Raw genomic sequence first — 115,343 nt, 5'->3', positions numbered from 1 at the left:
TGCCGTTGCAGTTGCAGTTGCAGTTGCAGTTGCAGTTGCAGTTGCAGTTGCAGTTGCAGTTGAGTTTGCTCCGGCATTGAAGTCCATTGGTCCGAAGCCACACGACCATTCCCAGACCCGAAGGGCGGCGCGCAGGACGCGCGCCGTTTTTCGATAAGACAGGGATGTCTTATCGAAAAATCCCGGCGCAAGAACCGAAACCACACGGGAGCTCTGGGCTCAGACCCTTCTCTTTGGTTACTTTCTCTTGGGTCAGCAAGAGAAAGTGACCCGCATGCGCAGCAGGCGGAAGCCTTTGACCTTCGGTCGGAAGAAGCGAAGACAATAGCAAGAGCAAATCCTCCCCAACCCGCCCGGCCAACAGGCACGGCCTGTTGTCGTTCACCCGTGCACGAACCTGCGGTTCGTAAACGCACGGCCTCACCCTTTGTCAAAGGAGGGAGCTAAAAGCGCGACGCCGGAGTTTGGAGGCTATCGGAGCCGGACAGGCGCGGTAACCAGGATTCGCGGTCGCGGCTCACGCCGCTCCTACCCCAAAGCGCGGAACGCAGACTCGGCTTCAACGCCGATGGAACGGCACCGGCTCGGGCTGATGCAGCGCATAGCCCTGCGCATAGTCGACGCCCATCGCCCCCAACTCCAGCAGGATTTCGTCGCTGGTCACCCACTCGGCGATCACCTTCAGACCGCGCTGGTGGCCGATGTCGGTCACCGCCTTGACGATCGCATGGCTCATCGGATCGGTGAGCAGATCGCGGATGAAGGCGCCGTCGATCTTGATGATGTCCACCGGCAGATTCTTCAAATAGCCGAACGAGGACATGCCGGCGCCGAAGTCGTCCAGCGCGAAACGGCAGCCGACCGCGCGCAGGCGCTCGATGAAACGTGCGACCTGAGCCAGGTTGCGCACAGCCACCGTCTCGGTGATCTCGAAGCAGACCCGCTCCGGCGCCACCGCATGGCGCGTGAGCAGCTCCAGGATCAGGTCGGCCAGCGTCTCATCCTCGATGCTGGCGCCGGAGAGATTGATCGTGGCCGTGCGCAACAGCTCGCCCGACGGATGCAGACGGTTGAAGTTGGCCAGCGCGGTCTCGATCACCCAGCGGTCGATCATCGGCATCAGGCCGTAGCGCTCGGCGGCAGGAATGAAGGCGCCGGGCACCACCAGCCGCCCTTGCTCGTCGCGGAAGCGCAACAGCAGCTCCAGATGCAGCCCCGACTCGGCCTGCGGCGACAGCGGCCACACCTCCTGGTACTTGAGCAGCAGGCGGCCCTCGTCGATCGCCCAGCGCAGCCGGTTGGCCCACTCCATCTCGCTGCGCCGGCGCGCGGCGTTGTCGTCGTGCTCGGAATAGAAATGCACGCGGTTGCGGCCGCTTTCCTTGGCCATGTAGCAGGCGGTGTCGGCCTGCGACAGCAGATCCTTCAAGGTCACGTTGGGGCGGTCGAGCATCACGCCGCCGATGCTGGCGGTGATGGTGTAGGTGCGCTGCTCCCACACGAACACGTAGCCGTCGATGTGTTCGCGCAGGCGCTCGGCGACCAGCGCCGCGCCGGCCTGATCGTGGACCTCGGTAGCCAGCACGCCGAACTCGTCGCCGCCCAGACGCGCGAGCACGTCGCCGCCGCGCAGGTGCGTGCTCATCATCGTCGCCAGTTGGCTGAGCAACTGGTCGCCGGCGACGTGGCCGGAGGTGTCGTTGATCAGCTTGAACTGATCCAGATCGATGTACAGCAGCGCGCACGGCGGTCCGCCCGCGGCCACGGCCGCCAGCACGCGCTCGATGCGGCGCTCGAACTCGCGCCGGTTGTACAACTCGGTCAGGGTGTCGTGGCTGGCCTGGTAGGTCAGCAGCTCGGTCAGCTGGCGCTGCTCGGAGATGTCGGAGGCCACCATCAGCAGCCGCGAATGCCCCTCCAGCACCACGTTGGTGATCGAGACGTTGGCCCAGAAGCGATCGCCGTTGACGCTGCGCAGCATCGCCTCGGCGTTGGCGCAGTCGACCAGGTCGGCGGCGCGCAGCTTGTCGCGCAGCAGTTCGTCCTCGAACAGCTCCGGCAGCGGCACCTCGTACACGGTCTCGCCCAGGCGCGCGCGCGAGGCCTGGTTGGCGTAGGAGATGCGGCCGTCGTCGCGGCGCGCCAGCAGCACCAGCGCGGGCAACAGTTCGTTGAGCGCGCGGAAACGTTCCTCGCTCTCGCGATAGCGCCGGCTCATGCGCGAGCCCAGCTCCAGCGCGAGCCGGCGCGTGCGCGCGACCGACCATACCAGCAGCGCCAGCAGCACGCTGGCCAGCAGACCGGGCAGAAGCGCGCTCACGCGCTGCACCGACGCGGTCGCGACCGGCGTCAGCGCATGCATGCGTACGCGCCAGCGCCGCCCGCCGTAGTCGATCTCGCGTTCGAAGCGGTAACCGGTGGGCGACGTCGGTGGCGCGCCGGTGGCGAACAGCGGAATCGCGCCCTCCGTGATGTCGACCACCTCCACGTGCAGGTCTCGGCGGGCGTCTTCGCCCAGGCTGTTTTCGATCAGGCGCCCGGAGTGGAACGAGATCGCGATGGACCCGCGCATGCGCGCCCGCCTCTCGTCCTGGTTCAACGGCGGCGGGCCGGGCGAGAACACCGGCAGGCGCATGGTCACGCCGTCGCGGCGCGCGTCGGCGTCGCCCTGCTGGGCCAGCCGGAACGGCGCCGACAACACCGCTTGGTCGCTGTCGCGCGAGGCCAGCACGCCGACCAGATTGCTGGGCTGCTGATTCACGTCCAGCCCCAGCACGCGCTGATTCTCGGGCAAGGGCGCGGCCAGTTCGGTGATGTAGTGGTCGCCGTCCACCTGCGCCTCGCGGCGCGAGTAGGCCATCGCCTGCAGGCTGGGGAAACGTTCGCGCGGACGCACGTTGGCGTAGAGATTGGCGAATTCCTGCGCGGTGACGTTGTCCGAGGTCAGGAACAGGGTCTGCACCGAGCGCAGCAGCAGCTCGCAGGCCTGCAGCCGGTCGGCGATGGCGTGATAGCTGCGCTGGGCGTTGCTTTCCAGCGCGGTGGTGCGGTCGTCGACCAGGCGCCGCTGCTGCGCGCCGCCCAACCAAAGAGTCAGGGCCACGCCGAACGCCAGCGCCAACAAGCTCCAGGCCCAGGCCGGTATGCCCAGGGGCGAAATGCGTTCGGGCGCGCCCACGGGCGGCAGCTCGGCACGGGCGAAGCCGCGTGCGCTGTCCGCCGAGCCGGCCTGCGAGGACGTAGAGAGCGCGTCGAAATCCCTGGACGTCCGCAAGAGACCCTCCCTGATGTCCCACGATCCGGCGATCCTATACCGACGCCGCCTCGACCTGCTTCGACGTTGCGTTCACGCGTCGTGAGAGTGTGACGGCCTAGTACTTCGCCTCGCCGCCCCACGACCGGAGCGTTTACCTGACCCCATACGAATGCGGGCACGGTCAGCGGCCACGGATCGCGCGCCCTGCGGGTGCGATCGGCGGTTGGGGCCGGCGTTCAGAAACAGACGCGGGCCACGGCCGTTGTCGACACGTCGCTGCGGCCGGCCTCGGTACGACCGGCCCGGACCCGTCGCCGAGCCGCGGATCGCTGCGCGCGCTCAGCCGTCGAGGGGCCCGCAGGCGTCCCAGCCCTGCGGCGTGCCGGCGGTGGAGTCGCCGCTGAAGTTCTCGCGCAGCGTGCTTTGCGCCCACTCGTCGGCTTCGGCGCGCTGAGCCGGGCTGAGGCTGGCTTCGGCCAGCGCGAGTTGGCGGTCGATCTGGGCGACGCGGAAGCTCTCCGCGCCCAGGCGATAGAGCTTGAGGTAGCGGTAGTGCCGGTTCACGTCGGTGCCGACCAGTCCGGCCAGCAGGGTTTGCGCACCGGGCTCGTAGGCGCCCCGCAGCAGATCCACCACGCGCCAGTCGCCGGCGGCCAGGCCGCTCTCGATCAGGCGCGTCGCCTCGCGGCGGTAGGCGCTCAGCGCGCCTGGCTGCTTGAGCAGGCCGCGCGGATCGTACAAGGGGCCGCGGCTGAGGTAGCACGCACGCGCATCGGCGTCGCCCAGGCGCGCGGCCTGGGCCAGGTTCGCGTTCAAGGTGTCGAGTATCTCGTCGCCGACGCCCTCGCACAGCGCCCGTCCTTCGTCGACGCCGCGTTGCCGAATCGCGGCGGTGTCGAGCAAGGCCTGGTAGGTGCGCAACTGCGCCGCGCTCAGGTTCTCGGTCTTTTGTTCGGTGAGATTATGGGTGTTGCGCATCGTCGACCATTCGACCGCGCGCTGGCGGCTGCAACGGCTGAGATCGCGCAGCAGCCGCGCCGCGGCGCGGCCGTCGCCGGCGTTCGCCTGCGCCTGCAGCTGCGCGTACACCGACTTGAGCGGCGCGCCCAACGGCGGCAGCCGCGCCCCGCGATCGAAGTTCAGCGAGGCCTGGGCGACCATGGCCAGGTTGCTGCCCGGTGCTCCGCCGATCGGCTGCTCGGTCGCCGCGGCCGACATCAGCGGCGCGGCCGTGCTCGCGGCTTCCTTGCGGCCGAACAGATAGGCACCGACGATGGCCGCCAGGGCCAGAACCGCCAGAAACAGTAGTCGATAGTGGCTCATGTCGAAGCCTTGCGCGCTGGGGCCGGCATGCGCCGGATCGGGTGGCCGATTCGTGGCGAAAGCCGCGAGGATCGTGGCGAAAAAGCGCTCATGCCTGAGGCCCGGCGAAGGAACACGGGTCCCAGCCGGGCGCAGTCGACTCCGTCGAATTGCTGCTGCCGAACTGATTCTGGAAGGTTTCCTGCGCCCACCGGTCGGCATCGGCGCGCTGCTCCGGTCGGATCCGCGCGGCGGCCAGCGCCAGCTTCCGATCCATGTCGGCGGCGCGGCCGTGCTGCGCACCCAGGCGGTAAAGCTTGAGGTAGCGGTAGTACTGCACCGCATCGGGCCCTAATGCCCCTGCGAGCATGCCGTCGGCACCCGGCTCGTACGAGCGGCGCAGGATGTCCACCACCTTCCAGTCGCCGGCGGCCATGCCGGCGTCCATCAGCGGTTTGACGCCGTTGCGGTACTCCTGGATCCATTCGGGATGACGCATGAGCCCGCGTGCGTCGTAGCCGGGCCCGCTGGAGAGATAGCAGGCGCGCGCATGCTCTTCGCCCAGTTGCGCCGCCTTTTGCAAGCTCGACAGTTGCGAATCCAGCATGCCGCGCTCGAGCCCCTCGCAGAGCGAACGGGTCTTCTGGATGGCTTGCTTATGCGATTCCACCGCCTCCAACTGCACCCGATAGCGCTCCAGCGCCTGCGCGCTGGTCCCGTCGATCTTATCGGCCAGCGTCTCGTCGGCGGCCCGCGTCAGGAACCATTCCAGGTTGTCGAAGCCGGCGCAGGTACGCAGGTCCTGGTACAGGCGCGTGGCCGCCGCGACATCGCCGGCATCGGCGCGCGAGCGCAGCTCGTTGAAGATCCGCTTCAAGGGCACATCGCGTGCCGGCAGCGAGGCGGTGATCCGCACTGGATCGATCGCGACGACACTGGCTCCGGCCTGCGGCCCGCGAGCGGCGGCGATCGGCATGGCCGCCGCCGGCGCCACCGGGCTTTGGCCCCGCCCCAGGAAATAGGCGCCGGTCAGCGCGGCCAGTCCGGACAAGGCGATCAAGACGTAGCGAAATTGCATTCCCGAATCCACTCCAGAGCCGCCACAGGCGCGGGCTGCGGGACTGCAGGGCGGCCTCTCGCGAAGCCGCCCTGCTTACCGCCGAACCATTACTGGTACGGAGAACCGTCCCGCACGTAGGCGGCGGCGGCAATGGCCGTGTCGCCCTGCAGGATCGCCTGGTTCTTGCCCGCGGCGGACGGCAATCCCACCTTCAGATTAACCGCACCCGACACCAGCGAGTCCAGCAACTGCGTCAGGATCGGCAGACCCAGGGCGATGTTGCCGCAGCCCTTGGCCGCCGGCACGGCGAAGGTATTGTCGACCAGGATGTTGCCGGTGTTCTGAAGGTAGGCGTACGGATCGTTGCCCACCTGGATGAAATCCAAGCTGCCCGGGCTGCCCGAGATCGGCGCGGTCGGCGCCGGCGGCGCGGTGGTGCCGGTTTGCAGCTTGACCACGACCGGGTTCTGCGCGGAACCGATGTAGCAGGAGTTGCCGAGGAACGGATTCTGCAGACGCACGCGCAGCGCCAGCCGCACCGCGGTCGGATCGCCGCCCCAGTTCGGGTTGAGCGCCGCGCCGAAATCGGTCTGTATCTGCTGCACCGGCTCCATCGTCGCGGTCACGTCGTTGACCGAATTGACCACGCTCCAGAACGCCTGCCACAGCGGCAGCGGCCAGTTCGGCGCCGGGTTGACGATGCCGAGCAGACCGCCCGGGACCTTGCCCGGCGGCGAGTTGAGCGTCGGCGCACCGACGGCCTCGAACAGCGGCGAGGGCTGAATACCGGTGATGCCGCCCTGCAGGACGATCGCTTTGTCGATCGGCAGCGTGGTGGTGCCGATAGTGAACGAGCCCGAGCTCGTCACGCTGTGCACGCAGGCGGTCCCTTCTTCCTGAAGGGGCGGCGTTTCGTACGGGCAAAACTGGAACTTCTCGAAACCCGGAGCCGGTGCCGCCGCCGTCGCGGCGGGCGTGACGACGGCTCCGACCAACGCCGTGGCAAGGGCCGTGTATAGCAATGCCTTGGACATGATGAACTCCTGAATCTAAGGGAGAATGCTGATCTGCGCCCGGCGGACGCCCGTCCGCCGCCTGTTGGCGATCGCCGCATCGCCGGCCATCGCTGCATGCGCCGGTTCGATCGAGCCCCATCCAACCGGAGGGGCCCGATGCCGCGCCCCAGCGCCTTCGATGCCGTCCATCTAGAACGCTGCATCAGGCGCGCGGATCGCACGCCCGATGCAGCGGATGGCTAGGCGGTTGCTTCAGCGACATCCCCGCGTCGCTCGGCATCCGTGCCGAGCGACGAGGCGATTCGCGTTCGACTTACATGTAGCGAAGCGGAACGTTGGCCGTCAGCGTCGAGGTGGACCGCACGTTGGTGCACGGCGACGGCGGCGGCAGGAACTGCGCGGTGAAGGTGAAGGTGGCGTTGGTCGCCGTGTTGTTGAGGCTGTTGAGCGTGCCGGTGGCGACACCGCCCGTGCACACGCGCGCCGGCGTGTTGAAGCGGACCTGGATCGCGTTCGGGTAGGAGGTTCCGCCGATCGTCACGGCCGAACTCGCCGCGCCCGAGCCCGCGCCGGGGGACACGCCCCAGCTCAGGTTCTCCGCCGTCACGTTGCCCGTGCAGGCCGCGCCGCCGGTGAAGGTGGCGCTGGCGATCGACGCCGTGCCGCCGGACAGCTGCATGTTGAAGGTGGCGCTGGAACACGGAACCGCGATACCCGAGACCGTAGCGGTGGTGCTGCCGGTGAAGGTCACGTACGTGCCGGCGGGCGTGGTGTTCACCCAGGCGCTACCGTTCCAGTACTCCCAACCGGCGAACGCCGGCGCCGACACGAGCGTGCCCGCCGCGATCAGGGAGGCGAGAAGGGTGGCTTTGAACTTGGTCATCGTATTGCTCCACAGTCGATTATCGAAATCCCCGAACGCGAAGCGCGCGGAGGTCGTGCCACGGGGGGAAGGCAAGTGCCGTGGCGGCACCGAACCGAGGTGCACCGAACATCAGCCTGTTCGAACTCTTGCTCTCATTCGCCAGAGCGCTGAAACAGATGCGTCCTTGGTCTGTATCGACCGCCCGACGGGTGCGGGCGGTGGATGGGATGGAACCCGACGGGTCGAAACCTCAACTCAGAAGAACCCCTTTCGGATCGAGAGTCCGAAGATGCGCGGGTCCTGCAGGAACACGTTCGAGGTCAGGCCGCTGTCGTCGCTGTTGAGGAACGTGCCGGTGATCGCCTCGCCGTCCAGCGCGTTCTTGACGTACAGCTGCACGGTCAGGTTTTGCTCGGGCTTGTACCAGGTCAGCGACAGGTTGACGTTGCCCCAGTCGTGCAGGCGGTCGATCCGGTCCTGATAGACGCGGGCCCAGCTCTTGCCCTGGTAGTAGAAGTCCGCGCGCAGGGTCAGGTCGCTTTCGGCCAACGCGAAGGTGTACTGCGGGCTGAGGCTGACGGTGATCTTCGGCGCGTTCGGCAACTCGTGGCCGCCCACGTTCTTGGCGAATCCGGCGCCGCCGTTGGGCGCGTCGATTTCCGGATTGTAAAAAGCACCGCCCAGCAACCAGGCATTATCGCCGGGGCCGCCATTAAGGCCGCGATCCTGGGTGAAGCCGCCCAGGCCGGTGGGCAGATTGACGGTGCAGAAGCTGTTCAGATAGTTGGCCAAGCTGCTCTCGTCGAAGATCTGGTAGAAGTTCTCGAAGAACCGCTCCACCATCGCCTTCGGCGCGATGCAGTTCGACGCCAGCTGCATCCACGGCCGCACCACCACCCAGTCCGGATTGCCCGCCGTGCGATCCATCACGTCGATGGAATACTGGTTGGCGCCGATGCGCGTGCGCAACAGGCCGACGTTGCCGCTGAGCTGGAACTGCGAGTTCGGCCGCCACACGGCCTCGATCTCGGCGCCCCAGGTCTTGGCGTCGAAGTTCTCGTTGACCGTTTGCCGGTCGATGATCTGCGAGACCTGATAGCCCTTGTAGTCGTTGTAGAAGGCGGTGGCGTTGAGGATGAAGCGGCCGCCGCCCATCACGTTCTTCATGCCGACTTCCAGGGCGTTGACGTACTCGGCCTTGAAGCGCGGATCCTTGGGAATGAAGGACAGCACCTCCGGATTGGCGCCGATGCCCGGGGAGTTGGTGCCGCCGGCCTTGTAGCCGCGCGACAGGGAGGCGTAGACCATGGTGCTGTCGGTGAAGGACAGGTCCGGCGACCAGTCCAGCACCAGGCGCCCGGTCGGCTCGTTCCAGGTCTGCTGGATCTTGCCGGAGGCCGGATAGCCGTAGCCCACGAAGCCGCCGCCCAGCAGCGGGAAGTCCGGGTCCGTCGAGTTCGCCAGCAGCAACTGGCTCGGCACGGGCGTGGTGGTCTTGACGTCGCGCGTCCAGCGCAGGCCGGCGGTCAGCTTCCACTTGTCGTTGATCTGCCAATAGCCCTCGCCGAACACCGCCGACGAGCGGGTGGTGGCGATGTTGCGGCTACGGAAGTAGTTGTGGCCCTGGCCGTTGATGGAGCCCAACGGATTCGGGTCGATGTACACGCACGGAAAATGCCTTCCGAAGAAGTCAGTCTCCACCGAAAGTGCCGTCCCTGGCGAACAAGTGGCTGGACTCAGCACACCGCCTCTTCCGTTGAAAAAGTTCTGCGCAGCCGCGGTAAACAGGTTGCTGAAGACGTAGTAGCTTTCGTCGATCTTGAATTCCAGGTAGTTCGCGCCGACGCTGAAGTTGAACGGCCCGTCGTACGAGGACTGCAGGCGGAACTCCTGCGACCACTGCCGGCTGTCGGCATCGACCAGGTCGACCAGCAACAGGCGGTCGGAGCAGCCCAGCTGCGGATCGCAGAACACGCCGCCGGGCGTCAGCGGGTAGGCCGGAACCAGATTGCCGTCCGGGTCGAACTGCACCACCTTGTTCGAATCGGTGAAGATCGGGTTGGACTGGAAGCGCCCGTAGTCCTGGGTGGAGTAGTACTGATCGCGGGTGTACAGCGACTGCGACACCAGGTTCAGGTGATCGCCGATGCCGACATCGAAGTTGAACTGCAGGACGTCGTTGGTGGCTTCGAACTTGGGGTCGTAGCTGGTCGCGATCTCGCGCAGGTTGCGCGACTGCGTGACCCCGGAGTAGGGATCGACGCCTTGCGAGATCAGATACGCCGGATTGAACGTGTCCGCGAAGTAACCCAGGGCGCCCGCCGTGGTCTGCGCGGCCAGCACCGACGGCAGGCTGTTGCCGTTGGGCACGCCGAACGCGTCGTTGTCGTACAGCGATCCGTCCTTGCAGGCCTGGCTCAGGAAGCCGACATCGTTCGGCCGCAGGGTCACGTTGCCTATGGAGGTCGGACCCGCGTCGTTGTGGCACAGCTGCTTGCCGGTGCGCGAGCGCGAGTCCTCTTCCTGGAAGTGCTCCCACACCAGGCTGGCGTTGAAGCGGTCGCTGGGCGTGTAAGTGGCCGACAAGCGCGTGGACAGCAGATCGCGGTCGTTGATGTCCTTGCCGGTGACCGTGTTGTGGTCGTAGCCGTCGCGCTTGGTGTACTGGGTGGCCAGGCGCAGGGCGAAGGTATCGCTGAGCGGCACGTTGATCATGCCGTTGAAGCGTCGCGTGTCGTAGTTGCCGACCTCGGCCTTCACGTCCGCTTCGAAGCCGTCCGCGTTGGCCAGGTTGGGGATCATGTTGACCACGCCGGCGGTGGCGTTGCGTCCGTACAGCGTGCCCTGCGGGCCGCGCAGCACCTCGACCCGCTCGACGTCGAAATACTCCTGCTCGAACAGGCGATTGCGGATCATCGGCGTGCTGTTGAAGCTGATCGCCACGGCCGGATCGGTGGTCACCGACAAGGCCTGCGTGCCGATGCCGCGGATCTGGAAGTTGTAGCTGGCGAAATTGGTCTTGCTGAAGCTGACGTTCGGCGTCGCGGTGACCAGGTCGGCGCCGGTTTCGATCTTGCGGCTGCCCAGATCGTCGCCGCTGAAAGCGCTGATCGCGATCGGTACCTTCTGGATGTTCTCGACCTTCTTCTGCGCGGTGACGACGATGGTGTCGAGGTTGGTCGCCGCCTGCGCGCTGGCGGGGGCGGACTCGGGCGCCGTTTGCGGCTCCGCCGCGGAGGCCGCCGCCGGCTGCGTATCAGCGGTCCCCTCTGCGTTTCCCGGCGGCGCCGGGTCTGCGGGTTTTGGGTCGGCGGACGCCGGACTCCCGCCGGCGCTGCCATTGATCAGGATCGCGCCGGAGGCGCTGGTGGAGTATTGGAGGCCGGTGCCGGCGAGCAGTTCGTCCAGCGCCTGCAGCGCCGGCTTTTCGCCGCGCACCGCGCGATTGGTCTTGCCTACCGCGAGCTCGGGGGCGTAGAGCAGTTGCTGTCCGCTCTGGCGTGCGTATTCCGACAAGGCGGCGTCGAGCCGCTGCTGCGGGATATCGAACTTGGCGCTGACCGCGTCGCCGCGCGCATACGCGGTCAGGCACGGCAGCAAGGCCAGCAGCAGCACACAGGGTTTGAGTACACGTCTCGACAGTCCCTTCTGGTCACGCACTCGCATCGATTCCCCTCCGGTTGCGGGCCGCTCGCATGGCCTCGTCTCTATAGGGACGCAGCGCGTCCGAAAACCCGAACCCGTTTCGTCGATCTCGTCGCGCGAAGCGAAATCGCGGCCGAAAAACCGCGCTCAAACCCAGCAAAACGTTTTGCAGCGCAACAAGTACGCGCGTGCTTTTTGTTGCCGCGGTCGCCGCTCGCGCGTGCGCGCGAGGTCCGCGCATGGCCGATCGTCGCGGCGCATCGCTGCGCCGCGATCTGCAGAAAAAGGTGTGTGGAGCCTCAGCCGCGCTCGGGCGCGCGCGGCTTCAGCACGATGGCATCGCGCTGGCCTGGGGCGCGCTCGATCGGGAAATACGCGGTCACCGCATCGACGAAGGTATCGGTGTCGCCGGTGTTGAACGCGCCGCTGATCTTCAGCGCGGCCAGCCGCGTATCGCCGAGCACGATCTGGTCGCGCGAGTAGCGGTTGATCTCGGCCACCGCGTCGGCGAGGCTTTCGTTCTGGAACACGACCTGGCCGTGACGCCAGCTCACTTCCCGCTTCACATCGGCCGTGCGCACCTGCGGCGCGGTCGTCGCCAGCGCGACGAACTGCTGGCCCGGCTGCAGCTCGGAGGTCGGCGCGGCGGCGATCGCGGTCGGCTGCGCGCGTTCGCGGGTCACGCTGACGCGGCCTTCCAGCAAGGTCACCTCGAACAGGCGCTCGGACATGTGCACCTCGAACTCGGTGCCCAGCGCGGTCACCTGGCGTCCGTCGGCGGTGACGATGAAGGGGCGGCTGCGGTCCTTGGCCACCTTGAACAGGGCCTGCCCGCGTTCCAGCGTCACCGCGCGCGTGTTGCCCTCGTAATGCACGGAGATGCGGCTGTCGGTGTTCAGAGTGACCACCGAGCCGTCGTCCAGCGTGACCACCGAACGCTGGCCGACGCCGGTCTCGAAGGCGTTGCCGGCGATCGCGTCCTGCACGCCGCGCACCATCCGGCCCGGCGCGTCCGGGCGCAGGATCAACAGGCCGATGGCGGCCACCGCGAACAGCGACGCGGCGATCGAAACCCCGTAACTGCGCGCCGCGCACGACAGCCGGCCGCGCGAGGCGCGCGTCAGGGTCTCGCGCCGCAGCGCCAGCATTTCGGGGGCGTCGGAAAACGCCTGCGCCAGCGCGCGCGCCGATTCCACGCGACGGAACGCGGCAGCGTGGTCTTGCGAGCGTCCGCGCCAGGCTTCGAAGGCCGCGCGCAGGGTGCGCTCGCCGTCGCTGCCGGCGTCGGCGTCGTGCAGCACCTCGCTCCAGCGCGCGGCCGCCTCGTCGATATCGTCCGGCAGCGGGCCGGGCCCGACCGGGGTGGTGTTCCATTTCATACGGCGCCCCCCTTGGGCCGGACGGCCCGGATCGGGACGCGGTTGCTGTCTCGCACGGACCGGCTCATTCGAGCGTCTCCGCGTCCACGGCGCGGCCCAGCTGCGCCAGCGCCTTGGCCATGTGCTTTTCGGCGGCGCGCACCGAGATGCCCAGCATGTTCGCTATGTCCATATATTTCCGCTTCTCCATGGTGCGCAGCACGAACACGTCGCGCGTGCGCTGCGGCAGCGCGCGCAAGACGGCGACAGCCAACTTCATCGCCTCCTCTCCCAGTAAGACGCGCTCCGGGGAGATTTCCGTAGCGGGCTGGTGAATTTCTTCGTCGAAGGACTCGTGCGCGTCCTGGTCGCGGGCCTGGCGGCGCCGGCCCCAATCGCGCAGGGCGTTGGCGGCGATCTGGAAGACGTACTGTTTGACATGCTCGATCGGCCCGCCGCGCGCGCGCCGGACCAGGTGCAGGAACACCTCCTGGGTCAGATCCTCGACCTCGGCCGGGTCCTTCACCCGCTTGGAGAAGAACCCCCGCAACGGGGCGCGGTACTGCAGGGAGATGTTCTCCCATTGGCTGGCGCAATCCTCGCCGTAGTCGGCGAGCGATGCCGGTTCGCGCGTTGAAGGCGCCGGATCGGCCATCGAGTCCCTCCCCCATACGCGCTGGTATGCGCGAGCCGGCAGCATACTCCGTCGCGCACGCCGCGGTGTGCACGGCGCTTACGGCGCGGCGCAGCGGCGGTTTTCCTCGGCAAAACCGCATTAATTTTTCTCCGCCGGACATGCGGCGGCGCAGCATTTGCGTGCATGCAGGCATGCCGCACGGCACGGTTGTCTGTATCTGCGGGCGCCGCCGCCGATGGTCGTGCGGCGCCGGGCGCGCAGCGGTCGCGGCCGACGCAGGTACGCCCGCAGACGGACCGATCCGGCAAAGCCGCGCGCACGAACGCCCTGCGTGGCGGAGGAGAATCCGTCAAAATCGCCGTTCGCCCCCACGAGACCCGCGCCGATGTCCCACGATCCAGCGACCCTGTACCCCGCCCACCTCGCCGAGCTGCAGCGCCGCACGCACGAAGCCCTGGAACGCGCGGGTCTCGATCACCTGGTCGTGCCCAGCGGAAACTCGCACTATCAGATGTTCGACGACCGCGATTACCCCTACGCGGTGAACCCGCAGTTCAAGGCCTGGCTGCCGCTGACCCGCAACCCGGGCAGCTGGCTGGTGGCGACGCCGGGACGCAAGCCCAAGCTGATCTACCTGCAGCCGTTCGATTACTGGCACGTGGTCCCGCAGGCGCCGGCCGGCTACTGGGTCGACCACTACGACATCGTGGTGATCCGCAAGCCCGAGGAGGCCCTGGCCCACCTGCCGGCCGATCCCGCGCGCTGCGCGATCCTGGGCGAGCCGCAGAGCGCGCTGGGCGCGTTCGTTCCGAACAACCCGCAAGCGGCGATCGACTACCTCGAGTTCCACCGCGCCTACAAGACCGCCTACGAAATCGAGATGATGCGCGCCGCCACCCGCCGCGGCGTGCGCGCGCACCGCGCCGCCGAGGCCGCGTTCCGCGGCGGCGGCAGCGAGTTCGACATCCACCTGGCCTATTGCGCGGCCGCCGGCCAGGAAGGCGCCGAACTGCCGTACAACAACATCGTCGCCCTCAACCAGAACGGCGCGGTGCTGCACTACACCGAACTCCAGCGCGAGGCGCCGGCGCAGCTGCGCAGCTTCCTGATCGACGCCGGCGCCAGCCACCACGGCTACGCCTGCGACATCACCCGCACCTACGCCGCCGACGCCGGCAGCGAGTTCCAGGCCCTGATCGACGCGGTCGACGCCGCCCAGATCAAGATGTGCGACCAGGTGCGCGCCGGCCACGACTACAAGCGCATCCACCTCGACGCGCACCTGGCCCTGTCGGGCATCCTCAAGGACTTCGGCGTGATCAAGCTCTCGCCCGAGTCGGCGCTGGAGACCGGCGTCAGCAACGTGTTCTTCCCGCACGGCATCGGCCACGGCATCGGCCTGCAGGTGCACGACGTCGCCGGCTTCGCCGCCAGCGACCGCGGCGGCACGATTCCCAAGCCCGAAGGCCATCCCTACCTGCGCCTCACCCGCGAGCTCGCGCCCGGCATGGCGGTCACGATCGAACCCGGCGTGTACTTCATCGACCTGCTGATGGACGGCCTGCGCCAGGGCCCGCATGCCGACGCGGTGGACTGGAACCGCGTCGAGCAGTTCCGCCCCTACGGCGGCATCCGCATCGAGGACGACGTGGTCTGCACCGACGACGCGCCGATCAACCTCACCCGCGACGGCTTCGCGGCAGCGGCCTGAGCAGCGCAGCGCATGAACCGCATCCGTTGAGAACGAGCGTTTGAAGCGTGCGATCCAGCGGGTGCTGTTCGTCTGCGGCCACAACCGCCTGCGCAGCCCCACCGCCGAACAGCTGTTCGGCGCCCGCCCCGACCTGGAAGTCGCCTCGGCCGGCCTGAAAAACGACGCCGACCACGTGCTCGGCGCGGAACTGGTGGCGTGGGCCGAGCTGATCTTCGTGATGGAAAAATCGCAGCGCGCCAAACTGCAGCAACGCTTCCGCGCACAGCTCAAAGGCAAGCGCGTGGTCTGCCTGGACATACCGGACGACTACGACTACATGGACCCCGCGCTGGTGCGGCTGCTGGAAGCGCGAGTACCGCGGCATTTGTAGGGCCCACCAGCAACGCGACCGCGGCCTCCGCTAGCGTCGGCGCGCCCATCCTGCTCCTGTTCGCCGCTGTTTCCGGTCTTGCCGCCAGCCTAGCCAACATCGCCGTTGCCCTTGCCGTTGCCGTTGCCGTTGCCGTTGCCGTTGCCGTTGCCGTTGCCGTTGCCGTTGAGTTTGCTCCGGCATTGAAGTCCATTGACCCGAAGCCACACGACCATTCCCAGACCCGTAGGGCGGCGCGCAGGACGCGCGCCGTTTTTCGATAGGACATGGATGTCCTATCGAAAAATCCCGGCGCCAGAACCGAAGCCACACGGGAGCTTCTGGCTCAGGCCCTTCTCTTTGGTTACTTTCTCTTGGGCCAGCAAGAGAAAGTGACCCGCATGCGCAGCAGGCGGAAGCCTTTGACCTTCGAGCCAAAGAAGCAGAGCAACAGCAACAGCAAATCCTCCCCAACCCTCCTTTGTCAAAGGAGGGAGCTAAAAGCACAGCATCGGTTTCTGGAAGGCAATCACAACCGCAGAGGCGCGACAGTCGCGATTCGCGGTCGCGGCTCACGCCGCTCCTACAGGGAGCGCCGGCAAGAGAAAGTGACCGCATGCGCAGCAGGCGGAAGCCTTTGACCTTCGGTCAGAAGCAACAGAGCAAGAACAAAAGCAAATCCTCCCCAACCCGCCCGGCCAGCAGGCACAGCCTGCCGGCGTTCAGCCGTGCACGAACCTATGGTTCGTAAACGCACGGCTTCACCCTTTTCCAAAGGAGGGAGCTAAAAGCGCGACGCCGGAGCTTGAAGGCCATCGAAACCGGATAAGCGCAATAGCCGGGATTCGCGGTCGCGGCTCACGCCGCTCCTACAGGGAGAGCCAAAGCTATCGTTTATAAGGAACCGGACCGCGCGACTAGCGCCGCGCCATCCACTCCTCGATCTCATCCGCACTGCGCGCCAACTTATCGGTCAACACCCGATACCCCTCTTGGGTGACCAGCACATCGTCCTCCGTGCGGATACCGATCCCGCGCCACTTCGCATCCACGCTGGCGTCGTCGTGCGACACGTACAGCCCCGGCTCGATGGTGAACACCATCCCCGCCTCCAGCAGCCGCGACTCGCCCTCGATCCGGTACTCGCCCACGTCGTGCACGTCCAACCCCAACCAATGCCCCGTCTTGTGGCGGTAGTAACGGCGGTAGCTGCCGTCGGCGATGTTCTTTTCCAGCTTGCCCTTGAGCAGCCCCAGCTTGAGCAACCCTTCGGTCAACGTCTCGACCGCGGCGTTGTGCCCCGCCTCGTAAGCCACGCCCGGGCGCGCCTGCGCCAACGCCGCGGCCTGCGCCGCGCCGACCAGGTCGTGCAGCGCGCGCTGCGGCGCGGTGAAACGGCCGTTGACCGGGAAGGTGCGGGTGATGTCGGCGGCGTAGCCGCGGAACTCGGCGCCGGCGTCGATCAGGACCAGATCGCCATCGCGGGCCTGGCCGTTGTTGGCGCGGTAGTGCAGCACGCAGCCGTTGGCACCGGCACCGACGATGCTGCCGTAGGCTGGCTCGGCGTCGTGCATGCGGAACACGCGTTCGAGTTCGGCCTGCAGCTCGTACTCGCGCACGCCGGCGCGCGCCGCGCGCATCGCCGCCTCGTGCGCCAGCACGCTGATGTCGGCCGCGCGCTGCATCAGCTTGAGCTCGTCGCGGTCCTTGAACAGGCGCATTTCGTCCAGCAGATGCCCCAGCTCCAGGAACTCGTGCGGCGGCTGCGCGCCCTGGCGCACCATCGCGCGCACGCGGTTGAGCCAGCCGATCAGCTTGAGGTCGAACTCCTGGTCGCGGCCGAAGTGGTAGTAGACCCGCGAACGCCCTTCCAGCAGCCCGGGCAGGATGTCGTCGAGGTCGGCGATCGGATACGCATCGTCCAGACCGAAAGCTTCGACCGCGCCCTCGGGACCGAAGCGCGGACCGTCCCAGCCCTCGCGTTCCAGATCGCGCTCGCGGCAGAACAGCAGGGTTTCGCCGTGCTTGCGGCCCGGCACCAGCACCAGCACCGCCTCGGGTTCGGGAAAACCGGTGAGGTACCACAGGTCGGAATCCTGCCGGTACGGGTAATGCGTGTCGCGGCTGCGGATCAGTTCGTTCGCCGACGGCAGCACCAGGATGGCGTCGTCGCCGGCCATGCGCATCAGCTGCTTGCGCCGGCGCGCGTAGGCCTTGGCGGGAATCTGACTGGCCAGAGCGGTGGTCTTGCTCATCGTCGCGGCACCCGTTTCGATTCCGTCGTCAGTTCAGGCGTTGCCGATGCTGCGTGGCCAGCACGCAGTCGCCGTGCAGCAGCAGCGCGGCCACGCGCACGAACTCCTCGATCTCGACCAGCGCTTCTTCATCTTCTTCGTCGCCGTCGTCTTGCGGCTGGGCGACGGCGAGCTTGGCCAGATCGCCCAGCGCCTCGCGCCCCTCCACCGACAGCGCGTTGGCCGAGGCGCCGGCCAGGCCGAAGCCGCCGAGGAAGCCGCGGCACCAGTCGAACAGCGCGCCGCTGCGCTCGGACAGCGAGGCGTCCGCGTCGGGCAGCAGCAGAGCGAAATCGAAACTGCGGTCCGACAGCTGGGCCGCGCTGGCCAGGCGCAGTTGGTCCAGCGCGCTGTCGGCCTCGGGCGTGGCCACCGCGTCGTCGGCCAACACCTTGGCCGGCCACTCGCGCAGGGACGCGCCGCCGCCGGCGAGCCAGCCGCACAAGGCGCCGTGCAGTTCGGAGGGCGAGGCGGCCAGCGCCAACTGGCGGCTCTGGGCGTCGACGGCGGACAGTTCGGGCAGTTCGATGGCGGGCACGGGTTTGGCTGTGTGGGGGATGCGCCAGTTTAGCAACGCGGCGACGCGGCTTGTTGCGGCGGACGGCGCCTGCCTACACTGCGCGCTGCCACGCCCTGCGCCCCGGTGTCCGTGCGTCCTCATTTCCCCTTCGCTGTCCGCTGTGCCGGTTTGCTCAGCGCCTTGCTGGCGTTGGCGGCCCTGGCGTTGCCGGTCGCGGCGGAAACCCGGGACTACTATTTCACCCGCCTGGGCAGCGAAATCGGCCTGGCCCAGAACTCGGTCACCTCGCTGGCCCAGGACGCGCAGGGCTTCGTCTGGGTCGGCACCCAGGGCGGCCTGCACCGCTACGACGGCCAGCGCTTCGTGCCCTACCGCCACGACCCGCGCGACCCGGCCACCCTGCCCGACAGCTACGTCACCGCGCTGGCCCAGGAAGGCGAGCGCGCGCTGTGGGTCGGCACCTACTCCGAATACGTGTCGCGGCTGGACCTGGGCAGCGGCCGCATCCGCCGCTACCAGGCGCCGGCCGGCGGCCAGGCCCAGCGCCAGGTCATGGCCCTGCTCTACCGCGGCGGCCGGGTCTGGATCGGCACCCCCGCCGGGCTGGAACGGCTGGACCCGGCCAGCGGCCGCCGCGAGGTGCTGCTGCGCCTGCCGCCGGCCCCGCGCGAGCGCGCCTGGCAGAAGCTGGTGTCGGACGTGCGCGGCAACGTCTGGTACGGCAATCCCGCGGGACTGTATCGGGTGGGCGACGACGGCCGCGCCGAGCGCGTCGACGCGCAGCCGGTCGCCAGCCTGCTGCGCGACCACCGCGGCCAGATCTGGGTCGGCCGCGGCGACGGCCTGTACCGCCTGCACAGCGACGGCCGCGGCCTGATCCGGGCCTGGCCCGGCGACGCCGAGCGCGCCGCCGATCCCGGCCACACCGACGTGCGCGCCATAGTGGAAGCGCCCGACCGCCGGCTGTGGTTCTCGGTGTTCGGCGCCGGCCTGCGCCGTTACGACCCCGACACCGGCAGCGCCCGCAGCGTGCGCGCCGACGGCGGCATCGACGCCAGCCTGCCCGAGGACACCATCTCCAGCCTGATGATCGACCGCGGCGGCCTGCTCTGGGTCGGCGGCACCTTCCGCGGCGTGGCCCTGGCCGATCCGCGCGGCAGCCGCTTCAGCTACGTGCTGGACCTGGACAGCGGACAGCCGCGCAACGCCGCCGCCGACGACAGCATGCGTGCGCTGATCCAGGACCAGGACGGGGCGCTGTGGTTGGGCAGCGACAACGCGCGCCTGCTGCGCTACGACCTGCAGCAGGACCGCTTCGAGGACTACACCGCCCTGACCGGCGCGGGCGTGCGCACCATGGCCTTCGGCCACGCCGACCGCGGACGCCTGTGGCTGGCCACCAGCGACGGCCTGCGCCGGCTCGATCCGGTCGCGCGCACGATCGAGCGCATCGACCTGGGTCCGTACAACGGCTTCGCCCTGCGCAGCCTGCTGGTGGCGCGCGACGGCCGCCTGTGGCTGGGCAGCAGCGGCCACGGCGCGCTGCGTTACGACCCCGCCAGCGGCGAGATCGTGCAGTACGACTACCGCGAGGGCGATCTCAAGGGTCTGAGCCATCCGGTGGTGCACGCCTTGCTGCAGGACCGCGCGGGCCGGATCTGGTTCGGCACCGGCGACGGCCTGGACCTGCTGGAACCCGACAGCGGGCGCATGCGCCACTACCGCCACCGCGCCGACGACCCGTCCAGCCTGCCGGGCAATCTGGTGCGCGCGCTGCACCAGTCCGTCGACGGCACGCTCTGGGTCGGCGGCCACGCCGGCCTCAGCCGCGCGATCGAGCGCGGCGGCGAAATCCGTTTCGCCCATCCGTTGGCCGCGGCCATGAACGATCGCCCGGTGCCGGTGGTGTTCACCATCGCCGAAGCGCCCAACGGCCGCCTGTGGCTGGGCACCGACGCCGGCATCGTGCGCTTCGACATCGCCCCGGGCTGGGTACGCCGCTACGGCCTGGCCGACGGCCTGCAGGACCTGGAGTTCAACGGCGGCGCGGTCACCGAGCTGCGCGACGGGCGCCTGGTGTTCGGCGGCGTGCGCGGACTCAACCTGTTCTCGCCGGCGCGCATGGCCGACTCGCGCTACACCCCGCCGGTGCGCCTGCTCGGCGCCTGGATCGGTGCCGAGGCCACGGTCGACAACGGCGCGCTGTGGCAGCCGGCGCGCCTGGACGTGCCGGCCGCGGCCGGCATCCTGCGCCTGCGCGTGGGCGCGCTGGATTTCGCCCCGGACTCCAGCATCCGCTACCGCTACCGCATGGACGGCTTCGATCGCGACTGGATCGAGAACGGCATGCGCCGCGACATCACCTACACCCGCCTGCCCGCCGGCCGTTACACCTTCCGCGCCCAGGCCACCAACCGCGACGGCATCTGGAATTCGCGCGAACTGGTGATCCCGATCCACGTCGCCCCGCCGCTGTGGCGGCATCCGATGGTGATCCTGGCCGCGGCGCTGATCCTGATCGCGCTGCTGGCCAGCGCCGGCTGGCGCTGGCACCGCGCGCGCCAGCGCGAGCGCGGCTATTTCCAGCAGATCCGCGAACGCGAGGAACGCCTGAAACTGGCGCTGTGGGCCTCGGGCGAGCAGTTCTGGGACTACGACCTGAGCCGGCGCGAGATGCACCGCATGCGCGTCGACGAACAGCACGCGCAGACCCCGGACATCGGCGTGCAGACGCACGTGGTTGACGACCACGAGATCCACGCCGACGACCAGCAGCGCGTGCTGGAGCAGCTCAAGCGCCACCTGCGCGGCGACGTCGCCCTGTTCCTGTCCGAACACCGCATCCGCAACCCCGGCGGCGGCTGGAGCTGGATGCGTGCACGCGGCCGCGTGGTCGAACGCGACGCCAAGGGCCGCGCCCTGCGCGTGGCCGGCACCGCCCGCGACATCACCGCCAGCCGCAGCGCCGAACGCGACCGCCGCATCTCCAGCGAAGTGCTGCGCAGCATGGCCGAAGCGGTGGCGGTGATCGACCGCGATTTCCACTTCGTCTCGATCAACCCCGCCTTCACCCACATGACCGGCTACGGCGACGCCGAGGTGATCGGCCGCTCGGCCAGCCTGCTCGACAGCCGCCAGCACGATCCCGAGTTCTACCAGGAGATGCGCGCCGAACTGGAACGCAGCGGACGTTGGTCGGGCGAGATCTGGCAGTCGCGCAAGGACGGCGCCGAATTCCTGTGCTGGCTGCAAAGCAGCGCGGTGCTGGACGCGGTCGGCCAGCGCAGCCACTACGTCGCCGTGCTCACCGACATCACCGACCAGAAGCGCGCCGAACAGGAACTGCGCTACCTGGCCAACTACGACACCCTGACCAGCCTGCCCAACCGCACCCTGCTGTCGGAACGGCTGTCGCGCGCGATCGTGCGCGCGCGCCGCCAGGGCCATCGCATCGCGGTGCTGTTCCTGGACCTGGACCGCTTCAAGGACATCAACGACTCGCTGGGCCACGCCGCCGGCGACCGCATCCTGCGCGCCGCCGCCACCCGCCTGCAGGAAACCGTGGGCGCCGAACACACCGTCGCCCGTCTCGGCGGCGACGAGTTCACCGTGGTGCTGGAGAACATCGACACGCCCGAGGAAGCCGAGGCGATCGCGCGCCGCCTGCTGCGCGCGTTCGAGGCGCCGCTGGATTTCGACGAACGCCACGACGTTTCGATCTCGCCCTCGATCGGCATCAGCCTCTACCCCGATCACGCCCAGGTGCCGACCGATCTGCTCAAGCACGCCGACACCGCCATGTACCAGGCCAAGGCCGCCGGCCGCCGCACCTATATGCGCTACACCGAGGCGATGGACGTGGAGATCCGCCGCCGCGCCACCATCTCGGCGGCGCTGCGCAAGGTGCTGGACCGCGGCGAACTGCGCTTGGTCTACCAGCCGCGCCTGTCGCTGCCCGAGCAACGCATCACCGGCGTGGAGGCCTTGCTGCGCTGGCGCAGCGCCGAGTACGGCGATATCTCGCCGGCGCAGTTCATTCCGCTGGCCGAGGAAAGCGGCCTGATCCTGGACATCGGCGAATGGGCGATGCACGAAGCCTGCCGGGTGCTGCAACGTTGGCGTCAGCACGGCCTGGACCAGCTGTCGATGTCGGTCAACGTCTCGGCGCTGCAACTGCTGCGCAGCGACCTGCCGCGCACCGTCGCGCGCGCGCTGGACGAGAGCGGCATCCCGGCCTGGCGCCTGGAGCTGGAACTCACCGAGAGCGTGATCATGGCCAACGCGGTCCAGACCGCGACCACCCTGCAGGCGATCCGCGACCTCGGCGTCGGCCTGGCCGTGGACGACTTCGGCACCGGCTACTCCTCGCTGGCCTACCTCAAGCGGCTGCCGATCAACACCCTCAAGATCGACAAGGAGTTCGTCGGCGACCTGGGCCGCGATCCCGACGACGAGGCGATCACCAGCACCGTCATCACCATGGCCCATTCGCTGGGCCTGAACGTGGTCGCCGAGGGCGTGGAGTCCGAGGCGCAGATGGAATTCCTGCGCGCGCACGGCTGCGACGAGATCCAGGGCTACTGGCTGGCCCGCCCGCTGGAGGTCGACCAATGCCTGGCCTTCATCCTCGCGCGCACGCCCGGCGCGAGCCCGCCCCCCGCCCGCCCGGACTGAGACCGCCGCCCCGCTCCGGCGCAGCCGTTCATGCGCCGGCCCGTTCCACGCCGCGGCCGGCTTGACCGGCTCCCGGCTCCCTGCCTATCGTGACCGTATGGACCGCGCCGAACTGCTCGCTCAAATGCAATCGCTCGCCAACCGCGTCGACGAGTTGGCCGAACGCGCGCGCCGCCTGCACGACGAAAACCGCAGCCTGCGACAGCAACAGGAACAGCTGGCCGGCGAGCGCTCGGCCCTGCTGGCCAAGAACGAGCAGGCGCGCACCCGCGTCGAAGCGATGATCGCGCGGCTGAAGTCGCTCGAGCAGCACACTTGAGCACGAGCCCGATGAGCGCCAGCGAACCCGTCAGCATCCGCCTGCTCGACCGCGAGTACACGGTCGGCTGCGAACCGTCCGAACGCGACAGTTTGCTGGCGGCGGCCAAGCTGCTGGACAGCAAGATGCGCGAGATCCGCGGCGGCAATCGCATGGCCGCGCTGGATCGCGTCGCCGTGCTGGCCGCGCTCAACCTCGCCCACGAACTGCAGCAACTGCGCGGCGAAAGCGAAAGCCGCGACCGCGAACTGGCGCGCACCCTGGGCGACCTGCACCGCAAGCTCGACGGCCTGTTCGACGCGGCGCCGCGCTGAATCCGCGTCATCCGCCGGCCCGGCGATTCGTAACCCGGCGCAGCCTGGGGCGTGTTGTGAACGAACGATCGGTGCAGCATGCGAACACGCGGCGCGATCGGCTGCAGCGAGTGCATGCGTGCGCCGCGAAATCGCCGCCGCAAACCGACGCGATTCACACTCTCGATGAATCGCAACGCAGCATCGCCGACGAGCGGGCATGCGCACACGGACTCCCGCGCTATACTTCGCCCACGTCCTCTGCTGTGCGCGACGGCGTGCACAAACATTCGCCTTGTCCCTTAATGACGACCACGGGGGCGCGACGGAAGCCCGGAGTGCAGGTCCGCCTCGTAGCGGGAAGCCCGAAGGCAGCCAAGCGTCCCCACTTGAACCCCGGGTTCAAGGTCGTTTGGCATGCATCGTCATTGGCGGAGGACTACTTATTCCGGACGGGCGCCTCGCGGCGCCCGCTCCTTCTGGCCCGCGGCTCCGGCCGCGGTCCGTCCCTGTGATGGAAGCCCTGCCGCATGACGGCTGACCGTGCGGCGTTGCGCCGCGACCTGCGCGAACGCCGCCGCACGCTGAGCGCGGCCGAACGCATCGCCGGCGCGCAGCGTCTGGCCGCGCACCTGCTGAGCCTGCCCTTCGCGCCGCAATCCGGTTACGTCGCCGGCTACTGGGCGCTGGATGGCGAAATCGGCCTGCACGCCTGGCAGGTTCAGCTGCCCTCGGACTGCATCTACTGCCTGCCCGTGCTCGGCGACGACGGCGCCCTGCGCTTCGCGCCCTGGCGCGCGGGCGACCCGCTGGCCAGCAACCGCTACGGCATCCCCGAGCCCGACGTCGCCGCCACGTCCCTGCTGGAACCGCGCGACCTCACCCTGGCGGTCACGCCGCTGGTGGGCTTCGACCCGCGCGGGCACCGGCTGGGCATGGGCGGCGGCTGGTACGATCGCAGCTTCGCGTTCCGCCAGCGCGAGCCCGCGCCGCCCTGGCTGGTCGGCGCCGCGTTCGAGGTCCAGCGCGTCGACGCGCTCGACCGCGCCGACTGGGACGTGGCCCTCGACGCCGTGTGCAGCGACGTCGCCGTCTACGACTGCCGACATTCCCTGATCGCGTGAGCGCCCCATGACCGCACGCCGCCGCTACTGGCTGATGAAGTCCGAACCCGACACCTTTTCCATCGACGACCTGGAGCGCGTGCGCACCGAGCCCTGGAACGGCGTGCGCAACTACCAGGCGCGCAACTACATGCGCGACGGCATGAAGGTGGGCGACGGCGTGCTGTTCTACCACTCCAATACCGCCGTGCCCGGCATCGCCGGCCTGGCCACCATCGCCAGCGCGGCCTATCCGGACCCGACCCAGTTCGACGCCAAGTCCGACTACCACGATCCCAAGAGCACGCGCGAGGATCCGCGCTGGCTGCTGGTCGACGTCGCCTTCGAGCGCAAGCTCAAGCGCGTGATCACCCTGGACGAGATCAAGGCGCGCGCCGACGAGCTGGGCGAGGATTTCGCCCTGACCCGACGCGGCAATCGGCTGTCGGTGCTGCCGGTGTCGGCCGCGCAGTGGAAGCTGCTGCTGGCGATGGAGTGAGCGGTGGCCGAACGCAGCCTCTGTCCGCCGCAGCAACGGGCCGCCGCTGAAGTCGCGCCCCGGAGTGGCCAACGCCGCCCCCGATCCGTTATTCCCGCGCAGGCGGGGATCCTGGGCACCACCAAGCATGACGCTAAAGTCTCTGGCTCCCCGCGTTCGCGGGGTTGACGAGCAAAAGCAGAATGCGCCCGTCCTAAGTTTTCCGAACCGCAATTCACGAACTACGAGCCCAGCCCATGTCCGAAGCAAAACGCCTGGCCGGCGAAAAAGCCATCGACTACATCGAAGACGGCATGATCGTCGGCGTCGGCACCGGCTCCACGGTCGCCTACTTCATCGACGCGCTGGGCCGCATCAAGGAGCGCATCAAGGGCGCGGTGTCCAGCTCCGAACAGAGCACGGCCCGGCTGCAGGCGCTGGGCATCGAAGTGCTGGACCTCAACGCCACCGGCCCGCTGTCGCTGTATGTGGACGGCGCCGACGAGTGCGACCCGCACAAGCGCCTGATCAAGGGCGGCGGCGCCGCGCTCACGCGCGAGAAGATCATCGCCGAGGCCAGCGCCAAGTTCGTCTGCATCGTCGATCCGGCCAAGCGCGTCGACGTGCTGGGCCGCTTCCCGCTGCCGGTGGAGGTGGTGCCGATGGCACGCAGCCTGGTCGCGCGCGAAATCCTGGGCATGACCCGCGCCCAGCCGGTCTGGCGCGAGAACGTGGTCACCGACAACGGCAACTGGATCCTCGACATCCACGGCCTGGCGATCACCGATCCGGTGGCGCTGGAAAGCGCGATCAACCAGATCCCGGGCGTGGTCAGCGTCGGCCTGTTCGCGCGCCGCCCCGCGGACGTGGTAATCGTCGGTGGCGAGCCGCCGATCGTGCTGTAAGCAGCTGATTTTCAACAAAATCTCAGCACATGAGACGATCCGCCGATAGAATCGGCGGATCGCCGGCCAGCGGTCCTTGCGGGGCGCGTCGCGCGGCGCGAACCTTCGTTATCCCAGCGTGACCCGCCGTCGTGACCCTGCGCTGCCTGTTCGTCGACTTCAACTCCTACTTCGCCTCGGTCGAGCAATTCGACGAACCGCGCCTGCGCGGCCGGCCGGTCGGCGTGGTGCCGGTGATGGCGGCGACCACCTGCTGCATCGCCGCCAGTCGCGAGGCCAAGCTGCACGGCGTCAAGACCGGCACGCCGGTGCGCGAAGCGCTGGAGCGCTGTCCCGACATCATGATCGTGCAGGCGCGCCCGGCGCGTTATGTCGAACTGCATCACCAGCTGATCGCGGCCATCGAGGACTGCATACCGATCGACGGCAAGCCGCTGTCGATCGACGAGGTCGCGTGCCGGCTGATGGGCCGCGAGCGCCAGCGCGACCATGCGATCGCGATCGCGCACAAGATCAAGCGCACCCTCACCGAACGCGGCCTGAGCCCGGCGATCCGCTGCTCGGTCGGCATCGCGCCCAACACCTTCCTGGCCAAGACCGCTTCCGACATCGAGAAGGTCGACGGCCTGACCGTGGTCGAGTTGGCCGACCTGCCGCAGGCTCTGCACGGCTTGGAATTGCAGGATCTGTGCGGCATCGGCCCCTCGATGCTGCAGCGCCTGCATGAGGCCGGCATCGTCAGCGTCGCCCAACTCACCGCCGCGCCGCGCGAGCGCCTGCGCGCGATCTGGGGCGGCATCGAGGGCGAACGCTTCTGGGCGCAACTGCGCGGTATCGAGCCGCCGTCGCGCCAGCGCAGCGCGGTCGGCTCGGTCGGCCACTCGCACGTGCTGGACCCGCAGATGCGCAATGCCGAGGGCATGCGCTCGGTGATGTTCAAGCTGCTGGCCAAGGCGGCCATGCGCTTGCGCCAAGAGCGCTGCCAAGCCCGCGGGCTGAGCCTGCACATCCGTTTCGTCGGCCGCGAACAACGCTACGACCGCGGCCTGTCGTTCGCCGCGCTCGACGACACCCCGACCCTGCTGCAGCTGATGGCCGATGCGATCGAGCCGCTGATGCGCGCCGCCGCCAGCGGGCGCTGGAACCTGCGCCGCCATCCGCCCTTGTCGGTCGCGGTATCGCTGATCGACCTGCAGCCCTGCGCGGCCGAAACCGGCGCACTGTTCGCCGACCGCCAACGCAACCAGGCCCTGACGCGCGTGCTCGATCAGGTCAACCAGCGTTACGGCAACAACCGCCTGTACTTCGGCGCGATGCAGGAAGCCCTGGCGCAGGGTGCCGCGCCGATGCGCATTCCCTTCAGCCATATTCCCGACGAAGCCACCGAGGCCGATCTGGGCGCCGCCCCGCTGGTCGCCGATCCCAGCATGGACGAGTTGTGGCTGCAGCGGTTGCGCCAGTTCAACGTGATGGCGGAAAGCGCGCATCGCAACGAGCGCGAAAGCGCCAAGCCCAAAGACCCAGCGCCGCACTCGCCCTCGGGCGTAGGCGGTTGGGTGCGCAAGCGCCGCGGGCAACCCGAAGACGGCGAACGCGGCAGCACCGGCTCGCTGTTCTGAGATCCGGCAAGCCACCGGCCCTTCAAGCCTCTCTCCCTTGGGAGAGGGTTGGGGTGAGGGTCCGGCGCAGGCGTGCAGCTCCAACCTCACGCCAAACCCTCATCCGCCCTAAAGCCACCTTCTCGCTCAGGCAGTAGCCCTGACTCGCTGTTCCGAAACCCAACAGGCCACTAAGCCATCTTCAAGCCCCTCTCCCTTGGGAGAGGGGTTGGGGTGAGGGTCCGGCGCAGGCGCGCAACTCCAATCTCGCACCGAACCCTCATCCGGCCTACGGCCACCTACTCCCACAGGAAGAAGGAAGTACCAGCAGCCGACTTGGAACAAAGCCGGCCTCAGGCATCCACACCGACAAAGCCCCCCGTCTGCCGCTTCCACAACCGCGCATACAAGCCGTCATGCGCGATCAGTTCCTCGTGCGTGCCGGTCTCGATGATCCGTCCCTGGTCCATCACCACCAACCGGTCCATGCGCGCGATGGTCGACAGCCGGTGCGCGATCGCGATCACCGTCTTGCCGGCCATCAACGAATCCAGACTTTCCTGGATCGCCGCCTCGGCCTCCGAGTCCAGCGCCGAGGTGGCCTCATCCAGGATCAGGATCGGCGCGTTCTTCAACAACACGCGCGCGATCGCCACGCGCTGGCGCTGTCCGCCGGAGAGCTTGACGCCGCGCTCGCCAACCAGGGCCTCGTAGCCTTGCCGGCCCTCGCCGTCGACCAGACGCGGAATGAACTCGTCCGCGCGCGCCTCGTGCGCGGCCGCCTGCATCTCCGCCTCGCTCGCGTCCGGACGGCCGTAGAGCAGGTTGTCGCGGATCGAGCGATGCAGCAGCGAGGTGTCCTGGGTAACCACACCGATCTGCGAACGCAGGCTGTCCTGGGTGACGCCGGCGATGTCCTGACCGTCGATCAGGATGCGGCCGCCCTCCAGATCGTACAGACGCAGCAGGATGTTCATCAGCGTCGACTTGCCCGCACCCGAGGGCCCGACCAGGCCGATCTTCTCGCCCGGACGCACCGTCAGATCCAGATCGGCGATCAATCCGCTGTCGCGACCGTAATGGAAGTGCACGTTTTCGAACCGCACCCCGCCTTCGCTCACCTGCAACGCCTTCGCATCCGCGCGATCGACCACCGTCAGCGGCCGCGAGATCGTCTCGATGCCGTCCTGCACCGTGCCGATATCCTCGAAGATGCCGTTCACCGTCCACATGATCCAGCCCGACATGTTGTGGATGCGGATCACCAGACCCGTCGCCAACGCGATCGCGCCGACCGTGATCGCGCCTTGGTGCCACAGCCACAGCGCCAGACCGCAGGTACCGACGATCAACAGTCCGTTGAGTACGGTGATGCTCATGCCCATCAGCGTGGTCATGCGGGTCATGTCGCGCGAACGACCGGTCTGTTCCAGCATCGCCTCGGCCACGTACGCCTCTTCGCGCCGCGAGTGCGCGAACAGCTTGAGCGTGGCGATGTTGGTGTAGCCGTCGACGATGCGTCCCATTAACTTGGAACGCGCATCCGACGCCCGCCACGAGCGCTGCTTCACCCGCGGCACGAAGTAGCGCAGCAGCCCGATGTAGATCACGATCCACGCCACCAGCGGCCCCACCAGGCGCACGTCGGCTTGCGCGAACAGGTAGATCGCCGACGCCGAGTACACCACCACGTACCACAGCGCGTCGAAGGCCTGGGTGGTGGATTCGCGCAACGACGGACCGGTCTGCATGATGCGGTTGGCCACGCGTCCGGCGAAGTCGTTCTGGAAGAAGCCCAGACTCTGTCGGAGCATGTAGCGATGGGTCTGCCAGCGCACCAGGTTGGTCATGCTCGGATGCACGCTCTGGTTCAGCAGCAGGTCGTGCAGGCCGAGGAAGAACGGCCGCGCGATCAGCATCACCGCCGCCATCCACAGCAGCTCGCCGCCGTGTTGCGCGAACAACTGTCCGCTGGGCGTGGTGTTGACCAGGTCCACGACCTTGCCCAGGTAGTCGAACATCACCACCTCGACGATCGCGACGAAGAAGCCGACCACGGTCAGGACCGCGAACACCGGCCAGGCCTGGCGCAGGAAATGCCAGTAGAACGCCGCCACGGTGCGCGGAGGCATGTCCTCGGGCGCGGGGCGGAACGGGTCGATCAGGGATTCGAACCAACGAAAAATCATCATGGCGTTGAGCCTTGGTTAGCTTGAAAACTCCCGTCGCGCGGCGGTCGCCCGGTCCCGACACGGGACGTGTGAGCGACGCGCTGGAACGACGCGCGTACTGAATCGGGCGCCTGCGGCGCCGGATCAGGAATTCGGGAGTGAGGTGGCGGGCGAGCGCGCACGATCAGCGGCCATAACAGGCCCTGACAGCGGACGGTCTGCCTGGCGCGACCCGAAACTGGGCCGCGAATGCGGACTTAACGGTGTACCGCGCCGACGATGGTGAACTTCATGCTGCCTCTCCTTTCCGTCCCGGCGACCGCGATCAAGCCGCGATGCCAGGGGATTGCCCGGCTGGCGCGCCGCGCACGATTGCGCGACGGCAGACGCGAGTGTAGCGAGAGTCGCCGATGACTGCAGTCGTGGCGACGAAACGCCAGAGTCCGCATAGTGAAATTCGCCGACAATCGTCATATCGGCACCGAACCGCGCCCAGCGCAGCGGCCATGGCTCAACTGCGGGTGCCGATATCGGCGCCGACAGCCACCATTCCAGCACTCCTGCTCTCTGTGGGAGCGGCGTAAGGCGCGATAGCGGCAATGAAATGGCGGCGCGATTGGCCGTATGCCGGTCGCGGCTCACGCCGCTCTTACACGGGCAATCGGCGCAGAACGGCTTTGGGGTAGGAGCGGCGTAAGCCGCGACCGCGGCAATGGAACGGCGGTGTAACTTGCCCGATGGCGATCGCCAGCAATGGCAGCCCTTCTGCTTTCTGTGAAAGCGGCGTAAGCCGCGATGGCGGCAATGAAGTGGCGACGCGATTGGCCCGATGGCGATCGCGGCTGACGCCGCTCCCACAGAACGCCTGGGATGCGGCCGGGAGCGGGCGGATTATCTTGAAACGCGTCGGCATTAACTCACCCGCCGCGCGATTCGCCTGCGGCCGGCATTAACGTTTCGCGCGCGCAAAGAAGAAGGCCGGTCCCCTTTCGGGAACCGGCCTTCGGATAAAGCCCCTGGCGATGACCTACTCTTGCATGGCTTAGGCCACACTACCATCGGCGCATGTGCGTTTCACTTCCGAGTTCGGGATGGGATCGGGTGGTTCCACACAGCTATTATCACCAGGGAGAGGGTGGAGGGTCGCCGGTTTCGTTGGACTGAAACAGCGCACACGCTCTCGTTGGGTTGCTTCGGACGGAATGGTACCCGTCGTTGGCGAATAAGTTGGGACGTAGCGAAGTTTAGCTTCTGATGGAAGCAGAGTCGAATGTCATCCGACGAATCGTGGAGACCAAAGCAACTTGAGGTTATATGGTCAAGCCACACGGATCATTAGTACAGGTTAGCTCAATGCATTGCTGCACTTACACACCCTGCCTATCAACCACCTAGTCTTGATGGTTCCTTTAGGGGACTTAAAGTCCCGGGAGATCTCATCTTGAGGCGCGCTTCCCGCTTAGATGCTTTCAGCGGTTATCGCTTCCGAACATAGCTACCCGGCAATACCACTGGCGTGATAACCGGAACACCAGAGGTTCGTCCACTCCGGTCCTCTCGTACTAGGAGCAGCCCCTCTCAAATCTCCAACGCCCACGACAGATAGGGACCGAACTGTCTCACGACGTTCTGAACCCAGCTCGCGTACCACTTTAAATGGCGAACAGCCATACCCTTGGGACCGACTACAGCCCCAGGATGTGATGAGCCGACATCGAGGTGCCAAACACCGCCGTCGATATGAACTCTTGGGCGGTATCAGCCTGTTATCCCCGGAGTACCTTTTATCCGTTGAGCGATGGCCCTTCCATACAGAACCACCGGGTCACTAAGACCTACTTTCGTACCTGCTTGATCCGTCGATCTTGCAGTCAAGCACGCTTATGCCTTTGCACACAGTGCGCGATGTCCGACCGCGCTGAGCGTACCTTCGTGCTCCTCCGTTACACTTTGGGAGGAGACCGCCCCAGTCAAACTACCCACCATACACGGTCCCCGACCCGGATTACGGGCCTAGGTTAGAACGTCAAGCACGACAGGGTGGTATTTCAAGGATGGCTCCACCACAGCTAGCGCCATGGTTTCATAGCCTCCCACCTATCCTACACAGACGAACTCAACGTTCAGTGTAAAGCTATAGTAAAGGTTCACGGGGTCTTTCCGTCTTGCCGCGGGAACGCTGCATCTTCACAGCGATTTCAATTTCACTGAGTCTCGGGTGGAGACAGCGCCGCTGTCGTTACGCCATTCGTGCAGGTCGGAACTTACCCGACAAGGAATTTCGCTACCTTAGGACCGTTATAGTTACGGCCGCCGTTTACTGGGGCTTCGATCAAGAGCTTCGCCTTGCGGCTGACCCCATCAATTAACCTTCCAGCACCGGGCAGGCGTCACACCCTATACGTCCACTTTCGTGTTTGCAGAGTGCTGTGTTTTTGATAAACAGTCGCAGCGGCCTGGTCACTGCGACCCCTTTCAGCTATAGCTCGCACGAGCCACCAAAAGGGGTGCACCTTCTCCCGAAGTTACGGTGCCATGTTGCCTAGTTCCTTCACCCGAGTTCTCTCAAGCGCCTTAGAATTCTCATCCTGCCCACCTGTGTCGGTTTACGGTACGGTCTGCGTAAGCTGAAGCTTAGGAGCTTTTCCTGGAAGCGTGGTATCAGTCACTTCGCTCTAATGAGCTCGTCTCGCTGCTCGGTGTTAAAGGGTCCCGGATTTGCCTAAGACCCACACCTACCTGCTTTCTCCCGGACAACCAACGCCGGGTAGACCTAACCTTCTCCGTCCCTCCATCGCACTTACGCGAGGTGCTGGAATATTAACCAGCTTCCCATCGACTACGCATTTCTGCCTCGCCTTAGGGGCCGACTCACCCTGCGTCGATTAACGTTGCGCAAGGAAACCTTGGGCTTTCGGCGTGCGGGCTTTTCACCCGCATTATCGTTACTCATGTCAGCATTCGCACTTCCGATACCTCCAGCAGACTTCTCAATCCACCTTCAACGGCTTACGGAACGCTCCTCTACCGCGCATACAAAGTATGCACCCCAAGCTTCGGTTCATCGCTTAGCCCCGTTAAATCTTCCGCGCAGACCGACTCGACCAGTGAGCTATTACGCTTTCTTTAAAGGGTGGCTGCTTCTAAGCCAACCTCCTGGCTGTCTGTGCCTTTCCACATCGTTCACCACTTAGCGATGAATTTGGGACCTTAGCTGTGGGTCTGGGTTGTTTCCCTTTTCACGACGGACGTTAGCACCCGCCGTGTGTCTCCCGGATAGTACGTACTGGTATTCGGAGTTTGCCATGGTTTGGTAAGTCGCAATGACCCCCTAGCCATAACAGTGCTCTACCCCCAGTAGTATTCGTCCGAGGCGCTACCTAAATAGCTTTCGAGGAGAACCAGCTATCTCCGGGTTCGATTAGCTTTTCACTCCTAATCACACCTCATCCCCTACCTTTGCAACGGGAGTGGGTTCGGGCCTCCAGTTGATGTTACTCAACCTTCACCCTGGGCATGACTAGATCACCCGGTTTCGGGTCTACTGCCCGCGACTATGCGCCCTTATCAGACTCGGTTTCCCTTCGCCTCCCCTATACGGTTAAGCTCGCCACGAACAGTAAGTCGCTGACCCATTATACAAAAGGTACGCCGTCACCCTTGCGGGCTCCGACTGCTTGTACGCACACGGTTTCAGGGTCTATTTCACTCCCTTCACCAGGGTTCTTTTCGCCTTTCCCTCACGGTACTGGTTCACTATCGGTCGGTCAGGAGTATTTAGCCTTGGAGGATGGTCCCCCCATGTTCAGACAGGGTTTCTCGTGCCCCGCCTTACTCGATTTCATTGAATGAGGTCTTTCGCATACCGGGCTGTCACCGTCTATGGCCGAGCTTTCCAACTCGTTTTGCTAAACCTTACTCAACTTAAGGGCTGCTCCCCGTTCGCTCGTCACTACTTAGGGAATCTCGGTTGATTTCTTTTCCTCCGGTTACTTAGATATTTCAGTTCACCGGGTTCGCTTTGCATGGCTATGTATTCACCATGCAATACTCCTTGCGGAGTGGGTTTCCCCATTCGGACATCGCGGGATCAATGCTTATTGCCAGCTCCCCCACGCTTTTCGCAGGCTGTCACGTCCTTCATCGCCTCTGACCGCCAAGGCATCCACCGTGTGCGCTTATTCGCTTGACCATATAACCCCAAGTCGCCTTGGAGCCACAGGATTCAGGGGTACAAAGCCCGAATTCGAATATAACGACTCAATTAATAAAGTGCCTCTCGGCACTCGCCTTAGCCTCTACGACACGTCATGGACATTCGTCTCAAAACGCTCGCTACGTCCCAGTTTTCAAAGAACACGATGCGGGCTTCAGCGCCCGACCGCTTCAAATCTTGTTGTGTGCGCAGATCATTCAGACGTTCCGGAGACGCTTTCCACTTAGGTGGTGGGTCTGGGAGGACTCGAACCACCGGCCTCACCCTTATCAGGGGTGCGCTCTAACCACCTGAGCTACAGACCCATAAGTGTTGCGCTGGCTGGTTTTGGTGGAGCTTGTCGGGATCGAACCGACGACCCCCTGCTTGCAAAGCAGGTGCTCTCCCAGCTGAGCTAAAGCCCCATAAAACATGGGACGCTCCCGCGGTTCACCACCCTCTCGGGCAGGACCGGGAACTCTGAATGCAGGTCACTTGTGCGGACGTCTGACAGGCAAGCTTGCCCATCTTTTTACATCTCTAAAGGAGGTGATCCAGCCGCACCTTCCGATACGGCTACCTTGTTACGACTTCACCCCAGTCATCGGCCACACCGTGGCAAGCGCCCTCCCGAAGGTTAAGCTACCTGCTTCTGGTGCAACAAACTCCCATGGTGTGACGGGCGGTGTGTACAAGGCCCGGGAACGTATTCACCGCAGCAATGCTGATCTGCGATTACTAGCGATTCCGACTTCATGGAGTCGAGTTGCAGACTCCAATCCGGACTGAGATAGGGTTTCTGGGATTGGCTTGCCCTCGCGGGTTTGCAGCCCTCTGTCCCTACCATTGTAGTACGTGTGTAGCCCTGGCCGTAAGGGCCATGATGACTTGACGTCATCCCCACCTTCCTCCGGTTTGTCACCGGCGGTCTCCTTAGAGTTCCCACCATTACGTGCTGGCAACTAAGGACAAGGGTTGCGCTCGTTGCGGGACTTAACCCAACATCTCACGACACGAGCTGACGACAGCCATGCAGCACCTGTCTCACGGTTCCCGAAGGCACCAATCCATCTCTGGAAAGTTCCGTGGATGTCAAGGCCAGGTAAGGTTCTGCGCGTTGCATCGAATTAAACCACATACTCCACCGCTTGTGCGGGCCCCCGTCAATTCCTTTGAGTTTCAGTCTTGCGACCGTACTTCCCAGGCGGCGAACTTAACGCGTTAGCTTCGATACTGAGAGCCAAGTTGCTCCCAACATCCAGTTCGCATCGTTTAGGGCGTGGACTACCAGGGTATCTAATCCTGTTTGCTCCCCACGCTTTCGTGCCTCAGTGTCAGTGCTGGTCCAGGTAGTCGCCTTCGCCACAGATGTTCCTCCCGATATCTACGCATTTCACTGCTACACCGGGAATTCCACTACCCTCTACCGCACTCTAGTAAGCCAGTTTCCAATGCAGTTCCCAGGTTGAGCCCAGGGCTTTCACATCAGACTTAACAAACCACCTACGCACGCTTTACGCCCAGTAATTCCGAGTAACGCTTGCACCCTTCGTATTACCGCGGCTGCTGGCACGAAGTTAGCCGGTGCTTATTCTTCCGGTACCGTCATTCCCTCCGAGTATTAATCGAAAGGTTTTCTTTCCGGACAAAAGTGCTTTACAACCCGAAGGCCTTCTTCACACACGCGGCATGGCTGGATCAGGCTTGCGCCCATTGTCCAATATTCCCCACTGCTGCCTCCCGTAGGAGTCTGGACCGTGTCTCAGTTCCAGTGTGGCTGATCATCCTCTCAGACCAGCTACGGATCGTCGCCTTGGTGGGCCTTTACCCCGCCAACTAGCTAATCCGGCGTCGGCTCATCTATCTGCGTGAGGCCTTGCGGTCCCCCACTTTCACCCGTAGGTCGTATGCGGTATTAGCGTAAGTTTCCCTACGTTATCCCCCACAAATAGGCAGATTCCGACGCATTCCTCACCCGTCCGCCACTCGCCACCCAGAGAGCAAGCTCTCCTGTGCTGCCGTTCGACTTGCATGTGTTAGGCCTGCCGCCAGCGTTCACTCTGAGCCAGGATCAAACTCTTCACTTAAATTTTCGACCAGACCGAAGTCCAATCTAATGCTTTGAGTGCAGTCGTCGCTCCTGAGCCCGAATTACACGTTTACTCGCATTTGCATGCTTTCTTGCTTCATTTGGACTCTGTTACGAACGTCTGCTAATGGACTACACCCACCGGCCAGACGCCCGCACAAGTCACCTGCGCACACTGTCAAAGATCGTCGGAATCGGCCTCAGCGCCTGATCCCTGCCTCGTCACCAAAGTGCCCGAGGGAGCCGCACATCTTACAGCAGATTTCGCGACCGTCAACACCCTGCGAAACCTTTTTTCTACCGCTTCCCAACCTTCCGTTCAGGCCCTCAGGCCATCCCGTCGTTCGGGCCGCGCATCTTACAGCAGCCTTCGAATCCGTCAACCGATTTCGTACTGCAATTCGGCGACCTCTTCCGGCCCCCCACCGCAGCCTGCGTCGCACCGTGGCGGGGCGCGCATTGTGCACAGCTCAAGCTGAATAGGGAAGGGGGTCGGCGAGATTTTTTTTCGACTTGACCGCCGCGCCGCGCTGGCCGATGGTCGCCGCACTCCATACGCAACCAGGAACCCGCTCGATGTCCACGCTACGTCTGTTGGCCGCCTGCTGCGGCCTGCTGTTGTCCGGCTGCGCCAGCGGCACCGATACCACCTGGGTGGAGCTGGCCGGGCAGCGCTACACGGTCGAGGTCGCCGACGACGACGAGGAACGCGCGATGGGGCTGATGTTCCGCGAGGAAATGGCGCCGGACCGCGGCATGGTCTTCCTGCACGAGCGCCTGGGGCCGCAGGCGTACTGGATGAAAAACACCAAGATTCCGCTGGATATCCTGTATTTCGACAACGACCGCAAGCTGGTGTCGCAGCAGCGCGACGTGCCGCCGTGCTCGGCCGGCAACCAGTGCCCGCCCTACCCCAGCGCGGCGCCGGCGCGGTATGTGCTGGAACTCAATGCCGGCCAGGCGGCCAAGCTGAACCTGCAGGACGGCGCGGTGCTGACCTTCGGGCCGGGGCTGCCGACCAAGCCCTGACGGACAGGCCCTGGAGCCGCCGCGGCACGGGGCTTCAGAGCTCCATCATCTCGAAATCGTCCTTGGTCACGCCGCAGTCCGGACAGGTCCAGGTGTCGGGCACATCCTCCCAACGGGTGCCCGGGGCGATGCCCTCTTCCGGCAGGCCCTTGGCCTCGTCGTAGATGAAGCCGCACACGACGCACATCCAGGTGCGGAAGACGGTGGCGGCGGCGATCTCGGACATATGGGCGGATAATGGCGGGCTAGCGGGACGCGCATTGTCCCACCCCCGTCGCGCCCACGGAAGCGCCGTCATGCATTCATCCTGGCCGCGCCGCGGCGTCTACGCGATCACCCCCGACGAAACCGACGATGCGCGCCTGCTGGCGCGGGTCGACGCGGTGCTGGGCGCGGGCGCGGTCTGGCTGCAGTATCGGAACAAGGCCGCCGACGCGGCGACGCGCGAACGGCAGGCGACGGCGTTGCTGCCGCTGTGCCGGCGCTACGGCGTGCCGCTGATCGTCAACGACGACTGGCGCTTGGCCGCGCGGATCGGCGCCGACGGCGCCCACCTGGGCGAGGACGACGGCGATGTCGCGGCCGCGCGCCAGGCGCTGGGCACGGGCGCGATCCTGGGCGTGTCCTGCTACGACCAGGGCGCGCTGGCCCGCGATGCGGTCGCTGCGGGAGCCGACTACGTCGCGTTCGGCGCGTTTTTTCCGTCGCCGACCAAACCCCATGCGCGCCGCGCGAGCCTGCAGTTGCTGCGCGACGCGGCGCCGCTGGCGGTGCCGCGGGTGGCGATCGGCGGCATCACCCCGGACAATGCGCCGGCGCTGGTCGCGGCCGGCGCCGATCTGCTGGCGGTGATCAGCGGCGTGTTCGACGCGCCGGATCCGGCCGCCGCGGTGCGCGCCTATCGCGCCTGTTTCGATGTTGCCCCGACTTCCCCTCTCTAATCCGAAGACCGCAGCCCCATGAATAACGCCCGTTCGCACGCCCTGTTCGCCCGCGCCTCCGAGCTGCTGCCCGGCGGCGTCAATTCGCCGGTGCGCGCGTTCAAATCCGTCGGCGGCGAACCGTTCTTCGCGCAGCGCGCGCAGGGCGCGTACCTGTACGACGTCGACGGCAACCGCTATGTCGATTACGTCGGCTCCTGGGGCCCGATGATCGCCGGCCACGCGCATCCGCAGGTGCTGGACGCGGTGGCGCGCACGATGCGCGACGGCCTCAGTTTCGGCGTGCCCAACGCGCTGGAAGTGACGATGGCCGAGGCCATCACCCAGATCGTGCCCAACTGCGAGATGGTGCGCATGGTGAACTCCGGTACGGAGGCCACGTTGTCGGCGATCCGCGTCGCACGCGGCGCCACCGGGCGCACGCGCATCGTCAAGTTCGAGGGCTGCTATCACGGCCACGGCGACAGTTTTCTGGTCAAGGCCGGCAGCGGCGCGCTCACCTTGGGCCTGCCGAATTCGCCGGGCGTGCCGTCGGCGCTGGCCGATCTGACCCTGACCCTGCCTTACAACGATTTCGATGCGGCAACGAAGTTGTTCGACGAAGTCGGCGATCAGATCGCCGGCCTGATCATCGAGCCCATCGTCGGCAACGCCAACTGCATCCTGCCGCGCGACGGCTATCTGCAGCACCTGCGCGAGCTGTGCACGCGGCACGGCGCGCTGCTGATCTTCGACGAAGTGATGACCGGTTTCCGCGTCGCGCTGGGCGGCGCGCAGCAGCGCTACGGCATCGTTCCGGACCTCAGCACCTTCGGCAAGATCATCGGCGGCGGCATGCCGGTCGGTGCGTATGGCGGCCGGCGCGATCTGATGAGCCAGGTCGCGCCCAGCGGTCCGATCTACCAGGCCGGCACGCTCAGCGGCAATCCGGTGGCGATGGCGGCGGGTCTGGCGACGCTGGAGCTGATCCGCGAGCCCGGCTTCCACGATGCGCTGGAGCGCGGCACGCACGCGCTCTGCGACGGGCTGGAAGCGGCCGCGCGCGAGGCCGGCGTGGCCTTCCACACCACCCGTGAGCCGGGCATGTTCGGCCTGTATTTCCGCGAAGGACCGGTGGAAAGCTTCGCCGACGCGCTGGGTTCGGACACGCAGCGCTTCAATCGGTTCTTCCACGGCATGCTGGAACGCGGTGTGTATCTGGCGCCGTCGGCGTTCGAGGCGGGGTTCCTGTCCAGCGCGCACGGCGAGGCCGAGATCGCGCACACGCTGGAGGCGGCGCGCGCGAGTTTCGCGCTGCTGTAAGCCGCGCCACCACGATGCCGCGAACGCGAACGGGCCGACCATTGTCGGCCCGTTTTTCTTTGCGCAGGATCGCTTGGTGCAGGATCAGAACGAATAGCTGGCGCTGAGCCCGATATTGCGGCGGGCACCGAACCAGCAGTCGCCGCGGCCCATGCAGATGCTGAAGTAGCGCTTGTCGGTGAGGTTGTTGATGTTGAGCGCCCAGCGCCAGGCGCCGGTGTCGTAGGACAGCATGGCGTCGGCCAGGGTCACCGCCGGCGTGGTCGGTGCGGGCAGGCTGTCGAACGCGCTCATGTAGCGCAGGCCCAGGCCGGCGGCGTAGCCCTCGCGGCCGCCGATGCGGAAGCGCTGCTTGCCCCAGACCGCGGCCTGATGGCGCGGGGTGGATTCGAGCTGCCGGTCGTTTTCCAAGTAGTTGTAATGCGCGGTGAGCTCGAAGGATTCGCTCAGTTTTCCGCTCACTTCCAGCTCCAGGCCGTTGACCTTGGTCTTGCCGGCTTGGATGTTGGTGTTGGGGAAGCGCGGATCCGGCACCAGACGGTTCTTTTCGCGCAGTTCGTAAGCCGCGGCGGTGAAGCTCAAGTCGCGTCCGATCGGTTCGAACTTAAAGCCAGCCTCAATCTGTTCGCCCTGTTGCGGCTTATAGCGGGCACCCGTAATGGCATGCCTGCTGCCCAGCGGAGTGAAGGATTCGCTGTAGCTCACATACGGCGACCAGCCCGCCCAGTCGTGAAACATGATGCCCAAGCGTTTGGTCGTGGCGCTGGAGTCTTCCGCGCCTTCGCGGTCTTCAGCGACGCTGTTGCTGACCCGGTCGTGACGCAAGCCGGCCACCACGATCCAGTGCTCGCCGAACTTCATCTGGTCCTGCAGGTACAGTCCGACCTGACGCTGGCGAGTCCTCACCGGCTCGCCCAGCGCGGGCGGCGTGTACGGCGTGTACGGCGTGTACACCGGGTTGAAGATGTCCACCGGCGGCACGTCGCTGGCGAACAGCTGCGCTTCGTCCTGCTTGAAGCGCACCGCGTCCACGCCCAGCAACAGCTGGTGCTCGACCGCGCCGATCTTGAACCGGCCTTCGACGTGCTGGTCGGCGTTGAGCATGCGAACCTGGGTTTTGGCGAACCAGCCTTCGCGCGGCAGCAGACGCTGTTGCGGGTCGAGGAAGGGATCGGTCGGGTTGAGGAAGGGGTTGCCGTAGACGCTGGCGTAATCGACCTTGTTGCGCGCGGCGCGGAACGACTGGCGCAGGGTCCAGTGTTCGTCTAAGCGATGCTCGAACAGCCAGCCGGCGGTGGTGCGGTCGGTGTCGTAGTGATCGCCGGGGTTGCCGATATAGCGGTGGGCCGGCACGCGGCCGTTCGGATTCGGTGCGAGCAGGCCGCTCCAGCCGAAGAACTGCGAGGTGGAGCCGGTGCGGTCCTGCTGCCAGCGCAGCTGCAGGGTCAGCGAGGTGTCGTCGCTGGGCTGCCAGGTCAGCGAGGGCGCGAACAGGCGGCGGTCGTCGCCTACCTGGTCGACCTGGGTGTCGCTGTCGCGGTAGACGCCGACCAGGCGGTACAGCCAGGTGCCGTCCTTGCTGAGCGCGCCGGTGAAGTCGGCATTGAGCTGGCGGCGATCGTAGCTGCCGATCTGCATGCCGATTTCGCGCCGGGTCTGCGCCTGCGGGCGCTTGCTGACGAGGTTGACGATACCGGCGGTGCCGCCCTGACCGAACAGCATCGACGCCGGCCCGCGCAGCACTTCGATGCGCTCAAGCATGTAGGGGTCGGTGCGGGCGCTGCTGGTGTAGTAGTTGAAGGCGCTGCGCAGGCCGTCGAGGTATTCGTCGGGCGAGCTGCCGCGGATCAGCGTCCAGTCGCCGCGCGAATCCAGGCCGTAAGCATCCGAACGCACGCCGGCGGCGTAATTGAGCGCGTCCTGCACGTTCTGCGCGCCTTGGTCGGTCATGCGCTGCTGCGTGACCACGGTGATCGCCTGCGGCGTTTCCGAAATCGGCGTGTCGGTCTTGGTCGCGCTGCGCGCGTTGGCGGCTTTGTAGCCCTCAGGCGCCGCTCCCTGCACGACCACATGGTCCAGCGTGGTGGCCTGGTCCGCGGTGTCGCCACCGTCGGGGCTGCGCTCGGATTGGGCCAGGGCGCCGGGGGCGGTCAGCAACAGCGCGAGCGCCGCGGCCAACGGGGCCGGGCGGTAGGGGAAGTGGGGCATGAATGTTCGACCGAATTTGTAAACGATAATCATTATCGTTTAACTGAACAACGGATACCAGCCCGTGCGTGCGTGCGCGGGCGAATTGCGATGCGGTTCCGCGGCGTCAGGCCGCCGACAGGCGTCGCGCGTGAATGCGGGGGACGTAGGCGCGCGGCAGCACCGGCGCATGGCTGGGGAGCGCCCGGTGCAGGCCCGGGAACGCTAGGGCGGTCGCGTCTTCATGCACGATCGCAGCCGGCATGGCGCCGGCCACGATGGCGCGGTCGGTCACCGGCCCAGAAACGCGACCAACGCCGCGCGCAGGCGCGTCATGCCCTCGGCGACGTCGGCGTCGGCGATGTTCAACGCCGGCACGAAGCGCAGCACGTCGGGACCGGCCTGCAGCAGCAGCAGGCCGTGATCGACGCAGCGGTCGAGGATCTCGCCGGCCTTGCCGGCGTGCTCCGGGCGCAGTTGCGCGCCCAGCATCAGGCCGCGGCCGCGGACCTCGGAGAACAGCGAGAACTCCCGATCCAGCGCGGTCAGCGCTTCGCGCAGCGCGGCGGATTGACGCTCCACGTTGGCCAGCAAGGCCGGCGACGACAGCTCGCGCAGCGCCGCATTGGCGACCGCCGCGGCCAGCGGATTGCCGCCGAAGGTGGTGCCGTGGGCGCCGAACTGCATGCTCTCGCCGGCGCGCGCACCGACCAGCATGGCGCCGATCGGGAAGCCGCTGCCCAGCGCCTTGGCCAGGGTGACCACGTCGGGCACGACCTCGTAGCCGTGGCAGGCGAACAAGCGGCCGCTGCGGCCCATGCCGCACTGGATCTCGTCCAGGATCAGCAAAGCGCCGTGGCGATCGCACAGCGCGCGCAAGCCTTGCAGGAATTCCTGCGTCGCCGGCGTCACCCCGCCCTCGCCCTGCACCGGCTCGACCAGCACCGCGCAGACGGCGCCGTCGGCCATCGCCGCTGCGGCGGCGGCCAGATCGTTGAAATCGCTGTAGCGGAAACCCGGCGGCAGCGGCTCGAAACCTTCGTGGTACTTGGGCTGGGCGGTGGCGGTGACCGCGGCCAGGGTGCGGCCGTGGAAACTGCCGCGGAAGCTGAGGATGGCGCGGCGCTCGGGCTCGCGCCCCTGCGCGGTGGCCCACTTGCGCGCCAGCTTGATCGCGGCCTCGTTGGCCTCGGCGCCGGAATTGCAGAAGAACACGCGTTCGGCGAAACCCGAAGCGCTCACCAGCGCCTCGGCCAGGCGCAGCGGCGGCTCGCTCACGAACACGTTGCTGGTGTGCCAGAGCTTGCCGGCCTGCTCGGTCAGCGCCGCGATCAGCGCCGGATGGGCGTGACCCAGCGCGTTGACGGCGATACCGGCGCCGAAGTCGACGTACTCGCGGCCGTCGCGATCCCAGATGCGCGCGCCCTGACCGCGTTCGAGCACGATCCGGCGCGGCCGGTACACGGGCAGGTAGTAACGCTCGGAGAGGGCGAACAGCGAGTCGGTCGAGGCGGTCATCGGACGCAGGCAGTGGAGGAGTCGGCGTATTCTCGCCCAAGTCGGACCGCGCTGCAGGAAGGCGCGACCGGCGCGCTGCCGCGCGATCCCGCGCTGGAGGAACCGCATGCGTCTACTGCTGGACCCGCAACTCAATCCGCGTACCGAAAGCGGCTGGCGCCGCCGCTGGTTCGACATCATCTACCGCCACGACACGCCGTCGGCGCGCAATTTCGACCTGTTGCTGATCGTGGCGATCCTGGCCAGCGTGATCGTGATCATGCTCGACAGCGTCGCCTCGATCCACGCCCGCTACGCGCGCGAACTGCTGGCGCTGGAGTGGATGTTCACGGTGCTGTTCAGCGTCGAGTACGTGATGCGCCTGCTGGTGGTGCGGCGGCCGCTGCGCTACGGCCTGAGCAGTTGGGGGCTCATCGACCTGCTGTCGATCCTGCCGACCTATCTGTCGCTGGTCTTCCCCGGCAGCCAGAGCCTGCTGGTGGTGCGCATCCTGCGCATGCTGCGTTTGTTCCGCATCCTCAAGCTCACCCAGTACGTCGAGGAAGGCGGACTGCTGGCCGGCGCGCTGTGGCGCAGCCGGCGCAAGATCTTCATCTTCATCTGCGCGGTGCTGACCGTGGTGGTGATCTTCGGCGCGCTGATGTACGTGATCGAAGGGCCGGAGCATGGCTTCGACAACATCCCCACCAGCATGTACTGGGCGATCGTGACCATGGCCACCGTCGGTTTCGGCGACATCGCGCCACAGACGCCGCTGGGGCGGCTGGTCAGTTCGGTGCTGATCCTGATCGGCTACAGCGTGATCGCGGTGCCGACCGGCATCTACACCGCCGAACTGGCCAGCAGCCTGCGCGAGTCCGGCCGCGAACATCCGGGCCGCGACCGTCGCGGTTGCCCCGAATGCGGGCTGGAAGGCCACGATCCGGACGCGCTGCATTGCCGCCATTGCGGTCGCCACCTGCCGGCAGCGATGGGCTGAGCGCCGAGCAGGCGGCGTTACCTGGCGAGTGCGCGCTTCGATCGAGCGCACCTTGCGCTCAATCGAAGCAATGCGGCACGAAGCGGCTGCCGTCGCGCGTGATGGCGCCGTCGTCCTCGCGCACGCCCAGGCCAGCGGCGGTGTCGCCGACCACCCAAGCGCCGAGCACGGCGTGGCCGCCGGCGCTCTGGTACAGCGGCGCGTAGGCTTGGTAGACCGTGTCCGGCGCCGCCAGCAGCGGCGGGCTTTGGTGCAGGCTGACGCCCTCGCCTTCGCGGCCGTGACGCGGCTTGGCGACCAAGGGCCCGTCGATCGCGGCCGGGTCGTGCGAGGCCGGCAGCAGGTTGGGATGTCCCGGAAACATGCGCCACAGCAGCGGCAGCAGGGACTTGTTCGACAGCACCTGTTTCCACGCCGGCTCGATCCAGCGCGTGGGTGCCATGGGCAGGTGTTCGGCGAAGGGCTCGGCCAGCAGCCATTCCCAGGGGTAGAGCTTGAACAGCTGCGCGATCGGCCGATCGTCCAGATCGACATAGCGCTGCTCGCGCCAGCCGATCTCGGAGATGTCCAGCGCCTGGGTCTGGAAGCCGGCCTGGGCACAGGTCTCACGCAGGTACTCGACGGTCGCGCGGTCTTCCGGCGCCGCCAGGCAGCCGGCGAAATGCACGTGCGCGCCGGCCGGCAGCACCTGCGGCCAGCGTTCGATCAGGCGCTCGTGGATCAGGTTGAACTGGTCGGCGCCGGCGGCGGTGTCCTCGAACCAGTACCACTGCACGACCGATGCTTCGAACAAGGACGTGGGCGTGTCGGCGTTGTACTCCAGCAACTTGGGCTGACCGTAGCCGTCGTAGGCCAGGTCGAAGCGGCCGTACAGCGCCGGCTCGCGCGCGCGCCAGGAGCATTCGACCAGTTCGGCGGCGCGCGCGTCCAAACCCAGTTCGGCGTAGTCGCCGCGTTCGACCACCTGCGCTACCGCCTCCAGGCACAGCTGGTGCAGCTCGGTGGCGGCCGCTTCGATGCGGTCGATTTCCTCGCCGCGGAAGCGATAGCAGGCGTCGTCGACCCAGTACGCGCCGTCGAGGCTGTGGAAGTCGAAGCCCAGGCTTTCGACGCGCGCGCGCCAATCCTGTCGCGGCGCGCAGCGTTCGCGGCGCATCAGGCGCGAACCGAGCGGGTGCTGCCGGTCATGCCGAAGCCGCCGCGGTAGCCGCGTTCGGTGGTCGGCGCGCGGTACTCGGCGTCGCTGCGGTTGCCGGCCGTGGCGCCGTAGCCGCCATAGCTGCCGTAATAGACGCGGGAGTGGCGACAGCGATGGTTGGCCTGGGCGTCGCGCGGGTCCTGTGCGTTTTCGGGATACCAGGGGCCGTACCAACGCCCGTTCTCGTAGGTGCAACGGTCGCGGTAGTCGCATTCGCAGCTGTAGCGATCGGCATAGCCGCCGCGCTGCATGGGCTCGGCGGTGATATCGCGCACGATCGGATAGCCGATCAGCGTCGCGGCGCCCAGCCACAGCAAGGGCACCGTGTACGAACGCCTGCGCTTGAATTCGGGCGCGCGCGTGATCGTGGGCGTGTACTGCGGGGATTTGCGCTTCTTCGCCATCGTCAGTAGGTCATCGCCGCGGCGTTGATCAGGCCCACGCCCAGGTGCAGGGTGGCCGAGAGGACCGCGGCAGCCTGTTCGCCGCGCTCGATACGGGCGGGAAAGGCCGGCAACAACAGACGGGTCAAGCCGTGCGCCGAGGCTTGCGCGAGCATCGCAATCGCGCCCCACAGCGCGACGTCGACCAGGCTGAGGCTGTGCGCCATCGCGCTGGCCAGCGGCAGGCAGAAGCCCAGCAGCGCACCGGCCAACGCGGTGGCGGCGGCGACATTGCCGTCGCGAATCAGCTGCAACTCGCGATGCGGCGTGAATTGGAGGTAGGCGGCCAGGAACAAGGCGACGAAGCCGAGGCCGACCGCGAAATAGGCGGCGAATGCCGGCAAACCTTGTAGATACGTCATCGCAACCCCGAACCGATCCGGGCGCATCCCGGACTGCGCGCCACCTTAGCCGTGCGCCACAGACGCCACAAGCGCAAGGCACACTGTGCGCTGCGTCATGCGGTGGGCCGGGGTAGGCGCGCAGAATCGGGGACACCACCGACCGGGGAACCCCACGCTCATGAAGCTGCCGCGCCGCTCGTCGTTCGCCTGCCTGCTGTCCGCCCTGCTCGTCGCCAGCGCCGCCACCGCGGCGCCGCCGAACGCGCCGAAGATTTCGATCACCGAAACCGCGGCCTTCGATCCGACCTCGGTGCCCGCGTTCGCGGGCGACTACGCCGATATCTACGCCTATCTGGACAAGCAACAGGCGCAGAGCCTGGCGCAGCTGCAGCGCTGGGTGCGGCAGCCGTCGATCAGCGCGCAGAACCAGGGCGTGAAGGAGATGGCGGAGCTGTTGCGCGCCGATCTGCAGGGGCTGGGCTTCCGCGATACCGCGCTGGTGCCGACCTCGGGCCACCCCGGCGTCTACGGCTACTACGACGCCGGCGCCGAGCACACCTTGATCGTCTACATGATGTACGACGTGCAGCCGATCGAGCCCACGGGCTGGAAGGTCGACGCCTTCAAAGGCGAGCTGGTCGACGAGCCCGGCCTGGGCAAGGTGCTGATGGCGCGCGGCGCGACCAACCAGAAGGGGCCGCAGCGCGCGTTCCTCAATGCGCTGGAAGCGATGATCAAGGTGCGCGGCAAGCCGCCGGTGAACCTGATCGTGCTGGCCGAGGGCGAGGAGGAACTGGGCTCGCCGCATTATCCCGAGGTGGTGGCCAAGTACGAGGCGCAGCTGCGCAAGGCCGACGGCGTGTTCTTCCCGATGAACACGCAGGGCCGCGACGGCGAGGCCAGCATGTTCCTGGGCGTGAAGGGCATCCTGTACTTCGAGCTGGAAGCGCGCGGCAATCCCAAGACCGGCGGCTCGCAAAAGAGCGAGGTGCACGGTTCGATGGCGGCTACGCTGGATTCGCCGACCTGGCGCCTGGTGCAGGCGCTGTCGACGCTGACCACGCCCGACGGCGAGATCGCGGTGCCCGGCTATCGCGACGCGATCCGTCCACCCAATGCCGAGGAGCAGCGCCTGTACAACGGGCTGATCCGCGACCGCGAGCAGGACGCGGCCAAGACCTTGGACGTGTTGGGCGCCACACGCTGGAAGAACGGGCGCAGCGTGCGCGAAGCGGTGGCCTCGGAGCTGTTCGACACCACGCTCAATATCGACGGCCTGGTCGCGGGCTACACCGGCGAGGGCGTCAAGACCATCCTGCCGCACCGCGCGGTGGCCAAGGTCGATTCGCGCCTAGTGCCGAACCAGACGCCGGAGCAGGCGCTGGCGCTGATCCGCAAGCAGCTCGACGCCAAGGGCTTCGACGACATCGTGGTGCGGCAACTGTCCGGCTATCCGCCGGCGCAGACCTCGGTGGATGCGCCGCTGTCGCGCGCGGCATTGGGCACCTACCGCAAGTACGGCTTCACGCCGACCATCGCGCCGCGCCTGGCGGGCAGCGCGCCGTACTACGTATTCACTCAGACGCTGGGTTTGCCGATGATCGCCGGCGGCCTAGGCCACGGCAGCGGCGCGCATGCGCCCAACGAATACATGGTGATCGAGCCGCAGGCCGGGTCGAAGATCGCCGGCCTGACCCAGGCGGAGCGCTTCTATGTCGATCTGATGTATGCGTTGTCGGATGCGTTGAAGCCGGCGGCCAAGAAGTAAGCGCGCGTGGCGGTGCGGTGATGCGGTTCGCTGCGCTCACCGCATCCTACGCCTGGGAGAGGACGCGCCGGACGAGTCCGGCGCGTGCAGCTCAGCGGCGGTGCTGGGGGGCGCTGTCCAGATCGAGGAACAGGTCGGGCAGCAGCGCTTGGGTCGGATCGACGGCGTAGCGCGTGTAGTCCGTCACACCCGCGGCGAACAGCACGTCGTCGTCGATCAGGAAGTTGCCGTGGTAGCCCTGCGCCGGGCGCACCAGCACGGCGTGCGCCGCGTCGGCGACGATCTCCGGGGTGCGGCAGCGTTCGGCCTGCACGCCTGGAATCATGTTGATCGCGTCGGTGGCGATCACGGTGCGCGGCCACAAGGCGTTGACCGCCACGCCCTGGGGACCGAACTCCGCGGCCAGGCCCAGGGTGACGAAGCTCATGCCCATCTTGGCCAGGGTGTAGCCGGTGTGCGGCGCCCACCACTTGGGATCGAGACTGGGCGGCGGCGCCAGGGTCAGGATGTGCGGGTTGGCCGATTTCAGCAGATGCGGCAGACAGATCTGCGCGCACAGGAAGCTGCCGCGCGCGTTGACCTGCTGCATCAGGTCGAAGCGTTTCATCGGCGTGTCGAGGGCGCCGCGCAGCCAGATCGCGCTGGCATTGTTGACCAGGATGTCGATGCCGCCGAACGCGTCGACGGTGGCGGCGACCGCGGCGCGGACCTCGTCCTCCTCGCGGATATCGCATTGCAATGCGAGCGCACGGCCGCCGGCGGCCTCGATCTCGGCGGCGACGCTGTGGATGGTGCCGGGCAGCTTGGGATTGGCGACGGCGGACTTGGCCGCGACCGCGATGTTGGCGCCGTCGCGCGCGGCGCGCAGCGCGATCGCGCGGCCGATGCCGCGCGAGGCGCCGGTGATGAAGAGGGTTTTGCCGGACAGGGTGGGCATGGTGGGGGCCGGGAGTTAGGGATGGGAGGCGGTTGAAGCCTGGGGCCATCCTAATGCCGATTGCGGGTGGTGGCCTGGCTCGTGGTCGCGTATCTGCGGGATTCGGTGGTAAGGCCCGGGAGGGTACGGTGGCGACGAGGTCTGCGCGGCCACGTGTCGATGCGGCGCGTTCGCGCTGAAGTCACTGGATTCCCGCCTGCGCGGGGTGAGCGGATGCGTTTGCGAGCCATTGGCTCGCGCATTCGCGAACGCCCGAGCGCCATGCGCTCGGGCCGGAGCGATGCAGCACATTGCGCCGAACACGTCTTGGCGGCACGACGCTGAAATCACGGGATCCCCGCCTGCGCGGGGATGACGGATCGAGGGTGACGTCGGCGGCTGCAGGTTTGACGCCCGCTGCCGATTCCCGCCTAAGGCTTAGGCCCCTGCCCTTCGTTGTCTTCCCAATGCAGGATGCGCCGGGTCACGAAGCGGTAAACCGGTTTGCCGGTGGCGAACCAGGCCTCGCGCAGCCAGGAGCGTTTGCGCAGCACGCGCCGCTCCACCGGGGTCAGGGCCTGCGGGCAGTAGGTGCGTTTGTGCTTGAGCAGGTGGCGCAGATCCTCGCGCGCCAGCAGACGCAGCCAGCGCGAGCGCGGGTGGCCGCGCACCGCAAGCTGGAAGTCGATCACTGCCGGCGCGCCGTCGGCCAGGACCAGCCAGTTGGCCTCCTTGGCCAGGTCGTTGTGGGCGATGCCGCTGCGGTGCAGTTGCTGCAGCAGGCGCCGCGCGCGCTGGAAATAGGCCAGATCGCCGTGCGGCGGACGCTGGTACATGGCGGCGCCGTCGAGGTAGCTGCGGTCGAGGCGGCGTCCGTCCCAGCGCAGCAGCTGCGGCGCGGCCAGGCCGCTCACGCAACGCAGGGCCATCGCCTCGCGCCGCGCCAGCCACCAGGCCGGCAGGCGCAGCCACAGCGGTACGTGGCCCAGATCGCGGCGCACGAACAGGCCCTGGCCGTCGCGCATCAGCGCGATGCGGCCGAAGCTGTCGGCTTTCAGCGCCGCGATTTCGATGGCGTCGGTGGTCATGCGCGCAGTGTAAGGTCGGGCCCGCCGAATGGGGGCGCAGGCTCACGCGGCGCTTGAATCGGCCGCGTCCGCGACCCATTGCTAGACCCTGCCTTCTGCGTTTCCCACATCCGCGCTGCCTATAATCGACCGATGGATTCAGCCTGGCTAGAAAGCGCGACCGCATGGATCGCGGCCAATCCCACCGCCGCCGGCGCGGTGATTTTCCTGATCGCTTTCTGCGACGCGCTCATCCTGGTGGGCATCGTGGTGCCGGCGCTGCCGCTGCTGTTCGCGGTCGGCGCGCTGGTCGGCCTGGGCCATATCAGCGGCCCGTATGCGCTGGCCTGCGCGGCCGCGGGCGCGTTCGCCGGCGATGGGCTCAGCTATTGGGTCGGCCATCGCTGGGGACCGCAGCTGCGCCAGCGCTGGCCGTTCTCGCGCTATCCGCAGTGGCTGGACCGCGGCGAGCAGCTGTTCCGCCGTCATGGCAGCAAGAGCATTCTGATCGCGCGTTTCGTCGGCGCGGTGCGGCCGTTCGTGCCGGCGATCGCGGGCATGCTGCACATGCCGGCGCGCCGTTACGCGGTTCCCAGCCTGATCGCCTGCATCGCGTGGGCGGCGGCGTTCCTGGCCCCGGGCTGGGTGCTGGGCGCGTCCTACGATGCGGTGGCCGCGGTCGCCGACCGGCTGGCGCTGGTGCTGGGCGGGCTGCTGGTGGCGGTGGCGCTGGTCTGGGCCTGCGTGCTCTACACCTGGCGCTGGTTCGCCGCACACGCCAACAACCTGCTCGCGCGCGCGCTGCGCTGGACCCGCCGGCATCCGCGCATGGGCCGCTACGCCGAGGCCCTGATCGATCCGAACCGGCCCGAGTCGGCATCGCTGGCGATCCTGGCGGTGTGTCTGCTGGGCATCAGCTGGATCTGGTTCACCCTGCTGGCGACGCTGCTGGCCAGCGGCGGTCCGCTGGCGCTGGACCACAGCATCCACGAGTTGATGTGGAGCCTGCGCAATCCGCTGGCCGACCGCCTGATGGCGGGCCTGGCCAGTCTCGGCGACGCCGCGGTGCTGGCGCCTGCGGCGCTGGTGGCGCTGGGCTATCTGCTGTGGCGGCGGCGCTGGATGGCGGCCGCGCACTGGGTCGCGGCGATCGTGTTCGGGCTGGCGCTGACCTCGTTGCTGGAAGCGGCGATCGACATGCCGCGCCCGCCGACCGCGCCGGCCGGCTTCGGTTTCCCCTCGGTCGCGGTCACCATGACCACGATCGTGTTCGGTTTCTTCGCGGTGCTGATCGCGCGCGAGCTGCCCGGCCGGCAGCGGGTGTGGCCGTATCTGCTGGCGGGCGTGGTGACCACGCTGGTCGGTTTCGCGCGGTTGTACCTGGGCGCGCACTGGCCCAGCGATCTGGTCGGCGGCACCTTGTTCGGCATCGTCTGGCTGCTGATCCTGGGCATCGCCTACCGTCGCCACGTCGCGCGCTCGTTCTGGATGCGGCCGCTGTCGTGGCTGTTCTACGGCAGCTTCGCGGTCGCCGCGCTGTGGCATGCGCCGCGCTCGGCCGATGCGCTGCTGGCGAAGTTCGCCGCCGCCGCGCCGACCCGCGTGCTGTCCGCCGACCGCTGGTGGCGACGCGATTGGGCGACGCTGCCCGAGCACCGCAACGAACGCGATCTGCGACGACGCTGGCCGCTGGACCTGCAGGTCGCCGGGCCGCTGGAGCCGTTGAGCGCGGCGCTGCAGGCGCAGGGTTGGCGGGTGCAGCCGCAGGCCGACTGGATGGCGACGATCGCGCTGCTCAACGACGAGGCCGCGCCGCTGCAACAGGCGGTGCTGCCGGCCACGCTGGACGCGCAGGCCGAATCGCTGTTGCTGCTGCGCGCCGGCGCGCGCCCGGACGAGCAATACGCGCTGCGCCTGTGGCCGGCGCCGGCCAAGCTCGACGACGGCACGCCGCTGTGGCTGGGCACCAGTCAGGTGCTACGCCTCAACAAGCCGCTGGACGCGGCGGCGCTGTGGCTGCCGACCAGCGAGGACGTGCGTGCGCACGCGACCGTGCGCGCGGCGCTGGCCGGGTTCGGCGGGATCGAGTCCAGCGGCATGCATGGCACGCCGGTGCTGCGGCTGCGGACGGTGCCGCCGGGCGGCGAGGCGCCGGAAGGCGAAACGCGGCGCTGAGGCGCTGGCCGGATCGGTGCATCGCGGCGCATTGGCTGAGAAGCCGAAGGGACTTCGTGGCGGAGGGCGCCGAAGGCACTGGATTCCCGCGTTCGCGGGAATGACGACATCGAGGTGGGTGGCGATGCGGTTCGCCTGCGGCTCAACGCATCCTACGTGGGGCGGAGTGCGGGTCGGGCCGGCGCTGGTGCGCGTCGCCGGTTACGGCAGCAACGCCAGCAACCGGTCCAGGCGTTCGTGCGGGTCGTCGATCTGCAATAGCGCCTGGCGCTGCGCGTGCTGCAGCGGCAGCAGCTCGGCCAGGCGCCAGCCTACCCAGGCCGCGTCTTCCATGCGCACGCGCGGCGCCATCGCGTGCTCGCCGCCGATACGGTCGATCAGTTCCTGCAGCAGGGTCGCGAGCAGGCCGTGCTGCGGCTGCAGCGCATGGTCCGGGTCGGGCGCGCACCACTCGACGTCGGCCACCTGCAGGCCGTTGTCGCGCACGCGCACGCGGCGCGCATGGAAGCGGCGTGCGCCGCGCACGCGCAGGGTCAGCAGGCCGTCGGTGCCGGCGCCGAAATCCTCGATTACGGCCTCGGTGCCGAACGCGGCGGCACTGGCCGGGGCGCCGACTTCTTCGCCGTCGATGATCAGGCACACGCCGAAACCGCGGCCGCGCCGGCCGCAGTCGCGGACCAGATCCAGGTAGCGCGGTTCGAACACGCGCAGCGACAGCGCGGCGCCGGGCACCAGCACGGTATGCAGCGGGAACAATCCCAGCGACTCAGTGGCGGGCGGCGCGGCATCGGTGGCGATCGGCATGCCGTCAGTGTACCCGCGCGCCGCGCGGCGGCTATCGCCTTACTGCGGGTCCAGCAGCTCGATCAGGGCGCGGCGCTTCTTGCGCGACATGCGGCGCACCAGACCGGCCAGTTGCAGTTCCTCGGGATCGCCGTACTGGCCGTTGCCTTCGCGCACCGACAGGCCGTTGCCGTCGACGCTGCCGCGCCCGGTGGACAGCCACTCGAAGCTGACGTGCTGCTGGGTGGCGATGTCGATCATGCGCTGCAGTTCCGGCAGCGACAGGCCGGCCAGCCATTTGCGCGCGGTCTCGCGGCTGACGTTGTACTGCAGCGCGAGCGCGCCGATGCGCGCGCGGCCCTTGGCGAAACCGGAATAGTCCAGCGCGTGGCGCAGGCGTTGGGCGAAATCGTCGTGGCTAGAGTTCATGCGATAACGCCCTGCATCCTGCCAGGCCGAAGCGGAACCCCCGGCGCGGTCGCGGCGCAGGGGAAAGGGATGACGCAACTTATTGTTGCGCATGCCGCAGCCGGGAGTGGCACTTTTAACGTGCATAGATAGCAATTATTAGTTGCTATAGACTGTAGTGCCCAACCACGGCCTCCAGGGTGCCGGGGGGCATCAAATGAGGCACAAATACAGCATTATCAATGCGTTCTAATGACGCAAAAAATAGACCTAATCCGCGCACATGACCGGCCCGGACCCGACTCGGCGCCGTCCGGTCCGCACGTTTGAATTGGCAAAATCGGGCCGCGAACGCGGCCGGCCCGCCTCAGGCGTCGCCGTCGCGCAGTACCGCCAGGAAGCGGCGCGGGGCGCCGTCGAAGCCGCCGTTGGACATGAAGACGACGTGGTCGCCGGCGCGGACGCGCGCGCGCAGCGCGGCGATCAGGGCGTCGGCATCGGCCGCGGTCACGCCTTCGCCGCGCAGGCCGGCGACGACCTTGCCGGCGTCCCAGGCCAACTCCGGGCGGTGCAGGAACACCACCGCGTCGGCGCCGTCCAGCGACGGCGCCAGCGCCTGCGCATGCGCGCCCAGGCGCATGGAATTGCTGCGCGGCTCCATCGCCACGACGATGCGGGCATCGCCGACGCGCGCGCGCAGGCCGGCCAGGGTGGTGGCGATGGCGGTGGGGTGATGGGCGAAATCGTCGTAGACGGTGATGCCGCCGGCTTCGCCGATCACTTCCAGGCGGCGCTTGACGCTGCGGAAGGCCGCCAGCGCGGGCAGCACCGAGGCCACGTCCACGCCGACCGCATTGGCGGCGGCCAGCGCGGCCAGCGCGTTCATCACGTTGTGGCGGCCCAACAGGGGCCAGCGCACTTCGCCTATCTCGACGCCATCGCGGACGACCGCGAAGACGCTGCCGTCCTCGGCCAGCAGGCGCGCGCTCCAGGTGTAGGCGGCGCGGCCGTCGAGGCCGAAGGTGTCCACCGGCGTCCAGCAGCCCATCGCCAGGACTTCGGCCAGGCGCGCGTCCTCGCCGTTGACGATCAGGCGGCCGCGGCGCGGCACGGTGCGCACCAGGTGATGGAACTGGCGCTGGATCGCGGCCACGTCGGGGAAGATGTCGGCGTGGTCGTATTCGAGGTTGTTGAGGATCGCCACCAACGGCCGGTAGTGGACGAACTTGCTGCGCTTGTCGAAGAAGGCGGTGTCGTACTCGTCGGCCTCGACCACGAACTCGCGGCCCGCGCCCACGCGCGCGGACACGCCGAAGTCTTCGGCGACGCCGCCGATCAAAAAGCCGGGCGAACGGCCGGCGGCTTCGAGCAGCCAGGTCAGGATGGTGGTGGTGGTGGTCTTGCCGTGGGTGCCGGCGACCGCGAGGGTGTCGCGGCCCGGCAGCACGCGTTCGGACAGCCACTGCGCGCCGGAGGTGTAGCGACGGCCGTCGTCCAGCACCTGTTCGACCGCGTCGTTGCCGCGCGAGAGCGCGTTGCCGACCACGATTTCGTCGCAATCGGCGGAGATGTTGTCCGGACGGTAGCCCTGACGCAGCGCGATGCCGAGCTGTTCGAGCTGGGTCGACATCGGCGGATACACCGCCTGGTCGCTGCCTTCGACCTCGTGGCCGAGTTCGCGCGCGAGCGCGGCGACGCCGCCCATGAAGGTACCGGCAATGCCCAGGATATGTAGCTTCAAGATCAGAAATTCCCGAAAAGCGGCGGCGCGCCTGCACTCCGCGCTGAAGTGTTCTCGCGGCGACTAGATTCGCGCATCCCTGCGCTCATCAAGTCGCTCCGGCCCTACGCTTCCAGCTTCGGGCGTTCGCCAGCGCGCGAGCCAATGGCTCGCAAACGCGCTGACTCACCCTACGACCGGCGCCGGCGACAGCGCCTCGACGATGCGCGTGAAGACTTCGTCCAGCGAGCCCACGCCGTCGATCACGGTCAGGCGGCCGTGCTGGCGGTAGTACTCGATCACCGGCGCGGTCACGTCGTCGTAGACCTTCAGGCGCGTGCGCACGGCCTCGGGACTGTCGTCCTTGCGGCCCTGCTCGGCGGCGCGGCCGGCAATGCGCTCGACCAGCAGCTCGGTCGGCACCTCCAGCTGCACGGCGTAGTCCATCGGCTGGCCGATTTTCTTCAGCAGCACGTCCATCGCATCGGCCTGGGCCAGATTGCGCGGGTAACCGTCGAGGATGAAACCGCCGGCGGTGTCGGGACGCGAGAAGCGGTCCTCGAGCATGCCCAGCAGGATTTCGTCGCTGACCAGGTTGCCGGCGTCCATGACCGCCTTGGCTTCCAGGCCCAGCTTGGTGCCGGCGGCGACTTCGCCGCGCAGCAGGTCGCCGGTGGAAATGTGCGGCACCTGCAGGTGGTCCTTGAGTCGCGCTGCCTGCGTGCCCTTGCCGGAACCGGGCGCGCCCAGAAGTACCAATCGCATCTACATCGCTCCTAGAACAAGAATGTCTCGCGCGGCCGGCGCTCTCTGGGGAGCGGCCTGGGTCGCGTGCCCGGGGCGCGGCGCTACACTCGCAGCCATCGCCACCCCACCGCCGGGCGTCAATATTGCGGTCAGCTTACCGCATCCCGGCGACAATCCTGGAATGCCCATGGCCTCTGGAACCCTGCTGTACGCGCAATCCGGCGGTGTGACCGCCGTCATCAACGCCACCGCCTCCGCCGTCATCGAAACCGCCCGCGCGCGCAAGGTCAAGGTGCTGGCGGCCCGCAACGGCATCCTCGGCGCCCTGCGCGAGGAGCTGATCGACACCTCCAAGGAGTCGGCGGCCGCGATCCGGGCCCTGGCCCATACCCCGGGCGGGGCGTTCGGCTCCTGCCGGGTCAAGCTCAAATCCCTGGACGCCGACCGCGCCCGCTACGAGCGCCTGCTGGCCGTGTTCAAGGCCCACGACGTGCGCTGGTTCCTCTACAACGGCGGCAACGACTCGGCCGACACCGCGCTCAAGGTGTCGCGGCTGGCGGCCGAGTTCGGCTACCCGCTGACCTGCATCGGCGTGCCCAAGACGGTCGACAACGACCTGGCCGCGACCGACTGCTGCCCCGGCTTCGGCTCGGCGGCCAAGTACACCGCGGTGTCGGTGCGCGAGGCGGCGCTGGACGTGGCGGCGATGGCCGAGACCTCGACCAAGGTCTTCGTCTACGAGGCCATGGGCCGCCATGCCGGCTGGCTGGCCGCGGCCGCCGGCCTGGCCGGCGACGGCCGCGACGCCGCCCCGCACCTGATCCTGTTCCCCGAACGCCCCTACGACGAGGCCGACTTCTTCGCCAAGGTGAAGGCCACGGTGGAGCGTGTGGGCTATTGCGTGGTGGTCGCCAGCGAGGGCATCCAGACCGCCGACGGCCGCTTCGTCGCCGACGCCGGCGGCGGCAAGGACTCGTTCGGGCATACCCAGCTCGGCGGCGTGGCCTCGCACCTGGCCGGCCGGGTCAAGGACGTGCTGGGCTACAAGGTGCATTGGACCCTGCCCGACTACCTGCAGCGCTCGGCGCGGCACCTGGCGTCCAAGACCGACGTCGAGCAGGCGCAGGCGGTGGGCCGGGCCGCGGTCGAGTACGCGCTCAAGGGCATGAACGCGGTGATGCCGGCGATCGTGCGCAGCTCCGACGCGCCTTATCGCTGGAAGATCGCGGCGGCGCCGCTGGACAAGGTCGCCAATCACGAGAAGAAGATGCCGGCCGGTTTCATCCGCAAGGACGGCTACGGCATCACCGCCGCGGCGCGCAAATACCTGGAGCCGCTGATCCGCGGCGAGGCGCCGCCGCCGTACGGCCGCGACGGCCTGCCCAAGTACGTGACGCTGAAGAATGTGGCGGTGAAGCGCAAGCTGCCGGCCTTCGCGGGCTGAGCGAGGCCGCGATGCGGGCGCCACCGGCATTGCAGCCCTGGGTCGCGCAGGTCTGGGCCTGCGCGCGCCCGGACGCGCCGTCGGCGCATGCGCGCGAGCACTCGCTGCCCAGCGGCGCGATGCACCTGGCGATCCGCCTGGACGGACCGCCGCTGCGCATCTACGCCGACGCCGACGACCGCCAGGGCCGCGACTACGCCATGGCCACGGTCGGCGGCGTGCGCGCCGGTTACTGCATCAAGGACACCGCCCACCCGGCCGCGTCGGTGGGCGCGGTGCTGCGGCCGGGCGCGGCGCTGGCGCTGTTCGGCGTGTCGGCGGCGGAGTTGTCCGAGCGCCATTTCGATCTGAGCGACGTGTGCGGGCGGGACGAGGCCGAACGTCTGTGCGAGCGGCTCGCCGCGCGCAGCGACGACGGCTATCGCGCCGGCGTGCTGCTGGCGTTCCTGGACGCGCGACTGCGGCGCGCGCGCCGCCGGCGCGGGCTGGATCCGCAGATCCTGCATGCGCTGGAACACGTGCGGCGGGCGCCGGCCGATGCCGACATGGCGGCGCTGGCCGATGCCTGCGGCCGCAGCCAGCGCCGTTTCATCGCCGGTTTCCGCGACCTCGCCGGGCTGGCGCCGAAACGCTACGCGCGCGTGCTGCGGTTCCAGCGCCTGCTTGCGGCCTTGGCCGCGACGCCGCGTCCGGTCTGGGCGCAGTTGGCGCTGGATCAGGGCTATTTCGATCAATCGCACCTGATCCGGGAATTTCGCGAGTTCGCCGGCGTGAGCCCGCGCGAGTACCTGCGGTGCGCGCCGGCTTCGCCGAATCATTTGCCGGTGAAGCAGGCGCTGTCGCTGTAGGAGCGGCGTGAGCCGCGACCGCGACACGCACTTGCGACGCGATCGGCGACTGCGCGGTCACGGCTCACGCCGCTCCTACAGAGGGCAGCCGTGCGGTCACGGCGTGCGCGGGAGCGAACGGGTAAATTTCGTCCAATCGCCCGGCGACGCGGTCTCGCAGACTGGCGCGCACACCCACACCGGAGCACCGCGATGGCCGTACACGAACTGTTTCCCTATCTCTGCGTCGCCGATGCCCAGGCGGCGGTGGCGTTCTATATCCAGGTGTTCGAGGCCAGCGAGAAATTCCGCCTGGTCGAGCCGGGCGGGCGCATCGGCCATGTCGAGCTGGACCTGGGCGGCAGCACGCTGATGCTGTGCGAGGAATTTCCCGAGGTCGACATCCATGCCCCGCAGCCCGGGCGCGGGCACAGCCACACCCTGCATCTGCACGTGGACGACGCCGACGCGGTGGTCGCGCGCGCGGTCGCCGCCGGCGCGCAGCTGGCGATGGCGCCGCGCGATCATTTCTACGGCGAGCGCTCCGGTACGGTGATCGATCCGTTCGGCCACCGCTGGAACATCGGTCACAGCATCGAGACGCTGACGCCCGAGGAAATGCAGCGCCGCTACCCCGCCGAACCTTGCGGCTGAGCGCGCGCAACGCACGTTCGAGCGCAGGACTGCGAACGCGATAGCGGAATTTGTGCCGGATTGTCGTTGAATCGACCGGACTAATCCGGCAATCTGCGGCCGCGGGCGTCGCCGGCCGTCGGCAAGGCGCACGGAAGACCGATCACTTCAAGGAACTCCTCATGAAAGCCAAGCCGATCCAGCTGCTGCTCCCGGTGCTGCTGTTGCTGCCCTCCATCGCGTTCGCGGGCCAGTGCGACGACAACTTCAGCAAGAAGGGCAACGCGCTCTCCGGCGCCGAGTATTCGACCTCGTACAAGGTCAACGGCCTGAGCGTGCCCAGCGCGATCGGCCAGATGCGCAATCTGGCCGTCGCCGACGGCATGGACGTGCTGGACGAAAGCCCGGAAAGCGGCTCGCTGCTGCTGGAAGAGCCGGCCACCGTGGCCCACAAGGGCCTGCAGGTGTACGTGACCGCCAAGCCCGACGGCACCGTGTCGATGCTGATGAAGACGCGCCGCGGCGCGTTCGGCAACGCCGACGGCATCCGCGACGCGATGTGCAAGATGCTGACCCAGCTCAAGCCGGGCAAGGCGCCGGTGGCGCGCGCGGCGGCCAAGCCGATCGAAATCCAGGTCACCTCGCTGGCCACCGACATCGAGCGCCAGGGCCTGGAAAACAGCGCCGCCATCGACGTGCGTTTCGAGGGCAAGGTCTACAACATCAAGGGCGTCAACAAGGGCGTGGCCGGCAAGAAGGGCGCGTTCGAGCTCTTCTTCGACATGAACCCCTCGCTGGTACCGGGCCTGGTGCCGAGCAAGTCGCGCCGCGGCGAGCTGCGCATCGCCTGCCGCATGATGCCGGACCAGAACGCCTACTCGCTGGCGATGCGCAACGGCGACAAGATGTACCTCAACGCCACCTACGATCATTACGACGAAGCCAGCTACCTGGTCTGGTTCAAGAACTGCCGCGGCATCCAGTAAGCGGAGCCGGCATCGCGCGGACGGCGTGAGGCGCCGCCCGCGCGATCCTTTCGGGCACGCCTTTCCCGGCGTGCCACGCTCGTAGCCGCCTGCCTTGCCTTGCGCGCGCGGTAGGCGTGCCGAGGCCGCAGCGACGGGACGGCGTCACCGTCCTGGCGCATCGGCCGTCGACGATCCGGTGCCGGCGCTCGCCGTTTCCCGCGGCCGGCCGATACCGCCCCGCCTTCGTCCGAGCCTTGCCGCCATTGGCCAGGCGCGCCGCGGCGATCTGGCGCCGTCGTAACTGATCGCCTGCCCGCCCTGCCCAGGCGCGGCCACACCCCGTATGCGCGCGCATCCCCGACGCTTGCCGGAAACGGGCGCCTTGGCTAAGGTGCGGCCCACGCTCAGGGGGGCGTCGCTCATGCTCAAACTCGCAGCCGCGCTCGCGGCCTTGCTCGTCGTACCCGTGGTGCAGGCGCAGGACGTCCCGACGGTGGCCGCAGCCGCGGACGCGACTGTCGCTCAGCCTGCCGCCGCGGATTCGCCTGCCACGACCGACGTATCGGCCGAGCGCATCGAGGTCATCCACACCTCGGTAATGCAGCACCGCTGCTGCCGCCTGCCGGCGGGCACGCAGGTGGACCTGCAACTCGGCGAAACCCTGTCCTCGGCGCGGCACAAGCGTGGCGACCGTTTCACGCTGCGCCTGAGTCAGCCGCTCGCGATCGACGGCGCCGAACCCATTCCGGCCGGCACGCCCGCGGTCGGCGAAGTGGTGCATGGCGCGCGCTCGCGCGGCGGCGGCGCGCCCGGCGAATTGCTGATCGCCGGCCGCTACCTGGAACACAACGGCCGCCAGATTCCGCTGCGCGGCCTGTCGGTGGGACAAAGCGGCCGCGAGCGCATCAACGGCGCGATGGGCGCGGCGTTCGTGATCGGCCCGTTCGCGATGTTCGTGCGCGGCAGCGAGATCGAAATTCCGGCCGATACCGTGCTGAGCGCCAAGCTCGCCCAGGATTTGGACCTGCCGCTGCTGGGCGCTACCACGGCCGAGCCGGCCCTCTCGCCAGCCGCCGCGCCAGCCCCCCTTTCTCCGTCGCCGTCCGCCCAGGCCGGCGACGCATCGTCCACCCAGGAGTAGTCCCGAAATGAAGATGAAGTTCCGTGTTTCCGCGATCGCGCTCGGCCTGATGCTGTCGGGCGCCGCGCTGGCCCAGGACGCCGCCCCGTCGGCGCCGACCGAGGAAAGCGCCGGCGCAAAGGCGACCGGCAAGATCGGCGCGCCGCCGGAGGGCAAGGGCCAGATCGTGTTCTTCCGTCCGTCCAAGTTCGTCGGCGGCGCAATGGGCTTCAAGGTCCGCGAGGGCGAGACCGAGCTGGGCAAGCTGAGCAACGGCAAGTACTTCGTCCACGTGGCCGAGCCCGGCGCACACGAGTACCGCGTGCACGGCGAGACCAAGGACGTGCTGAACATGGAAATCGAAGCCGGCGAGACCTACTACGTGCAGGGCACGATGGGCATGGGCATCGTGGCGGGCCGTCCGAATCTGTCGCCGACCGACGCGGCGGCGTTCAACGCGCTGGCGGACAAGCTGAAGCTGGCGAAGTAAGGCGCCGTCAGGCGGGGCGATTTCGCCTCGGGATCGCCGCAGTGCAGGTCGCGATGGCGAATTTGTAGCGGATCGAGGATCAAGCGCATTCGCGCTGTGCGCTCATCCCCTCACCCTAACCCTCTCCCGTGAACGGGAGAGGGGATATGTACTACGCCCTTATCTTTCTTTAACCCCTCTCCCGCTTGCGGGGTAAGGGGCAGCGCTAGCGAGCCATCGGCTCGCGCCGCACCGAACGCCCGACCGCGCAGCGGGCAGGCCGGGGTGTGGGTTGAGGTGAGGGCGCGCGAAGCGGCGGATCGCCGTGCAGGGTGCACCTGCGACGCACCTCAGCCGCCGCAGCCCTTACCCTCCACCGCCATCACCGCCGCAAACATCGGCACCGCCGCCAGCTGCTTGGCCGCGGCCTTGGCCTTCTCGTCGGCCAGATACAAACGCGCCTGACCCTGGCCGTCGAGCTTGGGCGGCGCCACGTCGGCCGGCTTGCGCCACACGCGCACCACCGCCTGCTGCGAGGCGCAGGCGGCGTTGGGCACGCGGATCAGATCGTTGAATTTCCATCCCGCGGCCAGCGAAGGCTGGGCCTTGGCGGCGTCGACGAAGCGCGCGCGCGGCTGGCAGTTGGGGCTGGTGCGGACCACGGCGAACTTGTACGGCTGCGCGGCCTGGCCGGTGAATTGGCCCTCCAGGCGCGCGCAGGCTTCCGGAATCTGGCGCAGGGTGTGCACCGCGCCCAGGGCCTGCGGCTGCCCGGCGGGGCGCTGGATTTCCGGGGTCGGATCGGCGGCCGAGGCCGGCAGCGACAGCGCGGCGGCGAACAGGGCGACGGCGATGCGCATGAACAGGCTCCATCGATACGTGACTGGGGTCGCAGGCTGGCACGCCGGGGCTGAACCTCGGTTTCACGAGGTTTCACAGGCCCGGAGCCTGTGCGATAGTCCCTGCGTTGCCGCGCCGGAACCCGGCTCGCGACCTGAAAATCTAGGTATTCCGTTGTCCTGATGTCCACTCTGGGGAGGGGTTCATGCTGGAGCAGTACGGTTTGACCTTGGCGCTGGCTTGCGCCGTCATCGCGATCCTCTACGGGATCATTTCCGCGCGCTGGATCAGCGCACAACCCGCCGGCAACGAACGCATGCAGGAGATCGCCGGCGCGATCCAGGAAGGCGCGCGCGCCTACCTCAACCGCCAGTACACCACCATCGCCGTTGCCGGCGCGGTGCTGTTCGTGGTCATCGGCATTTTCCTGAATTGGCCCACGGCGATCGGCTTCCTGATCGGCGCGGTGCTGTCCGGCGCCGCCGGCTACATCGGCATGAACGTGTCGGTGCGCGCCAACGTGCGCACCGCCGAGGCCGCGCGCAAGGGCATCGGCCCGGCGATGGACGTCGCGTTCCGCGGCGGCGCGATCACCGGCATGCTGGTGGTCGGCCTGGGCCTGCTGGGCGTGGCCGGCTACTGGCTGGTGCTGGGCAAGATGGGCATCACCGGCGAACCGGCGCTGCACGCGCTGGTCGGCCTGGCGTTCGGCTCGTCGCTGATCTCGATCTTCGCGCGACTGGGCGGCGGCATCTTCACCAAGGGCGCCGACGTCGGCGCCGACCTGGTGGGCAAGGTCGAGGCCGGCATTCCCGAGGACGACCCGCGCAACCCGGCGGTGATCGCCGACAACGTCGGCGACAACGTCGGCGACTGCGCCGGCATGGCCGCGGACCTGTTCGAAACCTATGCGGTGACGGTGATCGCGACCATGCTGCTGGGCGGGCTGATGATGGCCCAGGCCGGCACCCACGCGGTGCTGTACCCGCTGGTGCTGGGCGGCGTGTCGATCATCGCCTCGATCATCGGCGCCTTCTTCGTCAAGGTGAAGCAAGGCGGCTCGATCATGGGCGCGCTGTACAAGGGCGTGATCGTGTCGGCGGTGCTGGCGGCGATCGCGTTCTACCCGATCACCACCCAGCTGATGGCCGACTCGTCCTACGGCGCGATGAACCTGTACTGGTGCGCGTTGATCGGCCTGGTGCTGACCGGCGTCATCGTGTGGATCACCGAGTACTACACCGGCACCCAGTTCAAGCCGGTGCAGCACGTCGCGGCGGCCTCCACCACCGGTCACGGCACCAACATCATCGCCGGCCTGGGCGTGTCGATGAAGTCGACCGCGCTGCCGGTGATCGCGGTGTGTCTGGCGATCTGGGGCGCGCACGCGCTGGGCGGCCTGTACGGCATCGCCATCGCCGCGACCTCGATGCTGTCGATGGCCGGCATGATCGTGGCGCTGGACGCTTACGGCCCGATCACCGACAACGCCGGCGGCATCGCCGAAATGGCCGAGCTGCCGCCGGAGGTGCGCAACATCACCGATCCGCTGGACGCGGTGGGCAACACCACCAAGGCGGTGACCAAGGGCTATGCGATCGGCTCGGCCGCGCTGGCCGCGCTGGTGCTGTTCGCCGACTACACCCACAACCTGCAGGCCGCGCATCCGGGCACGGTGTTCTCCTTCGACCTGTCCGACCATTACGTGATCATCGGCCTGCTGATCGGCGGCCTGATCCCGTACCTGTTCGGCGCGATGGCGATGGAAGCCGTGGGCCGTGCGGCGGGCGCGGTGGTGGAAGAGGTGCGGCGCCAGTTCCGCGACATCCCCGGCATCATGCAGGGCACGGGCAAGCCGCAGTACGACAAGGCCGTGGACATGCTGACCAAGTCCGCGATCAAGGAAATGATCGTGCCGTCGCTGCTGCCGGTCGCGGTGCCGGTGGTGATCGGCCTGCTGCTGGGTCCGAAGGCGCTGGGCGGCTTGCTGATCGGCACCATCGTCACCGGCATTTTCGTCGCGATTTCGATGACCACCGGCGGCGGCGCCTGGGACAACGCCAAGAAGTACATCGAGGACGGCCACCACGGCGGCAAGGGTTCCGAGGCGCACAAGGCCGCGGTCACCGGCGACACCGTCGGCGATCCGTACAAGGACACCGCCGGCCCGGCGATCAATCCGCTGATCAAGATCATCAACATCGTCGCGCTGCTGCTGGTGCCCTTGCTGCCCAGCGGTGCCGCTCCGGGCGATGCGGCCGGCGTGCACGGCGCGCCGGTGGCCGCGCTGTCGGCGCCGGCCACGGTCGGCCCCGCCGCCGGCATGGCCGACACGCAGCCGGACTCGCTGGCCACGCTGTATTTCGAGAGCGGTTCGGCGGCGCTGCCGGCCGAGTTCGAAACCGCGCTGTCCAACGTCTATCACCGCATGCAGCGCGACCCGGCCCTGAAGGCGCGTGTGTCCGGCTTCCACGACCGCAGCGGCGATCCGGCCGCCAACGCCGAGCTGGCCAAGCAGCGCGCGTCGGTGGTCAAGGACTGGCTGATCGCGCAGGGCCTGTCGGCCGATCGCGTGAGCATGGACAAGCCGGTGGAAACCGAAGGCGACGGCACCGCCAAGGAAGCGCGCCGGGTCGAGGTACGACTCGATTAAGCGCACGCCGCTCGCCTAACCTGGAAACGGCGGCTACGGCCGCCGTTTCCTTTTGCGCCCGCCGGACTCGCGCGCGCGGCGCGCTCAGCGATACCCGCGTTCGAACTGCGCGAACTCCTGTTCCAGGCGCCACTGCAGGCGCGCTTTCGCACTGCCCTGCAGGTAACGCGCGCAATCGGCGTCGCCCGCATCGCGTGCGCAGGCGCTCACGCGCGCAGCGCCGGCGCGGCCCTGCCACAGGCTGGCGCCGGGCAGGAAGGCGTACTCCAAACTGTCGCGCGCGAGCTGCTTGAGCTGCGCATAGCCCAGGCCCTGCTCCTGCGCCGCGCGCAGGTACTCGTGGCTCAAATCGCTGCGCAGCACGCCCTGATCGTCGGTGGACAGCACCACCGGCACGCCGTACGCCAGGTAGGTCCGCAGCGGGTGCTGCGCGCCCTGCACGCCCAGGATGGCGGCGTTGCTGCTGAGGTTGATCTCCACCGCCACGCGCTCGCGCGCCATGCGTTGCAGCAGCTCGCGCGCATCGGTTTCGTAGGCGATATCGACGCCGTGGCCGATGCGTCTGGCGCCGGCCACCGCGACCGCATCGCGCACGTGGTGACGCAGTTCGCGCGGCGGCACCAGGCCCAGGGTCAGTTCGCCGGCATGCAGCGACGAGGAAACGCGCGGATGCCGCTGCTTGAAGTAGGCGAACATGCGCATGTGCGTCGCGTAATCGCGCAGCGCCGACGGATGATGCTCCGGCCCGACGATGTTGACGCCGACCCAGCGCGGGTCGGCCTCGGCCAGGGCGTAGCCGTAGGCCATCGCGGCGAAGGCCTGCGCGGGCGGGCGATGCCGCGGCACCGGAATCTGGTAGCGCACTTCGACCGCGCACGCGGGCCGCGCCTGTGCGCCGCCGCAGGCGTTGGCGGCGGCATAGGCCGCCTCGTCGCGGTCCAGTTCGGCGCGCGCCTGCGCCACCGCCGCCGGCAACAAGGGGGCCAGCGCCGCCATCAGCGCATCCGGGTCGCTGCCGTCCAGGCCGCTGGCCTTGGCCGCGTCCAGCAAGGCCTGCGCGGCGCGCGGCATCGTCATCAACTCCAGATAGAGGACGCGGTCGTCCGCGGCCAGCTCGCGCGCGGCCGCGGTCACGCGCCCGGCATCGCCGGAGGACAGCGCGCGGAAGCCGTCGAAGCTGGCGAAGAAGCGGTCGGCGTCGGGCAGGCTGGCGTTGCGCATCGACAGCGCGTCGATGGCGCGGCTGTAGGCGGCGTAGTCGCGGCTGGCCAGATCGCGCACCGGCACGGCGGCCGGGGCCTCGCAGGGCGGGCGCACGATGCGGTGGCTGTCGGTGGCGACGCAGTAGTCCTGATCCGCCGCCCAGCGCAGGAAATCCTCGGCATACACCGAGCCGGTGGCGTGGTTATGCAGGTCGCCGCCCTTGGGCATGGCCTGCAGGAACATGCGCAGCTGCGGCGGGCTGCCGGCGATGCGGTCGAAGTACGCGGCCGTGCGCGCCTCGCCGGGGTCGCCCTTGGCCTGCGCACCCAGGCTGGCGCCCAGCAGCGCCGCCGCCACGCCCAGGCCGATCCAGCGGTTGCCTTGGTCCATCCCTGCTGCCTTTGCTTGAGCGATCCGTGGCCCCGAATGATAGGAGGCCCGACGCGTCCGCGCTGCCCGCTCGCGCGCCTCGCGCCACCGGCCGGGCCGTCCGGAGCCCGTCGCCGGGTCGCCGCCGTTCAGTCCCGGCGGGCCTCCATGCTGCATCGCAACAGCCGGCCGCGTAGAATGCCCGCTCTTTCTACCGGCCCGCCCCTCGGCGGGCCAACAGCAGTCGGAGCTACGCATGGGCCTGGACCTCGTCCCCACCGGCAAGAACCCGCCGGAAGAGATCAACGTCATCATCGAAATCCCCAAGGACGCCGAGCCGGTCAAGTACGAGGTCGACAAGGCCTCCGGTGCGATCTTCGTCGACCGCATCCTGTCCACGCCGATGCGTTACCCCTGCAACTACGGCTACGTGCCGCACACCCTGTGCGGCGACGGCGATCCGGCCGACGTGCTGGTGGTGCTGCCGCTGCCGCTGATCCCCGGCTCGGTCATCCGCTGCCGTCCGGTCGGCGTGCTGCGCATGACCGACGAAGCCGGCGGCGACGAAAAGCTGCTGGCGGTGCCGATCGACAAGGTGTTCGCCGGCTACAGCCACATCTCCGACATCGAGCAGGTCAGCCAGCACTGGCTGGACCGGATCGGCCACTTCTTCGAGCACTACAAGGATTTGGAGAAGGGCAAGTGGGTCAAGCTGGACGGCTGGGGCAAGGCCGCCGAAGCCAAGCAGATCCTGCTGGAAGCGATCGACCGCTACAACGCGACCGAAGAAAGCGACAAGCCGAAGTTCTGAGGCGGATGCTGGATCGGGTGTGACAGGGGCCGCCTTTGGGCGGCCTTTGTTTTTGGGGGCTGCACCCATGCGGCGAACAGCTGCCCTCCCCCAACCCGCACCCCGACGCGCCCGCTGCGCGGTCGGGCATTCGGTGCGGCGCGAGCCAATGGCTCGCAAACGCCGCCCCTCCTCCCGCGAGCGAGGGAGGGGCCAGAAGGACGTCGCCTGCCTTCCCTTCTCCCAGCTAAGTGAGAGGAGCTGAAAGCACGTCGCTTGCGTTCCCTTCTACCGCTCGCGGCGACCGAAGGAAGTGCAAAGCTGAGAAGGGGCCTGGAGGGCGGACGAGGACCGCGCGTGGGAGAGCTCAGAGCTGGCCGGTACGCTTGCCCCAGGGGCCCCAGCGCTCAGGCGTTATCGCCCACCGCGCGCTGCTGCTCCGCGCTGCCACCGCCGACCGGCGCGTCGCCGGCGACCGCGAACTTGGCCACGATGGTCATCATCGCGTTGAACCAGCGCAACTCGTTGCGCAGCCGGATGGTCTGGCTGGGCCCTTTGACTTCGTCGATGAAGCGCTGCAACGCGTCGCGGTAGCGCGCGCGGCCTTCCGCGCGCTCGCCGTATTCGAACCACAGCCCCTGCCAGGTACGCGCGAACCGCATCGCGGCCTGACGCACCTGTTGCAGCTGCGGATGCGGCTCGGCATCGGCGAACAGCAGGCCGAAGTGGGCGTTGAGCTCCCAGGGGTTCATCACCGCGGGCACGTTGACCGTCTCGCAGGGAAAGTGCGCGACCACGTCCGCTTGCGGCACGACGTTCTGCTGCGGCCAGCCCGCGGGCGGCACGTTGTGCGGGCGTCCGCGTCCGACCAGTTCCCAGAATTCGCCGCCGCCGACGGTGTCGACGACCAGATGGATGCGCGACTCCACCGCGTCGTTGATGACCCGGTGCTGGCGCCAGGTGTCGAAGATCCAGCATTCGCCGGCGGCCATGTTGATCGCCGCGTCGCCGCACTCGAAGCGCACCGTCGGCTGGGTCACGATCGGCACGTGCACGCGCACGCGCTCGGCCCAGTAATAGCCCTGATCGGCGTGGCGGGTGACCTCGGCATGGCCGGACAGGCGCATCAGGCGGCTGCGGCCGACGGTGGCGCCCAGGCTGGCGAAGACCTGGCTCAGATAGGGGCAGCGCAGCAGTTCCGGGGTGGGCCGCATGCGCCCGGAAAAGGCCTCGTTGGCCGGATCGCCGTCCACCGCGACCAGCGGCAGCATCGAATTGCCGGCGAAGCCCTGCGGGTGCGGGCGCCACGGCCCCTCGCCCAGGGCGGCGATCTCGGCGGCCAGCCGCGCGGCGTCGAACGCCAGCGGCAACTGGATGAACGGCACCTGCAATTTCATCGGACGGTCCGGAAGGCGACCGCCCTATCGTACACAGGACCGCGAAGCCGTCGCCACGCCCGTCGGCGCGCCGCAAGCGGGCACGCAAAAACAGGCACGCAAAAAAAAGGAGGCGGGCCATAAGCCCGCCTCCCCGTACTGCATGTCGCCTACAACCTTGGAACCGTCGATCAGAAGCGCTGACGGTACTGCAGGTAGTAGTAACGGCCCGGCAGGTCGTACTGCGGGTCGAACATGTTGTACTTCGCGGTCAGCGACAGCGGCGGATCCTTGTCGAACACGTTGTTCGCGCCGACCGAGACGGTGGCGTTCCACGGCGTGTTGTAGCGGAACTGCATGTCGTGGTACGTGGTCGCGCCCAGGTGGTTACGCGGCGCGCGACCGTCGGCGGTCACGCGGTTCGGATCCGAGCAGTAAGCCTGCGCGTTCGCACCGGTGAACGGGCAGACCTCGTCGATACCCGACTTGTAGCGCATGCCCCAGGTCGCACCGAAGTCGCCCTTGCTCCAATCCAGGTACAGGTTGGACTTGATGCGCCAGTACGGATCGTTCGGCAGGTACAGGCCCTGACGCTCCTCGGCAGCCGAATCTTCGGTCGCGGTGGCGATCCACTTGGAGGTGTACGACGTGTCCCAGGTGATCGAGAACTTGCCGTAGACCGTTTCCGGCAGACGGTAGTTCAAGGTCATGTCGTAGCCTTCGACCTCGTACTGGGCGAGGTTGAGCAGCGGCATCTCGAGCTTGTCGATGATGTTCGGGTTGCCGGCCGAGGTGCCGCCGCGCTGGTACAGACCGCAGTAAGCCGCCTGCTCGCCCGGGGTACCGGCGTAGCACTTGTCGAGGATGAACTGCGCTTCCGGACGGGTGATCGCGTTCTCGATCTTGACCTTGTACCAGTCCAGCGCGATGTCGAAGCCCTGCAGCCAGCTCGGGCTGTACACGAAGCCCAGGGTCTTGCTGGTCGAGGTTTCCGGCGACAGCTGGTCGTTGGAGGTCCAGGTGAACGCTTCCAGCGTCTGGCGCGACGAACCGTCGCCCGGCTGCACGAAGTTGGTCGGCACGCCTTCGGCGGCGCAACGGGCAGCGACCTGCGGGTTGCTGCGCAGCGGCGAGTGGCTCGAGCACGGATCGATGTAGCTCTCGAACGAGTCGGTGTTGCCGCCGTAGAGGTTGCTGATGCTCGGGGCGCGGAAGCCCTCCGACCAGTTACCGCGGATCAGCAGGTCGTCGATCGGCTTCCAGCGGAAACCGAACTTGCTGTTCAGCGTGTTGCCGAAGTTGCTGAAGTCCGAGTAACGCGTGGCGACCGAGAAGTCGAGCAGCTTGGCGAACGGCAGGTCGGACAGCACCGGCACGGCGACTTCGAGGTAGAACTCGTCCAGCGAGTACGAACCGGCCGTGGGCGAACGCGCGTTGCCCGTGCTCAGGCCGGCGGCGATGAACGCGTCCGGATCGAACTGGCCGCTCTCGCTGCGGTGCTCATAGCCCGCGGCGAAGCCCAGCGGGCCGGCCGGCAGGTCGACGATGTCGCCGCTGACGTTGAGGGTGTAGCTCTTGGACTCGACCTTGGCCGAATCGTGCGCGGTGAAGCCGGTGTACGCCAGGCCTTCCGGCGTGATCGAACCCAGGCCGCCCAGCGGATTGATCGGCACGCAGCCGGCGATGACGGAACCGCCCGGAGCGGTCACGCACACGGCCTTGCCGTCGCGCATTTCCGACGGACCGTAGGCGTTGCGCAGCGCGGCCAGGTTGAACAGGCCGTAGGTCAGGGTGTTCTCGTCCGACTTGTCGTAACGGTAGCCCGCGTCCCAATCGAACTGACGGTCGCCGACGCTGAAGTAGCCTTCCAGGCCGCCGTAGAAGTGGAAGTTCTTGACGTCCTGGTTGTACGAACGGCCGCCGGTTTCCTGGAAGCGGCGGTTGACGCCGATCAGGTCGCGCACGCCCTTGTACTCGGCCGGAGCGTACAGGCTGTCCTTGCTCAGGGTCAGGCCGGTGACCGGCATCGCCGCGAGCAGCTGCTCCGACAGGCGCTGGTTGTACAGCGTCTCGGTGCGGAAGGTCAGGTTGTCGGTGATGTTGAACGTGCCCTGCGCGAACAGCGAGGTGCGCTCCTGCGGGGTCAGCAGGTAGTTGTCCGGCGCGGTGTTGTAGCCATGCACGGACGACTGGTACGGAACCTTGTTGCCCTGCGCGTCGAGGACGTAACGCACGTCGTCGTCGGGATCGGTCGAGGTGCCCATGTCGTCGACGAACGAACCCGGGAAGCCGGTGCCGCTCTGGCCGCTGAAGAACGGCGCGCCGCCAGCGGAGATCTTGCGGGCGCCGGCCATGACGGCCTCTTCCTTGACGTAGGACGCGCCGAGCAGCAGCGAGGAGCGGTCGTTGCTGACGCCCAGGCTGAAGTCGTAAGCCTGACGGTCGCCGTCCTGCTGGCTGTACTGGCCGATGTAGGCGCCGGCTTCGGCACCTTCGAAGTTGCGACGGGTGATGATGTTGACCACGCCGGCGATGGCGTCGGAACCGTAGATGGTCGACGCGCCGTCCTTCAGCACTTCCACGCGCTCGATGATCGAGGCCGGGATGGTGTTGAGGTCGACCGAGCCGTCGAGCTGGGTGGTCCAGCGGCGGCCGTTGACGAGGACCAGGGTACGGCTGGAGCCGAGGTTACGCAGGCTGATGCCCGAGGAACCGTCGCCGCCGTTGTTGAAGGTCGAGTTCAGCGCGGCGCCGTTGCTGGAGATGCGCTGCAGCACGTCGGCGACCGAGGTCACGCCCTGCTTGTCGATCTCGGCGCGGGTCAGGGTGAAGATCGGCTGCGAAGTTTCGATGTCGGCGCGCTTGATGCGCGAGCCGGTGACCTCGATGCGATCGAGCGTCGTAGCGTCTTGGGCGGGAGCTGCATCGGCTTCTTGGGCGCTGGCAAACGCCGGCACCAGTGCGATCGCGATACCGGCCGGCAGCAAGCCCAGCCGCACCGCGGGACGCAAATTGCGATGGTTCATCTATCTCTCTCCAGGTAATCGTTATGGGCGTGTTAAAACGCCCAGCAAAATTACGTTCCGGTGGCCGCCGCTGCTTTGCGCGCGAGGCCGAGAGACTTTGCCGAGTCGGTCCGCGAGCTCATACCGACGTTGTCGTCAGCGATCGCGCGACGATGAATCGCGAGCAAAAAAAACGCGTGCGGGACGCACGCGCGCAGTCATCGCTGCCAATCGAATCGGTTGCGCGCGACGATCGATGCGATCGTCGCGGCATTTCGCCGCGAATCGGCGCGCGTGCACGCATCGGCATGCACGCGCGCCCGTGACGCATCAGGTGCCGGTGGCGAGCATCTCTTTGCGCGTGCGGCTCGCGGACTTTGCCGAATCGGCCCGCGTAGCCGCGCCGCTGGCCGCGGCGCTGCGATAACGCGTGGCCGAGACGCCGAAACGCGCACGGAACGCACGCGCGAAGCTGCAGCAGTTGTCGAAGCCGCTGGCGGCGGCGACTTCGCCGATCATCATCGTGGTGCTCTTGAGCAGATCGGCCGCGTGCTCCAGACGCATGCGCGCCGAGGCCGCCTGCGGACTCTCTTCATATAAAGAGTGGAAAGTCTTGGAGAAGTACCAGCTGGAGAAGCTGGTGAGTTCGGCCAATTCGCTGATGCGCACCACGCGGTCGCAATTGCCTTCCAGATACAGACGCGCGCGTTGCAGGCGACCGAACACCTGGCGCTTGCGGCTGCGCGAGCGGCCCGGGCAACGCGGAATGCGCGAAGCCAGATCGCGCTGGATGCCGGCCAGGTGCAACAGGATCGGACGCAGCGCGGTGACTTCGGCCGGGGCCTCGGTGTCGGCGGCGCGCACGCTGGCCTGGCGCCACAGGCGCAGGGCGACGCGGGCGTCGCGACGGGTCATGCGGCCGCGACCGGCGTACAGGCCGCAGTCGGTGAAGCGCGACATCGCCTTGAGCGCGTCGGCACTGAGGTTCAGGCCCACGCACAGGCCGTGACGGTCGGCCTGCAGGACCGGCTTGGAGTCGCGCTCGAAGGCGATCCAATCGCCACGACGCAGACGGAACTTGCCTTCCTTGGCTTCGACCCAGGACGCGCCGCGCAGCTGCACCCAGATCGAGAAGTTGGTGCCCGACAGCTGTGCGCTGCCGAGGCGGGAGACGCCGACGCAGCTACCCGCCGCTGCGTTGTCCGGGCTGTCGAGCTGCAGCAGCTGCCCGCGATCCGCCCATTGCGCTTGCTCCATTGGTCCACCTCATGTGCCGAGAATGGCCATAGCTTTTGCCGCAGCCGCAGGGCGGCTTCAGGAAAGTTGTCGGAGAGTTATGCGAAATCGCAACGAGGGCAAAACCGAAGAACTTCCGAAAGCACATTCCGCTTTCGGATCAATTACTTGAACCAACCCGGCACTTCGGTCTTCGGGGCCGGCAACAGGTCCATGTAACCGATATCGGCGCCGTCCCACTCGACCAGGGCCACGTACACGGCGTCGCCGCGCGGGCTGACAGAGAAGCCGTTGACCGCGGCGCGCCGGCTTTGGTCCAGGCACAGCGGCGGCGCCGTGGTGGCGTCTCCCAGGCCGATGCGACGCAGGCGGGCGGCACAATTCTGCAGCTGCTCCAGGTAGCGGATCTCGCCGTCGCCGGCCACCGCCCACAGGCGGTAGCGGTCGGAGATCGGTTCTTCGGCGTTCAGCTCGCGCACGCTGCCCGGCGACAGCGCCAGGTCGGCCTGCCACAGGCCGCTGCGGGTGGGCCGGGTGAACAGCACGCGCTGGCCGACCGGGTCGATCTGGGCCTGGGACACGTCGTCGATCGCGGCCAGGGCCCGCATCGGGCTGGCGCGGCGGTCGTACAGGTGCAGGCGCAGGTGGCCGTCGCCGGCCGCGGCCAGCACCAACAGGCGGTTGGGGTCGGGCAGGTACAGGGCCTGCACGGGCTCGGTCAGCGGCAGGTCCAGCTGCGAGACCCGGCCGCTGGACGGCACCACTTCGTGCACCACCGCGCGGCCGGCGCGGTCGCGGCCGCTGACCAGCACGCTGCGCGCGTCGGCCGACCAGCTGGAGACATAGCGCGTGGCCGGCTGCACACCGGCGATCATGCGCAGCGATTCCGGCCGCTGCAGGTCCGCCCACCACAGGCCGTTGCTGCCGGAGCGGTCGGACACGAACACCATCTGCCGCGAATCGGGCGCGATCGAGGGCAGCACGTCGCGCGCCGACGAGGCGAACAGCGGCTCGACCACGTGCACCAGGCCGCCGGACTGCGCGGGCAGCATCACCCGGTACAGCCCGAAGTACGGCTTGCGCTGCACGAACACCGCCGCTTCGCGGCTGCGCGCGGCGACCGGGCTCTGGGCGTCGACGATGCCGGTGTCGGTGATGCGGCCGCTGTCGAAATCGAGCCGGTACATGCGCACGTCGCCGTCGACGGCGCGCCCGAACAGCACCCCGCTGCCGTCGGGCAGCCAGTCCCAACCGCGGATGTCGGCGCGCAGCTCGGTCAGGCGCTCGGCTTCGCCGCCTTCGGCGGGCACGCGCCAGAAATCGCCCAGCGGCGCGTTGCGCACGAACGCGATCCAGCGCCCGTCGGGCGAGTAACGCGGCGCGCTGTCCAGGTCGGCGCGGCCGCGCCGGTAGTTCAAGGCGGTCCACTCGCCGCTGGCCAGGTCGAGCTGGCGCATGCCGACCACGCCCAGCGCGGTGGGCATGCTGCCGAACACCAGGCCGTGGCTGTCGGGCGTCCAGTCGAAACTGGGCGGACTGCGGTGGTCGCAGGTGCCGACCTCGCGCTCGGCGCCGCCGTTGGCCGCGATCATCATGATCCGGCAGGCGCTGCCGGGCTCCAGGCGCAGGAAGGCGATCCAGCGCCCGTCCGGCGACCACGCCGGCGCGCTGTCCTCGGCGGCGCCGCTGGGATGGCTGAGCATGCGCGGCTGGGTCTGATCGGTGGTCTGGACCATGATCGCGGTGGCGCGCGCGCGTTCGGGTATCGCGACGTAGGCCACCATCGACGCATCCGGCGACAGCGTCGGCGCCAGTTCGAAGCCCGGCATCGAGGTGATCAGTCGATACGGCCGCTCGCTGGGCAGCGGTATCGCGTTGGCCGCGCGCGCGTCCTGCGGCGGCGCCGGCGCGCGCAGCATCGACCACAGCACGATCGCGCCGACCAGCACCGCCACCGCGACGATCACGCCCAGGATCGAGCTCCAGGCGCCGCGCGCGCTGGGCGCGGCGACGGCGGGAATCGCGTCCACGGTGTCGGAGGCGTGCGCATCGGGAAACGCCGGATGTTCGGCGGTGGTGCGCGAGGGATCGACCAAGGCGGCGGCCGGCGTCGCGCGCTCGCTGCGTGCGGCGTGGCCCGCGTCGGCCTCGACGCCCAGCCACACCACCGGCGTCAGCAGGCGATAGCCGTTCTTGGCGATGGTCTCGATGTAGCGCGGATTGCCGCGCTCGTCGTCGAAGGCCTTGCGCAGCTGGGTGATGGCCTGGGTGATGACGTCGTTGGTCGGCAGCGTGTCGGGCCAGACCTCGGCCAGCAGCGCGTCGCGGCTCACTACCCGGCCCTGGTGCTCGATCAGGCTCAGCAGCACGCCCATGGCCTTGGGCGTGATGCGGCGCGCGCGGCGCGCGCCGGGCGCGAGGATCTCGCGCAGCGGCACGTCCACCAGGCAATCGCCCACGCGCACCCGCTCAGACGGCGGCTGCGGCTGTGGCGATGGCTCAGGGGGTCGTGACATGAATCCTGCAATGGTCGCGGCGTGCCGGTCGGTCGTCATGTGCCTGAAGACCTGAATGGTCAACGGCCAGACCCGGCACAACGCTGGGGCGCGAACGGGCTAACGCGCCTGAGGACACCATTCTAACGTCGCCAGGTACCTCCGCATTCATCGCGGGTGGCACACAGGCCCTCTCTCGCCGACGTCCTACAGAACGTATCGTTCCACTTTCGCGTCGCGGCCTTCACGGGGCTGAGGCGCGATTTTTTTATCCGCGCCCGCCGACTTTCCTGAAGATTCGTTCAGCGTCGCTCGTGGCGCAGGATGGTCAGGCCGATCAGGCGCGACACCACCGCGGCGATGTAGCCCACGCCGGCGAACTGCTCCAGCATCACCAGCACGCGCGCGCCGGAGCCGACCGGGATGACGTCGCCCAGCCCCACCGCCGAGAGGTTGGTGAAGCTCAGGAACAGCAGCTCGATCCAGGTCCGCGGCTCGCCCGGCCGCTCCAGGCCGACGAAACTGCCCGGATACCAGGCCTGGCAGACCAGGAAGGCGTAGGCGAAGCCCCAGGCCAGCAGCGTGAAGGTGGCGCCGGCCGCGAACAGTTCGTCGGCGGTGACCCGGTGGTCGCTCATCATGTAAGCGATCAGGCTGCCGGCGGCGTAGAAGTAGACCAATGCCTCCAGCGCCGACGACGCGATCAGCAGGGTGTCGCTGGCGAACAGCACCGACAGGATCGACAGCGCGAACGCCGGCGCGGCCAGCAGCCAGGCGATCCATTTGATCGCCGGGCTGCGATTGACCACCCACACCGCCAGCGCCAGCACCAGCACGCCGAACGCGCCGAACACCACGCGCCCGCCACCGGAGGGCTCGAACAGCGGATAAGCGAGCATGCTCAGCAGCTGCGCCGCCAGCAGGAAGGCCGACGGGTGCCGGCGCGCGTTGACGCGCCATTTCAGGGAGGCGTAGCTGCGGTCGCTCATGCGGCGGAGTGTGCAGGACTTGGCGGGGGACCGACAGGGGTTGCCGGGGGCGCGGCTGAGAGCAAGGGCAAAGGCAAATCCCCCTCAAGCCCCCTTTTCCAAAGGGGGAAGACCAGCGCATGCGGCGCGATCCTTGGGCGTCCTGCCCAGTAGAAGCCATCGCATGCCACGCGCCGGTTGCAGCCGGAGCACCTCCCCCTTTGGAAAAGGGGGATCGAGGGGGATTCGCTCTTGATCCTTGAGCCGCGACAGAAATCGCGGCTCCCTCAGCGTCCAGCGCAGGCAACGATGCGGTTCGCTGCGCTCACCGCATCCTAGGGGCGCCAGCCTCAGGCGCGCCGATAGACCTCGGCGCCCTGGGCCAGGAATTCGGCCGACTTCTCGGCCATGCCCTCGCTGAGCGCCGCGGTTTCTTCCACGCCGTGCTCCTTGGCGTAGTCGCGCACGTCCTGGGTGATCTTCATCGAGCAGAAGTGCGGGCCGCACATCGAGCAGAAGTGCGCGACCTTGTGCGCGTCCTTGGGCAGCGTTTCGTCGTGGTACTCGCGCGCGCGCTCCGGATCCAGGCCGAGGTTGAACTGGTCTTCCCAGCGGAACTCGAAACGCGCCTTGCTCATCGCGTTGTCGCGCGCCTGCGCGCCCGGATGGCCCTTGGCCAGATCGGCGGCGTGCGCGGCGATCTTGTAGGCCATCAGGCCCTCGCGCACGTCCTGCTTGTTGGGCAGGCCCAGGTGCTCCTTGGGCGTCACGTAACACAGCATTGCCGTGCCGTACCAACCGATCATCGCCGCGCCGATCGCCGAGGTGATGTGGTCGTAGCCCGGCGCGATGTCGGTGGTCAGCGGGCCGAGGGTGTAGAACGGCGCCTCGCCGCAGACCTCGAGCTGCTTGTCCATGTTTTCCTTGATCAGCTGCATCGGCACGTGGCCGGGGCCCTCGATCATGGTCTGCACGTCGTGCTTCCAGGCGATCTGGGTCAGCTCGCCCAGCGTCTCCAGCTCGCCGAACTGGGCCGCGTCGTTGGCGTCGGCGATCGAACCCGGACGCAGGCCGTCGCCCAGCGAGAAGGCCACGTCGTAGGCCTTCATGATCTCGCAGATGTCCTCGAAGTGCGTGTAGAGGAAATTCTCCTTGTGGTGCGCCAGGCACCACTTGGCCAGGATCGAGCCGCCGCGCGAGACGATGCCGGTCACGCGCTTGGCGGTCAGCGGCACGTAGCGCAGCAAGACGCCGGCGTGGATGGTGAAGTAGTCCACGCCCTGCTCGGCCTGCTCGATCAGGGTGTCGCGGAAAATGTCCCAGGTGAGTTCCTCGGCACGGCCGTCGACCTTCTCCAGCGCCTGATAGATCGGCACCGTGCCGATCGGCACCGGCGAGTTGCGGATGATCCACTCGCGGGTTTCGTGGATGTGTTTGCCGGTGGACAGGTCCATGACGGTGTCGGCGCCCCAGCGCATCGACCACACCAGCTTTTCCACTTCCTCGGCGATGCCCGAGGACACCGCCGAATTGCCGATGTTGGCGTTGACCTTGGTCAGGAAGTTTCGGCCGATGATCATCGGCTCGCTTTCCGGGTGGTTGATGTTGTTGGGGATGATCGCGCGGCCGCGCGCGACTTCGTCGCGCACGAATTCGGGCGTGATGATCTTCTGGATCGCCGCGCCGAAGCTGTGGCCGGGATGCTGATTCAGCAGGTGCGCCTCGCGGATCGCGTCCAGGCGCTGGTTCTCGCGGATCGCGATGTATTCCATTTCCGGCGTGACGATGCCGCGGCGCGCGTAATGCATCTGGGTCACGTTGGCGCCGGCGACGGCGCGGCGCGGCAGCGGCCGGTTGCCGAAGCGCACGTGCGCCAGCTTGGGGTCGTGCTCGCGCTTGCGGCCGAATTCCGACGACAGCCCGCCCAGTACTTCGGTGTCGCCGCGCTCGGCAATCCAGTTCGCGCGCAGCGGCTTCAGGCCGGCGGCGAGGTCGATGTCGGCCTCGTGGTCGGTGTAGGGGCCGGAGGTGTCGTAGACCGCGAGCGCCGCATTGTCCTCGCCGCCGAAGATGGTCGGCGTGCGCGCCAGCGCGATTTCGCGCATCGGCACCTGCAGGTCCGGGCGCGAACCCTGGACGTGGATCTTGCGCGAGCCGGGAATCGGGCGCACGACGTCGGCCGAAAGACGTTCGGCCTGCTGCAGCAGTTCGGTGGGCACTGCGTTCATGGATACGGATCCGCCATACTTTGTGAAGACATCCGCACGGGACGTGCGGGCGCATGCGAGTGACTCGCGCAAAGCGGGCGGCGCGCGGCCGCATGGCGCGGCCGGCGAAGCTTCCCTACGGCGGTCTCAACCGCATCAGGTTCGAAGGGACTGTCTCAACCGCCGGCCGGAACGCGCCGCGGTACCCCCGCTTCAGTGCGCATTAGACATGGAAAACCAGGGCGGCGCCAATGCGCGGCCCGGGCGCGCGATCCGCCGCCCGGGCAACGCCTTCAGCGCGCACCTGCGCGCCCGATCGACGCGGCCACCGCGCATTGCCGGCCGCCGCCGGGCCGGCTAGCGTGTGGCGATGACCCCGTCCCCTGCCCGCTCGCCCCTAAGCCGCGCCGCCCTGCCCCGGGCCGCGTTCGTCGCCACACTGGCCATCGCCGCAGCCGCCTGCACCGGCGGCGCCGTCAAACCGGCCGATACCGGCACCGCCAGCGCGGCCCCGCTCGCGGCCGATCCCCTGCGCGAGCTGCGCCCGCTGTGCGGCCGCGCCTACGCCGGCCGCATCGTCGCCGACACGCCCGCCAGCGCCGACGATCCCTTCGCCGGCAAGACCCTGGTCATGCACGTGCGCGACTGCGGCCTCACCGAGATCCGCGTGCCCTTCCACGTCGGCGACGACCGCTCGCGCACCTGGGTATTCAGCGCGCACGAAGGCAGGCTGCGGCTCAAGCACGATCATCGGCACGAAGACGGCAGCGCCGACGCGCTGACGATGTACGGCGGCGATCAACGCAAGGATGCGGTTGCGGTCGTAACCAAGGGCCGTTACGAATTTCCCGCCGACACCTACAGCCAGGACATGTTCCGCGCCCAAGGCCGCGTGGTGTCGGTGCCGAACGTATGGGCCGTGGAAATCGACGCACGGCGTTTCGTCTACGAGCTCGCGCGGCCCGGCCGTTTGTTCCGCGTCGAATTCGACCTCAGCCAGCCGGTCGCGCCGCCTCCGCCGCCGTGGGGCGGTTGAGCGCGATCGCGCCCGGCCGAATGCATCGACCGGGCGCGCCGCTAACTTCGACGCAGCGGGCGCCGGCGCGCCCGCTGCCGCATCACGGGTTGGTGAAGTAACCCGAGCAGTACTTGCTGCCGTTCTTGGTCAGATAGAAGCGGTTGCAGTTGGTGTCGTAACTGCTGCCGGTCGCGGTGATCAGGAAGCCGGACAGGTACACCTGGTTGAGGTGGTAGTGGCTGCCGTTGGACTTCAGCGACCAGTGCTCGTGCGGACCGGTCGACGAGCCGCCGTTGCACAGCGCCTGGCTCTGGGTATTGGCCGGATTGGCGATGCGCGTGTTGGCCGCCACGTTGGCGCCGGTGCCGTACTGGATGTTCATCAGGTGGTAGTAGGTCGTTGACCAGCCGCCGCTGTGCACCACTTCGGCGAAGCAGGACGAGTGGCGCTTGAACGAACCGGCCGCCGACGAGGACACCCAGGTGTTGCTTTGGTTGCTGCCCCAGCCGCCGCCGATCGACATGTCCAGCGACGACATCGGGTAGTTGCCCGAGCCGGTGTTGGTGTGCGCGCCGCCCACGTGCCAGCGCTGTCCACGCGGGAACGGGAACTGCAGGAAGCCGTTGGCCGGCCCTGCCAGCGCGCCCACGTCCGGACCGGCCTGCGCGGCGAAACGCGGCGACGGCGCGGCGGCCTTGCGCGTTTCGTTGAACAGTCCGGCGTAGACCTGCTGGAACTCGCCGTCGCCGCTGAGCGCGGCGTTGGCGTCGCTGGCGCCCGAGCGCAGGAACAGCGCCTGCAACGGATTGATGCGCGACAACGACACCGGTCCCTTGGCGTTCGGCCCGTCCTGCGCGTACAGCGCCTCGCGCAGCGCCACCGCGACTTCGCGGGTCTGGGCGCTGAAGTCGCGGCTCTTGGCGAGCTTGCCGAACGGACGGCTCATGCCGTCGCTGGCCGCGCGCCGGCGCGTGACCACGCCGCTTTGCTGCTCCATCAGCGCGATCAGCACCTTCGGACTGATGCCGCTGTAGCCGGCCCAGTGCGAAATGGTCTCGCCGTAACGCGACAGGTGCGGCGCGCGCTTGGCCAGGTAGGCGTCGATGTCGAAATCGAACATCTCGTCATAGCTGTAGATCAGGTCCCGTCCCGTGAGCCCCTCGGCGGGTTCCGCCGCGGTGGCCGTCGAGCTGATCGCTAGCGCCACGCAACAAGCCAGCAGCGCCATTCTTGCCTTGGACATCTCCTTCATTGCCTTGCTCCATAAAGGGTGAATGGGCGAACTGCGTGCGCCTGCCCCAGCCGTAGGGCCGCGGCGCCAAGCCGTAACGTCCGGCTAAACGTCCCGCCACTCGCTGGCATCCGTCGCCCTTGAGGAAGGACCAGCGAAAAAACTCTGGCGCGCACGGGCGGCGCTGTCGTGAGACGTAGGCCCGGTCATTTAGTTTCAAATGAGACCAATTCTCCAGTTCTGTTATTCCATTTCGACATGAGCTCGCATTCGCCTGCCCGGCGTGCGGACGCCGGTCACGCGCCGGCCGACGTTCTTCTTCACATCGCGCGGCTAAGGTGTGCGCTTCAACCGCATTTCTTCCACCTATCGGCACGGCGACACCGCATGCCACGATGCCGACATCGTCACCACGCACGCTCAGGCCGCATGAACCGACCCACGCCACGCCTGATCGCCCTGCTCGGCCTCGCGCTCGCCACCGGCGCCTGCTCGATGTGGCCGTTCCGCGACGAGGCCGCGCCCGCGCCGGCCGTGGCCGCCGACGACGCCCACGCCCTGTTCCAGCGCGTCGCCAGCCTGTGCGGCAAGGCCTACCTGGGGCGCGTGGTCGCCGACATCCCGGAAAACGCCGCCGATCCGTACTCCGGCCGGGCGCTGGTGATGCATGTGCGCGAATGCAGCCCGCGCGAGATCCGCATCCCCTTCCACGTCGGCAGCGACCGCTCGCGCACCTGGGTGCTGAGCCCGCATGGCCACGCCCTGCGCCTCAAGCACGATCACCGCAACGCCGACGGCAGCGCCGATCCGCTCAGCCGCTACGGCGGCGACAGCGCGCGCATCGAGATCGACGCCGACCACGCCGAGGCCGAGTTCCCGGCCGACGCCGAATCGCGCTCGCTGTTCCGGCGCCAGGGCCGGCCCGAGGCGGTGCAGAACGTGTGGACGATCGAGCTCGATAGCGGCCGCCGCTTCGTCTACAAGCTGGCCCGGCCCGGCCGCCTGTTTCGGGTCGAGTTCGATCTCACCCGGCCGCTGGCGACGCCGCCGCCGCCCTGGGGCGCGAGCGATCCGGCGCCGGCCGCGCCCAAGCCCAAGAAACGCGCACCGAAGGCGAAGAAGCCGCGCTGAGCGCCGCGATCGCGCAGCGACGCAAACGTGACGTACGACGCCCCGCTTGACGCACCGCACAAACCTCGGTTATTGCTGTCGCCCATGCACCCCGCCTTCGCCATCGCCCGCACCGCCGCCCAGCCGCAAGGCCGGGGCATGGCGACGCGCGCGCTGACGATTACCACCACCGGTACCACCACTACCCCAGTGGTGCGGACGGGCGTGTCCATCTGATCCAAACACGCCGCTCCGCACCCGATCCGGGTGCGGCCTGCCGGCCACCCCCGAGTCGCGACGCGGAGCCCCCAACGGAGCTCCCGCCATGTCGTCCGCGCCACCCTCGCAAGCCGTCCCACCTGTTATCCACGTGCACAAGTTCGGCGGCAGCAGCGTCGCCGACGCGGCCCGTTATCGCGCGGTGCCGCCGCTGATCGACGACGGCGCGGCCGCGCGCATGGTCGTGGTTTCGGCGATGCAGGGCGTGACCGACACCCTGGTCGAACTGGCCGCGACCGCGCGCCGCGGCGACGAGTGGGCGCCCGCGCTGTCGGCGCTGCGCCAACGCCATCTCGATGCCGCCGCCGATCTCGATCCCGATGGCCATCACGCCGTCGCCCATGCGCTGCAGCGCGAGTTCGACGCGCTGCGCGCGCAACTGGATGGACTGGCCGCGCGGCAATGGCCCGACGATCGCGCCGAGCGCATCGCCGCCGCCCTGCCCGGCCTGGGCGAGGTGCTGTCGTCCTACCTGCTGCACGCCGCACTCGACGGCGACGCGGCCGGCTGGTCGCGCCTGGATGCGCGCGAGGTGCTGGTCGTGCATCCGGGCGAGATGGGCGTGGGCGTGGATTGGGACGCCAGCCGCGCGCGCCTGGCCGATTGGCGCGCGCGCCATCCCGGCGAGCGCATCGTCATCACCGGTTTCGTCGCCCGCGACGCGCACGGCGAGGCGACCACGCTGGGCCGCAACGGCAGCGACTACTCCGCGGCGATCTTCGCCCATCTGTTCGGCGCCGACGCGCTGACCATCTGGACCGACGTCGATGGCGTGCTGTCGGCCGATCCGCGCCTGGTGCCCGACGCGGTCTGCCTGCCGGCGATGTCCTACGCCGAGGCCTGCGAGCTGGCCTACTTCGGCGCCAAAGTGCTGCATCCGCAGACGCTGGCGCCGGTGCAGCAGCGCGGCATCCCGCTGCGCATCCGCAACGCGCGCAACCCGGCCGCGCCCGGCACCCTGATCACGCCGCAGCCCTCGGCCGACGGCGCGCCGGTGAAGGGCCTCAGCCTGGTTCACGATCTGGCGGTGCTGGAGTTGATCGGCAACGGCATGGTCGGCGTGCCCGGCACCGCCGAACGCCTGTTCGGCGCGCTGCGCGGCGCCGGCGTGTCGGTGATCATGATTTCGCAAGGCTCCTCCGAACATTCGATCTGCTGCGTGGTGCGCGCCGACCAGGCCGATCGCGGACGCGCCGCGATCGTCGCCGCCTTCGCCGACGCCATGGCCGACGGCCAGGCGCAGGAAGTCGGCGTCACCACGGACGTGTGCGTGCTGGCCGCGGTCGGCGACGGCATGGTCGGCACGCCCGGCGTGGCCGCGCGCCTGCTCGGCGGGCTGGCGCAGGCGCGCGTCAACGTGCGCGCGATCGCGCAGGGCGCGGGCGAACGCAACATCTCGGTCGCGATCGGCGCGCGCGACGCCACCCGCGCGCTGCGCGCCGCGCATTCGGCGTTCTGGCTGTCGCCGCAGTGCGTGTCGGTGGGCCTGATCGGTCCCGGCAAGGTCGGCCGCGCCCTGCTCGCGCAATTGGCGCAGGCGCAACCGCAACTCAGCGCCGAACACCTGCCGGACTCCAAGCTGGAACTGCGTCTGCGCGCGATCGCCGACAGCCGGCGCATGCGCCTGTCGCCCAAGGCGATGCCGCCGCAAAGCGCGATCGAGGCCCTGGCCGACGGCGAGCCGCTCGATCTGGAACGTTTCGCCGCGCACGTGCGCGCCGAACACCTGCCGCACGCGTTGATCGTCGACTGCAGCGGCAGCGACGCGATCGCCGCCTACTACCCGCAGTGGCTGGCCGCGGGCATCCATGTGGTCACGCCCAACAAACAGGCCGGCGCCGGTCCCTTGCCGCGCTACGAGGCGATTCGCGCCGCCAGCCGCCACGGCGGCGGCAAGTTTCGCTACGAGGCCACGGTCGGCGCGGGGTTGCCGGTGATCCAGACGCTGCGCTCGCTGCTGGATACCGGCGACGAACTGACCGAAGTCGAAGGCATCCTCTCCGGCACGCTGGCCTGGCTGTTCAACCGTTACGACGGCAGCGCCGCGTTCTCCGAACTGGTGCGCGAGGCGCACCGCCTGGGCTACACCGAGCCCGATCCGCGCGACGACCTGTCCGGCACCGATGTGGCGCGCAAGCTGGTGATCCTGGCGCGCGAGGCCGGACGCGCGCTATCGCTGGAGCAGGTAGAGGTCGAAAGCCTGGTGCCCGAGGCGCTGCGCGACGTGTCCAAGGACGAGTTCATGGCGCGCCTGCAGGAACTGGACGCGCCGCTGAAGCAACGTTTCGACCAGGCGCGCGCGGCCGGCCTGGGCCTGCGCTACCTCGCGCGCCTGGACCGCGACGGCCGCGCCAGCGTCGGCGTGGTCTCGCCACCGCCCGGGCACGCGGCCCTGCATGGCGCGCTCACCGACAACCTGATCCAGTTCCGCACCCGCCGTTACGCGGATAATCCGCTGGTGGTGCAAGGGCCCGGCGCGGGGCCGGACGTCACCGCGGCCGGCGTGTTCGGCGACATCCTTTCCATCGCGCAGACCCTCGGAGCCCGCGCATGAGCGCAGCCAGCCACACCCGTCCCACACGCGTCCGCGCGTTCGCGCCCGGCAGCGTCGGCAACATCGGGGTGGGCTTCGACCTGCTCGGCCATTCCATCGAAGGCCCGCGCGACGTCGCCGTCGTGCGGCGCATCGCCGATCCACAGGTGCGCATCGCCGCGATCCGCGGCGACACCCCGGGCGCCGACAGTCTGCCGCTGGAAGCCTCGCGCAACACCGCCGGACAAGCCTTGATCGCGATGCGCGACAAGCTCGGCCTGGCGCACGGTTTCGAGCTGGAACTGGAGAAGGGCATTCCGCTGGGCTCCGGCCTGGGCGGCTCGGCCGCGTCCTGCGTGGCCGCGGTGGTCGCGGCGAATGCGCTGCTGGATACGCCGCTGGCGCGCGAGGCGCTGTACGAATTCGCGCTGGATGGGGAATCGGTGTCCAGCGGCAGCCGCCATGGCGACAACGTCGCGCCGATGCTGCTGGGCGGCGTGGTCATGGCCACGGCCGACCGCATGATTCCACTGTCCGTGCCCGACTGGCTGCATGCGGTGGTGGTGCACCCGGACCAGGTGCTGGAAACGCGGCGCGCGCGCGCCGTGCTCGCCGATCCGTATCCGCTGCACACCGTGGTCGAACAGAGCGCGCATCTGGCGCTGTTCCTGACCGGCCTGCAACGCGGCGACGCCAGCCTGCTGCGCGCGGGCCTGGTCGATCTGCTGGTGGAACCGCGTCGCGCGCCGCTGATTCCCGGCTTCGCCGCGGTCAAGGCCGCCGCGCTCGATCGCGGCGCGCTGGGCGCCAGCATTTCCGGCGCCGGGCCCAGCACCTTCGCCTGGTTCGAATCGCAAGCGCAGGCGCAGGCCGCCGCGCCGGCGATGCGCCAGGCCTTCGCCGACGCCGGCTACGACGCGCGCGCGTACGTGACGCCGGTGGCGGGGCCGCGCGCGGAGGTGTTGGATGAGTAGCGCCGAGCGGAAAGCAAATCCCCCCTGCCCGTCCGGCCAGCAAGCACAGCTTGCTGGCGTTCGATCGTGCGCGAACCTGCGGTTCGCAAGCGCACGCTCTCACCCTTTTTCAAAGGGGGGAACGGCAATGGCCGTCGTCGCTCCAAGCCTTGCCTTCGCCGACACGAGCCACGTAGTCGCCCGCTGGTCTTCCTTCGTCGAAGCCACGAACCGCGCAGTCGCCCGCTGGTCTTCCCCCTTTGAAAAAGGGGGACCGAGGGGGATTTGCTCTTCGTCCCCCATGCGCCGAGCCCGCCCATGAACTTCCTCAGCACCCGCGGCCAAACCCCCGCCACGTCCATCGATGCCGCGCTCTCCGCCGGCCTGGCGCCCGACGGCGGTCTCTACGTTCCCGAATCCTTGCCCGCACTGCCGCCGCAACCTGCGCGCGAGGATTTAGCCGACACCGCGCAGGCCGTGCTGGCGCCCTACTTCGCGCGATCGGCCTTGCGCGAACGCCTGCCCGAGCTGTGCCGCAGCGCCTATGCCTTCGCCGCGCCGCTGCGCGCGCTGTCGCAGCCCGACGACCTGCTGCTGGAGCTGTTCCACGGCCCCACCGCCGCGTTCAAGGACTACGCCGCGCGCTTCCTGGCCGGAGCCTTGTCGGCGCTGCGCGCGCCGGACGCGCCGCCGACCACCATCGTGGTCGCCACCTCCGGCGACACCGGCGCCGCGGTCGCGGCCGCGTTCCATCGCCGCGCCGGCTTCCGCGTGCTGATCCTCTACCCCGACGGCCGCGTGTCGCCGCGTCAGGCGCACGGCCTGGGCTGCTGGGGCGACAACGTGCAGGCCTGCCGCGTCGACGGCGATTTCGACGACTGCCAACGTCTGGCCAAGCAGGCGCTGTCCGACCAGGCGCTGCGCGCCGCCGTGCCCTTGAGTTCGGCCAACAGCATCAGCCTGGGCCGCCTGCTGCCGCAGGCCGCGTACTACGCCCATGCCGCCGCGCAGCACCACGCGCGCAGCGGCACCGCGCTCAACTTCATCGTCCCCACCGGCAACCTCGGCAACGCCTGCGCGGCGCTGGTCGCCCAGCGCATGGGCTTGCCGATCGGCGAGATCCGCCTGGCGACCAACGCCAACGACACCTTGCCGCGCTATCTGGACGGCGCCGACTACGCGCCGCAGCCCACCCGCGCCACGCTCGCCAACGCCATGGACGTGGGCGCGCCCAGCAACTACGAGCGCCTGCGTTACTGGTTCGACGGCGACGCGTCGCTGCGCGCCGCCGTCCACGCCCGCAGCGTCGACGACGACGCCATCACCGATACCATCCGCCGCGCGCCGCAGCGTCACGGCATCGTGCCCTGTCCGCACACCGCCACCGGCCTGCGCCTGCTCGAAGACTTGCGCGCGCAAGGCGACCGACGGCCGTGGGCGGTGGTCGCCACCGCGCATCCGGCCAAGTTCGACAGCATCGTCGAGCCACTGGTCGGCCATGCGGTGCCGCCGCCGCGGGCGCTGGCCGAGAGCCTCGCGCTGCCGGCGTCGGCATCGCCGCTGAGCGCCGACTACGCCGCGCTGCGCGAGCGCTTGCTGGCTTCCGCCGGCTAGGCCGGCGTCGCCGTGGCCGACACGGCTATAATCCCGTTAAGAAAATCATATCTATATTCGAAAATAAAGTTAAAGAATGAGACAACCCCGCTTGATTCAGCCTGATAACGGGCGCCTCGAATGCATCGAAGTGCACACAATTCGCGGCGACAGGCCGCAACGGCCGTCGCCTGGCGAATCCCGCGTTGACTTGCATGGCAGGCAGGCCGTCGCGGCGAGCCGGCAAATTCGCGGATCGGGCCGCGACCGGCACCGGCGGAGCCGCCAGCTGAATCAGGCGCGGATGGGCCCGCAGGCAGCCCTCGACAGTCCGCGGGCTTTGGCGTATCACATAAGTACGCGCAAATTCTCCAAACGGAGAAAATATAGGACATGAGTCACGAGGATCCGCTCTCGCCCGCCGACATCCGCGACCCCGCGTCGGCGGGTTTCGAGTTCGCGCCCGATACGATGGAATCGGTCACCCAGCTGATCCTGGCCGCGCAAAACGGCCAGTCCGGCGCCTGGGACCGGGTCTACTCCCTGCTCTACAAGGAACTGCACAAGGTCGCCGGCCTGCACCTGCGCCGGCGCTGGCGCGGCGGCGAACGTTCGCCGACCTCGCTGATCAACCGCACCTGGCTGCGCTTGAACCAGGACGAGGTCGCGCTCAACAACCGACAGCACCTGCTGGCCGTGCTGTCGCGCGCGATGCGTTACGCGGTGCTGGACGAGGTGCGGCGCCTGCAGACCAGCAAGCGCGCCGAGCATTTCCACCCCGACGAAATCGAACACGCGCCCGAACCCTCGCACGATCCCGAACTCGATCAACTGGTGGCCATCGACCGCGCGCTCACCGATCTGGCGACGATCGACGCGCGCCTGGGTCAGGTGGTGGAGATGCGCTACTTCGCCGGCATGAACGAAGCCGAGATCGCGCAGGTGCTGGGCGTGACCGAGCGCACCGTGCGCCGCGACTGGCGCAGGGCGCGCGCATTTCTCGCCGCCACCTTGGGAGACGACCCCAAAGCCGCCGCCAACTGAGCCGCGCGCCCAGCCCTGGCCCATGAACGATCCGACCGCACGCGCGCTGGCGCTGTTCGATGACTACATCGAGCTGTCCGCCGAACAACGCGGACGGGCGCTGGAGGCGCTGGCGCGCGACGACCCGCCCGCGCATGCCGCCCTGCTGGCGCTGCTGCAGGCCGACACCGACCGCGGCACCGTGCTGGAACGCCTGCCCGCGGAACTGCTCGCCGAACGGCAGCCGCCGCCCGATCGCTGGCCCGACGCCGACGCGCCCGATCCGCGCCTGGGCCAGCGCCTGGGTGCGTGGCGCATCGATCGCCTGATCGCGGCCGGCGGCATGGGCGCCGTCTACGAAGCCCATCGCGACGACGGCCAATACCAGCAACGCGTCGCGCTCAAGTGCGTGCGCGCCGAACTGGCCACGTCCGATCTCGTCGCCGCCTTCTTCGACGAACGCAACCATCTGGCGCGATTGGACCACCCCGGCATCGCCGGCATCGTCGACGGCGGCGTCGCCGCCGATGGACAGCCGTGGTTCGCCATGCGCTACATCGACGGCGTTGCCATCGACCGCTGGTGCGATGCGCGCAAGGCCGGCCTGGCGCAACGCGTGGACCTGCTGATCCAGGCCGCGCAGGCGCTGGCGCATGCCCACGCGCAGGGCCTGCTGCACGGCGACATCAAGCCCTCCAACCTGCTGGTCACCGCGGACGGCCGCGTGCAGTTGGTCGACTTCGGCATCTCCGCCACGTTCAACGCCCTGCAGACCGATCGCCTGTCGCGCGTCGCGCTCACGCCCGACTACGCCGCACCGGAATCGCGCGAGCCCGGCCGCGCGGGACCGACGATCGATCTGTACGCGCTGGGCGTGCTGACCTATCGCCTGCTCAGCGCGCAATGGCCGTCGCCCTTGCACACGCTGGGCGCGCTGACGCCCGCCGTCGCCGCCGGGCCGGCCGAGCCCATGGAGCGCTTGCTGCTGCAAGCGGCCGCGCCGCCGCGCGTGGCGCTCGAACGCGGCCAGGCCAGCGTGGCGGCGCTGGCGCGCGCGCTGTCCGGCGACTTGTCGGCGATCGCGCGCAAGGCCGTGGCGGCGCAGCCGCAGGATCGCTATCCCAGCGCCAGCGCGTACGCCGACGACCTGCAGCGCTGGCGCGAACACCGTCCCGTGCAGGCCCGACCGGTGGGCTGGCCGACGCGCATGCGCCTGCGGCTGCGCCGCCATCGCGGCGCCAGCGCGCTGGCCCTGGCGCTGGTGCTGGTGTTGGCGCTGGGGCTGGGCTGGTCCTGGCGCGAGCACCGCCAGGCCGCGCGCGAGGCGCAGGCGGTGCGCGCGGTGAGCGATCTGTTCGCCTCCACGCTGGGCGCGGCCACGTTGTCGGGCCTGGGCTCCACGCCGTTCTCTTCGCGAAACCTGCTGACCCGGACCGAGAGCGACTTGCGCAAGCTCGATCTGCGCCAGCATCCGCTGCTGCACGCGCAAAGCCTGGCGACGCTGGCGCGCAGCTACGCCGTGATCGGCGACTACCAGCACGCCGAACGCCTCGCCGACGAGGCGTCGGCGAGCCTGGACGGCCACAGCGACGATCAGGGCTATGTCTACGCGACGCGCTTGTCGCTACTGAACCTGCAGTCGCGCTACGCCGAAGCCGCGCAACTCGCCAGGGCCCGCCTGGCCGCATTGGCCGGGCGCGACGATGCGCTGGCGCGACAGTCCAGCGCGACGATCGGCGTGGAGCTGTCGCAGGCGCAGTGGGGCCTGGGCGACCCGCAGGCGGCCTTGCGCAGCCTGGACCAGGCGCAGGCGCAAGCGCAGGCGTTGGGCGCCGGGCACGACGAGTTGCAAGCGCAGCTGCTGATGCTGCGTGCCCGTTATCGCGCGCGCATGTTCCTGCTTCGCGATGCGCAGGCCGATCTGGAACGCGCGATCGTCCTGGCCGGGCACGGCAATCCCATCCTCGCCGACGACGCGCGCGAGCAGTGGCTGACGATCCTGGCGCGCTATCGCCGCAGTTCCGATCTGGCGCTGGCGCATACCCTGCTGCGCGACCGCCGCGCCACCCTGGGCGACCGCCACCCCAAAACCGGCCGGGCCTGGATCCTGCTCGGCTATGCCCAGCACATGATGGACAGCAACAAGGTCGACGCGCAGAAGAACATGCTGGCCGGCCAGGCCCTGATCGAGGCCGCCTACGGCCGCGACCATCCCGAGTACGCGCAGTCGCTGGTGATGATGACCTCGGTGATGGCGCGCGAATCGCGCGACAACGTGCAGGCGTTGCGCGAGGCGCTGCGCATCTGCGAAGCCAGCCTGGGCCCGCGGCACGAAACCACGCTGTACGTGCGTCGGGTGCTTGCCTCGCGCCTGCACGACCTGTCGCCCAGCATCCTGCGGCCGGACGACCATAAGGAAGCCGAGGCGCTGTTCGAGGAGAACCTGCGGATCAAGCGCCAGGCCGGCATCCCCGCGCCCTGGGAAACGCTGCTGCTGGCGCATTCGCTGCAACTGCACGGCGAGACCGGCGACCTGCCGCGCATCGAAGCCCTGCTGCGCGACAGCCGCGCGCAGGGCCAGCGCTACTTCGGGCCGCAGGACAGCTATCGCGGCATCGTCGACATCTTCTGGATCGCGCTGCGCTACCAGCAGGGGCACCGCGCGGAAGCCGACCAGGCGTTCGGCCGCGTCATCGACCGCTATCGCGACGACACCACCTACTTCGCGCAATTGTTCCGGCACGACGCCTGGCTGTATCGCGCGATGTACGCCTACGAACGCTGCGACGTCGCCCAGGCCCAGGCCTACCTCGGCCAGGCGCTGGCGTCCGAGCGAGAGCGCCTGGGCCCCACCCATTTCGCCACCCGCGACACCCTGGGCTTCCTGACCGCGTTGCGGCGCGACGGCCGGCTGTCGAACACCACCGGCGCGCAGGTGCCGAACCCGACTGTACTGGCTGAGGCCCAACGCCTGCACCTGCGCGACTGCCGCAAGCGCGCCGGCTGAGCCGGCAACGCCGGCCCGCGTCCTCGCGGCCGACCGCTAGATCTCGCACCGCGACGACGACCTGCCGCCGCCGGACCGCCGACGGGCGGCCCCTTCCGGCATGCCCAGGCTTGAACTCAATGCACAAATTTTGTGATGGAATGCCATTCCCCCGACACCGCCACGCCCTCGGCGCCCTCCGCCCCATCCCGGGCCGGGCGGCGCCGTAAGCGCGACGCCGAGCGAGCGCCTGCCCCCACCCACCTTCACCCAACTCCGGAGTAGCGCATGGCGAACTACCTGATGGCGGCAAACGGCAACGACGGTTCCTTCTGGGCCTTGAACGGCGCGCATCAGGCGCTGCGGTATCTGGGCAATTCCTATGTGCAGTCCGAGACCTCGCAGGCGCTGACCTGCATCGCGGTGGCCAATGCCAGCACCGTCTACGGCCTCAGCGCCGCCGGCGAGGTCTACCAGCTGGTCGACACGCCCAGCCAGCCCACGCCCTGGGCGCCGATCTGGCATGCCAGCACCAGCCCCGACGGCAGCGTCTGGGGCGTGGACGGCGGCGGCGGCACCTACCAGTGGACGAACGGCGAATGGCAGTACCGGCCCACCGGCGGCGCGTACGCCCTGTTCGTGGCGGTGGGCGACGGCGGCAACGTCTGGACCATCGACAACACCAGCGGCTGGTGGGGCGGCCCGGGCGCACCCTACAAATGGAACGGCAGCGCGTTCGCGCCGGTGCCCGGCGCGCCCGAAGCGCAATGGATTTCGATCGCGCCCGACGGCACGGTCTGGCTGCAGTCGCACGACAACCGCACGCTGTACCTGGACGCCGGCGGCACCTGGCGCGTCGTCGCCCACGACACGCCCGACCTGTTCGGCATCGTCGCCGGCAACGGCGGCCTGGTGTACGGCTGGGATTTCGGTTCGGCCTGGGTGCTCGGCGGCGGCGGCTGGCAGATCATCGACACCCCCGGCCCCTGCGCCTGCGTCGGCGTGGCCGCCGACGGCACCTTGCTGGTCGACGGCCAGCCGGTCAGCCGCCTGGCCGGATTCCAGGCCTGGCAGACGGTGACGTTTCCGAACCGCACCCTCGACACCATCGCCATCGACGCCCACAAGATGTTCGCGCTGGACATCCAGACGGGCCGATACCTGCAATGGGGCGGCAGCACCTGGCAGAAGATCGCGGGCAGCAATTTCGCCTCGCTGTCCGCCGGCGTGGACGGCACCTTGTGGGCCGTGGACCGTGCGCAGGGCCTGTGGAGCTACAACGGCAGTGCCTGGCTGTCGGTGCCCGGCACGATGCAGAAGGTCTCGGTGGGCTCGGCGCAGTACATCGCCGGCCTGGACGCCAGCGGCCGCCTGTTCTTCTTCAACGGCGGCGATTGGCAGGCGATCGCCTCGCCCACCACCGGGCCCATGCTGGACGTGGCCATCGGCAGCGACGCCTCGCTGTTCGCGATCGACAGCGCCCACCATCTGTGGTCGCGCATCGCGCCGGGCGACTGGAGCATCGTGGGCACCGTGGAGCTGCAGCAGATCGATGCCGCCGACCGCTACCACGTCTGCGGCGTCACCCTGAACGACGGCTCCGGCAACGCGGTGTGGTCGGGCGCCGGCGTGGCGGTGGGCGCGGACCACCACCTGCACCACTACTTCAAGGCGCCGGGTTGGGAACGGCGTCAGCTCGAACAGCGCGCGCAACGCGAACAGGCGCAGGTATCGGAGCAGCCGGCCTGACGCGAGCGGGCACGCCTTATCGCAGCGGCCGTCCGCCAGGGCGACCGCTGCGTTCGCGAACGTTCACGCCTTGGGTATCGTCGCCAGCTTGGCGCTCTTGGCCATGCGCTGCGCGCGGCGCCCGGTGCGGCCCTGCTTCAATGCGCGGCGCTTGCGCGCCAGCACGTCGCCTTCGTGTTCGAAAGTGAGATTGTCGGCGAGCTTGGGATCGAAGTAGCCGATGTAGCCGCCCGGCGCCACGCCGAACGAGGGCAGGCTGTAGTTGCGCTTGCCCTGCGGCACCGCGCCCATGAAGTTGTTGCGCGAACCCGGTTCCGACGAAGGCGTGAAGTACAGGGGCAGCACGAAATCCGCAACGCCGATGCCGTCGATAACATACGACTGCGCCTGCACCGCGTCGCACATCTCGAACCAATGGAACACGTCGCGATCGCGCCCGTCCGGGTGCGGCCCCTGCACCACCAGATTGACCTGCGGGTCGGCGATCATCTCCAAGGCTTCGTGCGACAGGCTGACCGTCCAGTCCTCCTGCAGGCCCTTGCTCAGATCCAGGTACACCACGCCGGCCGGCACGCCGCGGAAATCGCTCTCGTGCGCGCCGGCCAGGTCGGGGTTGAACTTGTCCAGCACGTACAGCACGCCATCGCCGCGCATGTCCAGCGGATCGAACTGGAAGCGCCGCTTGCCGCGGCGGGCCGTGTGCCCTTCCAGCCGCAGCGTCGCGCCGAAGCCCCAATAGGGTTCGAAGTCGCGCCCGATCTGGACGTTGATCGCCCGGATCACTTCCTGCATCCGGAGGTCGCTGATGGCGCCGTGGCTGAGATTGAATACCGACACGATCATGACCCGCCCTCCGTTGGCTCGCTACGGGGCCAACGCGGCGCGCGGGCCGGATAGGCCAACGGGCGCGCGACGGGCGCGACTCGACAACCGACGCGGCTGCGCCAGGACGTTACTCGCGCGACCGTACGAACGATCAAACGGCGCCGCCGCCGGCTTTGTTAGGGTGCCTCTGGCCGCCAACCGAGAGCACCGCATGTCGATCGTGGACAAAGCGCTGTGGGTCATCGAACGCAACTCCGACTGCGGCCTGAGCCTGTCCGGCGTGGCCGAGGCCTGCGGCGTCTCGCGCTCGCACCTGGCCAGCGCGTTCGGCGCCAGCACCGGCTGGCCGCTGATGAAGTACCTGCGCGCGCGGCGCCTGACCTGCGCGGCGCGGATGCTGGCGCAAGGCGCGCCCGACATCCTCAGCGTGGCGCTGGACGCCGGCTACGGCTCGCACGAAGCCTTCACCCGCGCGTTCCGCGAGCAGTTCCAGGTTCCGCCCGAGCGCGTGCGCGAACGCGCCAGCACCGAAGGCCTGGCGCTGGTCGCGCCGCTGGACCTGCGCGCACGCGAACGGCCGCGGCTGTCCCCGCCCTGGCTCAGCGACGCGACCGCCGTGCAGGCGGTGGGGCTGTCGCGCCGGCACGGCTACGACCAGGTCATCGGCATACCCATCCAGTGGCAGAGCTTCATGGCCGGCCCGTACCGCCATATCCCGCAGCGCAGCGACGGCATCCCGATCGGCCTGCACTATCCGGCCGACGACGACGGCGCGTTCGACTACGTCTGCGCCGCGGAGGTGACCGCGTTCGGGCGCCTGCCCGATGGCCTGGTGCGGATCGAACTGCCGCCGCGCCGCTATGCCGTATTCGAGCATCGCGCACATGTTTCCACCCTATTCGACACTTATGCTGCGATCTGGAACGAAGCCCTGCCCGGCCACGGCTGGGCGCCGGCCGCCGCGCCCATCATCGAACGTCATGCACCGACGTTCGATCCGGACACCGGCCTGGGCGGGCTGTCGTTGTGGATACCTTTGGCCGTCTGATGCCGCACCACGAGGAACCGCCATGCCATCGCGCAAGACCAGCAACGCCCGCACCGTCGCCGGCTACGAGAACTGCGCGCTCGCCTACGCCGCCGAGGTGCCGCCGCCGACGGGCTGGGCGGCCGAATCGCTGCAATGCCTGGTCGACAAGCTGCCCGCCGGCGCGCGCGTGCTGGAGATCGGTTCCGGCCCGGGCTGGGACGCCGACTTTCTGGAGGAACGCGGCCTGAGCGTGCATCGCACCGACGTCACCGCCGCCTTCGTCGATTTCCAGATCCAGCGCGGCAAAGCGGCGCAGCTGCTGGACGCGCTCACCGACGAGATCGCCGGACGCTACGACGGCATCGCGATGCTGTGCGTGCTGCAGCATTTCGAGCGCGCAGACCTGGATGCCGTGCTGCGCAAGTTCGCCGCCGCCCTCAACGACGACGGCCTGCTGCTGGCGTCGTATCCGCTGGGCGAGGACGAGTACTGGCAGAAAACCGATTCCGGCGATTACCGCGTGGTGCGCTGGTCCAGCGGCGCCATGGACGACCGCCTGCGCGCGGCCGGCTTCGCGGTGGAGTGGGACCTGGAACAGGAGTTCGACTCCGGCCCCTGGCGCGCCGTGCTCGCGCGGAGGCGCGCATGAGCCGGCGCGGCTGGTGGCTGTTCCTGGCGCTGGGCCTGATCTGGGGCATTCCCTATCTGCTGATCCGGATCGCGGTGGCCGACATACCGCCGGTGTTCGTCGCCTTCGCGCGCACCGCGATCGGCGCCTTGCTGTTGCTGCCGGTGGCGATGATGCGCGGCGAACTGCGCGCGGCGCTGCGCCACTGGCGGCCGCTGCTGCTGTTCACCCTGGTCGAGATCAGCGTGCCGTGGTGGCTGCTGGGCTACGCCGAAACGCGCATCAACAGTTCCACCGCTGGCCTGCTGATCGCCCTGGTGCCGGTGATCACCGCCGGGCTGATGGCCGCGAGCGGACGCGAGGCGCTGGACGGGCGCCGCGCCCTGGGACTGGCGGTCGGATTGGGCGGCGTGGTGGCCCTGGTCGGCCTGGACATCGACATCAGCCACGGCTGGGCCGTGGCCGCGGCGCTGACCACGGCGCTGGGTTACGCGCTGGGACCGATCGTGATCAGCCGTTCCCTGTCCGGCGTGCCGCCCTTGGGCGTGATCGCGGCTTCGCTGGCACTGGCGACGCTGCTGTACATCCCGTTCGCCGTGCCGGCCTGGCCGTCCCACGTCAGCGCGCAAGCCGCCGGTGCCGTGCTGACCTTGGGCGTGGTGTGCACGGCGCTGGCCTTCCTGCTGTTCTTCGCGCTGATCGCCGAAGTCGGCCCCACCCGCGCGACCGTGATCACCTACGTCAATCCGCTGGTCGCGCTGCTGTTGGGCGTAAGCCTGTTGAACGAGCCGCTGACGGCAGGCATGGCGGTGGGCTTCGCGCTGGTCCTGCTGGGCTCGTTCCTGGCGACGTCGCGCAAGGCTACGGCGCAAGGGCACGGGCCGGCCACGGCGGCGGCGGAAAGCGACTAGGGCAGGGCTCGGCGCATCGGCGCGCGGCGGCGCTCGCGGGCGCGGAACGGGTGCTAACCTCGCTGCGCCCTGCCCCGGCCCGGAGGCCGCACCGCGCGCTCCGCCGGGGCCACGTCCGATCCCGGAGCCCGAGTGAAGCCTACGTTGTCGCGCTGCGCGCCCATCGCCATCGCCTTGATCGCCGCCCTGCTGGCGCCCGCCGTCCATGCCGCAACGCGCGACGACGCCGTCCAATTCGACGTGCGCGAGTTCGTCTGCCCGCTCGGCGGCGCCAGGTTTTCGGCGGACGTCGGCTACCCGTCGTTGGCGCTGGTCCAATTCGTCGACGGCAGCTGGCTCGGCGACACCCAGATCGATGTGCAGATTCCGCAATGCCCGGACAACGGCCTGCCGCTGATACCAGACTACGAACGCGAAGGCCCAAAAGGCGGCCTGGCCTACCTCGACTACACGCCCGAACAGGTGGCGCGCCTGCCCGCCCTGCTGGCAAGCGACGAGTACCGCCAACTGCGCGGCCGCAGCCGGCACGAGCGCGCGCATTGGCTGGCGGCGCAACTGGGCCTGCCCGCGTGGACGCGGCTGCAGTTGCTGATGCGCGCCAGTTGGTCGGCCACCGACGCGGGCGAGCGCCGGCGCCTGGTGGCCCGCATCGCCGACGAAGGCCCGAAGCTGGTCGACGAGATTCCGACGCCGGAGGCGGACAAGCTGGCGGCGCGCGTCCGGGTGGCGAACGCCTCGCGCGAACTGGGCCGTTTCGCCGAAGCCGATGCGCGACTGGACGCGATCCTGGCCGCCGTCCCCGCCGATGCCGACCTCAAGGATCCGGAGGCCCAACAGGCGCTGCAGTCCACCGTCGCGGGCCTGCGCGAGGTCATCGCGCACGGCGACGACGATCGTTTCCCGGTCGATCTGTCGTCGCAGAAGTGGGCCGACCGCGTCTGCAACAGCGACGAGCTGCAACCGCCTTACGGGCCCAAGAGCCGGCACGCGCAGGCGGCCTGCGATCGGCGCGCGCGCGACCGACAGTCGCGTAGCGACGCCTACGAAGAAGCCGCGCGGCTGCGCGAACAACCCGAAGAACTCGATCGCCAGTGCGCGCGCGTGGCCGCGGCACAACGCAGCCCGGGATTGGCGCAAGCCTGCGAATTCGCGCAGAACGCGCGCGACGAAGAATCGGCCGAGCAATTGCTGCTGCGGCAGGCACGGCAGGTCGCCGCCGACTGCGAGGCGACCTCGGCGCAGGAGCGTGCAGGCCCCTTACGTTTCGCGTGCTACGCCTATCAGAGCGCGCTGGAATCGGCCTTGACGCGTCTGCTGGTCGAGGACGACACCGGCTACGCCGTGGTGTGTCAGGACGGCAAGATTCCGCCGGACCGCGCCGGCTACGCCGATCTGGCCTGTTCGATGGCCGAACAGCAGCGGCTGGAACGGTCCATCGAGCGGCTGCTGGCCGATCCGGTGGCGCTGGACCGCAGCTGCGCCAGCAACGATAAGAGTCTCAAGATCCATGTCAGCCTGGCCTGCTCGCGGCGCCGCAGCGATCTGGCGAAGATCGCGGCGCAGCGTCTGGCCGCGGATGCGGCGGCGTACCAGACCGCCTGCGCCAGGTTCGACGCACAGGCGACCGACGCGCTGCGCTACGACCTCAGCGATGAGGAAGCCTTGTGCGGCGATGCGCGGCGTATCCGCGAGCGGGAGGCGGATACGCAGCGCGCGACGGCGCAGGCGCAGGCCCAGCCGGAGAACGAGCCTGCGGACGATGCGCTGACGCCCTCGCCGGAACGGCTAGCCCTGTACGAACAGGATTCCGAACTGAGCAAGGTCGCGCTGGAGTACGCGCAGCGCGTGATCGCCCAGGCCAAGGCCGACGGCAGCTATCCCAAACGCAAGCGCGGCGACTTGTACTGAGCCGTCGCCGCGCGGCCAGCGGTGCGGCGACGGTTGCGGACCGCATCGCGCGCCGCGCCGTCGGCATCGGCACGGGTGGTACGCCCACCCATGCCATCAGCGGAGCTAGCGCGCCGCGATCAGCGCTCGGGCACCCATTCGAAGCCCTCGCCCTTCGCCTGCACATGGCCCAGGCCCGGGAACGGGAAATGCACCGCGTAGACGCGCAGCTTGCCGTCCGCGGCGCGCTGCAGCAGCGCGCGACGGCTGGTCTGCGCCAGCGGCGCGTCGCCGTCGTACTGCACGGTCCACTCAGGGCGCTGCACCGAGATCACGAAATGGTGCGCGGTATCGCCGATGTACAGCAGGCGCTGATCGCCCGAGGCGATTTCGTAGGCGCTGTGGCCCGGCGTGTGGCCGTCCACGGCGACCGCGGTGACCACGCCCGGAATGAGCTGCGCACCGGGTTCGAACGCGGCGACTTTGGGCGTTATCGCGGCGACCAGCGCGGCCGCGCCCTGGTCGCCCTTGAGGCTGTCCCATTCCGGCGCCGACAGGTGCACGGTCGCATTCGGGAACGCCAGCTTGCCCTCGCGCGTCAGCAGGCCGCCGACGTGGTCCTGATGCTGGTGCGAAATGAAGATGTCGGTGACCTGCGAAGGCTCCACCCCGGCCTCGCGCAGCGACGCCGGTAAGCGCCCGCCGCGCGCGAACGACGCGTCCGCCGCGCCGGTGTCGAACAGCAGCACCTTCGCGCCGCTGCGCACCAACAGCGGTTGCATGCTCAAGTGCAGCACGTCGGTCGGCTGCCCGGCCGCGCTCAGCAGCGCGTCTACGTCCTGCGCGGACTGACCGATCGCGAAGGTCTTTTCATCGTTGACCACGTCGATGTCGCCGTCCTTCAGCGCGACGGCATCGAGCGCGCCGATCTTGAAGCGATGCACCTCGGCGGCGGCAGGCGCCGGTGTCGCGGGTTCGGCGGACGCTTGCGGCGCGGCGGCCGGCGCGGTGTTCGCCGCGGATTCGGGCTTGGAACACGCCGGTAACGTCGCAGCCGCCAGCGCGGCGACGATCAACAAAGACAGATGCGTGCGTTTCATGTCGGCTCTCGTGAAAAGTGGGGGCGCGCGGCGGCGGTCGTCGCCGGGTCGCGCGGCATCGCGAGCTTACGCGCGGCGGCCGGGCGCGCCAACACGGCGCGCCCGCGCAGCGTCACCAGCTGCAGGGACCCGGTCGTCCGTTCGGGCACGTGGTGCTGGCATCGGTCTTGGCGGTGTGGCCGTAACGCAGGCCGCTGACGTCGGCGCCGGTCAGGTTGGCGCCGCGCAAGTCGGTGCCGTAGACCAGGGTGTTGATCAATTTGGCGTTGACCAGCACCGCGCGACGGTAGTCCGACATCTGGATGTCCGCGCCGCTCAGGTCCGCGCCGGTCATCTGCGCCTCGACGAAGGTGCCCATCAGTCGGTCGGCGCGCAGGTCGGCGCCTTCCAGCTTGGCGCGCGAGTAGTCGCCCACCACGTCGGCGCCCTGCAGCTTGACCTGATTCAAACTGCCGTCGGGCGCATTGAACCGATACAGCGAGGCATGCCGCAGGTCGGCGCCGTCCAACGCCACGCGCGCACCGCCCTTGCTGTCCAGGGTCGTTCCGCGCAAATCGCAGCCGCGGCATTGGTTGGTGTCGATCAGCGTCTGCTTGTTGCGCGCGATGTGCGCCGACGCGTAGTCCGCGCACGGCCCCTTGTTGCCGGCCGGGCAGGTGGTTGCGGCATCGGAGCGCGCGCACAGGCGGAAGCCCTTGCCGCCGCAGGTGGCGCCGGTGAAATCGGCATCGAGCAGATTCGCCCCGCCGAAATCGATTTGTTCGGTCACCGCGCGTTGCTGCCCCTGCAGTCCGGTGAACTTCACCCCGCCGGCGTTGGCGCCGGCGAAGCTGCCTTGTTGCACGCGCACGCCGGTGAAGTCCGCGCCACGCAGATCCGAACGCGCCCAGTCCAGGCGCACGAGCGTCGATCCGCGCCAATCGGTGTCCCGCAAGGTTGCGCCAACGAAGCGGTTTCCGGTCAGCTGGACATCCTTGAAGCGCGCGGCGCTGAGGTCGAAGCCGCTGAAGTCCGCATCCCACTGCGCCCGGCTCAGATCGACCCCACGTACCTGGGCGCCGTCCCAGCGCGCCGAGCGCGAATTGCTGCCGCTCAGATCGGCGCCGTTCAAGTCCACGCCCGTGAGCACCGCCGATTGCAGGTTCGCGCCGCGCAGTTTCGCGCCGGTAAACCGCGACCGGCTCAAGTCGTAACCGCTGAGGTCGATGCCCTCGGCCAGCTCCGCCTGGCTCAAGTCGCAGGCCGGGCACGAACGCGGATGGGTCAGTCGGTACAAAGCCTCAGGATCGGCGGCTCGCGCCGTGCCCGCCGTCGCCATCCCCAAGGCACCCACAAGCACCCACACCCATCCTTTCATGGCACACCCCCCGTGGCTGAAAGGCGGACAGTACCCCAGTCATGGCACGGCCCGGCGGCCGCCTGGCAGCCGAACCGGGCCGTCTGGACATCGCAGTCTCATCCACGGCTCACGGCCACGCGCTGCCGTGGGGCAAGCCGGACGCGGCCGGTTCTCAGCGCACAGGTGCCGTCGTGCAGGCAGCAGCGACTTGCGCAGCGCGGTTGGGAATGCCTTCGGAGCGCAGCGGACCGCGCACGCGTTGCCACGTATCGGCGTCGTGAAAGCGACAGATGAATTCCATGCCGCTCCCTATGGAATGCCTGGCCGCGTGTCGACCGACGCATGCACCGACCAATCGCGTTACGCCCCCGCTCCGGCGCTGTAGACCTCCGCCTGCACGCCCGCGATCGCAGGCCCGGAAATCCGGGCGCCGAACACGCTGCCATCCTGCTGCAGCACCTGACTCACCGCGGCGACCATCGCACTGCGCTGGGCGATGCGGCCGAAGCTGTAGCGCGGGCCGGCGATAAACATCTCGTTGGCCAGCACCAGCGCCATCGGCAGCAGCGGCTCGGCGTCGAAGGCGAACTCGCGCCAACGTCCGCGGCGGTCGCGCGCGGTGAAGGCGGCGGGCGGATCGACGCCGTCCATGCCGGAAATCAGCACTAGCCCGAACGCCTCCGGCAGCCACGCGATCAGGCGCTGGGCGAGCACGGGCTCGTCCACCAGCGCCGTGATGCGCTGCTGGATATCGTCGTCGCTGAGACCGTCCTGGCCGATAAGATCGATGGCCCGCTTGAGGACCGCTTCGGTGGGCACTGAAAGTTGCGGCATGCGGTGGGGTCGTCGTACTCGGGCCGATGCGCGCCGCGCGCCGGCCATGAACCTGTGGGCGAACGTCATTGTACGGCGCACCCAGGCGCGAGTGCCGATGATGCGCTCACGGATCGGCGACGGATGTACTCGATTGAACGCATCGGTTAAGCGCACACGGCTGGCATGGCCTGGATTGCGACGGCCCAGGCGGGCTCGCGATGCCATTTCGGCGATCCGGCGCGAAGAGCAGGACGCGACGCCCGATTTGCGGCTCGCACGCGACGATGCGGTCTAGCCGATCGCCAACACCCCCGCCGCCACGCCGACCAAGCCGCCGGACACACCGTCCACCCAGCGCCGGCGTCGATCGCTGAAGCCTTGCGCGCGTGCGCCCGTGCGCGCCAGGACCAAACTCAGCACCGTATAGACCAGGCCGCACAAGACCACGAACACGCCCGACAGCGCCATGGCTTGCAGCGCGGCCGGCCCATCGCCGTGCATGAACTGCGGCAGCACCGCGAAGTAGACCAGCATGCCCTTGGGGTTCAACACCGCGGTGAGAAAGCCGCGACGGAACGCGGCCGCGCGGACCGCGCGCAGTTCGATCGCGCCGGGTTTCAGCGCCGAGCGCAGCAAACGCAAGGCCAGATACGCCAGATAGGCCACCCCGGCCCAGCGCAAGACGGCGAAGCACCACGGCGAGGCGGCGATCAGCGCGGCCAGACCCAACGCGACCAGCGCCGAATGCACGCCATAGCCGGCGCACACGCCCAAGGTCGCGCGCAAACCGGCGGACGCGCCGCCGTTGAGCGCCTGCGAGGCGATGAACAGCATGTCCGGCCCTGGCGTGCAGATCAGCGGCAGGACGGTGGCGGCGAACAGCAGCAGGGCGGTGATGTCCATGCCCGAAAGCGTAAGCGGCCACGCGCGGCATAGGCTTGCGATTATTGCCGCGATACCTTATAAATTGGCATTAACTGCCAATCTTGATCGAATAGAGTGAAATTCATGCCAGCCAAACTCGACGAGATCGACCGCCGCATCCTGCGCGCCCTGCAGCGCGACGGCCGCCTGCAGAACAACGAGCTGGCCCAGGAAGTGGGGCTGTCGCCCTCGCCCTGCCTGCGCCGCGTGCGCCTGTTGGAAGAGGCCGGGGTGATCGAGCGCTACGTGGCCGTGGTCAGCGCCGCCCAGGTCGGCATCGGCACCACCTTGTTCACCCGGGTCTGGCTGACCGCGCAGGACGCCGACACCATCGAGCGCTTCATCGCCGCGATGAAGCGACTGCCGCAGGTGATGGAGTGCTACATCATGCTCGGCGACTGCGACGCGCTGCTGCGCGTGGTGGTGGAAGACCTGGCCGACTACCGCCGCTTCCAGACCCGTCACCTGACCCGCGACAACGGCATCCAGAACGTGAAAACCGATCTGCCCAGCGAGGTCGTCAAGCAAAGTTACGCGCTGCCGGTGTGAGCGCGCGCGCAACGCCCTCGCATCGACAGCCAGCGCGGGCCGGCGACCGGCCCGGACGCGACCGCCGTCACGGCTTATGCCGATTGGTCATGAAAGTTTTGGATGAAACGGTTGACAAGCCGCGAACCGGCATGTTTTTCTCAGACCCATGACGCAGCGCAACAACCACTCGCAGACGACTTCGCTCAAGGCCGCCACGGCCTCGAACGACGCCGCGCGCGTCGCGCTCCGCCTCGCACCCGCGATCGCCACGATTATTCTCGTCCTCGTACTTATTACCTCGCTTACCAGCGCGGGAGTCGGGTTCGTGTAGCAAAACCACACAACCCAAGGTCGAAAGAACCTGAACCCCGCGCCCGAAAGGCGCGGGGTTTTTCGTTTTCAGGGCCTTGGGTTCCTTGTCGATACGACTTTAGGAACGCACGTTCGTGAGAAGCAACGCCATCAAGCAAGGCCCGGCCCGAGCCCCCGCGCGCGCGATGCTGCGCGCGACCGGGCTGGACGACGCGGCCATCGCCAGACCGCTGGTCGCCGTGGTCCACACCTGGTCCGACGTCTCGCCGTGCAACATCACCCTGCGCGATCTGGCCCAGCACGTGCGCCGCGGCGTGATCGACAACGGCGGCACTCCGATCGAGTTCAACACCATCGCCGTCACCGACGGCATCGCCATGGGCACCGACGGCATGCGCGCCTCGCTGACCTCGCGCGAGACCATCGCCGACTCGATCGAGCTGGCGGTGTCCGGGCATTGCCTGGACGCGATGGTGCTGCTGGTGGGCTGCGACAAGACCATCCCGGCCGCGGCGATGGCGGCGGCGCGACTGGATATCCCCACCGTGATCCTCTACGGCGGCACCATCATGCCCGGCCACTGCCCGTCCAAGCGCGGCGCGGCCGACGACAAGCCGCTGACCGTGCAGGACGTGTTCGAGGCCGTGGGCGCGCATTCGGCCGGCCGCATCGACGATGCCGAACTGCACCGCATCGAATCCCATGCCTGCCCCGGTGCCGGCGCCTGCGGCGGCCAGTTCACCGCCAACACCATGGCGATGGTGCTGACCTTTCTGGGCCTGTCGCCGCTGGGCTTGAACGACATTCCGGCGATCCACGCCGACAAGGCCGAAGCCGCGCGCCAATGCGGCGAAATGGTCATGCAGCAGTTGCGTAAAGGCGGGCCGAGGCCGCGCGCGCTTCTCTCTCCCTCCGCGCTGCGCAATGCCGCGCGCGCGGTCTCGGCCACCGCTGGTTCGACCAATGCCGCGCTGCATCTGCTGGCCATCGCGCACGAGGCCGGCGTGGCCTTCGACCTGGAAGAATTCGAAGCCGCCGCGCATACGCCGGTGATCGCCGACCTGAAACCGGGCGGCCGCTACACCGCCGCCGAGATGTTCGAATTCGGCGGTGCGGCGCTGGTGGCGCGCGAACTCAAGACGGCCGGTCTGATCGAGGACATTCCCACGGTCACCGGCCGTTCCTTTTTCCAGGAACTGGCCGTGGCCTGCATGGCCGACGTGCAGGACGTCGTGCGTCCCGTCGCCGATCCGATCAAGCCGCGCGGCGGCTACTCGGTGCTGTACGGCGATCTCGCGCCGGAAGGCTGCATCCTCAAGCTGGCCGGCCACGGCCGCGAGCATTTCGAAGGCCCGGCGCGGGTGTTCGATTCCGAAGAGGACGCGTTCGCCGCCGTGCAGGCGCGCCGCATCCAGGCCGGCGACGTGGTGGTGATCCGCTTCGAAGGCCCGGCCGGCGGCCCCGGCATGCGCGAAATGCTGGCCGTCACCGCGGCCCTGGTCGGCCAGGGCCTGGGCAACGATGTCGCGCTGATCACCGACGGCCGCTTCAGCGGCGCCACCCACGGCTTCATGGTCGGCCACATCTCGCCGGAAGCCGCGCACGGCGGCCCGATCGCGCGCCTGCGCGAGGGCGATCGCGTGAGCATCGACGTGAACACGCGGCGCTTGAACGTCGACGCCGATCTGAGCGCGCGCGAACCGGCGCGCATCGCACCGCGCGTGACCACCGGCGTGCTCGCCAAGTACGCGCTGCTGGTCGGCTCGGCCTCGCAAGGCGCGGTCACCGCGCCGGGCCCGCTGCAATCGCCACCGGCACGAACCATCCCCGCTTCCCTCATCGAACACCCCAGCACCGAACCCGCCTGATCCCGCTCACTCCTTCCCTCTCACTCCTCGCTCAGAGACCACAGACATGACCGCTACGACCTTCCGCCCCAAGATCGCCATCGTCGGCTACGGCAGCCAGGGCCGCGCCCACGCGCTGAACCTGCGCGACTCCGGCTTCGACGTCACCGTCGGCCTGCGCCCGGGCGGCCCGACCGAGATCAAGGCCAAGGCCGACGGCTTCACCGTCCAATCGCCTGCCGATGCCGTTGCCGGCGCCGAACTGGTCGCCGTGCTCACGCCGGACATGGTCCAGGCCCAGCTCTACCGCGACGTGATCGAACCCAACATCGCCCAGGGCGCCTGCCTGCTGTTCGCGCACGGCTTCAACGTGCACTACGCGCAGATCGCGCCGCGCGCCGACCTCGACGTCGTACTGGTCGCGCCCAAGGGCCCGGGCGCGCTGGTGCGGCGCGAGTACGAGATCGGCCGCGGCGTGCCCAGCGTCTACGCGGTGCATCAGGACCAAAGCGGCCGCGCCGAGGAGTTCGCCCTGACCTACTGCGCCGGCATCGGCGGCGCGCGCCAGAACGCGATCAAGACCACCTTCAAGGAAGAGACCGAGACCGACCTGTTCGGCGAGCAGGCGGTGCTGTGCGGCGGCGCGACCAAGTTGGTCCAGGCCGGTTGGGAAACCCTGGTCGAGGCCGGCTATCAGCCCGAAGTCGCCTACTACGAGTGCCTGCACGAACTGAAGCTGATCGTCGACCTGTTCTACGAAGGCGGCGTGACCCGCATGCACGAGTTCATCAGCGAGACCGCGCAGTACGGCGCGCTCACGCGCGGCCCCTACGTGGTCGACGAGGACACGCGCGCGCAGATGCGCCGCGTGCTCAAGGAGATCCAGGACGGCACCTTCGCGCGCCAATGGATCGCCGAGTACGCCTCGGGCAACGCCAACTACAAAGCGCTCAAGCAGGCCGACTTGGATCACCCGATCGAGGCCGTCGGCAAGAAGCTGCGCGCCAACATGAAGTGGCTGGACACCGCGCCCAAGGCGCAGCCGGCCGCACCCGCTCCCGCCGCCACCCGTGGCGAACGACAGGAAGAGGCCGCCTAAATGAACGGTGCCCGCTGGCTGGCGCAAGCGCTGGCCGCAGAAGGCGTGGACACGCTGTTCGGTTATCCGGGCGGCACCATCATGCCTTTCTACGACGCTTTGCACGGGTCGGACCTCAAGCATGTGCTGGTCCGTCACGAGCAGGGCGCCGCTTTCGCTGCCAACGGCTACGCCCGTGCCAGCGGGCGAGTCGGCGTATGCGTGGCGACCTCCGGTCCCGGCGCCTCCAACCTGGTCACCGGCATCGCCGACGCGATGCTGGACTCGGTGCCGATGGTGGCGATCACCGGCCAGGTCGCGACCACGCTGATGGGCACCGATGCGTTCCAGGAACTGGACGTGTTCGGCATGACCCTGCCGATCGTCAAGCACAGCTTCCTGGTGCGCAGCGTCGACGAGCTGCCGCGCATGATCGGCGAGGCCTTCCGGCTGGCGCGTTCCGGCCGTCCGGGACCGGTGCTGATCGACCTGCCCAAGGACGTGCAGAACGCCGATGCCTCGCATCTGCCCGCGCACGTGCCGCTGCCGACCGATCCGCTGCCGGCCGCACCGGATGCCTCGTACCACGAGGCCGCGGCGCTGATCGCGCATGCGCAAAAACCGCTGGTGTACGGCGGCGGCGGCATCGCGCTGGGCGACGCGGTCAGCGCGTTCCGCAACTTCGTCGAAGGCAGCCAGATCCCGGCCGTGCTGACGCTGAAGGGCCTGGGTGCGCTGCCGGCCGATCATCTGTTGAACCTGGGCATGCTGGGCATGCACGGCAACCGCGCCGCCAACCTGTCGGTGCAGGAATGCGACCTGCTGATCGTGGTCGGCGCGCGTTTCGACGACCGCGCCACCGGCAAGCTGGCCGAGTTCGCGCCCAATGCACGCGTGGTCCATCTGGACCTGGATCCGGCCGAAATCGGCAAGCTGCGTCACGCCGACGCCGCGGTCAACGGCGACCTGCGCCGCTCGCTGGAGGCGCTGACGCCGGCCTGCAGCGCGCAGACCAAAGGCCGCAACGGCGGCGCGCGCCGCAGCTGGCGCGACACCTGCCTGCAGCGCAAACGCGATTGCGCGCCGCGCTACGACGCGCCCGGCGAAACCGTCTACGCGCCGGCGCTGCTCAAGCGTCTGTCGGAACTGGCGCCCAAGGCCGTGGTCAGCTGCGACGTCGGCCAGCACCAGATGTGGGTCGCCCAGCACTGGCGCTTCGACGACCCGCGCAAGCACCTGACCAGCGGCGCGCTGGGCGCGATGGGCTTCGGCCTGCCGGCGGCGATCGGCGCACAGATGCAAGACGCGGCGGCGCAAGTGATCTGCGTCAGCGGCGACGGCTCGTTCCTGATGAATGTGCAGGAACTGGCGACGGTCGCGCGCTACCGCCTGCCGGTCAAGATCGTGCTGCTCGACAACCAGGCCCTGGGCATGGTGCGGCAGTGGCAGGAGCTGTTCTTCGAGCGCCGCTATTCCGAGATCGACCTGTCCGACAACCCGGACTTCTGCGCGCTCGCCGCCGCGTTCGGCGTGGCCGCGTTCCATGTCGAACGCGCCGACGCGGTCGAGGACGCGCTGGCCGCGATGCTGGCCTGCGACGGCCCGGCGCTGCTGCACGTGGCGATCGACCAGGAAGCCAACGTCTGGCCGCTGGTGCCGCCCAACCGCAGCAACGCCGAAATGCTGGATCCCGAAGCCGACGCGATCAATTCCACGGAGGCAGCGACGGCCGCCTCTGCCACCCCCGCCACCGACAAGGAGGATGCCCATGCGATACCAGCTTGAACTGACCCTGCGCCAGGCCGAGGGCGCGCTGGCTCGCGTATTGGGCGCCGCCGAACGGCGCGGTTTCCGTCCCCTGTCGGTGGACGGCGAAGCGCAACCCGACGGCGATCGCTGGCACCTGCGCATGACGGTGGAAGGCGAACGCGCCGACACCGCCCTGCAGAGCCAGCTCGCCAAGCTCTACGACTGTCTTGCCGTCGAGGTGTCTCCATGTCTTTGAATGCGAATCCCTCGCAAAAGCCCGCACATCCCTGTGCGGACTCTTCAATGCTCTCCACCGCTGCGCCGAGCATTTTCGTTCGCGCGGAGCCTCAGCAGCCCTTGATCTGGTTCGACGGCGAATTCGTCGCCAACGACGCGCCGGAAGCGCCGCTGACCACCCACGCCATGCACTACGGCACCGCCGTGTTCGAGGGCATCCGCAGCTACGCCACCGCCGACGGCGGCGCCGCGGTGTTCCGCCTGCCCGAGCACATGGAGCGCATGCGCAAGGGCGCGGAGCTGTTCGGCATCGATTTCGATGTCGAACGCGCGAGCGCGGCGACGGTGGCGACGCTGCGCGCCAACGGCCATCGCGACGCCTACATCCGCCCGCTGACCTGGATGGGCACCGGCACCATCGGCCTGGACGTGGACCCGCTGAGCCAGCACCTGATGATCGCGACCATGGCCAAGGTCGTGCACCTGGGTGGCGCGCGCACGCGGCTGACGGTGTCGCCGTGGAAGCGCAACCCGGCCACCTCGCTGCCGGCCCTGAAGCTCAGCGGCGCCTACGTCAATTCCATCCTGGCCAAGCGCGAAGCCAAGCAGCGCGGTTTCGACGAGGCGCTGTTCACCGACGACAAGGGCTACGTGGTCGAGTGCACCGGCGCCAACGTGTTCATGGTCAAGAACGGCGCGGTCACCTCGGTCGAACACCGCGACGCGCTGCCGGGCATCACCCGCGACACCATGATCGCCTTGTCCGGCGCGCAGTCGCGCGAAGTGACCTTGCATGAGCTGCTGGACGCGGACGAGGTGTTCGTCTGCGGCACCGCCGCCGAGGCCACGCCGATCGCGGTATTGGACCGCCGCGAGTTCGGCGACAACCCGGTCACGCGCGAGCTGTCGGCGCAGTACGCGCGCGTGGTGCGCGGCGAAGACCCGCGCTATCGCGCGTGGCTGACGCCGGTCTGAGCGCATGGACGGCGACGTAGCCAGCCCGGTATCCGTCAGCGCCGCCGACCTGTTGGCGGCGCAGGCGCGCCTGCGCCGTTATCTGGACCCGACGCCGTTGCACCACGCCGAGCGTTTCGGCTGCTGGCTGAAGCTGGAGAATCTGCAGCGCACCGGTTCCTACAAGGTGCGCGGCGCGCTTAACGCCTTGCTGGCCGCGCGCGAGCGCGGCGACCACCGCACCGTGATCGCCGCCTCCGCCGGCAACCATGCCCAGGGTTTGGCCTGGGCCGCGTACCGCCTGGGCGTCAACGCGATCACGGTGATGCCGCGCTGCGCGCCGCAGACCAAGATCGCCGGCGTCGCCCATTGGGGCGCCACCGTGCGCCTGCACGGCGACAGTTACGACGAAGCCAAGGCCTTCGCGATCGAACTGGCGCAGCAACACGATTACCGTCTGCTGTCGGCCTTCGACGATCCGGACGTGATCGCCGGCCAAGGCACGGTCGCCCTGGAGCTGGCCGCGTTCGCGCCCGACGTGCTGCTGGTGCCGATCGGCGGCGGCGGCCTGGCGGCCGGCGTGGCGCTGGCGCTGAAGTCGGAATTGCTGTGCGGCAGCGCCGCCGCGCGCCGCGTGCGCGTGATCGGCGCCCAGGTCGAAGGGGTGGATTCGATGGCGCGCGCGCTGCGCGGCGACCGCCGCCTGATCGAGCCGGCGGCGACGCTGGCCGACGGCGTGCGGGTCAAGGATCCGGGCCGCCTGACGCAACGCGTGCTGAGCACGCTGCTGGACGACGTGGTGATCGTGCGCGAGGCCGAGCTGCGCGAAACCCTGGTCCGGCTGGCGCTGGAGGAACACATCATCGCCGAAGGCGCGGGCGCGCTGGCGCTGGCGGCCGGCCGACGCATCGCCGGCAAGCGCAAATGCGCGGTCGTCTCCGGCGGCAACCTGGACGCCGGCGTGCTCGCGCAACTGCTGTCGGAAGTGCGCCCGCGCGCGCCGCGACGCCCACGCCGGCGCAGCCGCGAAGCGCCCGTGCGCGACGCCGTCGGCATCGAACACCCGACCGCGCCAGGCGATGTGTACGGGTTGGCACGACTTAGACGCGGGCCGTCGCCGCAAGCGCGCACGGCCCACCCGCCTGTCGTCGGTAGCCCCGCCATCCAACCCCATTCCGCTTTGATCGAGGACATTCCCGCATGAACGCGTCGCCAGGACCGGTAGGTCCGTTTGACCACGCCCCGCAACACATCGCCATTTTCGACACCAGCCTGCGCGACGGCGAGCAGTCGCCGGGCTGCAGCATGAGCGCCAGCCAGAAGCTGCGCTTCGCCCATGCCCTGGCCGAACTCGGCGTGGACGTGATCGAAGGCGGCTTCCCCGCCAGTTCCAGCGCCGAGATCGAGGCGGTGCGCGCGATCGCGCGCGAAGTGCGCGGCTCCACCCTGGCCACGCTGGCGCGCTGCCATGTCGGCGACATCGAGGCCTGCGCGCAGGCCCTGGAAGGCGCCGGCAAGCCGCGCATCCACGTCTTCATTTCCACCAGCCCGCTGCACCGCGAACACAAGCTGGGCCTGAGCCGCGAGCAGGTGCTGGAGCGCGCGGTGATGGGCGTGGATTTGGCGCGCCGCTACGTCGACGACGTCGAGTTCTCGGCCGAGGACGCGCTGCGCACCGAGCCGGAGTTCCTGGCCGAGGTCTGCAGCGCCGCGCTGGCCGCCGGCGCGCGCACGCTCAATATTCCCGACACCGTCGGCTACACCACCCCCAGCGAGATCCGCGCGCTGTTCGAGTACCTGCGCGCGAACGTGCGCGACGCCGATCGTGCGATCTTCAGCGCCCACTGCCACAACGACCTGGGCCTGGCCGTGGCCAACAGCCTGGCCGCGATCGAAGGCGGCGCGCGCCAGGTCGAATGCACCATCAACGGCATCGGCGAGCGCGCCGGCAACTGCGCGATGGAAGAACTGGTGATGGCGCTGCGCGTGCGCGGCGGCTACTACAACGCCCAGACCCGCATCGACACGCGCCGGCTGGTGCCGACCTCGCGCCTGCTGTCGCGCATCACCGGCATGTCGGTGCAGCGCAACAAGGCCATCGTCGGCCAGAACGCGTTCGCGCACGAGTCCGGCATCCACCAGCACGGCATGCTCAAGCACCGCGGCACCTACGAAATCATGAACCCCGAGGACGTGGGCTGGTCGCAGTCGCAGATGGTGCTGGGCCGCCACAGCGGCCGCGCGGCGCTGGCCGACCGCCTGCAGAGTTTGGGCTTCGTGGTCGACGAGGCACGCCTGAACTCCGTGTTCGCCGCCTTCAAGGCGCTGGCCGAGAAGAAGCGCGAAGTCTTCGACGCCGACCTGGAGGCGCTGGTGCTGGGCGCCGACGCCCGCGCCGCGCGCGGCCATCGCCTGGTGCGCGCCCACGTCAGCACCGGCATCGCCAGCGACAGCCTGCCGACCGCGAGCGTGCAGCTGGTCGATCCCGACGGCGCCGCGATCAACGAAGCGGCGGTCGGCGACGGACCGGTGCATGCGCTGTTCGCGGCGCTGGCGCGCGCCACCGGCGTGCAGCTGCAGATCGACAGCTACCACGTGTCCAGCGTGACCACCGGCGACGACGCCCAGGGCCAGGCCAGCGTGACCACGCGCGTGGACGGCGTGGAGCTGACCGGCTCCGGCACCAGCACCGACATCCTCGAGGCCAGCGCGCTGGCATGGCTGGAGATCGCCAATCGCGTGCTGCGCACTCAGCAGCAAGCCCCACCGCGCCTGGCCGCCACCGCTTAACAGCCCCTCTCCCGCCTGCGGGAGAGGGGTTGGGGTGAGGGCACGCGCCAACGAGCCACGACGCCAGCTCCGCACAGCGCCCCACACATCCAAACCACTCCCGCAAACGAAACAGCGACCAACATCGAAGCCCTACACCCCGCCATGACCGCACCCAGAACCCTGTTCGACAAACTGTGGGACGCCCACCTGGTCACGCCCGAAACCGAGGCCGTGCCTGCGGTGCTCTACATCGATCTGCACCTGATCCACGAAGTCACCACGCCGCAGGCCTTCGCCGAACTCGACGCGCGCGGCCTGTCGCCGCGCCGCCCGGACCTGACCAAGGGCACGCTGGACCATTCCACGCCGACCCTGCCGCGCGGCGCCGACGGACGCCTGCCCTATTACACCGACGAGGCCGAGCGCCAGGTCGATACCCTGCGCCGCAACTGCGCGCGCCACGGCATCGAGCTGTTCGATTACGACAGCCCGCACCGCGGCATCGTGCACGTGATCGGACCGGAGCTGGGCCTGACCCAGCCCGGCATGACCATCGTCTGCGGCGACAGCCACACCGCCACCCACGGCGCCTTCGGCGCGCTGGCCTTCGGCATCGGCACCAGCGAGGTCGGCCATGTGCTGGCGACGCAGTGCCTGCTGCAACGCAAGCCGCGCACGCTGGCGATCAACATCGAGGGCGAACTCGCGCCCGGCGTCGGCGCCAAAGATCTGATCCTGCACGTGATCGGGCAGATCGGCGTCAACGGCGGCACCGGCCAGGTCATCGAGTACCGCGGTTCGACCGTGCGCGCGCTGTCGATGGACGAGCGCATGACGGTCTGCAACATGTCGATCGAAGCCGGCGCGCGCGCCGGCCTGATCGCGCCCGACCAGGTCACCTACGACTATCTGGCCGCGACGCCGCGCGCGCCGCAGGGCGCGGATTTCGAGCGCTCGGTCGCGCGCTGGAGCGGCTTCGTCGGCGACGAGGGCGCGCGCTTCGATCGCGAGGTGCATATCGACGCCAGCGCGATCAAGCCGACCCTGACCTGGGGCACCCACCCCGGCCAAGTGACCGCGGTCGACGCGCGGCTGCCGGTGGCCGAAGACGCCGACGCGGCCAAGGCGCTGGCGTACATGGGCCTCGACGGCGGCGCGGCGCTGGCCGGCGCGCCGGTCGACGTGGTTTTCGTCGGCAGTTGCACCAACTCGCGCCTCACCGACCTGCGCCAGGCCGCGCAGGTGCTGCAAGGCCGCCGCGTGCACCCGCGCGTGCGCATGCTGGTGGTACCGGGCTCCGAACAGGTCAAGCGCGAGGCCGAAGCCGAGGGCATCGACCGCATCGTGCGCGCCGCCGGCGCCGAATGGCGCGAACCGGGCTGCTCGATGTGCATCGCCATGAACGGCGACCTGGTCGGCCCCGGCCAGCTCGCCGTGTCCACCAGCAACCGTAACTTCGAGGGCCGCCAGGGCAAGGGCGCGCGCACCTTGCTGGCCTCGCCTCTGACGGCGGCCGCCTGCGCGATCGCCGGCGAGGTCACCGACCCGCGCGCCTACCTGCACACCGCCGCCACGGAGGCCGCCTGATGAGCGCGTTCACCCGACTGACGTCGCGCACCGTGGTCCTGCGCGAGCGCAACATCGACACCGACCAGATCATTCCCGCGCGCTTTTTGACCACCACCGAACGCCAGGGCCTGGGTCGCTACGCGTTCAACGATTGGCGCTACCTCGCCGACGGCTCGCCCAATCCCGAGTTCGCCTTCAACCGGCCCGAGAACGCCGGCGCGCAGATCCTGGTCGCGGGACGCAACTTCGGCTGCGGTTCTTCGCGCGAGCACGCGCCCTGGGCGTTGACCGACCTGGGCGTGCGCGCGGTGATCAGCACCGAGATCGCCGACATCTTCCGCAGCAACGCGCTCAAGAACGGCCTGCTGCCGATCGTGCTCGACGCCGAGATCGTCGACGAGCTGCTGGAGCGTCCCGGCATCGAGCTGAGCATCGACGTCGCCAGCCGCAGCGTGATCCTGCCCGGCGGCGCACGCGTGCAGTTCCCGCTGGACGCCTTCGCCCAGACCTGTTTGCTCGAGGGCGTGGATCAGCTGGGCTATCTGCTCAAACAACAACCCGCTATCCAACGTTATGAGGAACTGATCCATGCACGCTGAGATCGTCGTACTGCCGGGCGACGGCATCGGCCCGGAAGTCACCGCCGCCGCCGTGGAGGTGCTGCGCACCGTCGCGAGCCGCTACGGCCACCGCTTCGCGCTGCGCGAACACCTGATCGGCGGCGCCGCGATCGACGCCAGCGGCGAGCCGCTGCCCGAGGCCACCCTGGCCGCCTGTCGCGCCGCCGACGCGGTATTGCTGGGCGCGGTCGGCGGACCCAAGTGGTCGGACCCGAAGGCCACAGTGCGACCGGAGCAAGGGCTGCTGGCGCTGCGCAAAGGCCTGGGCCTGTACGCCAACCTGCGCCCGGTGAAGCCGCACGCCGCCACCCTGGGCGCCTCGCCGATCAAGCCGCACCTGCTGGCGGGCGTGGACCTGCTGGTGGTGCGCGAACTCACCGGCGGCATCTACTTCGGCCAGAAACAGCGCAGCGCCGACAGCGCCAGCGACCTGTGCGAGTACAGCGTGGCCGAGGTCGAGCGCGTGGTGCGCCGCGCCTGCACCCTGGCGCGCGGCCGGCGCGGGCAGGTGGTCAGCGTGGACAAGGCCAACGTGCTGGAAACCTCGCGACTGTGGCGCGAGGTCGCCACCCGCGTGGCGCGCGACGAGTTCCCCGACGTCACGCTGGAACACCAGCTGGTCGACTCGATGGCGATGCACCTGATCGCCAAGCCGCGCGCGTTCGACGTGATCGTGACCGAGAACATGTTCGGCGACATCCTCACCGACGAGGCCTCGATGCTGGCCGGCTCGCTGGGGCTGCTGCCTTCGGCCTCACTGGGCGAAGGCCGCGTCGGCCTGTACGAACCGATCCACGGTTCGGCCCCGGACATCGCCGGACGCGGCATCGCCAATCCGATCGGCACCATCCTCAGCGCGGCGATGCTGCTGCGCCACTCGCTGGACTTGAGCGACGAAGCTCAGTGCGTGGAGCAGGCGGTGGCGGCGGTACTGGAGCGCGGCGTGCTCAGCGCCGACCTGGCGCCGGGCGGGCGCGGCGCAAGCACGGCGGAGGTGACCGCGGCGGTGCTGGCGCAGCTGGAGCTGCCGTGCCAGATCGCGGAGTTGCGGGATTGAGCTTGGGCCTAAGACCCAAGGGAGCCGGCAAGCCCGCTCCCTTGCCCTTGCCCTTGCCCTTGCCCTTGCCCTTGCCGTTGCCGTTGCCGTTGCCCTTGCCCTTGCCCTTGCCCTTGCCGTTGCCGTTGCCGTTGCCGTTGCCGTTGCCGTTGCCGTTGCCGTTGCCGTTGCCGTTGAGTGTGCTCCGGCATTGGAATCCAAAAGCTGCGTACTCACGCAAACAATCGTAGACCCGGAGGGCGGCGCGCAGGACGCGCGCCGTTTTTCGATAGGACAAGGATGTCCTATCGAAAAATCCCGGCGCCAGATCCGAAGCCACACGGGAGCTCCTGGCTCAGACCCTTCTCTTTGGTTACTTTCTCTTGGGTCAGCAAGAGAAAGTGACCCGCATGCGCAGCAGGCGGAAGCCTTTGACCTTCGGTCAGAAGCAACAGAGCAAGAACAAAGGCAAATCCTCCCCAACCCTCCTTTTCCAAAGGAGGGAGCTAAAAGCAAGAGCAACAGAGCGTGACCCGCATGCGCAGCAGGCGGAAGCCATTGACCTTCGTCAAGAAGCGACAAAGCAAGAGCAAGAGCAAACCCTCCCCAGCCCTCCTTTAATAATGGAGGGAGTCAAAGGCGGAGAGTCAGACTGCGTGCGAAAGGACCCCAAAAGCGCTGGATCCCCGCCTTCACGGGGATGACGAACCGGAAGCGAAGAGCAAGAGCAGAGA

The 115,343-nt window shown here is 68.5% G+C and carries 87 protein-coding genes, 2 tRNA genes, 3 rRNA genes, 1 other RNA gene, 1 pseudogene and 1 riboswitch (1 of these 95 only partly in view); of the genes and pseudogenes, 50 read left to right on the top strand and 44 right to left on the bottom strand.

Features of this window, described 5'->3' with window-relative positions; translation table 11 throughout:
- On the top strand, positions 1-80 hold the 3' portion of the coding sequence (locus LVB77_RS21255) for a hypothetical protein (protein ID WP_255700566.1). It extends 49 nt beyond the left edge of the window; the window shows 80 of its 129 coding nt (coding positions 50-129); its start codon lies beyond the left edge, outside the window; it ends in the stop codon at positions 78-80.
- Positions 81-559: 479 nt separating this feature from the next.
- Here LVB77_RS21255 and LVB77_RS05460 read toward each other — a convergent pair whose 3' ends face one another.
- The 8 genes from LVB77_RS05460 to LVB77_RS05425 all read right to left on the bottom strand — a co-directional run bounded on the left by LVB77_RS05460 (position 560) and on the right by LVB77_RS05425 (position 13,157).
- Entirely contained in the window at positions 560-3,274 is a 2,715-nt protein-coding gene (locus tag LVB77_RS05460; protein ID WP_232909185.1) for an EAL domain-containing protein, read from the bottom strand.
- A gap of 321 nt (positions 3,275-3,595) precedes the next feature.
- The gene (locus LVB77_RS05455; protein WP_232909184.1) at positions 3,596-4,579 is read right to left on the bottom strand and encodes a hypothetical protein; all 984 of its coding nucleotides are present in this window, start codon (positions 4,577-4,579) and stop codon (positions 3,596-3,598) included.
- An 88-nt stretch (positions 4,580-4,667) separates the two neighbouring features.
- On the bottom strand, positions 4,668-5,636 hold the full coding sequence (locus LVB77_RS05450; protein ID WP_232909183.1) for a hypothetical protein: 969 nt from the start codon (positions 5,634-5,636) through the stop codon (positions 4,668-4,670).
- Positions 5,637-5,725: 89 nt separating this feature from the next.
- On the bottom strand, positions 5,726-6,652 hold the full coding sequence (locus tag LVB77_RS05445; RefSeq protein WP_232909182.1) for a hypothetical protein: 927 nt from the start codon (positions 6,650-6,652) through the stop codon (positions 5,726-5,728).
- 295 nt (positions 6,653-6,947) lie between these two features.
- On the bottom strand, positions 6,948-7,517 hold the full coding sequence (locus tag LVB77_RS05440) for a hypothetical protein (protein ID WP_232909181.1): 570 nt from the start codon (positions 7,515-7,517) through the stop codon (positions 6,948-6,950).
- A 237-nt stretch (positions 7,518-7,754) separates the two neighbouring features.
- On the bottom strand, positions 7,755-11,165 hold the full coding sequence (locus LVB77_RS05435; RefSeq protein WP_232909180.1) for a TonB-dependent receptor: 3,411 nt from the start codon (positions 11,163-11,165) through the stop codon (positions 7,755-7,757).
- Between the two features lie 278 nt (positions 11,166-11,443).
- Entirely contained in the window at positions 11,444-12,523 is a 1,080-nt protein-coding gene (locus LVB77_RS05430; RefSeq protein ID WP_232909179.1) for a FecR domain-containing protein, read from the bottom strand.
- Positions 12,524-12,587: 64 nt separating this feature from the next.
- Positions 12,588-13,157 carry a sigma-70 family RNA polymerase sigma factor gene (locus LVB77_RS05425; protein ID WP_232909178.1) on the bottom strand — a complete coding sequence of 190 codons (570 nt, stop codon included), beginning with the start codon at positions 13,155-13,157 and terminating at the stop codon, positions 12,588-12,590.
- A 367-nt stretch (positions 13,158-13,524) separates the two neighbouring features.
- Between LVB77_RS05425 and pepQ the strand changes: the two genes are divergently transcribed.
- Both pepQ and LVB77_RS05415 read left to right on the top strand, forming a co-directional pair.
- A complete protein-coding gene (gene pepQ, locus LVB77_RS05420; protein ID WP_232909177.1) occupies positions 13,525-14,850 on the top strand; it encodes a Xaa-Pro dipeptidase in 1,326 nt (441 codons plus the stop codon).
- Positions 14,851-14,890: 40 nt separating this feature from the next.
- Positions 14,891-15,223: a phosphotyrosine protein phosphatase gene (locus LVB77_RS05415; RefSeq protein WP_232909176.1), complete on the top strand. Its 333-nt coding sequence runs from the start codon at positions 14,891-14,893 to the stop codon at positions 15,221-15,223.
- An 89-nt stretch (positions 15,224-15,312) separates the two neighbouring features.
- Here LVB77_RS05415 and LVB77_RS21250 read toward each other — a convergent pair whose 3' ends face one another.
- The 3 genes from LVB77_RS21250 to LVB77_RS05405 form a co-directional block, all read right to left on the bottom strand.
- On the bottom strand, positions 15,313-15,438 hold the full coding sequence (locus tag LVB77_RS21250; protein WP_255700565.1) for a hypothetical protein: 126 nt from the start codon (positions 15,436-15,438) through the stop codon (positions 15,313-15,315).
- A 681-nt stretch (positions 15,439-16,119) separates the two neighbouring features.
- Positions 16,120-17,457 carry an aminopeptidase P N-terminal domain-containing protein gene (locus LVB77_RS05410; RefSeq protein WP_232909175.1) on the bottom strand — a complete coding sequence of 446 codons (1,338 nt, stop codon included), beginning with the start codon at positions 17,455-17,457 and terminating at the stop codon, positions 16,120-16,122.
- Positions 17,458-17,485: 28 nt separating this feature from the next.
- On the bottom strand, positions 17,486-18,025 hold the full coding sequence (locus LVB77_RS05405) for a UPF0149 family protein (protein WP_232910164.1): 540 nt from the start codon (positions 18,023-18,025) through the stop codon (positions 17,486-17,488).
- Positions 18,026-18,184: 159 nt separating this feature from the next.
- On the opposite strand from LVB77_RS05405, the gene LVB77_RS21290 reads away from it, so the two are divergent.
- The 8 genes from LVB77_RS21290 to LVB77_RS05360 all read left to right on the top strand — a co-directional run bounded on the left by LVB77_RS21290 (position 18,185) and on the right by LVB77_RS05360 (position 27,407).
- Entirely contained in the window at positions 18,185-22,690 is a 4,506-nt protein-coding gene (locus LVB77_RS21290; protein WP_305068927.1) for an EAL domain-containing protein, read from the top strand.
- A 97-nt stretch (positions 22,691-22,787) separates the two neighbouring features.
- A complete protein-coding gene (locus LVB77_RS05390) occupies positions 22,788-23,009 on the top strand; it encodes a TIGR02449 family protein (protein WP_232909174.1) in 222 nt (73 codons plus the stop codon).
- Between the two features lie 11 nt (positions 23,010-23,020).
- Positions 23,021-23,323 carry a cell division protein ZapA gene (locus LVB77_RS05385; RefSeq protein WP_232910161.1) on the top strand — a complete coding sequence of 101 codons (303 nt, stop codon included), beginning with the start codon at positions 23,021-23,023 and terminating at the stop codon, positions 23,321-23,323.
- Between the two features lie 234 nt (positions 23,324-23,557).
- Positions 23,558-23,744: non-coding RNA, 6S RNA (gene ssrS / locus LVB77_RS05380), on the top strand.
- Positions 23,745-23,832: 88 nt separating this feature from the next.
- On the top strand, positions 23,833-24,426 hold the full coding sequence (locus tag LVB77_RS05375) for a 5-formyltetrahydrofolate cyclo-ligase (RefSeq protein WP_232909173.1): 594 nt from the start codon (positions 23,833-23,835) through the stop codon (positions 24,424-24,426).
- Positions 24,427-24,433: 7 nt separating this feature from the next.
- Positions 24,434-24,904, top strand: coding sequence for an EVE domain-containing protein (locus tag LVB77_RS05370; RefSeq protein WP_232909172.1), 471 nt, complete (start codon positions 24,434-24,436; stop codon positions 24,902-24,904).
- A gap of 236 nt (positions 24,905-25,140) precedes the next feature.
- Complete coding sequence (gene rpiA, locus LVB77_RS05365) at positions 25,141-25,788, top strand: ribose-5-phosphate isomerase RpiA (protein WP_232909171.1); 648 nt, start codon at positions 25,141-25,143, stop codon at positions 25,786-25,788.
- 131 nt (positions 25,789-25,919) lie between these two features.
- Positions 25,920-27,407: a hypothetical protein gene (locus LVB77_RS05360; protein ID WP_232909170.1), complete on the top strand. Its 1,488-nt coding sequence runs from the start codon at positions 25,920-25,922 to the stop codon at positions 27,405-27,407.
- 332 nt (positions 27,408-27,739) lie between these two features.
- Here LVB77_RS05360 and LVB77_RS05355 read toward each other — a convergent pair whose 3' ends face one another.
- The 6 genes from LVB77_RS05355 to LVB77_RS05330 form a co-directional block, all read right to left on the bottom strand.
- On the bottom strand, positions 27,740-29,575 hold the full coding sequence (locus LVB77_RS05355) for an ABC transporter ATP-binding protein (RefSeq protein ID WP_305068933.1): 1,836 nt from the start codon (positions 29,573-29,575) through the stop codon (positions 27,740-27,742).
- A 996-nt stretch (positions 29,576-30,571) separates the two neighbouring features.
- Positions 30,572-30,686 (bottom strand): 5S ribosomal RNA (gene rrf / locus LVB77_RS05350).
- A gap of 185 nt (positions 30,687-30,871) precedes the next feature.
- Positions 30,872-33,749, bottom strand: a 23S ribosomal RNA gene (locus tag LVB77_RS05345).
- Positions 33,750-34,001: 252 nt separating this feature from the next.
- Positions 34,002-34,078 (bottom strand) — tRNA-Ile (locus LVB77_RS05340).
- Positions 34,079-34,101: 23 nt separating this feature from the next.
- Positions 34,102-34,177, bottom strand: a tRNA-Ala gene (locus LVB77_RS05335).
- Positions 34,178-34,294: 117 nt separating this feature from the next.
- A 16S ribosomal RNA gene (locus LVB77_RS05330) occupies positions 34,295-35,839 on the bottom strand.
- Together the 16S, 23S and 5S rRNA genes with 2 tRNA genes alongside form the textbook arrangement of a ribosomal RNA operon.
- 578 nt (positions 35,840-36,417) lie before the next feature.
- Between LVB77_RS05330 and LVB77_RS05325 the strand changes: the two genes are divergently transcribed.
- A complete protein-coding gene (locus LVB77_RS05325) occupies positions 36,418-36,870 on the top strand; it encodes a DUF192 domain-containing protein (protein ID WP_232909169.1) in 453 nt (150 codons plus the stop codon).
- A 34-nt stretch (positions 36,871-36,904) separates the two neighbouring features.
- Here the strand turns inward: LVB77_RS05325 and LVB77_RS05320 are convergent, their stop codons facing one another.
- Positions 36,905-37,096 (bottom strand): rubredoxin, encoded by a 192-nt coding sequence (locus LVB77_RS05320; RefSeq protein WP_232909168.1) that lies wholly within the window; start codon positions 37,094-37,096, stop codon positions 36,905-36,907.
- 70 nt (positions 37,097-37,166) lie between these two features.
- Between LVB77_RS05320 and thiE the strand changes: the two genes are divergently transcribed.
- Positions 37,167-37,811 (top strand): thiamine phosphate synthase, encoded by a 645-nt coding sequence (thiE, locus tag LVB77_RS05315; RefSeq protein WP_232909167.1) that lies wholly within the window; start codon positions 37,167-37,169, stop codon positions 37,809-37,811.
- 18 nt (positions 37,812-37,829) lie between these two features.
- Complete coding sequence (gene hemL / locus LVB77_RS05310) at positions 37,830-39,113, top strand: glutamate-1-semialdehyde 2,1-aminomutase (protein ID WP_232909166.1); 1,284 nt, start codon at positions 37,830-37,832, stop codon at positions 39,111-39,113.
- Between the two features lie 84 nt (positions 39,114-39,197).
- On the opposite strand, the gene LVB77_RS05305 is transcribed toward hemL, so the two are convergent.
- The 3 genes from LVB77_RS05305 to LVB77_RS05295 form a co-directional block, all read right to left on the bottom strand.
- Complete coding sequence (locus LVB77_RS05305; RefSeq protein ID WP_232909165.1) at positions 39,198-41,321, bottom strand: TonB-dependent siderophore receptor; 2,124 nt, start codon at positions 41,319-41,321, stop codon at positions 39,198-39,200.
- Positions 41,322-41,427: 106 nt separating this feature from the next.
- On the bottom strand, positions 41,428-41,595 hold the full coding sequence (locus LVB77_RS05300) for a hypothetical protein (RefSeq protein WP_232909164.1): 168 nt from the start codon (positions 41,593-41,595) through the stop codon (positions 41,428-41,430).
- Positions 41,592-42,818: an acetylornithine/succinyldiaminopimelate transaminase gene (locus LVB77_RS05295; protein WP_232909163.1), complete on the bottom strand. Its 1,227-nt coding sequence runs from the start codon at positions 42,816-42,818 to the stop codon at positions 41,592-41,594. The genes LVB77_RS05300 and LVB77_RS05295 overlap by 4 nt, the downstream gene beginning before the upstream one ends.
- A 106-nt stretch (positions 42,819-42,924) precedes the next feature.
- On the opposite strand from LVB77_RS05295, the gene LVB77_RS05290 reads away from it, so the two are divergent.
- Positions 42,925-43,797 (top strand): ion transporter, encoded by an 873-nt coding sequence (locus LVB77_RS05290; RefSeq protein WP_232909162.1) that lies wholly within the window; start codon positions 42,925-42,927, stop codon positions 43,795-43,797.
- 58 nt (positions 43,798-43,855) lie between these two features.
- Here the strand turns inward: LVB77_RS05290 and LVB77_RS05285 are convergent, their stop codons facing one another.
- The 3 genes from LVB77_RS05285 to LVB77_RS05275 are packed head-to-tail and all read right to left on the bottom strand — an operon-like array spanning position 43,856 to position 45,800.
- A complete protein-coding gene (locus LVB77_RS05285) occupies positions 43,856-44,953 on the bottom strand; it encodes a glutathionylspermidine synthase family protein (RefSeq protein WP_232909161.1) in 1,098 nt (365 codons plus the stop codon).
- Entirely contained in the window at positions 44,953-45,399 is a 447-nt protein-coding gene (locus LVB77_RS05280; protein ID WP_232909160.1) for a hypothetical protein, read from the bottom strand. Before LVB77_RS05280 ends, LVB77_RS05285 begins: the two co-directional genes overlap by 1 nt.
- Before the next feature lie 2 nt (positions 45,400-45,401).
- Positions 45,402-45,800 (bottom strand): DUF350 domain-containing protein, encoded by a 399-nt coding sequence (locus tag LVB77_RS05275; RefSeq protein WP_232909159.1) that lies wholly within the window; start codon positions 45,798-45,800, stop codon positions 45,402-45,404.
- A gap of 160 nt (positions 45,801-45,960) precedes the next feature.
- Here LVB77_RS05275 and LVB77_RS05270 point away from each other — a divergent pair, with 160 nt between their 5' ends.
- Positions 45,961-47,550, top strand: a complete 1,590-nt coding sequence (locus tag LVB77_RS05270) for a M20/M25/M40 family metallo-hydrolase (protein ID WP_232909158.1) — start codon at positions 45,961-45,963, stop codon at positions 47,548-47,550.
- A 91-nt stretch (positions 47,551-47,641) separates the two neighbouring features.
- Here the strand turns inward: LVB77_RS05270 and LVB77_RS05265 are convergent, their stop codons facing one another.
- Positions 47,642-48,487 (bottom strand): NAD(P)-dependent oxidoreductase, encoded by an 846-nt coding sequence (locus LVB77_RS05265; RefSeq protein ID WP_232909157.1) that lies wholly within the window; start codon positions 48,485-48,487, stop codon positions 47,642-47,644.
- Positions 48,488-48,897: 410 nt separating this feature from the next.
- Positions 48,898-49,554, bottom strand: a complete 657-nt coding sequence (locus LVB77_RS05260) for a serine/threonine protein kinase (RefSeq protein WP_232909156.1) — start codon at positions 49,552-49,554, stop codon at positions 48,898-48,900.
- A gap of 132 nt (positions 49,555-49,686) precedes the next feature.
- Between LVB77_RS05260 and LVB77_RS05255 the strand changes: the two genes are divergently transcribed.
- On the top strand, positions 49,687-51,708 hold the full coding sequence (locus LVB77_RS05255) for a bifunctional DedA family/phosphatase PAP2 family protein (RefSeq protein ID WP_232909155.1): 2,022 nt from the start codon (positions 49,687-49,689) through the stop codon (positions 51,706-51,708).
- A 201-nt stretch (positions 51,709-51,909) separates the two neighbouring features.
- On the opposite strand, the gene LVB77_RS05250 is transcribed toward LVB77_RS05255, so the two are convergent.
- The 4 genes from LVB77_RS05250 to LVB77_RS05235 form a co-directional block, all read right to left on the bottom strand.
- The gene (locus tag LVB77_RS05250) at positions 51,910-52,512 is read right to left on the bottom strand and encodes an LON peptidase substrate-binding domain-containing protein (protein ID WP_232909154.1); all 603 of its coding nucleotides are present in this window, start codon (positions 52,510-52,512) and stop codon (positions 51,910-51,912) included.
- 39 nt (positions 52,513-52,551) lie between these two features.
- On the bottom strand, positions 52,552-52,920 hold the full coding sequence (locus LVB77_RS05245; RefSeq protein WP_232909153.1) for a DNA-binding protein: 369 nt from the start codon (positions 52,918-52,920) through the stop codon (positions 52,552-52,554).
- Between the two features lie 346 nt (positions 52,921-53,266).
- Positions 53,267-54,643: a UDP-N-acetylmuramate:L-alanyl-gamma-D-glutamyl-meso-diaminopimelate ligase gene (mpl, locus tag LVB77_RS05240; RefSeq protein ID WP_232910159.1), complete on the bottom strand. Its 1,377-nt coding sequence runs from the start codon at positions 54,641-54,643 to the stop codon at positions 53,267-53,269.
- A gap of 162 nt (positions 54,644-54,805) precedes the next feature.
- Complete coding sequence (locus tag LVB77_RS05235; protein ID WP_232909152.1) at positions 54,806-55,384, bottom strand: adenylate kinase; 579 nt, start codon at positions 55,382-55,384, stop codon at positions 54,806-54,808.
- 169 nt (positions 55,385-55,553) lie between these two features.
- Between LVB77_RS05235 and LVB77_RS05230 the strand changes: the two genes are divergently transcribed.
- The 6 genes from LVB77_RS05230 (at position 55,554) to LVB77_RS05205 (ending at position 60,848) form a co-directional block, all read left to right on the top strand.
- Positions 55,554-56,810 carry a 6-phosphofructokinase gene (locus tag LVB77_RS05230; protein WP_232909151.1) on the top strand — a complete coding sequence of 419 codons (1,257 nt, stop codon included), beginning with the start codon at positions 55,554-55,556 and terminating at the stop codon, positions 56,808-56,810.
- Between the two features lie 11 nt (positions 56,811-56,821).
- Positions 56,822-57,658, top strand: coding sequence for a helix-turn-helix domain-containing protein (locus tag LVB77_RS05225; protein ID WP_232909150.1), 837 nt, complete (start codon positions 56,822-56,824; stop codon positions 57,656-57,658).
- A gap of 192 nt (positions 57,659-57,850) precedes the next feature.
- Entirely contained in the window at positions 57,851-58,291 is a 441-nt protein-coding gene (locus LVB77_RS05220; RefSeq protein WP_232909149.1) for a VOC family protein, read from the top strand.
- Between the two features lie 161 nt (positions 58,292-58,452).
- The gene (locus LVB77_RS05215) at positions 58,453-59,256 is read left to right on the top strand and encodes a hypothetical protein (protein ID WP_232909148.1); all 804 of its coding nucleotides are present in this window, start codon (positions 58,453-58,455) and stop codon (positions 59,254-59,256) included.
- A gap of 325 nt (positions 59,257-59,581) precedes the next feature.
- A complete protein-coding gene (locus LVB77_RS05210; RefSeq protein WP_232909147.1) occupies positions 59,582-60,379 on the top strand; it encodes a hypothetical protein in 798 nt (265 codons plus the stop codon).
- 7 nt (positions 60,380-60,386) lie between these two features.
- Positions 60,387-60,848 carry a DUF2846 domain-containing protein gene (locus tag LVB77_RS05205; RefSeq protein ID WP_232909146.1) on the top strand — a complete coding sequence of 154 codons (462 nt, stop codon included), beginning with the start codon at positions 60,387-60,389 and terminating at the stop codon, positions 60,846-60,848.
- A 329-nt stretch (positions 60,849-61,177) separates the two neighbouring features.
- Here LVB77_RS05205 and LVB77_RS05200 read toward each other — a convergent pair whose 3' ends face one another.
- Positions 61,178-61,687: a hypothetical protein gene (locus LVB77_RS05200; RefSeq protein ID WP_232909145.1), complete on the bottom strand. Its 510-nt coding sequence runs from the start codon at positions 61,685-61,687 to the stop codon at positions 61,178-61,180.
- A gap of 185 nt (positions 61,688-61,872) precedes the next feature.
- Between LVB77_RS05200 and LVB77_RS05195 the strand changes: the two are divergent.
- Both LVB77_RS05195 and LVB77_RS05190 read left to right on the top strand, forming a co-directional pair.
- Positions 61,873-63,897: pseudogene (locus LVB77_RS05195) on the top strand (sodium-translocating pyrophosphatase); the annotation flags it as partial.
- 93 nt (positions 63,898-63,990) lie between these two features.
- Positions 63,991-64,320, top strand: a complete 330-nt coding sequence (locus LVB77_RS05190; protein WP_232910157.1) for an OmpA family protein — start codon at positions 63,991-63,993, stop codon at positions 64,318-64,320.
- A gap of 84 nt (positions 64,321-64,404) precedes the next feature.
- Here the strand turns inward: LVB77_RS05190 and LVB77_RS05185 are convergent, their stop codons facing one another.
- Complete coding sequence (locus LVB77_RS05185) at positions 64,405-65,913, bottom strand: adenosine deaminase (RefSeq protein WP_232909144.1); 1,509 nt, start codon at positions 65,911-65,913, stop codon at positions 64,405-64,407.
- A gap of 235 nt (positions 65,914-66,148) precedes the next feature.
- Between LVB77_RS05185 and ppa the strand changes: the two genes are divergently transcribed.
- Positions 66,149-66,703 (top strand): inorganic diphosphatase, encoded by a 555-nt coding sequence (gene ppa, locus LVB77_RS05180; protein WP_232909143.1) that lies wholly within the window; start codon positions 66,149-66,151, stop codon positions 66,701-66,703.
- 386 nt (positions 66,704-67,089) lie between these two features.
- Here the strand turns inward: ppa and LVB77_RS05175 are convergent, their stop codons facing one another.
- Positions 67,090-68,079: an aspartyl/asparaginyl beta-hydroxylase domain-containing protein gene (locus tag LVB77_RS05175; protein WP_232909142.1), complete on the bottom strand. Its 990-nt coding sequence runs from the start codon at positions 68,077-68,079 to the stop codon at positions 67,090-67,092.
- A 170-nt stretch (positions 68,080-68,249) separates the two neighbouring features.
- Positions 68,250-71,084 (bottom strand): TonB-dependent receptor, encoded by a 2,835-nt coding sequence (locus LVB77_RS05170; protein WP_232909141.1) that lies wholly within the window; start codon positions 71,082-71,084, stop codon positions 68,250-68,252.
- Positions 71,085-71,236: 152 nt separating this feature from the next.
- On the opposite strand from LVB77_RS05170, the gene LVB77_RS05165 reads away from it, so the two are divergent.
- Positions 71,237-71,389, top strand: a complete 153-nt coding sequence (locus LVB77_RS05165; protein ID WP_232909140.1) for a hypothetical protein — start codon at positions 71,237-71,239, stop codon at positions 71,387-71,389.
- A gap of 4 nt (positions 71,390-71,393) precedes the next feature.
- Here the strand turns inward: LVB77_RS05165 and LVB77_RS05160 are convergent, their stop codons facing one another.
- From LVB77_RS05160 to thiC, 4 genes are all read right to left on the bottom strand, one after another.
- Positions 71,394-72,320 carry a helix-turn-helix transcriptional regulator gene (locus tag LVB77_RS05160; RefSeq protein ID WP_232909139.1) on the bottom strand — a complete coding sequence of 309 codons (927 nt, stop codon included), beginning with the start codon at positions 72,318-72,320 and terminating at the stop codon, positions 71,394-71,396.
- A gap of 143 nt (positions 72,321-72,463) precedes the next feature.
- On the bottom strand, positions 72,464-74,758 hold the full coding sequence (locus tag LVB77_RS05155) for a winged helix-turn-helix domain-containing protein (RefSeq protein WP_232909138.1): 2,295 nt from the start codon (positions 74,756-74,758) through the stop codon (positions 72,464-72,466).
- 338 nt (positions 74,759-75,096) lie between these two features.
- On the bottom strand, positions 75,097-75,783 hold the full coding sequence (locus tag LVB77_RS05150; RefSeq protein ID WP_232909137.1) for an ion channel: 687 nt from the start codon (positions 75,781-75,783) through the stop codon (positions 75,097-75,099).
- 329 nt (positions 75,784-76,112) lie between these two features.
- Positions 76,113-77,990, bottom strand: a complete 1,878-nt coding sequence (gene thiC, locus LVB77_RS05145) for a phosphomethylpyrimidine synthase ThiC (protein ID WP_232909136.1) — start codon at positions 77,988-77,990, stop codon at positions 76,113-76,115.
- 94 nt (positions 77,991-78,084) lie between these two features.
- A riboswitch (TPP riboswitch) is annotated at positions 78,085-78,189 on the bottom strand.
- A 150-nt stretch (positions 78,190-78,339) separates the two neighbouring features.
- On the opposite strand from thiC, the gene LVB77_RS05140 reads away from it, so the two are divergent.
- A complete protein-coding gene (locus tag LVB77_RS05140; protein WP_232909135.1) occupies positions 78,340-79,005 on the top strand; it encodes a hypothetical protein in 666 nt (221 codons plus the stop codon).
- 82 nt (positions 79,006-79,087) lie between these two features.
- Here LVB77_RS05140 and LVB77_RS05135 read toward each other — a convergent pair whose 3' ends face one another.
- Positions 79,088-80,239 (bottom strand): M23 family metallopeptidase, encoded by a 1,152-nt coding sequence (locus tag LVB77_RS05135; RefSeq protein WP_232909134.1) that lies wholly within the window; start codon positions 80,237-80,239, stop codon positions 79,088-79,090.
- Between the two features lie 408 nt (positions 80,240-80,647).
- Between LVB77_RS05135 and LVB77_RS05130 the strand changes: the two genes are divergently transcribed.
- The 7 genes from LVB77_RS05130 (at position 80,648) to LVB77_RS05100 (ending at position 92,444) form a co-directional block, all read left to right on the top strand.
- Positions 80,648-81,349, top strand: coding sequence for a hypothetical protein (locus LVB77_RS05130; protein ID WP_232909133.1), 702 nt, complete (start codon positions 80,648-80,650; stop codon positions 81,347-81,349).
- A 304-nt stretch (positions 81,350-81,653) separates the two neighbouring features.
- The gene (gene thrA / locus LVB77_RS05125; protein WP_232909132.1) at positions 81,654-84,161 is read left to right on the top strand and encodes a bifunctional aspartate kinase/homoserine dehydrogenase I; all 2,508 of its coding nucleotides are present in this window, start codon (positions 81,654-81,656) and stop codon (positions 84,159-84,161) included.
- Entirely contained in the window at positions 84,158-85,114 is a 957-nt protein-coding gene (locus LVB77_RS05120) for a homoserine kinase (protein ID WP_232909131.1), read from the top strand. Before thrA ends, LVB77_RS05120 begins: the two co-directional genes overlap by 4 nt.
- Before the next feature lie 297 nt (positions 85,115-85,411).
- Positions 85,412-86,707 carry a threonine synthase gene (gene thrC, locus LVB77_RS05115; RefSeq protein ID WP_232909130.1) on the top strand — a complete coding sequence of 432 codons (1,296 nt, stop codon included), beginning with the start codon at positions 85,412-85,414 and terminating at the stop codon, positions 86,705-86,707.
- Positions 86,708-87,079: 372 nt separating this feature from the next.
- Positions 87,080-87,730: an ECF-type sigma factor gene (locus tag LVB77_RS05110; RefSeq protein WP_232909129.1), complete on the top strand. Its 651-nt coding sequence runs from the start codon at positions 87,080-87,082 to the stop codon at positions 87,728-87,730.
- A 22-nt stretch (positions 87,731-87,752) separates the two neighbouring features.
- On the top strand, positions 87,753-90,716 hold the full coding sequence (locus LVB77_RS05105; protein WP_232909128.1) for a serine/threonine-protein kinase: 2,964 nt from the start codon (positions 87,753-87,755) through the stop codon (positions 90,714-90,716).
- Between the two features lie 267 nt (positions 90,717-90,983).
- Entirely contained in the window at positions 90,984-92,444 is a 1,461-nt protein-coding gene (locus LVB77_RS05100; RefSeq protein WP_232909127.1) for a tectonin domain-containing protein, read from the top strand.
- A gap of 63 nt (positions 92,445-92,507) precedes the next feature.
- On the opposite strand, the gene LVB77_RS05095 is transcribed toward LVB77_RS05100, so the two are convergent.
- Complete coding sequence (locus LVB77_RS05095; protein WP_232909126.1) at positions 92,508-93,287, bottom strand: hypothetical protein; 780 nt, start codon at positions 93,285-93,287, stop codon at positions 92,508-92,510.
- Between the two features lie 193 nt (positions 93,288-93,480).
- Here LVB77_RS05095 and LVB77_RS05090 point away from each other — a divergent pair, with 193 nt between their 5' ends.
- From LVB77_RS05090 to LVB77_RS05075, 4 genes are all read left to right on the top strand, one after another.
- A complete protein-coding gene (locus tag LVB77_RS05090; RefSeq protein WP_232909125.1) occupies positions 93,481-94,317 on the top strand; it encodes an AraC family transcriptional regulator in 837 nt (278 codons plus the stop codon).
- Between the two features lie 22 nt (positions 94,318-94,339).
- Positions 94,340-94,948, top strand: a complete 609-nt coding sequence (locus LVB77_RS05085; RefSeq protein ID WP_232909124.1) for a class I SAM-dependent methyltransferase — start codon at positions 94,340-94,342, stop codon at positions 94,946-94,948.
- Positions 94,945-95,838 (top strand): DMT family transporter, encoded by an 894-nt coding sequence (locus tag LVB77_RS05080; RefSeq protein WP_232909123.1) that lies wholly within the window; start codon positions 94,945-94,947, stop codon positions 95,836-95,838. The genes LVB77_RS05085 and LVB77_RS05080 overlap by 4 nt, the downstream gene beginning before the upstream one ends.
- A gap of 132 nt (positions 95,839-95,970) precedes the next feature.
- A complete protein-coding gene (locus LVB77_RS05075; RefSeq protein WP_232909122.1) occupies positions 95,971-97,746 on the top strand; it encodes a hypothetical protein in 1,776 nt (591 codons plus the stop codon).
- Between the two features lie 119 nt (positions 97,747-97,865).
- Here LVB77_RS05075 and LVB77_RS05070 read toward each other — a convergent pair whose 3' ends face one another.
- The 4 genes from LVB77_RS05070 to LVB77_RS05055 all read right to left on the bottom strand — a co-directional run bounded on the left by LVB77_RS05070 (position 97,866) and on the right by LVB77_RS05055 (position 101,883).
- A complete protein-coding gene (locus tag LVB77_RS05070) occupies positions 97,866-98,825 on the bottom strand; it encodes an MBL fold metallo-hydrolase (RefSeq protein WP_232909121.1) in 960 nt (319 codons plus the stop codon).
- Between the two features lie 112 nt (positions 98,826-98,937).
- Positions 98,938-100,059 carry a pentapeptide repeat-containing protein gene (locus LVB77_RS05065; RefSeq protein ID WP_232909120.1) on the bottom strand — a complete coding sequence of 374 codons (1,122 nt, stop codon included), beginning with the start codon at positions 100,057-100,059 and terminating at the stop codon, positions 98,938-98,940.
- 465 nt (positions 100,060-100,524) lie between these two features.
- Complete coding sequence (locus tag LVB77_RS05060; protein WP_232909119.1) at positions 100,525-101,205, bottom strand: hypothetical protein; 681 nt, start codon at positions 101,203-101,205, stop codon at positions 100,525-100,527.
- 66 nt (positions 101,206-101,271) lie between these two features.
- Positions 101,272-101,883 carry a LysE family translocator gene (locus LVB77_RS05055; protein ID WP_232909118.1) on the bottom strand — a complete coding sequence of 204 codons (612 nt, stop codon included), beginning with the start codon at positions 101,881-101,883 and terminating at the stop codon, positions 101,272-101,274.
- A 105-nt stretch (positions 101,884-101,988) separates the two neighbouring features.
- Here LVB77_RS05055 and LVB77_RS05050 point away from each other — a divergent pair, with 105 nt between their 5' ends.
- The 11 genes from LVB77_RS05050 to leuB all read left to right on the top strand — a co-directional run bounded on the left by LVB77_RS05050 (position 101,989) and on the right by leuB (position 114,630).
- On the top strand, positions 101,989-102,453 hold the full coding sequence (locus LVB77_RS05050) for an Lrp/AsnC family transcriptional regulator (protein ID WP_232909117.1): 465 nt from the start codon (positions 101,989-101,991) through the stop codon (positions 102,451-102,453).
- Positions 102,454-102,881: 428 nt separating this feature from the next.
- On the top strand, positions 102,882-104,615 hold the full coding sequence (locus LVB77_RS05045) for a dihydroxy-acid dehydratase (RefSeq protein ID WP_232909116.1): 1,734 nt from the start codon (positions 102,882-102,884) through the stop codon (positions 104,613-104,615).
- A 46-nt stretch (positions 104,616-104,661) separates the two neighbouring features.
- Complete coding sequence (gene ilvC, locus LVB77_RS05040) at positions 104,662-105,693, top strand: ketol-acid reductoisomerase (RefSeq protein ID WP_232909115.1); 1,032 nt, start codon at positions 104,662-104,664, stop codon at positions 105,691-105,693.
- The gene (gene ilvG / locus LVB77_RS05035) at positions 105,694-107,457 is read left to right on the top strand and encodes an acetolactate synthase 2 catalytic subunit (protein ID WP_232909114.1); all 1,764 of its coding nucleotides are present in this window, start codon (positions 105,694-105,696) and stop codon (positions 107,455-107,457) included.
- Positions 107,441-107,677: an ACT domain-containing protein gene (locus LVB77_RS05030; RefSeq protein ID WP_232909113.1), complete on the top strand. Its 237-nt coding sequence runs from the start codon at positions 107,441-107,443 to the stop codon at positions 107,675-107,677. The genes ilvG and LVB77_RS05030 overlap by 17 nt, the downstream gene beginning before the upstream one ends.
- A gap of 101 nt (positions 107,678-107,778) precedes the next feature.
- Positions 107,779-108,633 (top strand): aminotransferase class IV, encoded by an 855-nt coding sequence (locus LVB77_RS05025; RefSeq protein WP_232909112.1) that lies wholly within the window; start codon positions 107,779-107,781, stop codon positions 108,631-108,633.
- A 4-nt stretch (positions 108,634-108,637) separates the two neighbouring features.
- Positions 108,638-109,816: a threonine dehydratase gene (locus tag LVB77_RS05020; RefSeq protein ID WP_343226223.1), complete on the top strand. Its 1,179-nt coding sequence runs from the start codon at positions 108,638-108,640 to the stop codon at positions 109,814-109,816.
- Positions 109,813-111,402 (top strand): 2-isopropylmalate synthase, encoded by a 1,590-nt coding sequence (locus tag LVB77_RS05015; protein ID WP_232909111.1) that lies wholly within the window; start codon positions 109,813-109,815, stop codon positions 111,400-111,402. Before LVB77_RS05020 ends, LVB77_RS05015 begins: the two co-directional genes overlap by 4 nt.
- A gap of 144 nt (positions 111,403-111,546) precedes the next feature.
- Positions 111,547-112,971 (top strand): 3-isopropylmalate dehydratase large subunit, encoded by a 1,425-nt coding sequence (gene leuC, locus LVB77_RS05010; protein ID WP_232909110.1) that lies wholly within the window; start codon positions 111,547-111,549, stop codon positions 112,969-112,971.
- Positions 112,971-113,552 (top strand): 3-isopropylmalate dehydratase small subunit, encoded by a 582-nt coding sequence (gene leuD, locus LVB77_RS05005; protein ID WP_232909109.1) that lies wholly within the window; start codon positions 112,971-112,973, stop codon positions 113,550-113,552. The genes leuC and leuD overlap by 1 nt, the downstream gene beginning before the upstream one ends.
- Positions 113,542-114,630, top strand: coding sequence for a 3-isopropylmalate dehydrogenase (gene leuB / locus LVB77_RS05000; protein ID WP_232909108.1), 1,089 nt, complete (start codon positions 113,542-113,544; stop codon positions 114,628-114,630). The genes leuD and leuB overlap by 11 nt, the downstream gene beginning before the upstream one ends.
- Positions 114,631-115,343: the final 713 nt, after the last annotated feature.

Source organism: Lysobacter sp. 5GHs7-4, assembly GCF_021284765.1.
In the GTDB taxonomy this organism is placed as follows: Bacteria; Pseudomonadota; Gammaproteobacteria; order Xanthomonadales; family Xanthomonadaceae; genus Lysobacter.
The sequence above is the reverse complement of the archived record's forward strand: the minus strand, read 5'-3'. Positions and strand labels throughout refer to the sequence as shown.

What these genes read in the sequence shown, in the direction of transcription:
- LVB77_RS05455 (WP_232909184.1), bottom strand. Translation starts at nt 4,579, where the DNA reads ATGAGCCACTATCGACTACTGTTTCTGGCGGTTCTGGCCCTGGCGGCC.
- LVB77_RS05450 (WP_232909183.1), bottom strand. Translation starts at nt 5,636, where the DNA reads ATGCAATTTCGCTACGTCTTGATCGCCTTGTCCGGACTGGCCGCGCTG.
- LVB77_RS05445 (WP_232909182.1), bottom strand. Translation starts at nt 6,652, where the DNA reads ATGTCCAAGGCATTGCTATACACGGCCCTTGCCACGGCGTTGGTCGGA.
- LVB77_RS05440 (WP_232909181.1), bottom strand. Translation starts at nt 7,517, where the DNA reads ATGACCAAGTTCAAAGCCACCCTTCTCGCCTCCCTGATCGCGGCGGGC.
- LVB77_RS05435 (WP_232909180.1), bottom strand. Translation starts at nt 11,165, where the DNA reads ATGCGAGTGCGTGACCAGAAGGGACTGTCGAGACGTGTACTCAAACCC.
- LVB77_RS05430 (WP_232909179.1), bottom strand. Translation starts at nt 12,523, where the DNA reads ATGAAATGGAACACCACCCCGGTCGGGCCCGGCCCGCTGCCGGACGAT.
- LVB77_RS05425 (WP_232909178.1), bottom strand. Translation starts at nt 13,157, where the DNA reads ATGGCCGATCCGGCGCCTTCAACGCGCGAACCGGCATCGCTCGCCGAC.
- pepQ (WP_232909177.1), top strand. Translation starts at nt 13,525, where the DNA reads ATGTCCCACGATCCAGCGACCCTGTACCCCGCCCACCTCGCCGAGCTG.
- LVB77_RS21250 (WP_255700565.1), bottom strand. Translation starts at nt 15,438, where the DNA reads ATGGTCGTGTGGCTTCGGGTCAATGGACTTCAATGCCGGAGCAAACTC.
- LVB77_RS05410 (WP_232909175.1), bottom strand. Translation starts at nt 17,457, where the DNA reads ATGAGCAAGACCACCGCTCTGGCCAGTCAGATTCCCGCCAAGGCCTAC.
- LVB77_RS05390 (WP_232909174.1), top strand. Translation starts at nt 22,788, where the DNA reads ATGGACCGCGCCGAACTGCTCGCTCAAATGCAATCGCTCGCCAACCGC.
- LVB77_RS05385 (WP_232910161.1), top strand. Translation starts at nt 23,021, where the DNA reads ATGAGCGCCAGCGAACCCGTCAGCATCCGCCTGCTCGACCGCGAGTAC.
- LVB77_RS05375 (WP_232909173.1), top strand. Translation starts at nt 23,833, where the DNA reads ATGACGGCTGACCGTGCGGCGTTGCGCCGCGACCTGCGCGAACGCCGC.
- LVB77_RS05370 (WP_232909172.1), top strand. Translation starts at nt 24,434, where the DNA reads ATGACCGCACGCCGCCGCTACTGGCTGATGAAGTCCGAACCCGACACC.
- rpiA (WP_232909171.1), top strand. Translation starts at nt 25,141, where the DNA reads ATGTCCGAAGCAAAACGCCTGGCCGGCGAAAAAGCCATCGACTACATC.
- LVB77_RS05355 (WP_305068933.1), bottom strand. Translation starts at nt 29,575, where the DNA reads ATGATTTTTCGTTGGTTCGAATCCCTGATCGACCCGTTCCGCCCCGCG.
- LVB77_RS05325 (WP_232909169.1), top strand. Translation starts at nt 36,418, where the DNA reads ATGTCCACGCTACGTCTGTTGGCCGCCTGCTGCGGCCTGCTGTTGTCC.
- LVB77_RS05320 (WP_232909168.1), bottom strand. Translation starts at nt 37,096, where the DNA reads ATGTCCGAGATCGCCGCCGCCACCGTCTTCCGCACCTGGATGTGCGTC.
- thiE (WP_232909167.1), top strand. Translation starts at nt 37,167, where the DNA reads ATGCATTCATCCTGGCCGCGCCGCGGCGTCTACGCGATCACCCCCGAC.
- hemL (WP_232909166.1), top strand. Translation starts at nt 37,830, where the DNA reads ATGAATAACGCCCGTTCGCACGCCCTGTTCGCCCGCGCCTCCGAGCTG.
- LVB77_RS05305 (WP_232909165.1), bottom strand. Translation starts at nt 41,321, where the DNA reads ATGCCCCACTTCCCCTACCGCCCGGCCCCGTTGGCCGCGGCGCTCGCG.
- LVB77_RS05295 (WP_232909163.1), bottom strand. Translation starts at nt 42,818, where the DNA reads ATGACCGCCTCGACCGACTCGCTGTTCGCCCTCTCCGAGCGTTACTAC.
- LVB77_RS05290 (WP_232909162.1), top strand. Translation starts at nt 42,925, where the DNA reads ATGCGTCTACTGCTGGACCCGCAACTCAATCCGCGTACCGAAAGCGGC.
- LVB77_RS05285 (WP_232909161.1), bottom strand. Translation starts at nt 44,953, where the DNA reads ATGCGCCGCGAACGCTGCGCGCCGCGACAGGATTGGCGCGCGCGCGTC.
- LVB77_RS05280 (WP_232909160.1), bottom strand. Translation starts at nt 45,399, where the DNA reads ATGGCGAAGAAGCGCAAATCCCCGCAGTACACGCCCACGATCACGCGC.
- LVB77_RS05275 (WP_232909159.1), bottom strand. Translation starts at nt 45,800, where the DNA reads ATGACGTATCTACAAGGTTTGCCGGCATTCGCCGCCTATTTCGCGGTC.
- LVB77_RS05270 (WP_232909158.1), top strand. Translation starts at nt 45,961, where the DNA reads ATGAAGCTGCCGCGCCGCTCGTCGTTCGCCTGCCTGCTGTCCGCCCTG.
- LVB77_RS05265 (WP_232909157.1), bottom strand. Translation starts at nt 48,487, where the DNA reads ATGCCCACCCTGTCCGGCAAAACCCTCTTCATCACCGGCGCCTCGCGC.
- LVB77_RS05260 (WP_232909156.1), bottom strand. Translation starts at nt 49,554, where the DNA reads ATGACCACCGACGCCATCGAAATCGCGGCGCTGAAAGCCGACAGCTTC.
- LVB77_RS05255 (WP_232909155.1), top strand. Translation starts at nt 49,687, where the DNA reads ATGGATTCAGCCTGGCTAGAAAGCGCGACCGCATGGATCGCGGCCAAT.
- LVB77_RS05250 (WP_232909154.1), bottom strand. Translation starts at nt 52,512, where the DNA reads ATGCCGATCGCCACCGATGCCGCGCCGCCCGCCACTGAGTCGCTGGGA.
- LVB77_RS05245 (WP_232909153.1), bottom strand. Translation starts at nt 52,920, where the DNA reads ATGAACTCTAGCCACGACGATTTCGCCCAACGCCTGCGCCACGCGCTG.
- LVB77_RS05235 (WP_232909152.1), bottom strand. Translation starts at nt 55,384, where the DNA reads ATGCGATTGGTACTTCTGGGCGCGCCCGGTTCCGGCAAGGGCACGCAG.
- LVB77_RS05230 (WP_232909151.1), top strand. Translation starts at nt 55,554, where the DNA reads ATGGCCTCTGGAACCCTGCTGTACGCGCAATCCGGCGGTGTGACCGCC.
- LVB77_RS05225 (WP_232909150.1), top strand. Translation starts at nt 56,822, where the DNA reads ATGCGGGCGCCACCGGCATTGCAGCCCTGGGTCGCGCAGGTCTGGGCC.
- LVB77_RS05220 (WP_232909149.1), top strand. Translation starts at nt 57,851, where the DNA reads ATGGCCGTACACGAACTGTTTCCCTATCTCTGCGTCGCCGATGCCCAG.
- LVB77_RS05215 (WP_232909148.1), top strand. Translation starts at nt 58,453, where the DNA reads ATGAAAGCCAAGCCGATCCAGCTGCTGCTCCCGGTGCTGCTGTTGCTG.
- LVB77_RS05210 (WP_232909147.1), top strand. Translation starts at nt 59,582, where the DNA reads ATGCGCGCGCATCCCCGACGCTTGCCGGAAACGGGCGCCTTGGCTAAG.
- LVB77_RS05205 (WP_232909146.1), top strand. Translation starts at nt 60,387, where the DNA reads ATGAAGATGAAGTTCCGTGTTTCCGCGATCGCGCTCGGCCTGATGCTG.
- LVB77_RS05200 (WP_232909145.1), bottom strand. Translation starts at nt 61,687, where the DNA reads ATGCGCATCGCCGTCGCCCTGTTCGCCGCCGCGCTGTCGCTGCCGGCC.
- LVB77_RS05190 (WP_232910157.1), top strand. Translation starts at nt 63,991, where the DNA reads ATGGCCGACACGCAGCCGGACTCGCTGGCCACGCTGTATTTCGAGAGC.
- LVB77_RS05185 (WP_232909144.1), bottom strand. Translation starts at nt 65,913, where the DNA reads ATGGACCAAGGCAACCGCTGGATCGGCCTGGGCGTGGCGGCGGCGCTG.
- ppa (WP_232909143.1), top strand. Translation starts at nt 66,149, where the DNA reads ATGGGCCTGGACCTCGTCCCCACCGGCAAGAACCCGCCGGAAGAGATC.
- LVB77_RS05175 (WP_232909142.1), bottom strand. Translation starts at nt 68,079, where the DNA reads ATGAAATTGCAGGTGCCGTTCATCCAGTTGCCGCTGGCGTTCGACGCC.
- LVB77_RS05170 (WP_232909141.1), bottom strand. Translation starts at nt 71,084, where the DNA reads ATGAACCATCGCAATTTGCGTCCCGCGGTGCGGCTGGGCTTGCTGCCG.
- LVB77_RS05165 (WP_232909140.1), top strand. Translation starts at nt 71,237, where the DNA reads ATGAATCGCGAGCAAAAAAAACGCGTGCGGGACGCACGCGCGCAGTCA.
- LVB77_RS05160 (WP_232909139.1), bottom strand. Translation starts at nt 72,320, where the DNA reads ATGGAGCAAGCGCAATGGGCGGATCGCGGGCAGCTGCTGCAGCTCGAC.
- LVB77_RS05150 (WP_232909137.1), bottom strand. Translation starts at nt 75,783, where the DNA reads ATGAGCGACCGCAGCTACGCCTCCCTGAAATGGCGCGTCAACGCGCGC.
- thiC (WP_232909136.1), bottom strand. Translation starts at nt 77,990, where the DNA reads ATGAACGCAGTGCCCACCGAACTGCTGCAGCAGGCCGAACGTCTTTCG.
- LVB77_RS05140 (WP_232909135.1), top strand. Translation starts at nt 78,340, where the DNA reads ATGACCCCGTCCCCTGCCCGCTCGCCCCTAAGCCGCGCCGCCCTGCCC.
- LVB77_RS05135 (WP_232909134.1), bottom strand. Translation starts at nt 80,239, where the DNA reads ATGAAGGAGATGTCCAAGGCAAGAATGGCGCTGCTGGCTTGTTGCGTG.
- LVB77_RS05130 (WP_232909133.1), top strand. Translation starts at nt 80,648, where the DNA reads ATGAACCGACCCACGCCACGCCTGATCGCCCTGCTCGGCCTCGCGCTC.
- thrA (WP_232909132.1), top strand. Translation starts at nt 81,654, where the DNA reads ATGTCGTCCGCGCCACCCTCGCAAGCCGTCCCACCTGTTATCCACGTG.
- LVB77_RS05120 (WP_232909131.1), top strand. Translation starts at nt 84,158, where the DNA reads ATGAGCGCAGCCAGCCACACCCGTCCCACACGCGTCCGCGCGTTCGCG.
- thrC (WP_232909130.1), top strand. Translation starts at nt 85,412, where the DNA reads ATGAACTTCCTCAGCACCCGCGGCCAAACCCCCGCCACGTCCATCGAT.
- LVB77_RS05110 (WP_232909129.1), top strand. Translation starts at nt 87,080, where the DNA reads ATGAGTCACGAGGATCCGCTCTCGCCCGCCGACATCCGCGACCCCGCG.
- LVB77_RS05105 (WP_232909128.1), top strand. Translation starts at nt 87,753, where the DNA reads ATGAACGATCCGACCGCACGCGCGCTGGCGCTGTTCGATGACTACATC.
- LVB77_RS05100 (WP_232909127.1), top strand. Translation starts at nt 90,984, where the DNA reads ATGGCGAACTACCTGATGGCGGCAAACGGCAACGACGGTTCCTTCTGG.
- LVB77_RS05095 (WP_232909126.1), bottom strand. Translation starts at nt 93,287, where the DNA reads ATGATCGTGTCGGTATTCAATCTCAGCCACGGCGCCATCAGCGACCTC.
- LVB77_RS05090 (WP_232909125.1), top strand. Translation starts at nt 93,481, where the DNA reads ATGTCGATCGTGGACAAAGCGCTGTGGGTCATCGAACGCAACTCCGAC.
- LVB77_RS05085 (WP_232909124.1), top strand. Translation starts at nt 94,340, where the DNA reads ATGCCATCGCGCAAGACCAGCAACGCCCGCACCGTCGCCGGCTACGAG.
- LVB77_RS05080 (WP_232909123.1), top strand. Translation starts at nt 94,945, where the DNA reads ATGAGCCGGCGCGGCTGGTGGCTGTTCCTGGCGCTGGGCCTGATCTGG.
- LVB77_RS05070 (WP_232909121.1), bottom strand. Translation starts at nt 98,825, where the DNA reads ATGAAACGCACGCATCTGTCTTTGTTGATCGTCGCCGCGCTGGCGGCT.
- LVB77_RS05060 (WP_232909119.1), bottom strand. Translation starts at nt 101,205, where the DNA reads ATGGCATCGCGAGCCCGCCTGGGCCGTCGCAATCCAGGCCATGCCAGC.
- LVB77_RS05055 (WP_232909118.1), bottom strand. Translation starts at nt 101,883, where the DNA reads ATGGACATCACCGCCCTGCTGCTGTTCGCCGCCACCGTCCTGCCGCTG.
- LVB77_RS05050 (WP_232909117.1), top strand. Translation starts at nt 101,989, where the DNA reads ATGCCAGCCAAACTCGACGAGATCGACCGCCGCATCCTGCGCGCCCTG.
- ilvC (WP_232909115.1), top strand. Translation starts at nt 104,662, where the DNA reads ATGACCGCTACGACCTTCCGCCCCAAGATCGCCATCGTCGGCTACGGC.
- ilvG (WP_232909114.1), top strand. Translation starts at nt 105,694, where the DNA reads ATGAACGGTGCCCGCTGGCTGGCGCAAGCGCTGGCCGCAGAAGGCGTG.
- LVB77_RS05030 (WP_232909113.1), top strand. Translation starts at nt 107,441, where the DNA reads ATGCGATACCAGCTTGAACTGACCCTGCGCCAGGCCGAGGGCGCGCTG.
- LVB77_RS05020 (WP_343226223.1), top strand. Translation starts at nt 108,638, where the DNA reads ATGGACGGCGACGTAGCCAGCCCGGTATCCGTCAGCGCCGCCGACCTG.
- LVB77_RS05015 (WP_232909111.1), top strand. Translation starts at nt 109,813, where the DNA reads ATGAACGCGTCGCCAGGACCGGTAGGTCCGTTTGACCACGCCCCGCAA.
- leuC (WP_232909110.1), top strand. Translation starts at nt 111,547, where the DNA reads ATGACCGCACCCAGAACCCTGTTCGACAAACTGTGGGACGCCCACCTG.
- leuD (WP_232909109.1), top strand. Translation starts at nt 112,971, where the DNA reads ATGAGCGCGTTCACCCGACTGACGTCGCGCACCGTGGTCCTGCGCGAG.
- leuB (WP_232909108.1), top strand. Translation starts at nt 113,542, where the DNA reads ATGCACGCTGAGATCGTCGTACTGCCGGGCGACGGCATCGGCCCGGAA.